Below are 114,957 nucleotides of genomic sequence, written 5' to 3'. Positions count from 1 at the left end.
CGCAACACTGAGTCTTGAGCCCCCGGGTCGACAATGGCAAGACGATCCAGCGCGTCATAGCGGTATCGACACAGTATGCGTGTGGTTTCGAGCGCATCGTTCATGGCGGCAAAGACCCTTCGGTCAGAGGCTGAAAACCTGATTATTCCCCCTCGCCTACCCGCTGTTAACTGGCAGTTCTGCGAGGGACGCAGTCAACCAGTCGCCCGGCGCTGTGGCTTGTCCCTTGCCCACAGGGCTATACTTGCCGGTTTCCGAATCAATGCCACAGGTTCCCGCCGCGCATGGACAAGACTTACCAGCCGCACGCCATCGAAACTTCCTGGTACCAGACCTGGGAGTCCGAGAACTACTTCGCTCCTCAAGGCGCGGGTGACTCGTACACAATCATGATCCCGCCGCCGAACGTCACCGGCAGTCTGCACATGGGCCACGGCTTCAATAACGCGATCATGGATGCCCTGATCCGTTTCCGTCGCATGCAGGGTCGCAATACCCTGTGGCAGCCGGGCACCGACCATGCCGGTATCGCCACGCAAATGCTGGTTGAGCGTCGTCTCGAAGCCCAGGGTGTGAGCCGTCATGACATCGGCCGCGAGAAGTTTCTGGACAAGATCTGGGAGTGGAAAGCCGAATCCGGTGGCAACATCAGCCGTCAGATCCGTCGCCTGGGCTCGTCCGTTGACTGGAGCCGCGAGCGCTTCACCATGGATGACGGCCTGTCCGAGGCCGTAAAAGAAGCCTTCGTGCGCCTTCACGAAGACGGCCTGATCTATCGCGGCAAGCGTCTGGTCAACTGGGACACCAAGCTGCACACCGCCATCTCTGACCTTGAAGTGGAAAACCACGACGAGAAAGGCAATCTGTGGAACCTGCGCTACCCGCTCGCCGACGGCGCAAAGACCGCTGAAGGTCTGGACTACCTGATCGTCGCCACCACGCGCCCGGAAACCATGCTCGGTGACGCTGCCGTCGCGGTCAATCCGCAGGACGAGCGTTACAAGGCGCTGATCGGCAAGTTCGTGGAACTGCCTTTGGTAGGCCGTCGCATTCCGATCATTGCCGACGATTATTGCGACCCTGAATTCGGTACCGGTTGCGTGAAGATCACACCGGCCCACGATTTCAACGACTATGAAGTCGGCAAGCGTCACAACCTGCCGCTGCTGAACATCTTCGACAAGAACGCCGCCGTGCTGCCTGCCGCTCAGGTGTTCAACCTCGACGGCACGCTGAACGACACGGTCGACGGCACCCTGCCTGCCGAATACGCAGGTCTGGACCGCTTCGAAGCCCGCAAGCGCATTGTGGCTGCCTTCGACGCCGCAGGCCTGCTGGTCAGCGTTGACGATCACGCCCTGAAGGTCCCGAAAGGCGACCGCTCCGGCACCATCATCGAGCCGTGGCTGACCGATCAGTGGTACGTGTCCACCAAGCCACTGGCCGAGCCTGCCATCGCTGCGGTCGAAGACGGCCGCATCGCCTTCGTGCCCAAGCAGTACGAAAACATGTACTTCTCGTGGATGCGCGACATTCAGGACTGGTGCATCAGCCGTCAACTCTGGTGGGGCCATCGCATTCCGGCCTGGTACGACGAGTCGGGCAAGGTCTATGTCGGCCGCGACGAAGCCGAAGTACGTGCCAAGCACAATCTGGGGCCGGACGTTGCGCTGCAGCAGGACAACGACGTTCTCGACACCTGGTTCAGTTCGGGCCTGTGGACCTTCTCCACGCTTGGCTGGCCGGAAAAGACCGAAGCGCTGAAAACCTTCCACTCCACCGACGTGCTGGTCACCGGTTTCGACATCATTTTCTTCTGGGTCGCCCGGATGATCATGCTCACCATGCACCTGGTGAAAAACGAGGACGGCACGCCGCAAGTGCCGTTCAAGACCGTCTATGTGCACGGTCTGGTGCGTGATGGCCAAGGCCAGAAGATGTCCAAGTCCAAGGGCAACGTCCTGGACCCGCTGGACATCGTTGACGGCATTGATCTGGAAACTTTGGTGCAGAAACGCACCAGCGGCCTGATGCAGCCACAACTGGCCAGGAAGATCGAGAAGCAGACCCGTCAGGAGTTCGCCGACGGCATCGCCAGCTACGGCACTGATGCCCTGCGTTTCACCTTCTGTTCGCTGGCGTCCACCGGCCGCGACATCAAGTTCGACATGGGCCGCGTCGAAGGCTATCGCAACTTCTGCAACAAGATCTGGAACGCGGCGCGCTACGTGCTCGACAAGGGCGAGGACTGCGGCCAGAACGGCGAAGCCGTCGAACTGTCTCTGGCGGATCGCTGGATCATTTCGCAGCTGCAACGCACCGAAGCCGAAGTGACCCGTCAACTCGACCAGTTCCGCTTCGACCTCGCAGCGCAGGCGCTGTACGAGTTCATCTGGAACCAGTACTGCGACTGGTACCTGGAATTGTCCAAGCCTGTGTTGTGGGACGAAACCGCACCGGTCGAGCGTCAGCGTGGCACACGTCGCACTCTGGTGCGCGTGCTGGAAGTTGCGCTGCGTCTGGCGCATCCGTTCATGCCGTTCATCACCGAAGAAATCTGGCAGCGCCTTGCGCCGCTGGCAGGCGTCGAAGGCAAGACCATCATGCTGCAGGCGTGGCCGGTGGCCAACGAAGCACGCATCGATCAGGCCGCCGAAGACGACATCGAATGGCTCAAGGGTCTGATGCTGGCCGTGCGTAACATTCGTGGGGAAATGAACATCGGTCCGGGCAAGCCCCTGCAGCTGTTCCTCAAGAATGTGACCGCCGAAGACCAGCGTCGCCTGAGCGAGAACGATTACCTGCTCAGGAAACTGGCCAAGCTGGAATCCATGACCGTGCTGACCGACGGTGCCGAAGCACCATTGTCCGCGACCGCGCTGGTCGGTGACATGGAAGTGCTGGTGCCCATGGCCGGCCTGATCGACAAGGGCGCAGAGCTTGCGCGTCTGGACAAGGAAATCCAGCGCCTGCAGGGCGAAGTGCAACGCGTGGGCGGCAAGCTGTCCAATGCCGCGTTCGTCGACAAGGCGCCGCCTGAAGTCATCGCCAAGGAACGCGCCAAACTGACCGAAGCCGAACAGGCGCTGGGCAAGCTGGCAGAGCAACACGCACGTATCGCCAGTCTGTAAACGCAAGCCACCAGCCTGAAAGGGCTGGTTGAGCTGAATCTGTAACAGCGCGCTTGCCCGCGACCGCATCACGCCAGTCGAGCACCATTGGCTGAACGTACGCGGTCGCGGGCAAGCGCGTTATTACGGAACTCGGCATCCGCATCCTCAGAGCAACGCCCTCCATGACCACGTCTGAAAAACCCAAACCTCCCCGCAAAAAGCCCCAGCGCAACGTCAAGCCTGCGCCACCCCGCGAGAAAGCCACGCTGCACCCGCGCAACCGGCATCAGGGGCATTACGACTTTCCCAAGCTGATCAAGTCCAGCCCTGAGCTGGCGAAGTTCGTGATCCTCAATCCCTATGGCAAGGAAAGCATCGACTTCGCCAACCCGCAGGCCGTGCGGGTGTTCAACCGCGCGCTGCTGAAGGCGTTCTACGGCATCGCCCATTGGGACATCCCGGCCGATTACCTGTGCCCGCCCATTCCGGGCCGTGCGGACTATCTGCATTTTCTGGCCGACCTGCTGGCCGAGGGCAATGGCGGCGAAATCCCGCGTGGCGCCTCCGTGAAGGCGCTGGACATCGGCACCGGCGCCAACTGTATCTATCCGTTGCTGGGACACAGTGACTACGGCTGGCACTTCGTGGGGTCGGACATCGACAGCACGGCAATCGCGGCAGCGACCACCATCGTCAAAGCCAACAACCTGCACAAAGCCATCAGCGTGCGCCTGCAGGCCAATCGCAAGCACATACTCTCAGGGCTGCTCGACAGCGCCGAACGCTTCGACGTGAGCCTCTGCAACCCGCCCTTCCACGCTTCGCTGGAAGAAGCGCAGCGTGGCAGCCAGCGCAAGTGGCGCGCACTCGGCAAGGCCGACCCGAAACGCAAACTGCCGGTGCTCAATTTCGGAGGGCAGTCCCAGGAGCTGTGGTGCGAAGGCGGCGAGATCCGCTTCGTCACTCAATTGATCCAGGAAAGCGCACTGATCCCGACTCAGGTTCTGTGGTTCAGTACGCTGGTATCCAAAGCTTCCAACCTGCCGCCGATTCAAAGCGCCCTCAAGAAAGCCGGCGCGCTGGAGGTCAGGGTGGTGGAGATGGGTCAGGGGCAGAAACAGAGCCGCTTTGTGGCCTGGACGTTTCTGGACAAGGCGCAGCAGAGTGCATGGCGGCAGACGACTGCCTCGCAATGACGGTGTTGCCTGCGGCTTGAAATGCGTGGGATAGCAAGAGCGGACGCGGAGCGTCCTGGGCGTCGTTACCACGCAAAGCGCTCATCGTTGCACACAAGTCATCGGGCTATCCGCAGAGGCAGCGGCACTGATGCGCTTTTGTAGCGCGATGGCATGAACACCGCAGAACGCGACGTGGGTGAAGGCTGAGTCCTGGCGCTGATTCGGGGGGCAATCGGCATGGATGCCGATTGAGCTGCACTGGGCCATGGATGGCCCATTTGCAGCGACCCCCGAATCAGTGTCAGGACGAAGGAACCCCGGCGAAGCCGGGGCCGGAACCGGAGCAAAAGGCTTTGCTTACTTTGGCCTCTCAAAGTAAGTCGCCGAGGGGCGAAAAGGTGACTTGAGCCATGCGCTCGGCTCACTGAGTCCGCAGTCTGTGCCATTTGTGACGCGGAGCGTCACGGGCGGCATGCCCACGCGGAGCGATGGGCACGATCATTCATTCACAAGGACTTGTGTGAGCGGAGTGGGAACGATCAATGCATTCCATACGCCCACAAAAAAGCCGTGCCCGGTTATCCGGTGCACGGCTTTTTCAACAGCAAGCGTGTGCTTACTTGTTGATCGAGTCGGTCAGCACTTTGGCTGGTACGAACTTGACGACTTTCTTGGCAGCGATTTCGATGGCTGCGCCAGTCGAAGGGTTACGGCCAGTGCGAGCTGGACGCTCGGTGACTTTCAGCTTGCCGATGCCTGGCAGGGTGATTTCTGCGCCGTTTTCCAACTGGTCGGCAACAATTTGGCCCAATTGCTCAAGAGCATTACGCGCTGTGGTTTTTGGCGCGTCGATAGCTTCAGCGATATCGGCGATCAATTGGTCTTTAGTAAGAGCCATGGTGGTGTTCCTTCCCTATCAAATTCATTTGGATTGCAGAGCGCAACGTCGGCCAGTAGCCAGGCAATGAACCTGGCCACCCGCTAGCAGCCACGATTAATCGCGAAATGTAGATACTGAAACCGGATATTGGTTCGGCCTACGCGTACACAATCTGCATGCTTGACGCGCTAAGGTGCGCAAGACCGCGCAAAACTAGCACAGAGCCGGGTAAATATCCGCCTCTACCTATCCTTTTGGTCAGCTTTTAACAGTAATTGTGCAGTATTTAACCAGCTGCAGGGCCAGTACGGCGAAAACCAGCCCCTTCGAGGCCATTGCAGCCAAGCCTGCGTTACACTGACGACCTTGCACCGAGCTGCACGCTCTTCATCTTTTTTCAGCCGAGAAGCCCATGCCGATCCGTCATTGCATCGTCCACCTGATCGACAAGAAACCCGACGGTACGCCCGCTGTTCTCCATGCACGCGACTCCGAACTCGCTGAGTCTCAGGCCATCGAGAACATGCTGGCCGACCTCAACGAGAACTACAACGCCAAACAGGGCAAGGCATGGGGACTGTTCCACGCCGAATCCGGGGCGCACCCCTTCAGCGGCTGGCTGAAGGAATATCTGGATGGCGGCAAGGACTTCACCGCGTTTTCCCGCGTGGCCGTGGAGCACCTGCAGAAGCTGATGGAAGAGTCCAACCTGTCGGTCGGCGGTCACGTTCTGTTCGCTCACTATCAGCAAGGCATGACCGATTACATGGCCATCGCCCTGCTGCACCACAGCGAAGGCGTGGCCGTGAATGACGAGCTGGACGTGACCCCGTCGCGTCACCTGGATCTGGGTCAGTTGCATCTCGCGGCGCGTATCAACATCTCGGAATGGCAGAACAACAAGCAATCCAAGCAGTACATCTCCTTTATCAAGGGCAAGAACGGCAAAAAGGTTTCGGAGTACTTCCGCGATTTCATCGGCTGTCAGGAAGGCGTCGACGGGCCAGGCGAAACCCGCACCCTGCTCAAGGCCTTCAGTGACTTCGTCGAAAGCGAAGACCTGCCCGAGGACTCCGCTCGCGAGAAGACCAAGACCCTGGTCGACTACGCCAGCAGCCAGAGCAAGATGGGCGAGCCGATGGGTCTTGAAGAACTGTCCGAACTGATCGATGAAGAGCGTCCGCGAGCGTTCTACGACCACATCCGCAACAAGGACTACGGCCTGTCTCCGGAGATCCCGGCGGATAAGCGCACCCTCAACCAGTTCCGCCGCTTCACCGGCCGTGCCGAAGGCCTGTCGATCAGTTTCGAAGCGCACCTGCTGGGCGACAAGATCGAGTACGACGAAACGGCTGGCACACTGATCATCAAAGGCCTGCCGACCCAACTGACCGACCAGTTGAAGCGGCGGTAAACGACATGCTGATGCGCACGCTCAAGAAGGTCGCCCTGATCATGCTGGTGGTGGTGATCTATCAGAACTGGGGCAGGATCGAGAACTTCGTCAATCCGCCGCCTGCGAGCGTTGCGCAAAGCTACAGCCAGGCGAAGGTGGTGATGTACGCCACCGAGTGGTGCGGCTACTGCAAACAGACCCGTCGCTTTCTCGACAGCAAGGGTATTGCGTATCAGGAATACGACATCGAAAAATCCGAGGAAGGCCGCAAGGCATACGAAGCATTGGGCGGACGTGGTATTCCGCTGATCGACGTCAACGGGACGCTTATTCGCGGCTTTGCACCGGATGACATACTGGCAGCGCTGAAATAGATGCCGATCATGCCAATGCTCCGCATGGGCACGATCGGTATGCTTGAGACCCTGATCGTTCCCACGCTCCTGCGTGGTAACGCCGCCCAGGACGCTCCGCGTCCGCTCTCGAAAGTGACGTGAAACGATCAGTTGCCGCTTACCGCTTCTCGATCTTGAACCCGAGTCTCGGGAAGTGCACATGCACCACACCGGCTCGATCATCCTCGCGGCGCAGGATCAACTCCTCAGTCCCCGCAAACACCAGCTCGCCCTCTACGCTATCAACACCGTAATCCGTCGCGGAGATCGCCACCTGATCGCCTGCCTTGAAGCCATTGGGGTCAACGAACGCCTCGTCGGGCAGCGCCGCTGGCGTAGCATTTCTGGCGATCTCGATGGCTTCGGCCGAAGTCAGGTCGCTGTGCGCGCCGTGGCCAAAGCCGAGCACGCGGCCAAGCCATGCACTGACCCCAGGGTAGTTATCCACAAACGGCGCCGTCACAGGCGTCTGCCTGAGGAACCACAGGGTGTGCGCCACGCTGAAATCGGCAATCGAAGGCTCACCGAACAGGAAGTCGCCATTGCGTGACAACTGCAACTCCAGACGTGCCATAAGCGTCGGCCACTGGTGTTTGGCCTGCTCGGCACTCAGGCGCGTTGCACTGCCGCCGGTGAACAGCGATGAACGATCTGCAACGAATGCCTTGGCGGCCTCGGGCGGGACCTTGGCAAAGCGCACGGCCAGCGATTCCGGCTGGAATACCAGACTCACCGCGTGCATGAACAGTACCGAATCGCCCCAGGCGGCCAGGCTGGCGACGGTGAATTCCTGACCTTCCGGGTAGAACGTCGGGGAAGCCTTTTCCTGTTCCAGACGGCGCGCCATCAGGGCTGTATCGCAATAGATATCCGCACCGATCTGCAACACCGGTGTCCTGCGATAACCGCCGGTCAGCGCCGTCAGGTCAGGTTTGGGCATGATCGATGGAATGGTCACAGAGCGCCAGGAAAGGCCCTTGAAACCCAGCATCAGACGAGCTTTTTCGGCAAACAACGAGGTGGGGTAATGGTGAAGAATCAACTCGGACATGTTCAGCCTCAGGGCGCGTGGAAAGCAGACAGCTTACCCCGCACCTCCCTGACAGCCTACCGCCTCAGGTGGATGACACGACATCACGCTCATTGATCGATACCTGAACCGGCACGCCCTTGTAGCTGGCAGCCAGCACTTCCTTGGCTGTCTTGCGCAGCTTCTTGATCAGCCGCTCATGACGCAGGGCTTCGCCCTTGCTGACGTGCTGTTCGACGTACACCAGCGCCACGGCCGGGCTTGAACAGAAAAAGCGTGCACCCTTGCCGCTCTGATGAGCGGCAAAGCGTCGGACAGGATCATCGCTGATGCCGCAGTACAACGAACCATTGGCAGCGCGCACGAGATAAACGAACCAGGGCTTGCAGACCAGAGGCTTGTTGATCGACTCGGCAGCGACTGCACATGGCTCAGGCACGGCGGCTCTCGGTAAAGGTTTTCAGCCCCTTCTGCGCCTGGCCGCGAATCGCGTTCTGCACCATCGGCGTCCAGCCCAGCAGCAGGCCTTTTGCACCCAGGGCCTGACGCGACCAGCGCCACAGGTCGAAATGGTCATGGTGCTCGCAGATCAGGCCGTCGCGAAACACGAAGCGCGCCTGAATGTCGTTGACCACTGTGCGCCCGGTCTGGCTGAACAGGTAGGTCGCCACCCAGTGGGCGCTCCCGGAACGGTCGTCGGCACGCACCTGATCGAACACCACCGAGAAGTCCTTGGCACGCGACGTGAGCATGCGCCACATGTCACCTGCCTGACGGCCACGCAACTCGCCGAACACCGGATCGCTGAACAGCACATCGTCGGTGTAACAGGCGCTCATCGCCTCGGCGTCCAGCTGAGCGAACGCTTCATAAAAGCGGGTGATGAGAGCGCTGTTGGCCTGACTGTCTTCTTCGTAACTCATGCGTGCAGATCCCTTGGCAAAAGATGCGTGCACGATAAGCGGCAAACGCGTCGGGAGCTACCAACATTTGGCAAACAAATAAGGTTATTGGACCTTCTCACTGCTCACCTGCACGTACAACGATCGACCCGCGCCCATCCCCGCGATCATGGCGCCGAGACCCAATACGGCGAAGATCCAGCCTATCGCATTCCAGTTGCCAGTCACGTCGTGCACGACGCCGACCGCAAACGGCCCCATCGAGGCGATGGTGTAGCCGAAACCTTGCGCCATGCTCGACAGATTGGACGCCACATGGGAATCCCGTGAACGCAACACGATCAACGCCAGCGCAAGACTGAACGTACCGCCCTGCCCCAGCCCCAGCAGAATCGCCCAGCCCCACAGACCTTCCAGAGGCGCATAAAGGCAGCCGAACAATCCGGTGAGGGTCAGCGACATGACCAGCATGATTGCCAGACGCTGATCCTTGCCGCGTGTCGCCAGCCAGGGCGCGCTCAGGGCACTGATGACCTGCACGATGATCGAACCCGACAGCAGCAGACCGGCCTGGGTCGGGGTCATGCCGCGGCCGATCAGGATCGACGGCAGCCAGCCAAACACGATGTAGGAAAGCGAAGACTGCAGCCCCATGTACAGCGTCACCTGCCAGGCCAGCCGATCACGCAGCAAGCCTTTGACCCGGTAAACATCACGGTGCGTGCCGTGTTTTTCCCGGGCTTGCGGCAGCCAGAGCAGCGCAGCGATCAGTGCTGGAATCAGCCAGAACCCAAGACCGATCTGCCAGCTGTCATCGAAGTAATGACTCAGCGGCACGGTGGAGCCCGCTGCGATGGCCGCACCCAGACACAGCGCCATGGTGTAGACGCCGGTCATGGCGCCCGCCTGTTTCGGGAAGTCGCGCTTGACGATGCCCGGCAGCAGCACGCCGATGATGCCGATGCTCGCGCCCGCCATCAGGCTCCCCGTGAACAGGCCGAATTCACCGAACAGACTGCGCACTGCCAGACCCGACGCGAGCAGCAGCAGAATCACCAGAACAACCCGCTCACTGCCAAAGCGGCGTGCCAGAATCGGTGCCAGCGGTGCGAACAGGCCCAGGCACAGCACCGGCAAGGTGGTCAGCAGGCCCGCTTCGGCAGCCGACATACCCAGGCTGTCGGACACGTTATTGAGCAAGGGCGCGATGCTGGACAACGCGGGGCGCAGGTTAAGAGCCACCAGCACCAGACCCAGCAGCAACAGCCAGGGACGCTTGAGGATCGGAGGAATCGGGGCAGTGGCAGAGTCGGGGCTGGGTTGAGCCTTGGCAGTCATCTATTTCTCGGCAATCAGGTATGTCGACCCGTTTCAGGGGGCAAGTATCCTGTTGGAGAACGATGTGGAATACAAGGTTCAGGCGAGATTGCATACAAACCAGGCCTGATGCCAAAAATGAAAAAACCGGGCGCGAGGCCCGGTTTTCTGTGTCGCAGCTGTGACTCAGTGAATGATCTGGCTGAGGAACAGTTTGGTACGGTCGCTTTGCGGGTTGTCGAAGAAGTCGTTCGGCGCAGCCTGTTCGACGATCTCACCCTTGTCCATGAAGATCACCCGGTTCGCCACGGTGCGGGCAAAGCCCATCTCGTGGGTCACGCACAGCATGGTCATGCCTTCTTCCGCCAGACCGACCATGGTGTCGAGTACTTCCTTGACCATTTCCGGGTCGAGTGCCGAGGTCGGCTCGTCGAACAGCATGATCTTGGGCTTCATGCACAGCGCACGGGCAATCGCCACACGCTGCTGCTGACCGCCGGAAAGCTGGCCCGGGAATTTGTGCGCCTGCTCTGGAATGCGTACGCGCTCCAGGTAATGCATGGCGATTTCTTCGGCTTTCTTCTTCGGCATTTTGCGAACCCACATCGGTGCCAGCGTGCAGTTCTGCAGGATGGTCAGGTGCGGGAACAGGTTGAAATGCTGAAACACCATGCCGACTTCACGGCGGATGGTTTCGATCTGCTTCAGGTCCGAGGTCAGCTCGGTGCCGTCGACGATAATCCGGCCCTGCTGGTGCTCTTCCAGACGGTTCAGGCAGCGAATGGTGGTCGACTTGCCCGAGCCCGACGGGCCGCACAACACAATGCGCTCGCCCTGACGCACGTTCAGGTTGATGTCCTTGAGTACATGGAACTGGCCGTACCACTTGTGGACGCCCTCCATGCGGATCATGCCTTCAGCGCCCAGAGGCTTGGTGATAACTTCACTCATGTCAAAACTCCTAACGCTTGTGGCCTGTGTCCAGCTTACGTTCCAAGTGCATGGAATAGCGGGACATACCGAAACAGAAGATCCAGAACACCAGGGCCGCGAAGACATAGCCTTCGGTGGCCATACCCAGCCATGACGGGTCGGCGGTGGCTTGCTTGACGCTGTTGAGCAGGTCGAACAGGCCGATGATGATCACAAGGCTGGTGTCCTTGAACAGCGCGATGAAGGTATTCACGATGCCGGGAATAACCATCTTCAACGCCTGCGGCAGGATCACCAGACCCATGCTGCGCCAGTAGCCCAGGCCCATGGCAGCGGCCGCTTCGTACTGACCCTTTGGAATCGCCTGCATGCCACCGCGTACCACTTCGGCGACGTAGGCCGACTGGAACAGGATGACGCCGATCAGCGCCCGCAGCAGCTTGTCGAAGTTCATCCCTTCAGGCATGAACAGCGGCAGCATGACCGAGGACATGAACAGCACCGTGATCAACGGCACGCCGCGCCAGAACTCGATGAAGGTCACGCACACCACACGCACCGCCGGCATGTTGGAGCGACGCCCCAGTGCCAGCAGAATGCCCAGCGGCAGCGCACCGGCGATACCGACCGTGGCGATGACCAGCGTCAGCATCAGGCCGCCCCACTGACTGGTCGGCACGTTGCTCAAACCGAATGCGCCACCGTGCAGCAGGTAGAACGCAACGACCGGGTAGATCACCAGGTAAGCGATACCGTAAAGGGCCTTGCGTGGGAATTTCGAAATGAACAGCGGTGCAGCACCCACGATGGCGAGGATGGCGGTCAGATCGACCCTCCAGCGCAATTCGGTGGGGAAGTATCCATACATGAACTGGCCGAAACGCTGCTGAATGAATACCCAGCAGGCGCCAGCCTTGGTGCAATCTTCCTTGGTGGTGCCGATCCAGTTCGCATCCAGCAGTGCCCAACTGATCATCGGCGGGACGATCAGGTAGATCAGGTACAGCGACAGCAGCGTGAGGATCGTGTTGATCCAGCTGGAGAAAAGGTTCTGCCGCATCCACGCCATCGGGCCGAACACTTTGCCCGGCGGTGGCATATCAGGTTTGAAAGTATGGGTTGTCATGCGCGTTTCCTCACCGCTCGATCAGCGCAATGCGCTTGTTGTACCAGTTCATCAGCAGGGAAATGCTGATACTGATCGCCAGGTACACGCTCATGGTGATGGCAATGACTTCGATCGCCTGACCGGTCTGGTTGAGCACCGTACCGGCAAACAGGGAAACCATTTCCGGATAACCGATGGCTGCCGCCAGCGAAGAGTTCTTCGCCAGGTTCAGGAACTGGCTGGTCAACGGCGGGATGATCACTCGCAGTGCCTGCGGAATGATGACCTTGCGCAACGTAGGACCCGGACGCAGCCCCAGCGAGCGAGCGGCTTCGGTCTGGCCATGGCTGACCGACTTGATGCCCGAACGCACGATCTCGGCGATGAACGCCGCGGTGTAGATGGTCAGCGCCAGTGTCAGCGAGATCAGCTCGGGGATCAGCACCCAGCCGCCGGTGAAGTTGAAGCCCTTGAGCTGTGGCAGTTCCCAGTGCACAGGGCTGCCGAACACCAGCATGCTCAGGCCGGGAATGACCAGCAGCAATGCCAGGCCTACCCAGAACTTGTGGAACGGCTGACCGGTGGCTTCGAAACGCTTGTTGGCCCAACGCACCATCATCACGACGGCAACGACGGCGATCAGAACGCTGACCAGAAACGCTGTCATGCCTTCGGCCGGCATCGCTCTGGGCATGTTCAGACCACGGCTGCTGACGAAGAACATGTCGAAGTAGCCATGGGCCTGACGTGGCCCGGGCAGCGTCAGGAAGACCGCGGTGTACCAGAACAGGATCTGCAGCAGTGGCGGGATGTTGCGGAAGACTTCCACATAGACCGTGGCCAGTTTGCTGATCATCCAGTTCGGAGACAGGCGGGCAACGCCGATGATGAAGCCCAGCAGGGTCGCCAGGATGATACCGATGACCGAGACCAGCAGGGTGTTGAGCAGGCCGATGACAAACACGCGGGCATAGCTGTCCGCTTCGCTGTAATCGATCAGATGCTGGGCAATGCCGAAGCCGGCACTGCGCTCAAGAAAGCCAAAACCGGACGTGATACCCCGGTGCTGGAGGTTGGTCTGGGTGTTGTCGAACATGAACCAGCCCAACGAGACCACCGCAATGACAGTGATGATCTGAAACAACCACGCGCGCACTTTCGGATCGCTCAGGGTGAGCTTTTGCTTGGGTGCGACGATTTGCTTTTCCATGAAATGCCCCAGGAAAAATCCAACAGAACAACGCCCGACAGGCTGGGTAGCCTGTCGGGCGCCGGGTCAATCAGCGAATAGGTGGAGCGTACTGGATACCACCAGCGTTCCACAGGGCATTCTGGCCACGCTTGATTTTCAGCGGGGTGGACTCGCCCAGGTTGCGTTCGAACATCTCGCCGTAGTTACCTACCTGCTTGACGATCTGTACGACCCAGTCCTTCGGCAGCTTCAGGTCGGCACCGTAGGCACCGTCAGCGCCGAGCATACGGGCAACATCAGGGTTCTTGGTCGACTTGGCTTCTGCTTCAACGTTCTTGGAGGTCACTTTGGCCTCTTCAGCGTTGAGCATGGCGAACAGGGTCCACTTGACGATGGAGAACCACTCTTCGTCGCCTTTACGTACGACAGGGCCCAGCGGCTCCTTGGAGATCACTTCAGGCAGAACGACGTAGTCGTCCGGCTTGGCCAGCTTGCTGCGCTGTGCGTACAGCTGCGACTGGTCGGAGGTCAGCACGTCGCAACGGCCGCCTTCCAGCGACTTGGCGCTTTCGTCGGAGGTGTCGAAGGTGATCGGGGTGTATTTCAGGCCGTTGGAGCGGAAGTAGTCAGAGACGTTCAGCTCGGTGGTGGTGCCTGCCTGGATACAAACGGTCGCGCCGTCCAGTTCCTTGGCGCTGTTGACGCCCAGCTTCTTGTTCACCAGGAAGCCGATGCCGTCGTAGTAGGTCACGCCGGCGAAAACCAGGCCCATGCCCGAATCGCGCGAGCTGGTCCAGGTGGTGTTACGCGACAGGATGTCGATTTCGCCCGATTGCAGTGCAGTGAAACGCTCTTTGGCGTTCAACTGGCTGAACTTGACCTTGGTCGCGTCGCCAAACACGGCTGCGGCAACGGCGCGGCACACGTCAGCGTCGATACCGGTGATCTTGCCGGTAGCATCCGGAACGGAAAAACCTGGCAGGCCATCGCTGACGCCGCACTGAACAAACCCTTTCTTCTGAATAGCATCGAGTGTGGCACCTGCGTTAGCAGCCCCCGCCACGCCAAGTGCTGCTACAGCTGTGACTACCGCCAGGGTGGATTTCAACATCTTCATTCAAAATCTCCAGTTTGCTCTTTGTTGTGTGGGAGTTTCAGTGGCATCGCACCCTTGTGAGGCATTAATGACCCGTGCTGGCTTTTTTTTGGGTCATGCGTGGCCGGACCTGAATCATGAAGCGCCTGAAAGATCATCCTGTCAGGCCTCACCATCATTCGAATCGGCCCCATGGACTGTCGCCCCGTGTTTTCCCGAACCCGAACGGTACAGGTTGAATCGTGCCGCGAATCCTGACGCATGGACTTCCGTGCTGCGTTTCGACCGTTACAAGTAATAGCTTTATAGTGTTACCGAACGATGAGAGCACTCAGTCTCCAGACGTCTTGTAGCAAAGCCCGTACCAGCATGCTGGCGATGTTGAATTAGTGACAGGTCAAGACAAAAACTTGTACCGTTGCGACATCTTCTTTCATATTCAAACAAGCTGCGCACTTTATTAATGCGCCCAAAAAGCGCCAGCGCACAAAAATGGAGCACTCATGAGCGAACCCCTGATCCTTGAACCGTCCGGTGCCCCGGACGCGTGCGTCATCTGGTTGCACGGCCTGGGTGCCGACCGCTACGACTTTCTGCCAGTGGCCGAAGCTCTGCAGGAGTCGCTGCTGAGCACCCGCTTCGTTCTTCCTCAGGCGCCGACCCGCGCGGTGACCGTCAACGGCGGCTATCAGATGCCGAGTTGGTATGACATCAAAGCCATGAGCAGCGAGGCCCGCGCCATTGATCACGACGAGATGGAAGCCTCGGCGCAGCAGGTGTTGAACCTCATCGAGCAACAACGCGACAGCGGCATCGATCCGGCGCGAATCTTTCTGGCAGGCTTTTCCCAGGGCGGCGCGGTGGTGTTGCACGCAGGCTATCTGCGCTGGCAGGGACCGCTCGGCGGTGTTCTGGCGTTATCGACTTATGCACCGACATTCAACAATCAGATGACGCTTTCAGCCAGTCAACAACGCATCCCTGCCCTCTGCCTGCACGGTCAGCACGACGAAGTGGTGCACAACGTCATGGGCCGGACCGCCTACGAGCATTTGAAGGCGCAAGGTGTCACCGCTCAATGGCAGGAGTACCCAATGGGGCATCAAGTGTTACCGCAGGAAATTCAGGACATCGGCGTATGGCTGGCTGAAAAGCTGCGCTGAAATCCGCTTTGCAGCGCTCTGGACCGAGCGACTCTGTAGCGCAACACGGATGACACTACGCCGAGCACGGTTCTTGCTTTACACTGCTCGGCGTACATTCCTTAACCAATTGACGAGATGACCGTGCTCAAAGCACTCAAAAAGATGTTCGGTAAAAGCGAGGCCGAACAGCTCGCGCCTGCTCCGGCAGCACCTGCCCCCGCCCCTGTCATGCCCGTTCAAGAGCAGAATAAGGGCCAGAATCATGACCGCCCCGCTCAGGTGGCCGACATGGCTGTCGAGCCTGCCAAAGCCAGAGCACCGCGTTCCGACAAACCCAGGGCCGAGCGCCCACGTCGCGAACGTGTGGAAAAGCCCCCTGCTCCAGCCTGGAAACTCGAAGATTTCGTCGTTGAACCGCAGGAAGGCAAGACCCGCTTTCACGATTTCAACCTTGCGCCCGAGCTGATGCACGCCATCCAGGACCTGGGCTTCCCTTACTGCACGCCGATCCAGGCAGGCGTTCTGGGTTACACCCTAAAGGGCAAGGACGCGATTGGTCGTGCGCAGACCGGCACCGGCAAGACCGCAGCCTTCCTGATCTCGATCATCGAACAACTGACCCAGACCCCGCCACCCGCCGAACGTTATATGGGTGAGCCACGCGCCCTGATCATCGCGCCGACCCGTGAACTGGTGGTGCAGATCGCCAAGGACGCCGCCGACCTGACCAAGTACACCAACCTGAACGTCATGACGTTCGTCGGTGGCATGGACTTCGACAAGCAGCTCAAACAACTGGAAGCCCGTCACTGCGACATTCTGGTTGCCACGCCGGGCCGCCTGCTGGACTTCAACCAGCGCGGCGAGGTGCATCTGGACATGGTCGAAGTCATGGTGCTGGACGAAGCCGACCGCATGCTGGACATGGGCTTCATCCCGCAAGTGCGTCAGATCATCCGCCAGACACCGCACAAGGGTGAACGCCAGACCCTGCTGTTCTCGGCCACCTTCACTGAAGACGTCATGAACCTGGCCAAGCAATGGACCACGGATCCGTCCATCGTCGAGATCGAGTCGCTCAACGTAGCCAGTGACAACGTCGAGCAGCATATCTACGCCGTAGCCGGTGCCGACAAATACAAACTGCTGTACAACCTGGTCAACGACAACGGCTGGGAACGCGTGATGGTCTTCGCCAACCGCAAGGACGAAGTGCGGCGCATTGAAGAACGGCTGGTGCGCGATGGCGTCAACGCGGCGCAGTTGTCGGGCGACGTGCCTCAGCACAAGAGGATCAAGACACTGGAAGGCTTCCGCGAAGGCAAGATTCGTGTACTGGTCGCCACTGACGTGGCCGGTCGCGGCATTCACATCGACGGCATCAGCCATGTGATCAACTTCACCCTGCCGGAAGTGCCGGATGATTACGTGCACCGCATCGGCCGTACCGGTCGTGCAGGCGCAGAAGGCGTTTCGATCAGCTTCGCAGGCGAAGACGATTCGTATCAGTTGCCTGCCATCGAAGAGAAGCTGGGCCGCAAGATCAGCTGCGAAACCCCGCCGACCGAACTGCTGCGTGCAGTGGTACGACGCATGACCTGACACCCGCAATCGGCCATGAAAAAAGCGCACCCCATAACGGGGTGCGCTTTTTTTTGCCTGCTGAAGAATCGGGACGACTGGATCAGTCAGAACCGTACTTCGGTGAACGCGGACCGTAAAGCAGACCCGCAGGTTGTCCCGCCGAAAGCAAGCGGTTGCTGGCAATTCCGGCAATAGGATGACTGGCATCGGTCGAACTGTTGATGATCTGCTTCACAGCCGCCGTGATCAACATGCCTACCAGACCACCACCACTGTTGTTGCCACCCTCGTCGCTGGACGCAGACGCCGATCCGGTCCACAACGCAGCGCCGGTGCGCAGATCGACCAGCTTGGCCGTGACCGTCACGATAGTCTGGCTGCTGATGACGATGTAGCTGGTGCCGTACTGTTTGACGGTCAAATACAACGCGGCATCGGCACCAAAGATCTCACGTAACTTGGCAGGCGATGTTGCCTGAATATCGTTGGCGTCAGTCAGACCGTTGTTGCGAAACGTCTCATCAACCAACGCGACCGGCAAGACGTAATAGCCGGATTCAGCCAGAGGGTACGTCACTTGTGAAAACGTGCTGTAGGTAGCCTTGATATCAGGCGACTCGTTGACCGGCGGCAGTACCAGAATCGAACGAGGTTTGCTTTCCTTGAACGCTGAGTAGTCCACGGTCTTGGGGGCCACGCAACCCGACAACAGAGCAAGCGCGAAAAGGCCGACTGCGACTTTCATTTGACGACCTTTCATTTGGCAGCTCCGGCCTTGGCGTTCTTGAGGAGAAAATCCATGTACGTTGCCGACTCGGGAAACAGGGCCTTCTCGGTACGCAACTCCTGAACCATTTGGTCATCCTTGCCCAGACTGCCGTAGAGCATGCCCAGTTGAGCGTGATAGCCAGGGGGAGGGTTCGAATTGCTGGCTCGAATCTTCTGAAGATCCTCCTCCAGCTTTGCAACCTGAGCTTCCTTGGACTCGCCCTTGAAATACTCATAGACCTCGGGCTGATAACTGCCCCACTGATACAAGGTCTTCGGCTGCTGAGCACAACCGGTGATGAACGCACCCACGAACACAAACGCTGCGATACGGCGCAACGAACTGCTGTTATTACTTGTAAACACGACAAATCCCTTTTTTGATCACATCAGTTGGCAACAGGCTTCCAGGCACCGCTGTCCAGAGCACGCACCATGTTGTTGACGGCCTCGCGCATCGCCAGGTCAAGGACCTTGCCATTGAGTGTCGAGTCGTAACTGGCGGTTCCGCCAAAACCGATGACTTCACGGTTGGAGAGTTCGTATTCACCCGCACCCTGCGTCGAGTAAACCACCTCGGAGGTGCTGATATTGACGATATTCAGCGCTACCTTCGCGTAAGCGACCTGCGACTTGCCGCGTCCCAGCAAACCAAACAATTGATGATCGCCGGTTTCCTTGCGGCCGAACTCGGTCACGTCGCCTGTCACGACATAGTCGGCACCTTTAAGGCGCTGGGCCGTGGACTTGATGGTCGCTTCCTGCTTGATCTCCACCATGTTGTCGCGATCAAGAACGTTGAACCGGTTGGTCTGCTGCATGTGGGTGATCAGAATGGTTTTGGCCTGGCCACCGAGCCGATCGACACCGTCGGAAAAGATGCCGCGCATATAGCTCGAACGGTTATCGAACTTGCCAACCGCAACCGGGTAACGCAGGCCGCTGTAAGCAACACCTGCACTTTCGACCTTGGCCACCGGCAAAGCCCGGGAGCTTTCCGTTGCACATCCACTGGCGAGCGCCAGCGTCAGCGCAGTCATCCCTGTTGCCACTACTTGATGCAGTCTCTTCACTTCCATACTCCGGGCTTTTCACACTGAAACATAATTCACACAGCCATTGCCGACGCAGTAAAGGTGCGTGAACAAAAAAGGGGGAACTGCACTATTCTGCAAGCCTTTATGATCTAAAGGCGTTGCGCTGAAAGGCATTGAAACAGCGTGCAATAGTGAACGAATTGGCAGGTCAACGCTCTTGTTTTTACCGGATTACTTCCAGCGATCAGCCGCCGCGTGATCGCTGTCACGCCCGTCTACCCAACGCTCGCCTTCAGGCGTGTTCTCACGTTTCCAGAACGGCGCGCGGGTTTTCAGGTAGTCCATGACGAAGTCACAGGCTTCGAACGCGGCCTGACGATGGGCGCTGGCGACGCCAACGAACACGATGGGCTCGCCCGGCTCAAGCGCGCCGACACGATGCAGCACGTCCAGCCGCAATAAAGGCCAGCGTTGCTCGGCTTCAACAATGATCTTCGCCAGCGCCTTTTCGGTCATGCCCGGATAGTGTTCCAGAAACATGCCCGACACTTCGCGACCATCGTTGAAGTCCCTCACGTAACCGACAAAACTCACCACCGCTCCGATGCCGACATTGGCAGCATGCAGCGCGTTGACTTCTGTGCCCGGATCGAACGCTGCAGATTGCACGCGAACCGCCATGATCAGCCTCCGGTCACGGTAGGAAAGAACGCCACTTCATCGCCATCCTGCAACGGCTCGTCCAGCGGGCACAGCTCCTGATTGCGGGCGCACATTACGTTCCGCTCGCCCAGCACCTGCCAGGCCTCGCCGCGCAGCAGCAGGTGCTGACGCAATGCGTCCAGGGTTGCGAAATCACCTTCGACCCGCTCGCTGTCCAGACCCAGCGCTTCGCGATAGCGGGCGAAATACTGAACCTGCAGTTTCATTGCCCCGCCTCCCCATCGTCAGCCACGAAGTGACCGCTCTTGCCGCCGAGTTTTTCCAGCAGGCGGACCGATTCGATGACCATGCCGCGGTCTACCGCCTTGCACATGTCATAGATCGTCAGCGCCGCGACACTGGCGGCCGTCAGGGCTTCCATTTCCACACCGGTCTGCCCTGCCAGCTTGCAGCGCGCCATGATCAGTACCGAGTCGTCACCCTCGGCAGAGAGTTCGACCTTGACGCTGGTCAGCATCAGCGGATGGCAGAGCGGGATCAGATCGCTGGTCTTCTTCGCCGCCTGAATACCCGCGATACGGGCTACAGCGAAGACATCACCCTTGGGGTGACCTCCGCTGACAATCATTTGCAGGGTGGTCGGCAGCATGCGCACACGCGCACAGGCCACAGCTTCACGGGACGTGACCGCTTTATCGGTGACATCGACCATGTTGGCACGGCCTTGGGAATCGAGATGAGTCAGCACAGTTCTACTCCTGAACAGGAGCGGGGATTGTAAACCTAAATGTGTGGGATAGGGCTGGAGGAGCTGCCAGGTCAGTCACCTGATCGGACGCGGAGCGTCCTGAGAGGCGTGCCCACGCCTGCGCGTAGGCACGACCAACACCGTTACAGATGACTCTCTGCGTACTCGGCCAGGATTGAGCGAGGCACACCCTGCAGGGTGATGTGCACGCCGTTGGGGAAGTCCTTGAAGCGCTCCGTCAGGTAGGTCAGCCCGGAGCTGGTGGCTGACAGATAAGGGGTGTCGATCTGCGCCAGGTTGCCCAGGCAGACCACTTTGGAACCGGCACCGGCACGGGTGATGATGGTTTTCATCTGGTGCGGCGTCAGGTTCTGGCACTCGTCGATAAGGATCAGGCTCTGTTGAAAGCTGCGGCCTCGGATGTAGTTGAGGGATTTGAACTGCAACGGCACCTTGCTGAGGATGTAGTCGACGCTGCCATGGGTGCTTTCGTCATCCATGTGCAAGGCTTCGAGGTTGTCGGTGATTGCGCCGAGCCACGGCTCCATTTTTTCCGCTTCGGTGCCCGGAAGGAAGCCGATTTCCTGATCGAGCCCCTGCACGCTACGGGTCGCGATGATGCGGCGATAGCGCTTGGTAACCATGGTCTGTTCGATGGCAGCGGCCAGCGCCAGAATGGTTTTACCCGAACCGGCAGCACCGGACAGGTTGACCAGATGGATGTCCGGATCCAGCAGGGCAAACAGCGCCAGACCCTGATAGATGTCCCGCGGCTTGAGGCCCCAGGCTTCCTGATGCAGCAGCGGCTCCTGGTGCATGTCCAGAATCAACAGTTCGTCGTTCTTGACGCCCTTGATCCAGCCGACGAAGCCCTGCTCGTCGACGATAAACTCATTGATGTGGACCGCAGGCAGGGTTTCATTCAATTGCACGCGATGCCAGGTGCGCCCGCGCTCCTGACGGGTATCGACCTTGTTGACCCTGTCCCAGAACGAACCGGTCATGTCGTGGTAGCCACGGGACAACAGCGAGACGTCGTCCACCAGCTGGTCAGTGCTGTAATCCTCGGCCGCAATGCCACAGGCACGGGCCTTGAGGCGCATGTTGATGTCTTTGGTGACCAGCACCACGCTCAAGTCCTTGTTGCGCGCGTGCATGTCGATCAATTGGTTGATGATGATGTTGTCGTTCAAATGCTCGGGAAGCAGGCTGTTGGGTTCCTCACGCTTGCTCATCAGAATCGACAGGAAGCCTTTGAACACGCCAGTACCACGGTCGATCGGCACACCCTTCTCGACTTCTTCGGGTGACGCTTCGCCCAGCGTCTTGTCAATCAGGCGGATCGCCTGCCGGCATTCGGCGGCTACCGAGTGTTTACCTGCCTTGAGTTTGTCCAGTTCCTCCAGAACGGTCATGGGGATGGCGACGTGGTGTTCTTCGAAATTCAGCAGTGCGTTTGGATCATGGATCAATACATTGGTATCGAGCACGTAAAGGATTGGCTGGTTAGTAGAGGGGGTGCGTCCGTGATCATCCATACTCGCTCACCTTTGTAGTAGCCAGGCGACGCAGAACCACAACAGCACTGCGCCACGAAAAGGCCGCCGGTTTTCTTCCCTTCAGGCAGGGTAGAAGTGTTGCTCAAGGTGGGTCTTGGGAGACGCCACCTGTGTTGCAGGTTTCGGCGGTCTGTATTCGTAATACAGCAAAAGGGATGACAGAAAAAAGCTCTTTGACAGTTTTTTGAAGTTTATTTCACAGGATGACGAATAGCGCTTGGCGGACGTTCTCAGCGCGTTTACAGTCGGAAGTCAGCCACAGCCGATTTGCCCGTCATTCCCCTTCAGATGCCTCTTCGCCACCCTCCTCCAGCCCTTGTTCCACGGGCGTTTCATACAGATTCCGGCAGTCATCCCAGATCAGTTCGCTTTGCGCGGTATTGGCCATCAACAGCGGCAGTGCCGACTGCGCCCGGTTGGCCGAGTCATGGAATACCACCGTGCCCCGTCGCCAGAGCAACATGAGCGTCAAAACGCGATCGCCCACCTGATCGGCAGTCAGCCGACCGGTTGCATCCTGCGCGTCGATGTTCCACAGCGATACCCGCAGGTGCTGCGAGCGGAAATAGTCGCCGCTGTCGGCACGGCGATGGCCATAAGGCGGCCGGAACAGCGGCACGAAGTTATCGGGAAGGATCTGCTGCACCAGCGCCGAACTGCGTTGAATGGAATCCTGCCAGTCGAGCCACTGGCTGTGCGAGCGGTATTCCCAGCCCTGAATCCCCACGCACTGCTGGCGGTACAGGTTCTGCAGACTGACAGCCGATGTGCTGTCGAGACGGTCCTGCAGGCTCTTGCCCAATACATGGAAGGTCGCCGTCATCTTCTGCTGGCGCATGAAGTCGGCCAACCAATCCGTGGCCCCGTCGACGGCGCTCGGCCCGCTGTCGAAATTGAGCCTGAATGTGCGGTCGGGCATCTCGTCGCCGCTCATCTCATCGGAGTTGTAACGCTCGATCTCGCTGCTGGTCTGCGGAAACAGCGCGGCCAGGAACAGCAGTTCATTGAGGTAGCGCTGATGGAAGACGGCGCTGGGTCTGGCCCAGGCAGCATAAAAGGAGTCATCGGCGACCTGATATTCCTCGGCGCGCTGACGCAGCTGATCCATGTCTTCGACCAGCACACAGAAGTTGGCATCATCCACACAGCTTTTCTGGGCGGCCTGATAGTTTTCCAGCAGGCGCGACCACAGGCGGTGGCGAACCACGTTCAACGATGAGACGTTGACGTAGCGCAGGCCAAGGCGCTGCCTGAGCCCCTCCTCGTCCAGCTTTTCGCTCAGGTACAACTGATGGGCGAACGCCAGGATCTCTGCGCGTGACGCGACATCGAACAACGCCGGCGTTTCCAGACGCTCGGGCCATACACTGCGATCCATGGTGGCGATGACCGGAGCGGCCGCCTGGGCCTGACCCCATAACAGACACGCGCAAACTGCTAAAACGATACGCAAACCCAATGTCCTCTCTGTCGACTGTCGCGTCATGACCAGCGCGCCACTATAGCTGATATACGCTCGCCCCTTATGTCGGCACACATACAAAGGCGATGCGTGAACTGCCATGGGCAAAGGGCGGATGCCAAACCTGTCTCTATCGCCACCATAGCTGGAGTCGCGCGCCATCAGCCCCTAGAATCCCCCGACGATCAAAGGAGACGACTTCATGCTGATGGTGATTTCCCCAGCGAAAACCCTCGATTTCGAAACACCGCCCACCACCGAGCGTTTTACCCAGCCGCAGTATCTGGACCATTCCCAGGAATTGATCAGCCAGCTTCGCGAACTTGCGCCCGCGCAGATCGCAGAGCTGATGCACCTGTCCGACAAACTGGCCGGGCTCAATGCCGCACGCTTCGGCAGCTGGACGCCAGCCTTTACACCCGAGAACGCCAAGCAGGCGCTGCTCGCGTTCAAGGGCGACGTGTACACGGGCCTTCAGGCGGAAACCCTCGACGAAGATCAGCTCGACTATGCACAGAAACACCTGCGCATGCTCTCCGGCCTTTATGGCCTGCTGCGTCCGCTGGATCTAATGCAGCCCTATCGTCTGGAAATGGGCACGCGACTGGCAAACGCTCGCGGAAAGGATCTCTACGCATTCTGGGGTACGCGCATCAGCGAATGGTTGAATGAAGCGCTCGCCGATCAGGGCGACGACCTGCTGCTCAATCTGGCCTCGACCGAGTACTTTTCAGCGGTCAAGCGCTCGGCGCTCAATGCCCGGATCATTGATACGGAGTTCAAGGACCTGAAAAACGGCCAGTACAAGATCATCAGTTTCTACGCCAAGAAGGCGCGCGGGATGATGAGCCGGTTCGTGATCGAGGAACGCATCGACAGCCCTGAAGCGCTTAGAGCGTTCGATGTTCAGGGATATCGTTATAACGCAGAACTATCTACCCCTTCCAAGTTGGTCTTTCTGCGCGACAGTCCAGAGGACTAATGGCGTCAAAGTTGTGCAGCGCCACGCCGCTGTACAACTTGACACGTCTATCTCCCCCATCAGGCGACGGCTTTATGGCGCCAACTTAACGTCAACTAGCGTCCCGCTTGTCCGACAAGAAAATTTTCTTAAAAAATAAACAACTTTTTTACATGGTGGCGCTTTAGCTCTTAGCGCTAGTGGCACTTTTATATCAAGCCACATTAAGTCCCGTTTATATGGGGCTTCGACCCCGTGCGCCATCAGTATGCAATTAGTCATGTCACAAAATTGATACATCAAAATCTCCCAAACAGGACGAGTGGCCCGGAACTAAATGGGAAACCTTACGCTCCTACATCCCGTAACAATTCTCGGCCACCCTGTAGGAGATCACCTACAGCGAAGCGAGGACAAAGGGAAGTTACCCGCAGGCAGTCCTTTTCCACGGGAAGAGGCTGCAGGTACCGAAATTAAAACTCATATCACTAGTTGAAGTAGGTAGACAGGCGAAGCACCGGACCGGTGTGGCGCGCAGGACTCGACGAGAACCGCCAAGGCTCTGGCCAAAGGCTTTCAGCTCCTGATCCGCCGTCGATCGCTATACATGGAGTGGTTTACTGCATCCAAGAGAGCAGGGCCCCGCCCGGAAGGACAGGTCACCTGCCGCTTGTACTTAGTGTCATTTGGGTTCGCCTCGCTTGTTTGGGCACTCACTCTTAAATATGCCTGCGTTAGTTAGATGGCCTTACACGCTGTCACGACTCGCGTGTGACATCTGCTGGCCAAAAATTAATATCCAGCCAACTTATGGCGTGAAAATCGAGGAGAGTACGATGCGTATCAGCATCTTTGGTTTGGGTTATGTCGGTGCAGTCTGTGCCGGTTGCCTTTCTGCACGGGGTCATGAAGTTGTTGGTGTGGATATTTCCAGCACCAAGATCGACCTGATCAATAACGGCAAATCGCCCATCGTTGAACCGGGTCTTGAAGACCTGCTGGCGCAAGGTATTCGTACTGGCAAACTGCGTGGCACCACGGACTTCTCCGAGGCTATTCGCGCCACCGATCTGTCGATGATCTGCGTCGGTACACCGAGCAAGAAAAACGGCGACCTGGAACTCGATTTCATCGAATCCGTGTGCCGCGAAATCGGTTACGTACTGCGTGACAAGACTTCCCGTCACACCATCGTGGTCCGCAGCACCGTACTGCCGGGCACCGTTGCCAATGTCGTCATCCCGATTCTGGAAGACTGCTCCGGCAAGAAAGCAGGCGTGGACTTCGGCGTTGCCGTAAACCCTGAGTTCCTGCGTGAAAGCACCGCGATCAAGGACTACGACCTGCCTCCGATGACCGTCATCGGCGAGTTCGACAAGGCTTCGGGCGACGTTCTGCAATCGCTGTACGAAGAACTGGACGCACCGATCATCCGCAAGGACATCGCCGTTGCCGAAATGATCAAGTACACCTGCAACGTGTGGCACGCGACCAAAGTCACCTTCGCCAACGAAATCGGCAACATTGCCAAGGCCGTCGGCGTCGATGGTCGTGAAGTGATGGACGTGGTCTGCCAGGACAAGGCACTGAACCTGTCCCAGTACTACATGCGCCCAGGCTTCGCATTCGGTGGTTCCTGCCTGCCGAAGGACGTGCGCGCCCTGACCTACCGCGCCAGCACGCTGGACGTTGAAGCGCCTCTGCTCAACTCCCTGATGCGCAGCAACGTTTCTCAGGTGCAGAACGCCTTCGACATGGTTGCCAGCTACGACAGCCGCAAGGTTGCACTGCTGGGTCTGAGCTTCAAGGCCGGCACCGACGACCTGCGCGAAAGCCCGCTGGTAGAGCTGGCCGAAATGCTGATCGGCAAGGGCTTCGACCTGAGCATCTTCGACAGCAACGTTGAATACGCACGTGTTCACGGCGCAAACAAAGACTACATCGAATCGAAAATCCCGCACGTTTCCTCGCTGCTGAATTCCGACTTCGATCAGGTCGTAAACGACTCTGACATCATCATTCTGGGCAACCGAGACGAGCGCTTCCGCACCCTCGCCGACAAGACCCCTGAAGGCAAGCGCGTCATCGACCTGGTGGGCTTCATGTCCAAGGCCACCAGTGAGGATGGCCGTGCCGAAGGTATCTGCTGGTAAATCAGCCGCAAGCCACAAGCGCCAAGCTCCAGGCCACTCGTTCAAGCACTGCTTGGGCCTGGGGCTTGAGGCTTGCAACTGACTTAGGGATACAGATTATGCAGAGGCTAAAACACGGCCTTTTACAGGCCGCCGGTTGGCTGTTTTATCTAAGTTTATTAATGGGTATTGCCACGGCATTGCCCACCAGTATCTTCGACTCACAGTCGAAGAACTTTATCTTTCTGATTGGCGCCGTGGGTATCTGGCGTTATTCGATGGGTATTACGCACTTTGTGCGCGGGATGATCTTTCTGTACATCGTTTACCCGCACTTGCGCCGCAAGGTTCAAAAGTTGGGTAAGGCTGCAGATCCGTCCCATGTGTTCCTGATGGTCACCAGCTTTCGTATTGACGCGCTCACCACCGCTCAGGTGTACAGCTCGGTCATTCGTGAAGCGATCAATTGCGGTCTGCCGACCACCATCGTCTGCTCGCTGGTGGAAATGTCCGATGAGCTGCTGGTCAAGGCGATGTGGGCCCGTCTCAACCCGCCGGACCGCGTGAAGCTGGACTTCGTGCGCATCCCCGGCACCGGCAAGCGTGACGGTCTGGCCTACGGGTTCCGTGCCATTTCCCGCCACCTTCCGGATGAGCGCGCGGTTGTTGCGGTAATCGACGGTGACACCGTTCTGAACGAAGGCGTCGTGGCCAAGACCGTGCCGTGGTTTCAGCTGTTCGACAACGTCGGCGGCCTGACCACCAACGAGTTCTGTGAAGTGCGCGGCGGTTACATCATGAGCGAGTGGCACAAGCTGCGTTTCGCTCAGCGTCACATCAACATGTGCTCGATGGCCCTGTCCAAGCGCGTTCTGACCATGACCGGTCGTATGTCGGTCTTCCGCGCCACCGTGGTCACCGACCCCGAGTTCATCGCCGACGTGGAAAGCGACTCGCTCAACCACTGGCGTCTGGGCACGTTCCGGTTCCTGACCGGCGACGACAAATCCAGCTGGTTCAGCCTGATGCGCCTTGGATACGACACTTTCTACGTGCCGGATGCCGCGATCAACACGGTCGAGCACCCGCCCGAGAAGAGTTTCCTCAAGGCCAGCCGCAAGCTGATGTACCGCTGGTACGGCAACAACCTGCGTCAGAACTCGCGTGCGCTGGGCCTGGGTGTTCGTCGCCTTGGCCTGTTCACCAGTGTGGTGCTGTTCGACCAGCGTGTATCGATGTGGACCTCCATCCTCGGTCTGACGGTCGCCATCATCGCCAGCTTCAAGTACGGCGGAGCCTTCCTGCTGATGTACCTGCTGTGGATCGGCATGACCCGCCTGATCCTCACGCTGCTGTTGTCCTTCTCGGGACACAGGATCGGCCCTGCGTACCCCCTGATTCTCTATTACAACCAGATCGTCGGCGCCCTGATGAAGATCTACGTCTTCTTCCGCCTGGACCGCCAGTCCTGGACGCGCCAGGACACCAAACTCAGCCGCGACATGGCCAGCTTTCAGGGTTGGTTCAACACGTGGTCGTCCCGAACCATGACTTTCTCGGCTGGCACCATCTTCGTCGCCGTGCTGTTGACGATGGTTTGACCGGGCCAACGGATTAATCGCTTAAGTAGGAAAATTAGCCATGAATACAGCCGTGAATGCGAACGTCGTACATGAATCCGAAGCCCAGCGCCAACACGCCCGGGTCAAGATCCCTGCCAAGCTGCGCCTGCTGAACGATCAGCCGAACGCCCCGCTGGTACGCATCGAAGACCTGTCGGCCGGTGGCCTGAGCTTCGTCGCGCCGCAAGGCCATCGCTACACCGCAGGCGAGGTCATCAAGGGCCGCCTGCAGTTCCTGATCGACAACCTCGGTCTGGCCATGGACGTGGAGATGCAGGTCCGCTCGGTAGACAATGCCAGCGGCCGTGTCGGCTGCCAGTTCCAGAATCTGGAAGCCCAGGACATCGCCACGCTGCGCCACCTGATCACATCGCACCTGTCCGGCGACATCGTCAGCCTGGGCGAAGTGCTGGCAACCCTGCAGCGCGACAACTTCACCAAGGCGCGCAAGGTCAAGGGCAACGACGGCGGCATGAGCGCCATGGGTCGCCTGCGCGCAGTCACCTTCAGCCTCGGCGTCTTCATCGTCGGTCTGGCAGCGTTCGGTTTCATCTTCAAGACCATCTACGGCCTGTACTTCGTCAGCCACGCCTCGGCCGGTCTGGTCTCGATCCCGAGCATGGACATCACCATGCCGCGCGAAGGCACCGTGCAGAGCCTGGTTCAGCCGAACGGCGAAACCACCAAAGGCGCACCACTGGCCAGCTTTAACACCAGCATGCTGGAAATGCTCAAAGGCAGCCTGACCGGCGAAGACCTGCAGCCTGCGAAAATCGAAGAGCTGTATGGCAAGCAGATGAGCGGCACCCTGACCAGCCCATGTGACTGCGTCGTGGCTCGCCAGCTGGTCGCCGACGGTCAGTACGCCAGCAAGGGTCAGGTGATCTTCCAACTGGTGCCACGCAACGCACCGGCCACGGTTGAAGCACGCTTCACCTATCGCCAGTTCAACGACGTCAAGCCGGGCACCCGTGTCAGCTTCCAGGTCGCTGGTGAAGACAAACTGCGCACTGGCGAGATCGTCAGCAGCACCAACCTGAGCGACACCGACCTGTCCACCGACATCCGTGTACAGATCAAGCCTGACGAAAGCCTGAGCAGCTCGCTCGCCGGCCGTCCTGTTGAAGTGGTCAGTGATCGCGGTCCTTCCGTGAACTGGCTGATCGACAAAGCCGTGGCCGCGGGTCTGTAATCATGAGCAGCCCATTACGACGCCTGTCGACCCCCACGCTATTGAGCCTCGCCGTCGCGCTCGGCCTGAGCGGCTGTGCCGGCCTGCCTGACCAACGTCTTGCCAATGAAGCCTTGAAAAACGGCGACACTGCATTGGCGGAGCAGAACTATCGGCAGCTGGCGGATCTGGGCTACAGCGATGCACAGGTTGGCCTGGCTGATATCCAGGTCAACACCCGCGACCCTGCCCTGCTCAAGCAGGCGGAAGCCACTTACCGTGCGGCAGCCGAGACCTCGCCACGGGCGCAATCGCGCCTGGGCCGTCTGCTGGCCGCCAAGCCGGACGCCACCGACGCCGAACGCCACGAAGCCGAAACGCTGCTGAAGAAAGCCTTCGCCAATGGTGAGTCCGGCACGCTGGTCCCGCTGGCCATGCTTTATCTGCAATACCCGCACACCTTCCCGGACGTGAATGCGCAGCAGAAGATCAGCCAGTGGCGCGCTGCCGGTTATCCGGAAGCAGGTTTGGCCCAGGTGCTGCTGTATCGCACCCAGGGCACCTACGCCGAGCATCTGGATGAAGTGGAAAGCATCTGCAAGCAGGCGCTGAACACCACTGACATCTGCTACGTCGAACTGGCCACCGTCTACCAGACGCGTGGTCAGGCCGAGCCGCAGGCTGCCTTGATTGAACGCCTGAAAAGCGAACACGCCGCTGGCCGCATCAGCGCTCAGCGCGTGGACAGCGTGGCACGCGTACTGGGCGACTCGACCATCGGCACGCCAGACGAAAAGACCGCCCAGCAATTGCTGGAAGGCATCGCGCCGGGCTATCCCGCTTCGTGGGTCACCCTGGCCAAGCTGCTTTACGACTTCCCCGAACTGGGCGACGTCAACAAGATGATGGAGTACCTGGAAAACGGCCGCGCAGCCGACCAGCCGCGCGCCGAGCTGCTGCTGGGTCGCCTGTACTACGAAGGCAAATGGGTCACGCCCGACGCCTTCAAGGCAGAAGCGCACTTGAAGAAAGCCGCAGCGACGGAAATCTCCGCCCATTACTACCTGGGTCAGATCTACCGCCGCGGTTACCTCGGCCAGGTCTATCCGCAGAAAGCCGTGGACGAGCTGTTGACCGCCGCCCGTGGTGGCCAGAACAGCGCCGACTTCGCCCTCGCGCAACTGTTCTCCCAAGGCAAGGGCACCAAGCCTGACCCGGTCAATGCCTGGGTATTCGCCCAACTGGCGCTGACCAGCGAAACACCGCAGGCCACTGAACTGGCCCAGCAACTGAGCACCACACTGCCGCCTGAAAAGCTCGCCGGCGCCAAGGATCTGTTGGCACGTGAGCAAAAAGTCCGGGGCGCAGCCGCCAACCAGAGCGTGATGGCGATGCAGGCCCTGCAAGAAGAAAAAGACGGTGAGGAAGCACTATGAAGTTGAATCCCCTGATGGCCGCCGGCGTGGGCCTTGGCTTCAGCCTGCTGTGGGCGTGCCCGACACTGGCTGCCCTGACCGAACAACAGAACTTCGGTCTGGAAGTGAAAGCCACCGGCCAACTTGAAGACGACCGTGATCTGGGCACCCGTTCGGGCGGCGACGTCAGCGGTCTGGGCCTGGACCTGCGTCCATGGGTCTACGGCGAGCGCGGCAACTGGAGCGGTTACGCCATGGGCCAGGTGGTCACCGCCACCGACACTATTCAGACCGACCCGCTGGAGCAATCCACCGGCGCAGGCGACGGCCAGACTCAAGTCTCCCGTGGCACCGCCAGCGAGCGCGAAGTCGATAAATCCTACCTGGCACTGCGCGAATTCTGGATCGGCTACAGCGGTTTCACGCCCTACCCCGGCGAGATCCTGAAAGTCGGTCGTCAGCGTCTGCGCAATGACGACGGCCAGTGGCACGACACCAACATCGAAGCCATCAACTGGACCTTCGACACCACGCTGCTGCGTGCCGAGCTGGGCGCTGCACAACGTTTCAGCGAATACCGCACCGACCTGACCGAACTGGCCCCCGACGATGAAGATCGCCAGCACCTGTTCGGTTCGGCCAGCTACCAGTGGACTCCGGGTCACTGGGCAGGCGTACGTGCGCACTACAGCCACGACGACGGTAAGCTCAAGGATCAGGGTCAGGAACTCGACGACCTGGACAAGACCTCCAACGGCGACCTGACCTGGCTGGGTCTGCAGGCTGACAGCGATGCCTACAACTACCGCAACACCAATCAACTCAACTACTGGGGCAGCCTGACCTGGCTCAACGGCGACCGTGACGAGATCCGCGTCAACGGCGTGAATGACCAGTACTTTGCCGGCGAGAAGAACAGCCGCGACATGAACGGCTGGGCCACCGACCTGGGCCTGCGTCTACGCCTGGACCCTCAGTGGCAAGTCGGTGCGGCCTACTCGCGCGCCAGCAAGGATTACGTTCAGAACGGCCTGGAAAGCAACCGTTCGAACTGGACAGGGACCCGCTCGCGTATTCATCGCTTCGGTGAAGCCTTCCAGGGCGAAATGGCCAACGTGGAAACCGGCTCGCTGTTCGCTTCCTGGCAGATGAACGAGGAATATGACGCCTCGCTGATCTACCACAAGTTCCGCCGTGTAGACGGCAACACCGGCATCGGTGGCTCGGGTATCAACGCTGTTCGCGAGAACGGCGACAGCAATACCTTCAGCTCGCTACCGCTGGAAGATGGTCGCAAGGACCTGGGTCAGGAAATGGACCTGGTCGTGACCAAGTACTTCAAACAGGGCCTGCTGCCAGCCTCGCTGAGCCAGTCCTTCGACGAACCGTCGGCTCTGGTGCGCTTGCGTGCCGGCGTCTTCAAGCCCGGCGACGCGTACCACAACGGCGTGGATGAATACATGCACCGCGCCATTGTCGACGTCATCTGGCGCTTCTGATGCGAACCGCCAAAGGAGTGCCACAGATGAACAGTCAAGCAAGCAACGGGCGTAGCCGCACCTGGCCACACGCCCTGCTGGAAAGCGCCGTGCTGAGCAGCGCGCTGCTGATGGCCAGCGGTGCCGCACTGGCCAACGCGCCTGTCACCCCCGAGGCGCCGAAGGCAGTGGTCAAGGAGCTGCAACAGGCCAAGACCTACACCATCACCAGCCCGCCGACCGCGCCGCTGGAAATGGCCAAGCCGGTGCTGCCCGACCTCAGCGGCTACACCGCCGAGGCGGCATTGAAAAAGATCGTTCGCAACAAGCCGGGCAAGGTCACTGTTGCCCGGATGATGGAAGAAACAGGCCTGAAGGAATTCATCGGCGGCGACAACAAGATGGCTGAATGGGTGACCCGTCAAAAGGGTATCCCGCAAGCGATCATGATTTCCGACGGCTATGTGAACCTTCAGGACCTGGCCAAGAAGGTGCCCAAGCAGTTTCTGAACGAAGTGTCGCCGGGCGTCTACGTGGCGCGTCTGCCGATCCTGGTCAAGGAAACCGGCATCTTCGAGATCGACAGCAAGACAAAGGAATTGCGTCTGTCTCAGGAGAAAGGCTCGTTCATCGTCAGCGAAGGCAAGATGCTGATCACCCACACACAGGTCAACGCCTGGAGTGAAACCCGCAACAGCCTGGCGACCTATCGCAAGCCTGACGAGTTTCGCCCGTTCGTGCTGACCTGGGGCGGCTCGGAAACCTGGATCGCCAACACCAAAATGGCGAGCATGGGCTACGACCAGAGCAAGTCCTACGGCATCAGTATTTCCCAGTACACGCCGAACACCGCAAAGATCCTCAAGCGGGCCGAACCGACCGGCTGGATCATCGATTCGGAATTCTCGGACATGTGGTACGGCTTCTACTGCTACGAGACACGTGATTTCGTGGTCAAGGGCAACACCTACCGCGACAACATCGTTTACGGCATTGACCCGCACGACCGTTCCCACGGCCTGATCATCGCCGAGAACGACGTCTATGGGACCAAGAAGAAGCACGGGATCATTATTTCCCGGGAAGTCGACAACAGCTTCATCTTCCGCAACAAGAGCCATGACAACAAATTGTCCGGCGTGGTTCTGGACCGTAACAGCGTCGGCAACATCGTCGCCTACAACGAGATCTATCAGAACCACACCGACGGCATCACCCTGTACGAAAGCGGCAACAACCTGCTGTGGGGCAACCGTGTTATTGCCAACCGCCGCCACGGTATCCGGGTGCGCAACAGCGTGAACATCAAGCTGTACGAAAACATCGCCACCGGTAACGGGCTGATGGGCGTCTACGGCCACATCAAGGACCTGAGCGATACCGACCGCGACATCGAGCTCGATCCGTTCGACGCTCAGGTGTCGCTGATCATGGTCGGCGGCGAACTGGCCAGCAACGGCTCCGGCCCGCTGTCCATCGACTCGCCCCTGAGTGTCGAGCTGTATCGCGTCTCGATGCTGGCCCCGACCAAGGAAGTCGGCATCAGCCTCAACGGCATCCTGGGCGAGCGCCAGAACGAGATCCTCGACCTGCTGGTACGCCAGAAGAAAGCCGTATTGATCGACCCCGTCGAAAGCCAGACCGAGCTGCGGGAATGAGGAAGGGTATTGTTATGCACGCACATTTGATCAAGCTGTTGAGCCTGTCCAGCCTCACCGCCGCGCTGATGGCCGCGGCCGGTGTCGCTCGGGCCGACGACTCGCAGGCGCCGACCTTTACCGCCGAGCCCTGCTGCAGCCTGTGCCCGGCTGCGCACGACGCGAAGAACTACACCACGCGCTATCAGCAGAACTTCACCACGCTGGTACAGGCCGAAGGCGACTGGCTGTTCCGTACCCAGGAAGACCTGCGTACCGAATTCGACACCACGCCTGCCGGCTACCGCCGCATGAAAGAGCTGCATGACGCGTTCAAGAGCAAGGGTGTCGAGCTGGTGGTGGTCTATCAGCCGACGCGCGGCCTGGTGGATCGCAACAAACTGTTCCCGGCCGAACGCGACAAGTACGACTACGACAAGGCGCTGAAAAACTATCAGGCCATGCTCGGTCGCTTCAGCAAGATGGGCTACTGGGTGCCTGATCTTTCGCCGCTCACCAACGAGCAGCAGGCGCACGACTTCTACTTCCGCGGCGACCAGCACTGGACGCCTTATGGCGCACAACGCACGGCGAAGATCGTGGCCGAGACCGTCAAGAAAGTTCCGGGCTACGCGGACATTCCCAAGCGTGAGTTCGAAAGCCACATCTCCGGACGCATGGGCAAGACCGGCACCCTGCACAACATGGCAGGCCAGTTGTGCGGCACCAGCTACGCGATCCAGTACATGGACCAATTCAGCACCGAGCCGAAAGGCGAAGCCGGTGACGGCGATCTGTTCGGCGATTCCGGCAACCCGGAAATCACCCTGGTCGGCACCAGCCACAGTGGCAAGAACTACAACTTTGGCGGATTCCTGCAGGAATACCTCAGCGCGGACGTGCTGAACGTGGCGTTCCCCGGTGGTGGTCTGGAAGGTTCGATGCTGCAGTACCTGGGCAGCGAAGACTTCCAGAAGCGTCCGCCGAAGATTCTCATCTGGGAATTCTCGCCGCTGTATCGCCTCGATCAGGAAACCATCTATCGCCAGATGATGGCGCTGCTGGACAACGGTTGCGAAGGCAAGCCGGCGGTCATGAGCGCCACCACCACCCTGAAGCCGGGTAACAACGAAGTGCTGGTCAACGGCAAGAACGGCATCAAGGACATTCGTAACGGCAGCAACCAGATCGATATCCGCTTCGACGACACCTCCGTGAAAGTCCTTCAGGCCAGGCTCTGGTACATGAACGGTCGTCACGAAGACCTGAAAATCGAAAAACCGGAAACATCTGACACCGATGGACGCTTCGCCTTTGAATTGCGCGAAGACGAGGACTGGGCTGATCAGCAGTTGCTGGCCCTCGAAATCCAGGGACCGGAAGCAGGAGCAGAACCACAGAAAGTCGAAGCGAAAGTATGCAAACGCAACGTGTTCCCGAGCGCTGCGAAACACACCGCTCAAGCCGGACTATGAGGTGACTTATGCAGACTCCGAAACTGATACGCCCTACCCTGCTGTCGATGGCAATCCTGTCTTCGATGGCCTGGGCCATGGGTGCATCCGCAGCCGCGACACTGGTCCCACCCAAGGGTTATGACGCACCGATCGAAAAAATGAAGACCGGTGATCACAACTTTACCTGTGATGCCATTCCCAAGCCGTACACCGACAAACTGGTGTTTCGCAGCAAGTACGAAGGCTCTGACAAGGCTCGCGCCACACTGAACCTGCAGTCCGAAGAAGCCTTTCGCGATGCGACCAAGGACATCACCACCCTTGAACGTGGCGTCAGCAAAGTCGTGATGCAGTACATGCGCGATGGTCGTCCCGAGCAGCTCGACTGCGCGCTGAACATGATGACCACATGGGCCAAGGCCGATGCGCTTGAATCCCGGGAGTTCAACCACACCGGCAAGTCGATGCGCAAATGGGCGCTGGGCAGCATGTCGTCGGCGTACCTGCGGTTGAAATTCTCCGAGTCCAAACCGCTGGCCAACCGTCAGCAGGACGCGCAGATCATCGAAGCCTGGTTCAGCAAACTGGCTGATCAGGTCGTCAGCGACTGGAGCAATCTGCCGCTGGAAAAAATCAACAACCACTCGTACTGGGCCGCCTGGTCGGTGATGGCAACAGCCGTCGCGACCAATCGTCAGGACCTGTTCGACTGGGCAGTGAAGGAATTCAAGGTTGCCGCCAATCAGGTGGACAAGGACGGTTTCCTGCCGAACGAAATGAAGCGCCGTCAACGCGCCCTTTCGTACCACAACTATGCCCTGCCGCCACTGGCCATGATCGCCAGCTTTGCTCAGGCCAACGGTGTGGATCTGCGTCCGGAAAACAACGGCGCCTTGAAACGACTGGCTGATCGCGTGCTGGCCGGGGTGAAGGATCCTTCGATGTTCGCCGAGCACAACGGCGAAAAACAGGACATGACGGACCTGAAGAAGGACCCGAAATTTGCCTGGCTGGAACCGTTCTGCGCGCTCTACACCTGCAACGCCGAAACGCTTGAGGAGAAACATGAAAAGCAGCCGTTCAAGACGTTCCGTCTGGGCGGCGACCTGACCAAGGTCTACGACCCGTCCCATGAAAAAGGCGACAAGGACGGTTCCTGATTCGGTGACGTAATGCTTTGAGTGGCGGGAGCTGAGTGATCGGCTCCCAGAGTGATTCACCCCCCTGTTTTCGATGGGGGGTTTGGGGGGGCTTTTGGCCCTTGAATGTTGGACAAACGGAGAGATAAGGATGGTTTTCTCATCCAACGTGTTCCTGTTCCTGTTCTTGCCGATCTTCCTCGGCTTGTACTACCTGAGCGGGCAACGCTATCGCAATCTGCTGCTGCTGATCGCCAGCTATATCTTCTACGCCTGGTGGCGTGTGGACTTCCTGGCACTGTTCATCGGCGTCACGGTCTGGAACTACTGGATCGGCCTTCAGGTGGGCGCAGCAGGCGTGCGGACCAAACCGGCACAGCGCTGGCTGCTGCTCGGCGTGGTCGTGGACCTCGGCATTCTGGGCTACTTCAAGTACGCGAACTTCGGCGTGGACAGCATCAACGCGGCGATGACCTCCATGGGTCTGGAACCGTTCATCCTGACGCACGTGCTGTTGCCGATCGGTATCTCGTTCTACGTGTTCGAGTCCATCAGCTACATCATCGACGTGTACCGCGGCGACACCCCGGCGACCCGCAACCTGATCGACTTTGCGGCGTTCGTGGCGATCTTCCCGCACCTGATCGCAGGTCCCGTGTTGCGCTTCCGTGACCTGGCCGACCAGTTCAACAACCGCACGCACACACTGGACAAGTTCTCCGAAGGCGCCACCCGCTTCATGCAGGGCTTCATCAAGAAAGTGTTCATCGCCGACACCCTCGCGGTCGTGGCGGATCACTGCTTCGCCCTGCAGAACCCGACCACAGGCGATGCCTGGCTCGGTGCGCTGGCGTACACCGCACAGCTGTATTTCGACTTCTCCGGTTACAGCGACATGGCCATCGGCCTGGGCCTGATGATGGGTTTCCGCTTCATGGAAAACTTCAAGCAGCCCTACATCAGCCAGTCGATCACCGAGTTCTGGCGTCGCTGGCACATCAGCCTGTCCACCTGGCTGCGTGACTATTTGTACATCACGCTGGGCGGCAACCGGGGCGGCAAGTTCGCGACCTACCGCAACCTGTTCCTGACCATGCTGCTGGGCGGTCTCTGGCACGGCGCCAACGTCACCTACATCATCTGGGGTGCCTGGCACGGCATGTGGCTGGCAATCGAGAAAGCGCTGGGCATCAACACCAAGCCTTACAGCTTCAACGTGATCCGCTGGGCACTGACCTTCCTGCTGGTGGTGATTGGCTGGGTGATCTTCCGCGCAGAAAACCTGCACGTTGCGGGTCGTATGTACGGCGCCATGTTCAGCTTCGGCGAATGGGAACTGTCCGAGCTCAACCGTGCAAGCCTCACCGGCCTGCAAGTGGCGACGCTGGTTCTGGCCTACGCAACTCTGGCGTTCTTCGGTCTGCGTGACTTCTACCAGAACCGTCAGGCCGACGATGGCAAGAGCGCCAAGGCCGACGGCCCTGCCACCGCACAACCGGGCACCATCAAGGCCGTTCCTGGCGACGCGCCCGGCAGCCTGCATCTGCCTGGCTACACCGTGGGCAGCGAAGCGCAGGTGCAACCGGCCTACTGGGTTGCCGACTGGCCCCGCTACGCCATGCGTGCACTGATCCTGCTGCTGTTCGTTGCTTCGATTCTCAAACTCTCGGCGCAGAGCTTCTCGCCGTTCCTTTACTTCCAGTTCTGAGGAGCCTGACATGACCCGTTCATTACGAATCCTCTACATCGCCATCTTCCTGGGTCTGCTGTTGATCCTGGGCGCCTGGTCCCTGCGCAGCTTCAGCACGTTCTCGACTTCGGCCGAGACCACCGTGCTCAACGGCAAGTGGACCAAGGCGGCGGAAACCCATTACGACGATGAGTTTCCGATCAAGCGCCTGGGCACCAACCTCTGGGCGGCGCTGGACTACAAGCTGTTCAACGAAGGCCGTCCCGGCGTCGTGCTCGGCAAGGACCAGTGGCTGTACACCGATGAAGAGTTCGATGCCGTTGCAAACGGCGAGCAGAACGAAGCGGACAACCTGGCGTTGATCCAGGGCGTACGTGACGCGCTGGAAAAACAGGGCACCAAACTGGTTCTGGCGATCGTTCCGGCCAAGACCCGTCTGTACCCGGAACACATCGGCGACACCAAGCCTGCCAGCCTGCACGCCGATCTGTATCAGCAGTTCCACGCGCAGGTCGCCAAGGCCGGGATCTTCGCTCCCGACCTGTTGGCACCGCTGCAGGCGGCCAAGCAGAAGGGCCAGGTCTTCCTGCGCACCGATACGCACTGGACGCCGATGGGCGCTGAAGTGGCCGCGCAGCAACTGGGTGTCGCCATCGCCCAGAAAGCGCCGCTGGAAGGCGAGCCTGAACAGTTCGTCACCCAGGCCAAGGGCAGCGAGCCGTACAAGGGCGACCTGACCACGTTCCTGCCGCTGGATCCGCTGTTCAGCAACATGCTGCCCAAGCCTGACGAGCTGCAACAACGCAGCACCGATCCGGTCCAGGGCGAACCCGCTGGCGATGATGCCCTGTTCGCAGACAGCGACATTCCGGTCGGCCTGGTCGGCACCAGCTACAGCGCCAACCCGAACTGGAATTTCGTCGGCGCATTGAAAGAAGCCCTGCGCAGCGACGTCGTCAACTACGCCGAAGACGGCCATGGCCCGATCCTGCCGATGCTCAAGTACCTGCAGACCGACGCCTTCAAGAACACCCCGCCACAAGTGGTTATCTGGGAATTCCCGGAGCGCTACCTGCCGGCTCACAACGACCTTGGCGAGTTCGATCAGCAGTGGATCGCCGAGCTGAAAAAATCGCGAAATACCCAAGATAACGTGGCGTTGAACGCCAACCCATCCGAGTCGCCCAACCGGGCGCAAAACTGAGAGGACTGACTCATGACCCAACACACAACTGCAAACCGTTCGAACAAGAACCGTTTCTTCAAAACCTGCGCACTGGCCGCAGGCCTGGGCCTGATGTCCCTGCAAGCCTTCGCAGGTGACTCCGCCCTGTACGGCCCGACCGCTCCGAAAGGCTCGACCTTCGTGCGTGTCTACAACGCCAGCAACGCTGAAATCAGCGCCAGCGTCGGTAACACAAATATGAACGAAGTCGCGCCACTGGGCAGCACCGCGTTCAGCTTCATGCCACAGGGCGACTACACCGCCAAGCTGGGCAGCCAGAGCGTGCCGGTGAAACTGGCAGGCGATCACTATTACACGCTGGTCAACAACGCCAGCGGCAAACCGCAACTGATCGAAGAACCACCGTTCAAGAACAAGCAGAAATCCCTGGTTCGCGTGCAGAACCTCAGCGACAAGGCACTGACCCTGAAAACCGCCGACGGCAAGACCGATGTGGTCAAGGCTGTGGCAGCCAAGGGTACCGGCGAGCGTGAAATCAATCCGGTCAAAGTCAGTCTGGCGCTGTACGACGGCGACAAGAAAGTCACCGATGTGAAACCTGTGGCCCTGGAACGCGGCGAAGCCGCCGTTCTGTACATCACCGGCAGTGGCAGCAGCCTCTCGCCAGTGTGGGTCAAGCCACCGGTTGCAACCCGCTAAAGGATAAAGCTGGCCGGTTCATGGCAATGCCCTGAACCGGCCGGTGCGGAACAAGAAAAAGACAGAAACGACAGACAGCACGTACAGCCCATATTGAATGCTATTGGAGAAATAAAATGATTCCAGTGATCTTGTCAGGTGGTAGCGGTTCACGACTCTGGCCGCTTTCGCGCAAGCAATTCCCTAAACAGTTCCTGGCACTGACCGGCGACCAGACCCTGTTCCAGCAAACGCTGCAGCGTCTTGTATTCGACGGCATGCAGGAGCCGATCATTGTCTGCAACAAGGAACACCGTTTCATCGTCAGCGAGCAGCTCGCGGCCCTGAAACTGGAAACCCAGGCGATTCTCATGGAACCGTTCGGCCGCAACACTGCGCCGGCCGTGGCCCTGACCGCCATGAAACTGGTCAACGAAGGTAACGATGGCCTGATGCTGGTGCTGCCGGCCGACCATGTGATCGAAGACCAGAAAGCCCTGCAACGCGCGCTGGCACTGGCAACCGTGGCCGCCGAGCGTGGCGAAATGGTGCTGTTCGGCGTACCGGCCAACAAGCCGGAAACCGGTTACGGCTATATCAAATCCACCGCTGACGCGCTGCTGCCGGAAGGCGTGAGCCGCGTGTCGCAGTTCGTCGAAAAGCCTGACGAAAAACGCGCCAACGAGTTCGTCGAAGCCGGTGGTTACTACTGGAACAGCGGCATGTTCCTGTTCCGTGCCAGCCGCTTCCTGGAAGAGCTGAAAAAGCACGATCCGGACATCTACGACACCTGCCTGCTGACCCTGGAGCGCAGCGTTCACGATGGCGACGCCGTTGAAATCGACGCCTCCACTTTCGCCTGCTGCCCGGACAACTCCATCGACTACGCCGTGATGGAAAAAACCCAGCGCGCTTGCGTCGTGCCGCTGTCGGCAGGCTGGAGCGATGTCGGCTGCTGGTCGTCGCTGTGGGAAGTGAATGCCAAGGATGCCAACGGCAACGTCACCAAGGGCGACGTCGTGATCCAGGACAGCCGCAACTGCATGATCCACGGCAATGGCAAGCTGGTGTCGGTGATCGGTCTGGACAACATCGTGGTCGTCGAAACCAAGGACGCCATGATGATTGCCCACAAGGACAAGGTCCAGGGCGTCAAGCAGATGGTCAACACCCTGAACGAACAGGGCCGTACCGAAACCCAGAACCACCTCGAAGTGTACCGTCCGTGGGGTTCGTATGACTCCGTGGACATGGGCGGCCGCTTCCAAGTCAAGCGCATTTCGGTCAAGCCGGGCGCGTGCCTGTCGCTGCAGATGCACCACCACCGCGCCGAGCACTGGATCGTGGTATCCGGCACTGCGCAGGTGACCTGTGACGAAAACGTGTTCCTGCTGACCGAGAACCAGTCCACCTACATCCCGATCGCTTCGGTCCATCGCCTGAAAAACCCGGGCAAGATTCCATTGGAAATCATTGAAGTCCAATCGGGCAGCTACCTGGGCGAAGACGACATCGAGCGTTTCGAAGACGTCTACGGCCGCTCGGGCGCGCTGGAAGCCGGTGTGAAGACGCAGACCATCGCGCGTTGATCAGCGGTTAGCGAAAAAGCGGTAGAACACCGGCCCCCGTCACTGTTTTGCGTATCCCATCCGCAAGACAGTGGCGGGGGCTTTTTAGTTGTTGCGATTCTTCGTTGTGGAAAACTCATGCACCGGGCCGGAAGGGCCGCGAGACCTGCAAAACAAGGCATGAACCTGATCATAGGCAGGTACCTGTTTCAATAACTTGCTCAATGGCACTGACTTTCCTGGTTTGACGATCAGCACATCGTGATAATTTTCAACGTGCTGGATCGATGAGGCTGAAATCGCAGGCTTGCGATTCAACAATTGTGAGTGGTAAAGACCGTTAGCAAATTTACTGTCGAAAGCCGATGAGTAGGCGATTTCATAATCTCGTGACTCCATACCGCATTCGATGACCTCCACAGGAGCGACTTGAAGCTTTCTCGATTGAAATCGGTACAGTTCGCTACGAGATGCGGACAGCAGATTGTCTGGAGGCGCGTAAAAACCAAGCTTGATGGGTGCGTTATAAATCTTGTGCACCGGGGATCGCAGCCTTCCATGCCCGTGGATAATAAGATCCTTTTTAGCGACGGGACTGTGTGACTCAAATTGTTTTATCGTGAAGTCTGGATAATCCAAAGTGACGTATTTTTTATAACCGGCCGGCCTGAGCGTGAATCTTGAAGTACCCCCAGTTGCTTCAAATGCGCTGTTTCTGGCATCCCGCGCGGTGCTTGGCAGTAGGGGCAACACAGTCGGCAAGGGCTGAGGATCAGCCTCAAGCAGTTCTGGATCATTTACATCGTTCGGCTGAGTGCCACATCTATCCTGGTGGCACATCGGATTATTTTTGACCATACGGTACAGATTCAACCCATCCACGTCCCCCGCCGGATCCGGATTGATCCATCGCTGCAACCACGATGCGTAATACCTCAACCCGTAGTAATACAGCCCTGTCACGTCTCGCTCCTTGCCGGAATAGCGCACGGTCTTGTAACTCGCTTCAATGGCACTGCGCGCCGCCCACCATGAGGTGCCACCGAACGGGTAGTAACTTTCCTGGCTGATCAGGTGCGCCTGCTCATCAAGCTCCAGCGTGCCAGAGCCCAGATGGTCGTTCAGCGTGTAGCGGATCTGATCGTTGTCGAGGCTGTCCGGCTGGCCAGCTTCCCAATGCAACGCCCGCACGCCGCTGCGTCCGGCCTGACCTGTGATGACGTACAGCATTTCGCGAGTGGCAGTGTTGGTGCGGATTTCCAGTCCTGGCAAGTAACGCACTTCGGCTCGATGGACCACGGACCCTGCCTGAGTCACACGTACTTTGCGTACACGCTGGCCGCTGGCGTCGTAACGGTAATGCTCGCTGTCGTCTTCGCCGGCTTCACGTATCACCGGGCGCACATCCTGCAACTGGTTGCGTCGATCCCAGCTCAGGTTCTGTCCTGCTTGCAGCGCTAAAAGATTGCCATTTGCGTCGAACGCGCGGGCTATTTCCTCTTCACCGGGTGGCAGATCGTCGATGACCGGCAGGCTGCGATTACTCCGCCTGGCCACAGCCATCGTTCGCGAATGGGACTGTGCGCCAACGTGGGTCAACTGCAGCAGATTACCACCCGCATCATAACGATAGGTTTGCGTGTAATTGGCCATTTGCGCAGGATCGGGCGGGCTCTGAAAACCCGGCAAAACCGGCCCGTGTTTGGCGAATGAGGCTTCGCGCCCTGTCGCTTTCACCAACTGATACAGTGTGTCGTAATTGTATGTCGACACCGGATCGATACACAGATTGGTGCAGTGACCGATAGGCTGAGCGCGGTCTTCGATGCGCAGGACATTGCCTACCGGGTCATAAGCGTGAAGCAGATGCTGCAAGAGCCCTCCATCGGCATCCTTCACTTTCAGTTGCAGAAGCCGACCGTCTTCGCTGCGATAAACCGCCGTGCTCACCACACCATTGCCTGCTGTTTCTGACACAACGCGGTTCTGAGCGTCGTAGCGGATATCGCTGACCAGTGTCTTCTCCGACTGATTCCCAAGCTGCAATCGGCTGGCCTTTAGCTGACCGGCGACCGTCTGGTCCAGGAAGTGAACACTGCCCAAGGCATCGGTCCGCTGTATGACCTCGCCCAGCGGGTTATAACGCCAATGCGTGGTCGCGCCGTTGTCGACCTCCAGCAAGGCGTTACGCTCAGTGATTGATTCAGGCCAGTCCGGGCTGTCGAGTTCACGCAGAAAATGCCGGGTTTGCGCCATCACGGCACCTGTCAAACCAAAATCGTCGTTCAATCGGGCGCCTGCCGGATCATCGTGGCGATTCAACTGACCACACAGGTTTCGCGCTGCCAGGTCAGGCCCACCGTAAAGCAGGCGTTCCACACAGCGCTGGTCTTCGAACACAGCAGTTGGCCTGAGCAGCACATCGTACTGCATGCTTCGTACCGTCTTTCGACCGTCCCAGACGTATATCGGCTGCTCACTCTCTCCTGGCAACACGACGCGCCAACCGGCATCAACGCTGTCGGTCGACAGAACAGAACCGCTCAGCGAATGCCTGGAAATTACATTGGCCGCGGCCTGAAAAGCCCACAAGCGAGCGTCCCAGCGTTCAACCAGACGACCTGCGGCATCAAACGCAGAGCGCTCAACCCGGATCTCCGGCTCATCGGCAGCGTTCAGGCGAAAGAATGCAGCCGAACGGACAGGCATCCCACGAGGGTCCGTCACCTGCAAGGTGGGCGTATAGCAATGTAACGAGGTGTTTGCTGTATTCACGGCCGAGTCGTCCTTGAATGACCTTTTCAAAGTTTAGGTGTTCTGGACGATTACACCGGCAGAGTAAGAAGAAATGATCATGCAATTGAGAAGTGGACATCGTGATCCTCAATGCCCTCATGGCCCCCTTCAAACACAGCAAGGAGCTACCGACGGCCTCAGCGAGAAATAAGTCATATCCGGCGTAATGCCTATCGTCTGCAACTGTTATTTCTGTCAGTAGCCAGAAGTTCTCACTCTGCATACCGTTATCGGGTCGTCAGCCAAACCGTCCGCAGGTATCAACTATGAGTAGCCCATCCAGCACGACCATTCCCGTGCCTTTCGTCAAAGAGGCAAAACCCGGGAGAAACGACACCGAAGAAACTTACGAAATTGCCCTCACGGGCACGATCACGATCTGACTGCCCGCATTCAATGATGAGTCTTGCACTCTGGTCTTGTTGAATCTGGCCAACGCAGACGACAGTAACAGGCCCTTGGCCAGTGGCAACTCACCTTTTACGTCGGGGCAGGTAACCCTGGTGACCATAAGCAACGATCAGACCGAAGACAGCATGAACTTCAAATCAGGGCAAAAGGCAAAAATCACAGGCGTACTGCTCGGAAGTACCGCCCAGTTGCCGACATCCAAAATTTATACCTTCGTGTGACTGAGCGCTGCCAATCATAAAACCTGGATGATGCAAGCGTGCATCATCCAGGCTGCACGTCCCCACCTCGTCCGAGCCTATTGGTCAACGGCCCTTCCCTTTCTGTAGGATGTCCAGCACCGCCCCTCGCTGGAGACCCGCTGCATGCTGATCGGCATCCTGTTAATCCTGACCTGGCTCATTCTGCTGCTGCGCTACCCGGCGAAGGCCCTGCCGGTGTCGCTGGCGGCAGCGGCTGGTCTGGGAATAGTGGCCGCCATTGTGATCTGGCAGGACAGTCGCGAGACCCGGCAGTTGGAGCAACTGGATATCCGTCTGGCCTACGCGCCTCAGCAATGTCCGGCTGATCGTCCGTTGCAAGTCTCGATCACCAACCGCAACAAGGCGTCGCTATTGGAACTGCGTTGGCGGATCGCTGCGTATGCGCCCGGCGATACGGTCAATCTGGCGGATAACACCTACACTTCGGCGCGCTACCGTGGCCCCGGCGAGTTGCAGGCGGACGGCAACTGGCAGGATTGCGTGCCGGTGCCTGTCCTGCGCAATGGCTATCGCCCGCAAACCCTGGAGTTTCGCGCAGAACATCTGCAAGGCAGTTTCTCGGACTGATCCCTAAGGACATCGACATGCCCATCGCTCTCATCACTGGCTGTTCCAGCGGAATAGGTCGCGCACTCGCCGACGCCTTCAAGGCGAACGGTTACGAAGTGTGGGCCACGGCGCGCAAGCAGGAAGACGTCGCCACGCTGAGCGCAGCCGGTTTCATTGCCGTGCAACTGGATGTCAACGACAGCATGGCACTGGAACAACTCGCTGCCGGGCTGGAACACAGCGGGCTCGATGTGCTGATCAACAACGCAGGTTACGGCGCGATGGGGCCGTTGCTGGACGGCGGCGTCGAGGCACTGCAACGGCAGTTCGAAACCAACGTGTTTTCGGTGATCGGCGTCACGAAAGCGCTGTTCCCGGCGCTGCGCCGCAACAAGGGACTGGTGGTCAATATCGGCAGTGTTTCCGGCGTGCTGGTGACGCCGTTCGCGGGTGCCTACTGCGCCTCGAAAGCGGCCGTGCATGCACTCAGCGATGCGCTGCGTCTGGAGCTGGCACCGTTTGGCGTGCAGGTGATGGAAGTTCAGCCGGGTGCCATTGCGTCGAGTTTTGCAAAGAACGCCAGCCACGAGGCCGAGCAGTTGATCTGCGAGCAGTCGCCCTGGTGGCCGATCCGTGAAGGCATCCGTGCCCGCGCCAAGGCGTCGCAGGACAACCCCACGCCCGCCACCGACTTCGCCCGTGACCTGCTCAAGGCCGTTCAGCAAGCCAACCCGCCGCGCCTTCTGCGCCTGGGCAACGGCTCACGCGTGCTGCCGCTGATGTCATGGCTGCTGCCCAAGGCATTGCTGGAAGGCGGACTGCGCAAGCGGTTCGGGCTGAATGCTTCGTTGTGATACGCCGTAACCTGCTCGGACATATGCTCCGCGCTTATCGTTATACACAAGCCTGCCTCGACCCTGATCGTGCCCATCGTTATATACAAGTCCTCTTGTAGGAATACGATGATGATCGTTCCCACGCTCTGGACTGCCCACCCGAAAGTTGGACGGCTTTAGCTTGTTGCCTTAGCCCTGTAATTGATCGTTCCTACGCTCTGCGTGGGAATGCCTACCAGGACGCTCCGCGTCCGCTCTGGAATGTGGCGCAGATGTGTGCCCAAGCTCCAGCGTTATCCACGTCATGCGCTCGGCTTACTGAATCCCCAGTCTGTACCATTTGTGACGCGGAGCGTCACGGGAGGCATGCCCACGCGGAGCGATGGGCACGATCAGTGTCGAGACGGACTTGTGTATAACGATGAGCGCTCTGCGTGGGAATGCCTACCAGGACGCTCCGCGTCCGTTCTTGAATGTGGCGCAGATGTGTGCCCAAGCTCCGCCGTTATCCACGTCATGCGCTCGGCTCACTGGATCCGCAATCTGTGCCATTTGTGACGCGGAGCGTCACGGGATGCATGCCCACGCGGAGCGATGGGCAGGATCAGTGTTGAGCCGGATTTGTGAGCGCAGAGTGGGAACGATCATACGCGGCGTGTGAGGAATGATCAGCGGGGCAAGATCAGCCTGGCGTCACAATCACCGTGCACGTCATTCCCGCTGACAGCTGCACACCGTCCGGCACGCGATCCAGATGGATGCGTACCGGCACGCGCTGGGCCAGGCGGACCCAGTTGAAGGTCGGGTTGACGTCGGCGACCAGCTCGCGGCTTTGCGGATTGTCCCGGTCATAAATACCGCGCGCGATGCTTTCGACGTGGCCCTGGATCACCTCACCACTCATCAATTGCATGTCCGCCGGATCACCCACTTTCAGGTGCGGCAGTTTGGTTTCTTCGAAGAAGCCATAGACCCAGAACGAGTTCATATCAACCACTGCCATCTTCGCCTCGCCGATTCGCGCATAGTCACCCCGGTGCACGTTCAGGTTGGTGACATAGCCATCCACCGACGCCAGCACACGAGTGCGCGACAGGTTCAATTCCGCTGCCTCCAGCTGTGCCTGAGCCAACTGATAGTCCGCCAGCGCCGAGGTTGCGACCGTGCTCGCGTCATCACGGTTTTCCGCCGAGATCACCAGTTCGTCCATGTCGGCGCGGCGTTTGGCGTTGAGCTTGCGCATCTCCCAGGTGGCCTTGCGCGAAGCCAGCAGCGCCTGGGCCTGCCTGACTGCAATCCGGTAGTGCTCCGGGTCGATCTGCATCAACAGATCGCCGCGCCTGACCTGCTGGTTGTCGTGCACCGGCACATCGATCACGGTGCCGGAGACATCGGCCGCCACGTTGATGATGTCGGCACGAACACGGCCGTCACGGGTCCATGGCGTGTCCATGTATTGGACCCATAACGTGCGTCCGATCCACAGAGCCAGCGCCAGAAACAGCAACGTGGCGATCACGCTGAAAAACTTTTTCATCCGGAGATTTCCCGAGCCAGACATCAACGATAAAGAGGCAGCGCCAGCGCGCCGAACAGACAAGTGAACAGGCTCAGGCGAAGTAACGCCGGATGCCAGAAGTGGCGATACAGATCCAGCCATGCCAACAGGCGATCCAGCCCCCAGGCCAGGGCCATCGCAAGCAGAAACATCAAGCTCACGGTCGGCATGTACAGACCATGAAAGGCGATCTCACGCGGCATGGGCCACTCCAGAAAAACCAGCTACGCGGCCATAGGCAGCCATGGGTGATTGAGGGTCCAGCAACGAAGAGCGAATGAAGTGCAGGTAGCTTTTCACCCGGCGCAGCACCGAAGTATCGAAGTGCGAGGCAAACGGCTCGTCCGCTTCCTGAACCCGATTGAGCGCCTGATCGACTGCCAGCAGACAACGCTGCAGGTTGTTCTCGTCAGGCTGGATGAACAGACGGACCAGCGCTCGTCCCATTACCCGCAACGCAATGCGCCAGGGTTGATACTCGGCATAGCTTGGATGAACCGGCAGCACAGCCTGCTCGCGACGCAACTCGATGATCGCGTGACCGGCCTCCAGCACAACGAACATCCAGCGCAACAGTTCACGCTGCACCTCACGTCTGCCGATGGCCAGGCCATATGCCTGATGCATGAGGTCGCGGGTCTGGCTCTCGAAGCGCGAACCCAGTCGTTGCAAGGGTGCACTGATCGCGAACACCACCTGATCACGCAACGCCTGCTCGAGTCGCTGCCACATCCAGCGGCTGTTGGGCGGCAGGATGATTGCGCCCGCAGCGGCACAGAACAGCATGCCGATTACCATGGCGATGTAATCGTTGATGAAGGTGTAAGGGTCATAGACCGTCAGGTTGTCCGGCACCGAGCCGATGCTGAAAAAGATCAGTAAGCCCAGCCCGTACCCGGTCCATTGCGGCCGGGAACCGAGGAAAGCACCCAGCACGAAAACCGGGGTCAGCAAAACGCACAGCAAAGGAAAGCCATCGATCTGCGGGAACAGAAAAAAGGTTTCGACAAACCCGAGCAGCGCGCCGAGGAGCGTGCCGCAAGCCATCTGAAACGACATGCGTCGGGGATTGTGTGTGGTCGAAGACAGCGCGACGGTGGCGGCCGAAGCCAGCGTCATGACCGCCCCGCTGGGCCAGGCGGTCAGCACCCAATAAGCACTCAACAGCGCAACCACACACGTCGCACGAATGCCCGCAGCCGCTGCCGTCATCCAGTGCGTGCGTGGCACGAAGGGCTCGTTCCACTGCTCACGCACATGCTGATGATCGGCCAGCGATGCGTGGGTCTGGGCGTAGCCGAGCAACTCGTTCAGAAGGCGATACAGCAGCTCGAATGCCGTATGAAAATCCAGCCATTGCGCATCGTCGGGAGCGGTTCTTTCAAAGTCGGCACGCAGACGCCTGACCGTATCCGGCCACTGCGCCTTGAGTGCTTCCAGGTGCGTGACCAGTCGCGCAGCGTCGGAACTGGTTAAAGGCTTGTCGGCAAACGCATCAAGCAGTGCGGTCAACTGATCGAGTCCCGGCTCGACGTGACTCAGCACAGCGTTCGAACGCTCGGCACGTAGCCGCTCAAGCAGTTGATGCAGCGCGTTGAAACGCGTGGTGATGGCCATGAACTCGCTGTTCAGGCGGTTGAGCCTTCCATTGCGTCGGCGCATGTGCGGGTCTTCGAATACCGTGACGCTGCGCAGCCCCTCCAGGCCGATGGCTTCTGCGACGAATCGCACGTTGCCGGTCTCGAAAGCGTCTTGCGCCTGAGTGCCGCGAAGGCCATCGATCACGAAGCGGGCGAAGACACCAAACCGTTGATAGAGCGCGTTGCGCATCGCCGCACTGGCGCTTTGCGGCAGCACCACCGCGCTGACGGCAGTCGCACAGAGAATGCCCAGCGAGATTTCCAGCACCCGCCACACCGCCGCCATGAACGCGCCTTCCGGATGCGCCAGCGCAGGCAGGCCGATCATGGCGGCGGTGTAACCGGCAAGCACGAAACCATACGCACGAAAGTTGCGATAGCGCGCTGCCCCTGCCGAACAGAACCCGACCCACAGCGCCAGACAACCGAGGAACGGCACCGGGTTCTGGGCGAACAGTGCCATCAGCAGCACCATCATGGCCGAGCCCGCCAGCGTTCCGAGCAGCCGGTAAAAACTCTTGGCGAACACCTGCCCGCTTTGCGGCTGCATGACGATGAAAACAGTGATCATCGCCGTCCGAGGTTGGGGCAGCTCAAGGCGCAGCGCCAGCCAGTACGTCAGGAATGCGGCGATCAACACCTTGCAGATGTAGATCCAGGTCACGCCGTCGCTGCGCGCCCAACCGTTGAACTCACGACGCCAGGGCAGCGCGATAATCCGATGAGCAAGCGTGGTCATATCAGTGGCCGACCTTCTTGCCCGTTTCAACAAAAGCCGCGGGTACATTGTTTCCCGCCGACAACCCGCCACCCAGCGCCACCACCAGCCCGGCATAGGCGCTCAGGCGCGCAGCCTCGACCTGCTGCTGAACCTGTTGTTGACGAAACAGCAGGGTCTGGGCGTTGAGCACATTCAGGTAATCGGTCAACCCGCGCTGATACGCGATCATGGCGATGTCGTAGGTCTTGCGCGCCGACGCCACCGACTCGGCTGCGTACACCTGCTGCTTGTCGAGCGAGGCGCGACGAATCAACTGGTCGGACACACTTTGCAGCGCCGTAACCAGCGTCTGGTTGTAATGCGCGACTGCCAGATCGTACCCGGCCGACGCGTGTCCCAATTCAGCGCGCAGACGCCCGCCGTCGAAGATCGGCAGCGTGAGCGCAGGGCCTGCCTTGTAGCTGAACTTGCTGCCGGTCAGAAACTCCAGCATGCCGCCCCCTGTCGCCATGTATCCCAGACTGGCGACCAGATCGACGTTGGGATAGAAATTGGCATGGGCTACGTCCAGGCCTCGCGCCTGCGCGGCGACACGCCACTGACTGGCAACCACATCAGGGCGCTGGCCAAGCAGTTGCGCAGGCAGGGCCGACGGCAGCGTCAGTTCAGTGTTCAGCGCAAGGGCGGGACGCTGCAAGGTCGCTCCGTCACCCGGCCCTTTGCCCGCCAGTGCCGCCAGTTGATTACGCCCCAGGGCGATGGCTTCTTCGAGCTCGTCGATCTGCCGATGGATCTCCGGCAATGGCGCCTCAGCCTGACTGACTTCGAAGTGCGTGCCCAGGCCGCCCTTGAGCCGACGTTGCGCCAGCTCCAGCATCTGCTGTTGCTGGGCCAGAGTCGCCTGGGCGATCTTAAGGCGGGCGAAGTTCAGGGAGAATTGGATGTAGGCGCGGACAATGTTTTCCTGCAACTCAAGCTGAGCCTGCCGCTGCTCGGCGGCACTCATGTGCGCCAGGTCAAGCGCCTGTTCGCTGGCGCTACGCTCGCGTCCCCACAGGTCAAGCGCGTAACTCAGACCCAGCGAGGCATTATTGTCCCAGGTGTGACTATCAGCGAGCACACCGGGGCCATAAAACTGATCGCTCGGCCACTCATGACGCGCCAGACTGGCGGTGCCCTGAGCCTGCAGCGACTCGGCGGACTCGGCCACCCCGGCCATGGCTCTGGCGTCCCTGACTCTTGCGGCAGCCATGGCCAGGCTCGGACTGCCAAGGATCGCCAGCTCTATCCAGCGATTCAGTTGCGGGTCGTTGTAGACGCGCCACCACTGCCGGTTCGGCCAGTGTGCGCTGAGCGCGGCGCGCTGAATGGCCTGATCGGTGGCCAGACTGTCGGCGGGCAACAGGTCACCCTTGGGTCCGATTCCGCCGGTTCCGATGCAGCCGCTGATGACGAACGATAAAGCCATGAGACCGAGGGGCTTGAGCCCTCTGATGATGCGACGCGGCACAGCTGCGAATTCCCGACCGGTGATGAAACGCCTCGAATGGCGGCGATTCTAGGGGGCGCTCGACATGGCGATAAGCGGGGAGATGTGTGATTCTTTATTACCGAAACGGCGATAATCCATTGGTATGGCTGACATGCTGTTGTTACTTCATGTCACAATTTGTCGTCTATTGAAGCTGTTCCATTCAGAGAAGAACCATGGACACCCTTCAAAACATGCGTGCCTTCAGTTGCGTGGCGCAAGCGGGCAGCTTTACCGCCGCAGCGGCGTTGCTCGACACTACCACCGCCAACGTGTCGCGTGCCGTCTCCAACCTGGAAGCGCACTTGCAGACCCGTCTGCTCAATCGCACCACGCGCCGTATCGCGCTGACCGAAGCCGGCAAGCGCTATCTGCTGCGCTGCGAACAGATTCTGATGTCTGTCGAAGAGGCCGAAGCCGAAGCCAGCGACGCCCATGCGCGTCCGGCCGGGCAGCTCAAGATGCATTCGATGCCGGGTGTCGGTCAGCATTACGTGGTCGATGCCATCGCCCGTTATCGGCGCAGCCACCCGGACGTGTCGTTCGACCTGACGCTGACCAGTCGTGTGCCTGATCTGCTGGAAGACGGCTACGACGTGTCGATCGTGCTGGCCAGCGAATTGCCGGACTCGGGCTTCGTGTCTCAGCGTCTGGGCATCACCTACAGCATCGTCTGTGCATCGCCGGAGTACATCAAGACGTTCGGCACTGCGCACAAGCCTGCGGACCTGCTGAACCACGCCTGCCTGCGTCTGGTAAGCCCGGTGTTTCCGCTGGAGAAATGGCTGTTCGACGGCCCGGACGGTCAGGAGATGGTGACCATCACCACTTCACCATTGTTGGTCAATTCGGCGGATGCCATGAAAACCGCGATTTCCAGCGGGATGGGTGTCGGTATCCTGCCGATCTATTCGGCCATCGAAGGCCTGCGCAACGGTACGTTGGTGCGCATCATGTCCGACTATCGCTCTCAGGAGTTGAACCTGTACGCCATCTACCCTTCGCGCCAGTACCTGGATGCCAAGATCAAGACCTGGGTCGAGTACCTGCGTGGCTCGCTGCCGGAGATTCTTGCGGCCGATGAAGCGGATCTGCACGTGCAGGCACTCAAGAGCATGTCCTGACGTCGTACAACTGCAAAAAGCGGCTGCAATCAGGCGGGCAGGAATGTTAGCGTGCTACTCATTCAACCCGCTCAAGAGTAACTGCCCAATGAAAAAAACCGTACTCGCCTTCAGCCGTGTGTCTCCTGAAATGGCCGAGCGCCTGTCGCACGATTTCACTGTGATCGTGCCCGATCCGAAGCGCGGCGACCTCAATGCCCAGTTCGAAGAAGCCCTGCCCGAGTCCCACGGGATGATCGGTGCCGGCCGCAAACTGGGCCGCGAACAGTTGGCGAACGCCAGCCGTCTGGAAGTGGTATCGAGCATTTCGGTGGGTTACGACAACTACGACGTCGGCTACCTGAGCGAGCGCGGCATCATGCTGACCAACACGCCGGACGTGCTGACTGAAAGCACCGCCGATCTTGGTTTTTCGCTGATCATGAGCAGCGCACGCCGCGTGGCCGAACTGGATGCCTGGACCAAGGCGGGCCAGTGGACACGCAGTATCGAGGCGCCGCATTTCGGCACCGATGTGCATGGCAAGACGCTGGGTATCGTGGGCATGGGCAACATCGGCGCAGCCATTGCGCGCCGTGGCAGACTGGGTTTCAACATGCCGATCCTGTACAGCGGCAACAGCCGCAAGACCAAGCTTGAGCAGGAGTTGGGCGCACAGTTCCGCAGCCTGGATCAGTTGCTGGCCGAATCCGATTTCGTGTGTCTCGTGGTGCCGTTGAGCGACAAGACTCGCCACCTGATCTCGCGCCGCGAGCTGAGCCTGATGAAGCCGAGCGCGATTCTGGTCAACATCGCACGCGGTCCGATCGTCGACGAACCGGCGCTGATCGAAGCCCTGCAGAATGGCACCATCCGCGGCGCAGGCCTGGACGTGTACGAAAAGGAACCGCTGAGCGAATCGCCGCTGTTCCAGCTCAAGAACGCCGTCACCCTGCCCCACATCGGCTCGGCCACCACCGAAACCCGTCAGGCCATGGCCGACCGTGCCTACCACAACCTGCGCAACGCACTGCTGGGTGAACGCCCGCAGGATCTGGTCAATCCGCAGGTATGGAAGGGTTGATTGCACAGCGGTTCGCTGCCTGATCGTGCCAATGCTCCGCGTCGGCATGCCGCCCGGGACGCTCCGCGTCCCTTTGTGTCAGCGCAGGAGAACGTCAGCGTGAGGGCTGACTGATGCCTGAGGTCGGCAACGCCACCGGCTTTACCTTCCTGAACACCAGCACATTGCCCGCCATCACCAGCACCAGACCGACCAGCGCAGCCGAGGTCCACTGATAACCCTCGACCCACGCTGAAATGTTCAGCGCCACCACAGGGAACAGCACGGTGCAATACGCCGCCCGTTCCGGCCCCATGCGGCCGACCAGGGTCAGGTACGCGGTGAAGCCAATCACCGAACCCGGAATGACCAGATACAGCAGAGATCCCACGTAGCGAGTATTCCATTCAAACGTGAACGGCGTGCCGCTGAGCAGGCAGTAAATACCGAGAATCGTTGCGCCATAAAACATGCCCCAGGCATTGGTGGTCAACGGACGCAGACCGGCTTTCTGCTGCATGCTCGACAGCATGTTACCCGCCGAAAAGCACAACGTGCCGAGCAGCGCCAGGCCCAACCCGATCAGGGTCTGATGGCTGGCACCGTGCCCGGACAGTTCAGGCCAGAACAGGCAACCCAATCCCAGCAATCCCAGTGCGCCGCCGGTCAGTACATTACTGGCGATCTTCTGGCGGAAAAACACCCGCGCATTCAGCGCATTCCACAAGGTTGCGGTCGAGAACACGACGGCGATCAGGCCACTGGGGATCCACTGACTTGCGGTCAGAAAACACATGAAGTTGACGCAGAACAGACAGACACCCTGCGCCAGACAGATCAACTGACCACGCCGATTGACCGGCTGCAAACGTCGGGTGATCAGCAGAATCGCGAACAGCACCAACGCGGCCAGCGCGAAGCGATAGACGATGGAGACAGGAATGGCGACCTCGCCGAGCTGGAGCTTGAGCGCAATCCAGGTCGTGCCCCAGATCAGCACGGTCAGCAGATAAAGCGAAATGTTCATGACGCAGGCTCCTTGATGAGCCATCAGTCTGCTGCGCGCCTCGCCATGCGCGCTTGCACAATCTTGCGCATTTGATCGACGGGGTGCTGGCAGCGGAGCCTGTCGCAGGTAGGATGAGCGTCATAGAGGAATCGCCATGTCATCCATCGAATCCATCCAGGTCTTTCAGGCCCTGAACAGCTCGCCCCACTCCTGTCTCGAACAGAGTGCGACGCTGGGCGATGGTTTGATGGCAGCGCTGTGGAACAACCGGCATGACTCTCAGGAATATCACGCGCCCACCCACCACACGCTCTCCTGCTACATCGAAGACGGCACCGGCACCTTCCGGCGTGACAGGCCCGATCAGAAAGGCTCGCCGGGAAAACTCTGCATCCTGCCTGCCGGACATCAGTCTGCATGGATCGTGAACGGCGAAATCCGTCTGGCGCACCTGTATTTCAGCGCCGAGCAATTCGCACTCAGTTGCGTCACGCTGCTGGATCGCGAGCCGCGCGAGATGCAGCTGCAGGAGAACACCTTTCTCGACGATCCCGCACAGACACAGCGTTTCCAGCAGTTGATCCGCCTGAACTGGGCCGAGCCGGGTGAGCGTTTACTGACCAGCAGTCTGGCGCACGAGATGATCGGTCATGCACTGCTGAGCCAGACCGGGCAGCGCGAAGGTCTGCGTTTGAAAGGCGGGCTGGCGCCACACTTGCGAAGGCAACTGGTGGACTTCATCGAGACGCACCTGGCAGATCCGCTGAGTCTCGGCCAGCTGGCAGGTCTGTGCGCCCTGTCGGAATACCACTTCGCCCGCATGTTTCGCGAAAGCTTCGGACTACCGCCTCACCAATACCTGCTGGCGCGTCGTCTGGAACAGGCGCGTCGGTTGCTGCGCACCACCGGCAAACCGCTCGGCGAGATTGCGCTGGCCTGTGGATTTGCCAGCGCCAGTCATTTCAGCAACCGGTTCCGCCAAGCGATGGGCGCTACACCCGGTGAGTACCGCATGGCACTGACGGCGCTCTAAAACATCTGATCGAGCGCGGCCAGGGGGCTGAGCAGTACGGCGCAACCGGCCAGCATCAGCACCCAGCGCGGCCGGAAGGGCATCAGCGAAACCAGCACCACGGCGCTGGCCATCAATACCGCACACCACTGCACCAGCCCGATTGCCCAACCGTCGGCGTCCACTGCAGGCCAGGGCGAAACCAGCAGCGCACCCCAGCCGATCATTTTGAAGTTCAGTCGACGACGCTCGGTAAGCGGCCCCTTGCACAGCTCAACGTAATGACGCGGTATGGACAGGCACAGCGCCGCAAAACCCAGATAGCACAGCAACGCCGCGAGCAGCATCAGTTCGCCTCCTGCGGGCCGGCCTGCAGCGGCAGGCTGTCAGGGCGCAGTGCTTTGCTGGCAAGTGACGACGTGAACTTCGTTGCCGTCCAGCCCAGAAACAGCCCCGTCGCAAGGGCCGTCAGGTCAAAGGCTGCAAGCACCCAGTGACCTGCGGCGAGCGAATCCATCAGGTAGCGCCCGCTGGTCAGCAGATCCAGCAGCGGCAATGCGGCAAACAGAAATGCACCCGACCACAACTGCTCACGCCAGGCACTGCGACCACGGCGCACCAGTGCATGCAGCACGGACACGCCCCACACACTGAAAAAAACACTGACTTCCCACTCCGCACGCCCGGCCAGTTCTGCGGGTATCACGCGATTGGCCCAGAAAAATGCAGCCACGGCGATCATCAGGCCGGACATGCTGGCGATATTCAGCACTTCCACCAGCCTCAACTCCAGCGGCAACACACCGCTTTTAGCGTGTTTGAGTTGACGCTTGCCCAGCCACATCACCAGTCCCGTGCCGATCATGGCAGTGCCTGCGATGCCGAAAATGAAGTACAACCAGCGCAACAGTGGATCGGCAAAATGGCCGACATGCAGGCCGTACATCGCCCCGGACACTTGCAGCGCCATCGGCCGCTCAGGCATTTCGTCCTGCAACTCGCCGCTGACGCCGTTGAAGGTCAACGCACCGCCACGCTCCAGGACAATGCTGCCCTTGTCATCCCGGGTCAGCAGAACCGACGCCGCCGCGTCGCCCGGATTATTCACGATCACCCGCCCGACATGGCCGGTTTCCCAGCGCTCGGTCGCCGTCTTGACCAGAGGCGCCAGCGCAATCAACGGCGCGGGATTGCCTTCGGCTTTGACGGAACGAGAAACCGGAAACGCTTCGCTGTAGAACGCCTGAACGTTGCCATAGGCGGTCAGGATGCTGGCGGGCATGACCATCGACATGAAGATCACCAGGCTGCTGTAAGTGATCATCAGATGAAACGGCAGCACCAGTATGCCCAGTGCGTTATGCCCATCGAGCCAGGAGCGCTGGCCCTTGCGAGGACGGAAGGAGAAGAACTCCTTGAAGACTTTCTTGTGAATGATGATGCCGGTGACCAGCGCGACGAACATCACCATCGCAGCGATTGTTGCCAGCCAGCGACCCCACGGGTACGGCATCTGTAGCTGATAGTGGAAGCGGTAGAAGAAATCTCCACCCCGCGTTTCGCGCGCCTGCACCTCGGCACCGGTCTGCGGGTCGAGCAGCTTGCGCACGAAATTGTTGCGCTGGCCTGCCTTGCCTTCAGGCAGCCAACCCACCGACAGCCCCGGCGTTCGCTCGTCAGGCAGACTGATGAACCAGCGCGACGCACCGGCAGCATGGGTTTGCAGGTAGGTCTGGGCCAGTTGCACGCTGGCGCTGGCGTCGAGGGTGCGTGCCGCAATCTCCGGCTGCATCCACTGGGTGATCTCGTCCTTGAAGTACGAGAGTGTCCCGGTCAGGAAAATCGCGAATAGCAACCAGCCGAACAGAAGACCGATCCAGGTGTGCAGCCAGGCCATCGCCTGACGGAAGCCCTCTTTCATGACAACCACCTGCCGCAGGCGTACGCAGCGCCGAGCACAACGCACGGCGCCAGCACGCCGACCCAGGCCTGCAGCGCCGTACGACAGGCGAAGCACCAGAGCACGGCGACCAGATAGACAAGGAAGGACAGCATCATTGCCGTCACCACCGCTTCGGCACGGGGAAGCGGCAACCATTCCGCGATGCAGATGCTGGTAACCGAAGCCAGCAGGTAACCGGCGAAGATAGCTGCGAGCGCCCGCGAGGCCACGGCCAGTCGATAGGCAACTGTCACGCCTCGGGTTTTGGGTAGTCGCTTCTTGACCACCGGGGTGGTTGCGGCAGGTGAGCCATCCATTGGAGCGTCTTCGTTCGGGAGATTGAACAGCGGGAAGCGGGTCATGGCTCCAGCCAAATCCTGATTCGCCTTCAAGCCGACGAATGAAGCGCAATATTAATGATAAATATTCTCATACGCAAAAGAGTCTGACAGAATCCACGTCACCCATGAATCCTCTGGATTGCTTTCGTGATGCACAGTGCCCACCCTGCTCTCACTCACACCGTCGACGGCCTGTTTCGGGCGCATAACGCCTGGCTGACGGGCTGGTTGCGGCGCAGGCTTGGCTGTCCGCACAGTGCGGCGGATCTGGCGCAGGACACATTCATCAAGGTGCTGGGCGCGCGCGACACGCAGCAGATCGTCGAGCCGCGCGCGTTCCTGACCACCATCGCCCGACGCGTGCTGTGCAATCACTACCGACGTCAGGATCTGGAACGCGCCTATTATCAGGCGCTGTCCGAACTGCCCGAGAGCGTGGCGCCGTCGGAAGAAGAGCGGGCAATCATTCTTGAAACGCTGGTGGAACTGGATCAATTGCTGGATGGCCTTCCTGGCCCGGTGAAAAGCGCGTTCCTGATGTCGCAGGTTGATGGCCTGAGCCATGGCGAAATCGCCAGCGCGTTGGGTATTTCCATCGCAACGGTCAAACGCCACCTGAACAAGGCCGCCCTGCGCTGCTACTTCGCCCTATGAACCTGAACAGCGAATCCCTGAACAAGTCCGACATCTCGCCTGCGGTTGCGCAACAGGCCGTCGGCTGGCTGTTGGAAATGCAGGAAGGTTCGTTGAATACGGGTCGTCAGAAAGCCTGGCAGCTCTGGCTCAACGGCAACGCCGAACATCAACGGGCGTGGGCGCACATCCAGCGGGTCAATCAACGCCTGGGCGGCCTGTCATCGCCACTCGCCCACGCAGCACTGGGCGCGCCTAAATCCGGCAGCCGACGTCACGCGCTCAAATTGCTGTTGTTGCTGGGCGCAGGTTCAGTCGCGGGCTGGAGCCTGCGTGACCAGATCGCGCTGCAACCCTTGCTGGCCGATTACAACAGCGGCGTGGGCGAACAGCGCAAGGTGGCCTTGAGCGACGGCAGCCAGATCCAGTTGAACACCGCCAGCGCCGTGGATGTGAAATACGATGCGCAGCAGCGACTCATTCGGCTGTTGTCGGGAGAAATCCTGATGACCGCCTCGGCCGATACCCGACCGCTGAACCTGCTGACCGCCGAGGGCTCCGTGAAGGTCACGACCGGCAGCAGTCGTTTCAACCTGCGCCAGCTCAATGGACGCACGCAACTGGCGGTGTTCGCCGGTGCGGTCGAACTGGCTCCCGGTGAGCGCTCAGGTTCGGGGCTGACCTTGCAGGCGCAGCAACAGGTCACGTTCAGCCGCAACGCCTGGGACAGCGTCCGACCTGTGGATGCCGCCAGCGGCGCCTGGGCCGACGGCATGCTGGTCGCGTCGCGCATGAAGCTGAGCGATTTTCTTGATGAACTGGGACGTTACCGCCGCGGCCGTCTTCACTGCGACGCAAAAGTGGCCAACCTGCTGATCTCCGGCAGCTACCCGCTGGCAGACAGCGAACGCATCCTCGACATGCTGGAAATCGCCCTGCCCGTGCGCATTCAGCGCTTTACCCGGTATTGGGTGAACGTGCAGGCGCGGGTTTGAACCACGGAGCGCATGATCAACCCATGCCGATCGTTCCCCACGCTCTGCGCTCATCGTTATACAGAAGTCCGCAAGACGCGCAAAACGGGGGCCGAAACGAAAGTGACTGACTGAATGCATACCCCGTGGGAGGCGGCTTGCCGGCGATGGCGTCCGTTCAGTCACTGATAGGTCGCTTCAGAAAAAGCATCGCCGGCAAGCCGCCTCCCACCGTCCGTGTTCGCAGCAAGACTTGAGCACAAGCATGGGCATGATCGGCGTGCTTGAGATCACGCTGATCGTTCCTACGCTCCGCGTGGGTATGCCTCCCAGGACGCTCCGCGTCCGCTCTCGAATGTGGCGCAGATGCTCAGACAAGCTCCAGCGTTATCCACGTCATGCGCTCGGCCCACTGAATTCGCAATCTGTGCCATGTGTGACGCGGAGCGTCACGGGAGGCATACCCACGCGGAGCGATGGGCACGATCAGTGTCGAGGCGGACTTGTGTATAACACTGAGCGCTCCGCGTTGGAATGCCTCTCAGGACACTCCGCGTCCCGGCTTAATGGCGTCGTAAATATATTTCAAAATACGTGAGCCGTTTCCAGATCCTCGCGTGACAGACAGGGAAAGCATTTCAATCTCCGGTCGAGGACTCCCGCATGTCAGCCCGCCCTACCCAACTCTCTCCGTTGGTGCGCACGTTGCGCCATGTCATTTTCGGCGCCAGCCTTTCGGTGGGCAGCCTGTCGATGGCCTATGCAGCACCCAAGGTTTACCACATCGCACCGAGCGAGCTGGAAACGGCGTTGAGTCAATTTGGTCGGGAAGCAGGCGTGCTGATTTCCTATGGTTCGCAGATCACCAGCGGCCTGAAAAGCCGTGGTCTCGAAGGTCAATACACGCCCGAGCAAGGCCTCAACGCTCTGCTTGAAGGCACGGGTCTGCAAGCTGTGGCTGATGGCAATAATGGCTTTACCGTGCAATCGGCCAGTGTCGCTGGTGCCCCCATCGAACTGGGTGTTTCAACGGTCGTCGGTGACTGGCTGGGCGAGGCGCAGCAGACCAACGTGTTCGAACATCCTGGCGCACGTGACGTGATCCGCCGCGAAGAATTCGAACGTGTCGGCGCCACCTCCGCCCGTGATGTACTGAACCGCATCCCCGGCGTCAATGCCCCGGACAACAACGGCACTGGCAGCCATGACATGGCGCTGAATTTCGGCATTCGCGGCTTGAATCCACGTCTGGCCTCACGCTCCACCGTATTGATGGACGGCATTCCGGTGCCGTTCGCACCTTACGGTCAGCCGCAGTTGTCATTCGCGCCAATCAGCATGGGCAACATGGACGCCGTGGACGTGGTGCGCGGCGGTGGCGCAGTGCGTTACGGCCCGCAGAACGTCGGCGGTATCGTCAACTTCGTGACTCGCGCCATTCCCGACGAGCCAACGCTCAAAGGCGGCATTCAGACCGAAACCAGCCCGTCTTCCAGCCATGACGGCTTCAAAACCACCGGCAACCTGCTGGCGGGCGGTACCGCTGACAATGGCCTGGGCGGCGTGATTCTGTATTCTGGCGTGCGCGGCGGCGACTGGCGCGAGCACAGTGACACACAGATCGATGACCTGATCCTCAAGGGCAAATACCAGATCGACGACGCCAACAGCCTCAACGCCATGGCCCAGTATTACGATGGCGAAGCCGAAATGCCCGGCGGCCTGAGTGTTGCGGACTACGATGCCGATCCGTATCAGTCGACTCGCCTCAAGGACAAGTTCTGGGGCCGTCGCACCATGTTCAACTTCGGCTATCGCTACGAGCAGGATGCCCGCGTCTTCACCGCCAACACCTTCTTCACCAAAACCCTGCGCAGTGGTTATCTGGACCAGGGCAGCTTTGTCTCCCTGTCGCCTCGTGAATACTGGGTACGCGGCCTGGAAACACGTTTCTCGCAAGGTTTCGCGCTGGGTGAAACCTGGCACGAAGTGGGCGTCGGCTATCGCTACGTGAACGAAGCGGGTCATGAACTGCGCTATCGCGAGCCGGTAACCGGCGACTTGCCGACCACCGCCAGCCGCAACGACCGCGACACCCGTGGATCGACCGAGGCGCACGCGTTCTACATCGATGACCGGATCGACATCGGCAACTGGACCATCACGCCCGGCATTCGCTACGAGATGATCGACACCGCGCAGAACAACAACCTGACCAACGTCAAATACCAGGGCGACTACAACACCGCGTTGCCTGCATTGAACGTGCTTTATCACCTGACCGACACCTGGAACCTGTACGCCAATACCGAAGGCTCGTTCGGCAGCGTGCAGTACAGCCAGATGCCAAACCGTGTCACCGGCGGCGAAGTGAAGCCCGAGAAAGCACGCACCTGGGAGCTGGGCACGCGCTATGACAATGGCAACCTACGCGCCGAGATCGGGGCGTTCCTGATCAACTTCGACAACCAGTACGACAGCAACCAGACCAATGACACCGTCATCGCCCGCGGCGAGACACGCCATCAGGGCATCGAGACCAGCATCAACTACGCGCTGGAAGGTCTGAGCCCGGCATTGGCGGGTTACGACGTGTACGCAACCTACGCGTTCGTGGACGCCACCATCCGCGAGGACGGCCCGAACAAGGGCAACCGCGTGCCGTTCTCCTCGAAGCACAAAGGCACGATGGGCGTCAGCTACACGGAAGGCCCGTGGAAACTGAACCTCGACAGCTCATTCCAGAGCGACCAGTTCGCCGACAACGCCAACACCTCGGCTGAAAGCGCCGACGGCAGCACCGGCCGCATTCCCGGCTACATGCTGTTCAGCACCCGAGCCGGTTACGACTTCGGCCCTCAGCTGTCCGACCTGAACGTGGCAGTCGGCGTGAAGAACATCTTCAACCGCCAGTACTACACCCGCTCGTTCGACGACAACAACCGCGGCAAATACGTCGGCGAGCCACGCACGCTGTACGTGCAAACCTCGGTTGCGTTTTGATCGCTGACTGATCGTGCCCATCGCTGATGATCGTTCCCACGCTCTGCGTGGTAACGCCGCCCAGGACGCTCCGTCCGCTCTTGAATGTGGCGCAGATGCGTGACCAAGCTCCAGCGTTATCCACGTCATGCGCTCGGCTCACTGAATCCGCAGTCTGTGCCATTTGTGACGCGGAGCGTCACGGGATGCATGCCCACGCGGAGCGATGGGCACGATCAGTGTTGAGCCGGATTTGTGTATCACCTTCCCCTCCCAGACATACCAGTAGGAAATCCATACCGTTACCGTGTGGAATTTTCGTTCAAACACTTCCTGTTTTTTTCTACTGCGAAATATTTCTTCCATATTGGGGTTGAATTGTTGGGTCATTGCCGCCAACACTGTGAATGAGCGCAAACGAAACCGCGAGTCATCGCGCAGTCCAGGCTCACACGAGCAAGCCCTAATAAGGATTAACTATGCAAATCCAGGTCAATAGCGATAATCACATCGAAAGCAGTATCCGACTGGAGGAGTGGGTTCGTACCACCGTTGAAAGCACGCTCGAACATTACGACGAATACCTGACTCGCGTGGAAGTCCATATCCGCGATGAAAACGGCGACAAGCCAGGCCCGCATGACATCAAATGCCAGATGGAAGCCCGGCCAAAAGGACACCAACCTATTTCTGTTTCCCACAAGGCCGATACGGTAGATCAGGCTGTGGATGGCGCGGCGGTAAAACTCGATCACGCCCTTGAGCATTTGTTTGGCAAGCTGCGCGGCAAGCGCGGTGCAGCGCCCATCCTGACCGAGCAGGATGAGGATTCGGTCAGCCCGGACGCGCTGCTTGAAGAGGAATTCCTGGAAAAAGAACAGGAGAAAGAAGCCGCTCGTTTGAGCTGATTCCGATTCGCTGCATGAACAGGCTTCACGAATAGACAAGAAGGGCGAATCCACAAGGGTTCGCCCTTTTTCGTGATGCCCGGCCCAAGGCGGTCAAAAGCATTTAGAAAAGATCCAGCCTGCGACTGATCGGTGCGCACCACAAACGCTCGATGCACATCTTTGTATCACCCGGAACACAGTTCACTCTGCTGCCGGGCAACGTTCAGATGCCGTCTATCGAATTTAACATCCAGTGACAAAGTCAATACCGGGCGCTGTTCCAGCCTCTCCCGCGAGCAAAAACGGTCATCGCTGACCTGGCTTCAAGCGCTAGCTGATTACCCGCAAGGCGGGCACTCTACCCTCTTCCGGCCGCAGTCCAGAGCCTCCACTGCCGCGCTTTTCGGAACACCTCCAAACGAGGTTTCCATCCCGCAAACGCGAATGTTTGTCCGAAAATGTAAAGCGTCTGAATGTCTGACAATCCATCGAACCGGATTAGAAAAAATCGCCTTTCCGACAGCATCCGTCAGTACACGAGACAGATCTGATCACGAGCCTTCAAGCATCGCCGTCGCCGAGCCGACAGTGCGCCTGCCTCCAGCGAAATTCGGTGCTGACGGTTGCAGATCCAGCGCGTCGAATCAGCCGACTCCTGAAAATGGCCCGAACCGTGCAACCCACCAATGGCGACACCCAAACCACGGCCAAGCCACTGATCGGCCGCTGAGAACCAAAAGGACTTACACCCGGTCAACTTATGCAGAACCATTGAGCAGGTAAATGATATGGACAATCCTTTTCAGATGATCACGGACACTTTCCATCCGGACTATCGGGTGAATCTGAGCATTCAAGGACTGGACGGCAGCATCATGCTGACGCTCTCCAATGAACGTGGCATCGTCGCCAAGCGCCTGATCAGCGCCGCTCAACGTAACGACCCGGAACGCCTGCGCCGCCTGATAGAAAGCGTGCAATTCGGCATTGCCATCGAACGTGGCGACAGCGCAATCAAGATCCTGGCTGCAATGACAGATGGCGCAGCCCTTCGCCAGCCAGGCGCGCCGTCCAATGACGAGTGGCAGCGAAAGCGGCCGAATCTGGCAGCCGGAATCTGATCGAACGGCATCCCTGAGATGCCATTCCGGTTTTTAAGACGTGCTTTTTCAAGCCTGCATGTAACCCATTAAACCCATGCGTTGAACCGACCCGGACTGAGCGTAACAGCCTTACGGCCCTACCGACCCAGCGCTTCCCCCCTCATCTATTCATGCGGTCATGTACCAGTTCAGCCGAAGTACAGATTCAAACTGTTACAAATATCCCTGCGCACTGACATTCAAGCAGCTCCGGCACTGGCCTCGGCTGCATTCCACCTGCGGAGCATTCCGAGGAGGCAACATGTTCTTACGTTACGGGATATTGGTTGCGACACTGGTAGTGGCATCCGGCTGCGTCGAAGAGCGAATCGTCCACGAACGACGACCGCCGACTCATGAATATGTTGAAGTGATCGCGCCTCAGCCGCCGCCCGAGCGGGTGATCGAGGTGGAGCCTGCGCCTCGTCCGGGCTATGTCTGGTCGCGTGGTTACTGGCATTGGAGTGACGGACGTTATGTACCGGTTCACGGCCACTGGGTAGCGGAACGACCTGGCTATCGCTATGTGCATCCGCATTGGGAAAGCGCGGGTGATGGATGGCATTGGCATGCCGGGGTGTGGGTCAACTGATCGGTGGCAGACTGGATATCGAGCCAACCCGCTACTTAGGCAGATCGTGCCAATGCTCTGCGTTGGCATTCTTCCCGGGGCGCTCTGCGTCGCAAATGGCACAGATTGGGGATTCAGTGAGCCGAGCGCATGACGTGGATAACGCTGGAGCTTGGCCGCGCATCTGCGCAACATTCAAGAGCGGACGCGGAGCGTCCTGGGAGGCATTCCCACGCGGAGCGTAGGAACGATCATTATCGTATTCCTCCAAGAGGACTTATGTATAACGATGAGCGCAGGAGCGCGGCAACGATCGTCAGCGTATTTCAAACATCGCCCTTTTCTTCCGTCACCGCGCCTTTTACCGGGCTGGATGAGTCGGGGATCTTGGCCGACGGGTATTTGTACGACGCATAGCGCACGACCAGAATCGCAAATGCCAGCAACAGAATGCCGCCGCACAGGTAGATGATGCCCAGATCAGGCGGATTGTGATGAGACACGTCCGAGATCAGCAGACGCGTCAACGCGGTGATCGCTACGTAGATCAGGAAACGCACCGGCATGTGGTTGGTCTTGAAATAAATTCCCGTCATCGCGCCCAGTTCGAGGTAGATAAACAGCAGCAGGATGTCATCGACCGTGACGTTGCCTTTCTCGACCATTCCCAGAAAAGCTACAACCGAAGCCCATGCCGTGATGGCACCAATGGCGAACAGTGCCAGGAAGTGAAAGCTCTCGACGCAGAGATTGCCCAGTGATTCGGCTTGCGCATGCACGCGCTGGCGCATTTTTTCTGCCCATTTGTTTCCCATGACTCTCTACCTCTGAACCTTCGTTTATCACGATCCGGACTGAATCGGATGATGCAGTGTGCGTGTGACGCGCTGTATGGCGTGCTTTTTAAAGCAGGAACAGGGCCATAGGCTATGGTTGAGAGCGCGACGGGTTGTCGCAAGGCACATCTGCGCAGGAAAAAGATGCATGAAGGCCACTATCCAGGCAGGGGTTGCCTGGCTTATGCTGAACACTGTATAAAGATACAGTAATGGCTTGTTTCACACGTAAGGCATGTGATGCGGCGACTGTCACGCCAGCCATTCAGAATCACTGTCTGTTGCACCACCCCGGTCAACGCGCACCGGGGCCAGCCCTTCCACACTGGATATGACGACGAGGCCAAAATGGCTGTTGAAACCCTTTACCGCAGTACCCGCGATCTGGAGACTACTTTCGTGGACCGTAAACTCGCCGATGCGCACGATCAAATGCTCGAGTTGGCCGAGCTTCTCACTGACGTCCTGGTCAAGAACGTACCGGGGCTTTCCGAGAAGCACGCAGAAGACGCGAGCATCTACATGGCGAAGAATCGTGCCGTTTTCGCTGCCGCATTCAAGAACAACGCCTCAGCCCTGAGCGAGCTGTCCGAACCTTCCGCTGCTGACGCTGACAGCTGATTCACATCAGGCTTGCACCTCAGAGTCCCGCGGCTTCTTCATGCGAGCTGGCCGCGGCTCATTTCTTGATACGCCACTCTATGGCGCGCATACATTCTATATTCAGGTACTACTTTGTAGAATCAATGTTACCTGACGCACCGCATACAGACCGCTCAGCTACAGCATAAGCGACCAACTTCCAGCGTCCTGACACACCGTCATTATAATCACGTCATTTTTATGAATCGTGGTATTCGCCACTGTCATTAATCAGGCGTCAGGAAAACGATACCTCCAAAAACTTTATTTAAAGCCACGACCCAACAGCCCTTATCGAGGCATTTGAAAAAGTTCAATTCCCCGCTATACAACGCCCCTCAACACCCCGCTTTTGCTGGCCGAAAGCCCCCTCCAAAAACAATCAACCCTTCACTGACCCACTTTCAAAAACAAAGTTCCACCTGATATTCCCTTTGCAAAATACTTCATAAAAAGTTTGGCATTACTAATATCATCTGCTAATAATCGTCGCAAACACGGGTATCAAGGCATAACACTACTTCACATTGAAGTGAACATCGAGTCATCCACTCCGATATCACCCGCCCGAAAAATCATACAACTCGCTGGTTACTTGAGCTGCTCACAGCCCAAGTCAACTGCTGTGCGACGCCTATTAGACGGGCGGGAGAAAATCAATGGCTACTCAGCACGCCAGAATGAAAATTCTGTCTATTTTCGGTACTCGTCCGGAGGCTATCAAGATGGCGCCCCTGGTCAGGGCCCTTGCTGCGGAACCGGGTATCGACTCGAGAATCTGCATTACCGGCCAACACCAGAGCATGCTGCAGCAGGTGCTCGATATGTTCGAGCTGAAAGCCGATTACAGCCTCGATGTGATGCGCCCCCATCAGACCCTGAATTCCCTGACCGCTGCGCTGTACGCAGCCATCGACCCGATTCTGGACGAGATGAAGCCCGACAAGGTGCTGGTCCATGGCGACACCACGTCGGCGATGGTTGCGGCCATGTCGGCGTTTCACCGGCAGATCCCGATCGGTCACGTCGAAGCGGGCTTGCGCACCGGAGATATCCGTCAGCCATGGCCGGAAGAGATGAACCGTCGCTGTATCGATCTGATTTCCGATCACCTGTTCACACCGACTGCCGAGTCTCGTCGCAATGTACTGGGCGAACGCCTCCAGGGTGTGTCCTTCGTGACCGGCAACACAGTGATCGACGCGTTGCAGATGACCGCACAGCGCATCGACTCCAATCGCCAGTTGCGCCATGCGCTCGACCGACAGTTTTCGTTTCTGGTGCCTGAGCGCAAGGTGCTGGTGGTGACAGGTCACCGCCGCGAGAACTTCGGCGACGGTTTCCTGAACATCTGCAAGGCCTTGCGCGCCCTCGCCATGCGCGACGACATACAGATCGTCTACCCGGTGCACCTGAACCCTAACGTGCTGGGACCGGTCACGGAACACTTGGGTGACATGCCCAACGTGCACCTGATCAAACCGCTGGACTACCTGTCGTTCGTGCGCCTCATGCAGCGTGCCCACGTGATCCTCACCGATTCCGGCGGCGTGCAGGAAGAAGCGCCATCGCTCGGAAAACCGGTGCTGGTGATGCGTGATGTGACCGAGCGCCCCGAGGCTGTGGCCGCAGGGACCGTGCGTCTGGTGGGCACCGAAGCCGAGGCGATCATTCAGGGCGTCAGTGCGCTGTTCGATGACGAGCAGCTTTGGCAGAACGCCTCACACGCAGCGAACCCTTATGGAGATGGCAAGGCCAGCGCGCGCATCGTCGACGTGCTGATGGGTCGTCCGATCAGCGAGTTTGTCGTCGAGTTGCCGCGTCTGCGTCCAGAACAGATCGAGATGGCGCCGCCGTCCCTGTCTCAGCCTGAACCGTTGCGCGCCATGGCTCGCTGACACAGGCGCACAGCGAAGAATCGACAAAAAACTGCACACCTTCCAAGGCACCCGGTTCAGAACGGGTGCCTACAAAAATATTCTGCGGACCCGCTTCGCACCAAGAACCAACGGCCTCGAGCCTCCAAGAGATCTGCCTGATGAAATCTTCCGTTACCGTGAACACGGGCGCGTTGAACGCCCTTGCCTGCGGGATGAGCCTGCTGGCTCTGATGCCCACCTTTGCGCTGGCTGCCGAAAGCCCGCTGACACAGGCGATCAACCGCATCACTCAGGACGCCCGCCAGGAGCGCGTGATTGAACTGCGGGAGTTGGGGATCGACCGTCCGATCATCCTCAACGCGACCGACGCGCGTCGCGAGTTGTACCTGCCGGTGCCTGCCAACGTGGCGCTGACAGATGCGACCCTGAACTTCGACGCCAGCTACCTGAACGGCGAGGCAGGTCGTAACACCTTGCTGCTGTCGCTGGATGGCTATCCGGTGCGGGCACTGGGCCTCAACGAAGAACAAGGCAATGCCAGCGCTACGCTGGGTGTGGACAAAGCTGCGCGGGAAACCGGATCGGTACGACTAGGCATTGCCTGGTCTTCGGTGATCTCGAAAACGCTTTGCGAAGATCAACGCGCCATCGGCAATGTGCTGCGCATCGATCCGCACACTCGCCTGACCTACAGCTACGACGCCAGTCAACTCCAGGATGTCGGCGCTGCGTGGAATGCGCTGCCCGGCAAACCCGGCCTGCTCGTAGCGCCCGGCACGCTGTCCAGCGCCAGCTACGATGCCGCCTGGCGTCTGGGTGTAGCGCTTGAACGTATCGGTAAACAGGCGCGGATTCTGCCGTTTCCGGCCGTTCAGGACAGCATCGACCTGAGCGGTCTGCGCGTGCCTGCCGAACTCAAGCAGATTCCTGCCTTTGCCAGCCTTGACGGTCAGGGCCAGTACACGTTGAAGAATCAGGCGGAAATCGGTGCCTTGCTGATGCTGGGCCAGACCCCGGCGCTGCAGGCCGATCTGGCCATCAACGATCCGCAACTGCTCAAGGCTATCGACGATTCGCTGAACGCCTTGCAGGAGCAAGTTCAGGGGCTCGACGCTTCGGCAGCCAACGCGCTGAGCCAATGGCGTGAACGCCAGGGCAGAACAACCCTGGCCGCAGACGCCGGTAGCGACGTCAGCCTTTCGTTGATTGGCAATCGCGCGCTGCTGATGATCAAGCCCGACTCAGCGGTCAAAGCCATCGGCCTGTTCAGTTCAGCCTGGAACAAACTGGCGCTCACTCGCCAATTGTCCATCGGCGAAGAAACCGCCATGCCGCTCAGTGAAGACGGCCGCGTGGCCTTGACCCGCCTCGGTGGTCGCCCGGGCACGGTGGACGTGCTGGCCAAGACCGACTGGAGCGCTTCGTTCCCGCTGGGCAGCGTGGCTTATGACGGTCGCGTTCCTGTGACCGCCATGATCGATGTCGCCGCAGCGCCAGGCGCATCGGGAACACCGCCGGTTGCCACGCTGTTCCTCAATGACTACCTGATCGGCGCCATGCAGCTGAATGCCGATGGCCGCAAGGAGCGCATCGAAGCGCGCATTCCTCAGTACGCGTTGGCGGCACAGAACACCCTGCGCGTGTCCTTCCAGCGCCAGCCGGTCAGCAATCAGTGCCTGGAGACGCCACAGGCGTTCCCGATCTCGGTGCTGCCGACCAGCCATGTCGTCATCGATAAGGTGACGCCTGGCGACGACTTCTCCGGCATGGCCGCACGCTTTGCCGCCAGCACTCAGGTGATGGTTCCGAAAACCTGGCTCGACCGTCCGGCTGACAGCCTGCCGCAGGTCATCCACGTGGCCAGCGCCTCAGGCGTGTCGCCACTGCGTGCGCAACTCAGTGTCAGCGACGACGTGAGTGTTGCGGTGGCCCCGGAAAAAGCATTCCTGGCCTTCGACCTGCCGATCAAGGATGGCGCCGAGTCGGTCAAGGTTGGCAACGACGGGCATTTGCTGATCAATCACAAGGAACAGAAGCTGCTCGATCTGAAGACACTCAATCACCTGGCTTCGCTGCAAGTAGTCGAGGCTGGCAACCAGCGCGGCATGGTCTATCGCACGCTGGGCGGTCAGGCGCCGAGCTTCGCCCGTCCGCTGGTGCTGGAGCGCGGCAACGCCACGCTGCTGGCTGACAGCGGTTCGCTGGTGACCTTCGATACCAAGGACCCGACCGGCAGCCAGATGATCGAAGACAATGAGCCCACCGGGCTGGACGCGTGGCGCAAGCCTTCGCTGCTGTGGCTGATCCCCGGCGCAATCGTGGTGTTTCTTCTGCTGTTGCTGGCTGGCCGTCGCGCCCGTCGCAATCGCTCGTAACGGGACGCCCCAATGACGTCGCTTTATTGGCCGTACTGGCTGGCCCATTACTACAGCGTGCTGGAAGTCGCGACCATCGTCGTCGGCCTGATCATTCTGGTGTCGAGCATCGATGACCTGATCATCGATGTCTGGTACTGGGCCAGACGCCTGTACCGCAAGTTCACCGCCGAACGCCGCTACCGGCCACTGACTGCCGAGCAGTTGATGGCCCGTGACGAACAGCCGCTGGCGATCATGGTGCCGGCGTGGCTGGAATACGACGTCATTGCGCCGATGATCGAGAACATGGTGTCTACCCTCGACTACCAGAACTACGTGGTGTTCGTCGGCACCTACATCAACGACCAGCGCACCATCGATGAAGTGGAGCGCATGCGTCGTCGCTACAAGCAGTTGCACCGCGTTGAAGTGCCTCATGACGGCCCGACCTGCAAGGCCGATTGCCTGAACTGGGTGATCCAGGCGATCTTTCTCTACGAGAAAACCCATGCCATGCAGTTCGCCGGGACCATCCTGCATGACAGCGAAGACGTGCTGCACCCGCTGGAGCTGCGCCTGTTCAACTACCTGCTACCACGCAAGGACATGATCCAGCTGCCGGTCGTGTCGCTGGAACGCAACTGGTACGAATGGGTGGCCGGCACCTATATGGATGAGTTCGCCGAATGGCACGGCAAGGATCTGGTGGTGCGTGAAAGCATGACCGATACCGTGCCGTCCGCAGGCGTGGGCACCTGTTTTTCGCGTCGGGCCTTGATGGTGCTGGCCGATGAAAACCAGAATCAGCCGTTCAACACCGAAAGCCTGACCGAGGACTACGACGTGGGCGCACGTCTGGCGAAGTACGGGATGCAGGCGATCTTCGTACGCTTCCCGGTGCAGTTTCGCGTGTTGCGCAAATCCTGGTTTCGCAAGCCGTATGAGTCGACGCTGGAAATGCCGCTGTGTGTTCGCGAGTTTTTCCCGGACACCTTTCGCACCGCGTTTCGCCAGAAGGCTCGCTGGACGCTGGGCATCGGCCTGCAAGGCTGGGAGCAGATGGGCTGGAGCGGTTCGCTTGCCAACCGCTACCTGTTGTTTCGCGACCGCAAGGGCGTGGTGACCTCGTTTATCAGCATCATTGCCTATCTCATTCTGGTGCAGTTGGTGGCGTTGATCGTGTTGCGCGCCAGCGGGCTGTGGAACACCAGTTTCCCGACGCCATTCGAAACCAATGGCCTCATCAGATACCTGCTGGTGGCCAACGGCATCGCGCTGCTCTGGCGCATGGTGCACCGCTTCTATTTCACGACGATTCTGTACGGCTGGCAGCACGGCCTGCTGTCACTGCCGCGCATGGTGGTCGGCAACTTCGTCAACTTCATGGCTGCGGCGCGGGCCTGGCGGATGTTTCTGGTGGGCAAGCTGCTCAATCGCAAGCTGGCCTGGGACAAGACCATGCACGACTTCCCGTCCACCGACCTGGTCGCCATCGCGCCGCGTCGGCTGGGCAGCGTGCTGCTGTCGTGGCAAGCCATCAACGACGAGAAACTGCAGACCGCGCTGGTCGAACAACAGACCCGCAGGCTGCCGTTGGGTCGTATTCTGTTGAGCCACGGCTGGCTGGACGATGAAACCCTGGCTGAAGCGATTGCCTTTCAGAGCGACCTGCCCCGGGTGTTCGACATCGCGAGCAAACGCGCTGCCGACTCGTCTCTCGCCGACGAATTCTGTCTGCGCTGGCGCGCCGTGCCGCTGTCTGTCGCCATTCAGGGGCGGCAGGAAATCGCCGTTGCCAGCCCGCTGACCGAAGAAGGTCTGCAACAGATCACCGAACAACTGGGTGCAGAGCCTGTGCAGTTGATCGCTCGTGAAAGCGAGATCGTCGCGCAACTGCGCCTGCTGCAAGCCGTCGGTGGTCAGCCATTGCCTGCCGCCACGCCGCTGCTGGGCGACCTGCTGATCGAGCAGGGATTGCTGGACCGCGACGTGTTCAGTAAGGCCATGCTCGGTTACAAACCGCATATCCACGGCCGGATCGGTGATTACCTGGTGGACATCGGCGTGCTGCCTCGCGAAACCATCGAGCAGGCCGTGGCACGTCAGCACGACCTTTACCGAACTGACGCACTCCCGGAGCAGCCGCTATGAAGCGCCCGTTGATTCTGTCGCTGATGACGACTGGCCTGAGCCTGTGTTCGCCGTTCAGTCAGGCCGAAATCCTGCCGCTGCCGTTGACCGGCCCTGCCTACGCCGTCGCCAACGAAGCGTATGCGGCCTACAACCGCAAGGATTACGACCTGGCCATCGCCAAGGCACACGAAGCCTTGCGTCAGCGTGAGGATGCCGATCAGTTGCGCAAGCTGATCACGCTGGCCGAGCGTGACAAGGAACGACGCGATCACCCGCAGCGCTATCCTGCCGCGCGGCCAAAACCCGGTTATCTTGAAGGCAATCTCGCCCTGCGCGCCTACGCCAACCGAGACTACGTGGGGTCGGCGCAGCATGCCCGCAAGGCCATCGGTCAGGCACCGAAGAACCTCGATTACCGCATGATGCTGATCGAAGCGCTGCAACGTCAGCAGCGCCTTGAAGAGGCTCAAGTGGCAATCGACGATGCCGTTCAGGCTGTCGGACCGCAACCGACGCTGACCCGACGTCAGCAGACGATTGAAGAGCAGCTTGCGGCCAATACGGCTGCTCGAGGTTATGCCGCATTGGCCCGGGGCGACAACGAAACAGCGTTGAGCGAAGCCCGTGATGCCGTGCGCCGCTTCCCGCAGCAAGTGGCTTATCGAAAACTGCTGGTCAGCGCGCTGATTGCCCAACAGCAATACGGCGAGGCACGTTCTGCGGCGACTGAAGCGCTGGCGCTCAATGGCAACGATGCGACCCTGCTCGTTCAGCGCGGGCAGATGCGCCAGCGACTGGGCGACAGCTCTGGAGCGCGTCAGGATTTTGCCCAGGCGCTGGCCGTCGGCAATCTGCCCCTGCGCGAACAGGCTTCGCTGTATGCCGCGATGGGGCAACCCAACGAGGCCATGCAGCGAATGCAGCAGGCCCGCGACTCGGGACAGTTGCAACCAGGTGACGAAGTGCAGCTTGCCTACCTGCTCAGCCAGGCAGGCGATGATCGCGGTGCGTTGAACGAGTTCAAGCGCGTGGACCGGCAGGTCGGGCTCAAGCCTAAGGAAGTTCAGGACGCCGCCTACACGGCCATGCGCAATTCGGATGACGCACAGGCGATTGCCTATTTCCGACGCGTGCTGGATTACCAGCAGACCGGTGATCTGCAGATGCCGGACCAGCAGGTGTTCGACACCCGCCGGGCAGTGTCCGACCTGTCCCGCGAATGGGGCGTGACCAACACCACGACTTACCGCGGTGCCAGCACTTCCAGCGGCCTGAATGGCGCGCCGAGCAGCAACAGTGACAGCGTGCAGAACAGCACCGAAGTTTTCTGGCGGCCGTTCGGCTATCGCAATGCACGCTTTGTCGAGCTGTACGGTCGCGTGACCGATACGCTGTGGAGCAAGGAAAGCAGTGCCGACACCGGCGCGGATGCCTTGCAAGGCGCGCTCGGGGTGCGGGTCAAGCCGTTCAGCAGTGTCAACGTGATCGGCGCACTGGAACGGACCTTTCCGCTTGGCAGTTCCAATATCGACGGCGACTGGCTGGTGCGGCTGGGCTACGGTTCCAGCATCGGCACCGACCTGCGGGTGGATGTGCCGAGTTGGTGGACCTCACAGCTGTACATGGAAGGCGGTCGCTATCTGCAGGACAAGCGCAATTACTTCAACAGTGAATGGCAGGTCGGCCGCAGTTTCCGCATCGACAGCATCAGTCCAAGGCTGGTGGTGTTCCCGCATGTGGTCGCCGCGGTGGACTACGACTCGAAGATGCGCAGCGAAGTCGATGCACTGGGTCGCAACCGCACCTCGTCCGATAATGCGGGCGGGCTGGGTGTCGGCACAGGCGTGCGCTACTGGTTCCGTGAGGACAAGTACAAGGCGCCGCAGTCCTATGTCGACGTCTCCGTGCAGTACCGGGAAAAGGTGTTTGGCGATGACCGCGCTCAGGGTGTGTTCGCACGCATGACATTCTCATGGTGATCGTACTGGCGCAAAGTGCAACGAGGAACAATGCTTGAAGGGTCTGATTTCGCTGTTACAGGGAAGGCCCTTGATCAAGACCTCGCTGGTGGCTCTGCTGATCGGTGCGCTCGGTATTGTGACGGGCGAATTGGGTCAGCTGTTTCCTTCCAAAGGCTCGCAGATCGTCGGTATCGTCTGGCAGCCGGACAACGCAACGGTGGACATCGAGGGAGACTGGGACAGACTTGGCGCACGGGAGCTGCTGGTGCAATGGACGGCGGTGGATAACCAGGCCTTCATTCCCGGTACAACGCTGCCCACAGTGCCAGTCCTGCCGGATTGGTCACGCATCGGCAAGGAGCCTTGGGCGCAGGATGTGATTCTCGGGTTGGCCGGGCATTTCAGCGAAAACCAGTCGCGGGACAATATCGAGCAACTGGCGGTCCTGTCGGCGCAACTGGCCAAGGTCAAGACGCCACTCAATATCACCGGGTGGTATTTCCCCGCCGAGGTCGATCCAAGCTGGAGCCGCGCCAAAGAACTGCCCGCGCTGCTGGCAAAGCTGCCAAGGCCGTTATGGATCAGCGTCTACGATGGCGCCAACATTGGCCCTGCCGCGACCGCCGACTGGCTGAAAACCTGGCTGCCGGATGACATCGGCGTGTTCTTTCAGGACGGCGTGGGTGTATACGCCCGCACCGCCCCGGTCGCCCGCACCTATGCCGATGCCTTGCGCACACGGCTGGGCAAGAACCGAGTCAGGATCATCGTCGAAGCGTTTCGCCCGCAGGTCGGCGGCGGTTTCCGCTCGGCGACGGCTGCCGAGTTGAAGCCACAGCTCGCCGCTTATGACGGCTACCCCTTGTACCTGTTCGACGGCCCGCATTACGTAACGCCTGCGCTGGTCAAGGCACTGAGAAAATAGCCTCCAATCCCCTGCGTTTTCGTCTCAGGTGAGCGAACCCGGGCCGTGGGAGGCATCACTCATTCAACAACCGCTCTGCCAATGCATCGGCAATGCGGGCCGGTGAGCGTTTTTCTGCCTGCGAGTGAGCGAAGACTTCGGTCAGTCGCATCCCGATGCGGGAAAGATGGCGATCAATCGTGCCCTGCTCTTCGCCGTTGTGTTTCAGCGCAACGTAAATCAGCCCTCCCGAATTGATGACGTAATCCGGTGCATACAGAATACCCCGGGCTTCCAGCTGGTCAGCCACCTGAAGGCTGGTCAACTGGTTGTTCGCCGCACCCGCGACGGCTGCACAACGCAACTGCGCAACGCTCTTGCAGTTCAATACATGCCCCAGACCGCATGGAGCAAGAATGTCGCACGGCGTACTCAGCAGCGCTTCGCACGCAATGGGGTGCGCATCGAGTTGCGTCATTGCCCGTTGCACCTTATCGCTGTCCAGATCGCTCACCAGCAATTCGGCTCCAGCGGCATGCAGCAGAGCGGCCAGCGGATAGCCCACATGACCCAGCCCCTGAATCGCAACGCGCAACCCTTCCAGATTATCGCTGCCCAGACGCGCCATGGCCGTGGCCCGAATGCCGGTGAACATGCCCATCGCTGTGCTGATCGACGGGTCGCCTGCGTCGCTGGTGCTGGTGACATGCCGGGTGCTGAGCGCTACACAGTCCATGTCGGCACTGGACGTGCCGCTGTCGACAGCGGTGATGTAACGGCCTTGAAGGGTCTCGACAAAGCGCCCAAAGGCTTCGAACAATGCTGGCCGTTCGACGCGCTGCGCGGCTCGCATGATCACCGCCTTGCCGCCCCCGGTCGGCAGACCGGCGAGGGCCGCCTTGTAGCTCATGCTTCTTGCCAATTGAATGGCATCTTCTATCGCGCTCTCTTCGTCTGGATAGGTCAGGTAGCGGCATCCGCCCAGCGCAGGTCCCAGGCGGCTGCTGTGAATGGCGATAACGGCTTTCAATCCTGCATCCGGATCGCACACCAGATGCAGCGCCTCGGCACGTGACTGTTGCATGAGAGCGAACATGCGGTGTGCTCCCCCTTCTTATGTCAGGCGAGTATAGGCGCTGGCCCGGAAAAACAATCGACCGCTCAGGCAGATACAAGCGGTGCTGGACGAAATACGTCGGCAGGGCTAAAAGGAATCAGAACAGCACGCTTTTACCCAATCTGTCAGCACGGAGGGGTCGATGACTCCACGTCAGCATTGCCTGGACTGCCTGCAACGCACACCGCCTTCGGTCTTCGAAGCCGCGTTGTGGGTGTCGACCGAACATGACGCGCACTTCCCCCGTCACGAACTCATGGCCGAGATCGATATGTTGCAGCACCAAATTGACGCGGCATTGCCGGTGGCTCCAGCCTGCGAGCTGGCCCAGTTGCTCTTGCGCCAGCTCAGCGCCCTGGGCTTTCAACAGGATGACTGGAACCCGCCAAGGCCCGACTCGGCGTTGCTGCACAAGGTGGTGCAGCGTCGTCGCGGTCAGCCACTGGGGCTCGCGCTGGTGGCCATGGAGATTGCAAGACGGCTGGATATCGCGCTGGAAGGTGTCAACTTCCCCGGACACTTCCTGCTGCGAGTGCCAGGCGCGGATCACCTGCTGGACCCTTGTGGCGGCCGCAGGCTGTACCCGAAGGATTGCCGCGAGCTGCTGGTGCGTCAGTTCGGACCCACCATGCAACTGCAGGCCATGCACATGATGCGGGCCACGCCCGTGAACATGCTGCAGCGGCTGTCGCGCAACCTGAGGCATCTGCACATCATCAATGATGACCTGATCGCGGCCCTCAAGGATGCGGACCGGATCGTCGAACTGGGCCAGGCTACGAGCAGCGATCACATGGCTCGCGCCAGCCTTTATCAGTCACTGGAATGTCCGCAGGCCGAGCGCTTCGATCTACAGCATGCCTTGCTGCTCAGTGACGACCCTATACAACGCCTCAAGCTTGCTGAACGCCTGAGTCAGTTGCCGTCTCACCGAAGTGTGCATTGACCGCCTGCCTGACATACGCCGAGGCCTGCGTATTGTTACCGCTCGGGTAACGCTGCATATCCTGTCCGAGGATGTTTCAAACGCGTCAGGGACGCTAACCTTCTCGCCCTTGAAGTCGTTGTTTTTCAGCTCCCCTGAATCAACTTCCATTAACCGCTGCACAGTTTGCTGTGCGGCGGTTTTTTTTTGCGCAGCTTATTATCTGGCCGCACGGTCACCCTTTTATATAATGCTTGCTCTGTTTGGAGCCTTCCTTTTCCAACGCTTCAAACTTGCGCATGTCATAACTGTCGCCGGACTGGGCAAACGCCGCGAGGTTTTGGATAATATGAATGGTTCGAATGTAATCCGGTAATAGCAGTTTGGCGTAGGGGTCCCCCCAAGCGGACTTTTCTTTCATGTCCACAATACGGCCGGCGAAGAATTCCAGTGCATTGATTTCCCTGTCCGGATTAAGCACATTACCTTTATTGTCAAACTCGTCACCGGCGCGGCTCATGAGTTCGGCTGTGTGATTATCGATAAAACCGGCTTTGAACAGCACCATCCCCGCTCTGCTCAAGTCCTTGGGGGTGATCTGCTCCGGGTTGAAGTCCTTGAACATCGGCTTCATCTTGCGTTTTTCCATCGCTAACGAGTTGAGCGCAAGCGCATTTTCCCCGACCTCTCGCAGCACCTGACTGATCTGAACCTTGGGCGCTTTGATAACGGCGCGCGCTTCGGGCATTTTAACGGTGAAAGGTGGCAAATCACCCCAGATGGATCCGGCCATGGGCTACTCCGATAATGAATACGTTCAACCGTCATATCGGAGTGAAAAGGTATTTATTGATAGAGACTCAAAAATCCGTACCAAACTTACAACTGCACCGGACAATTCTTACAGAGAACGGTAACTAATCCTCAACTTCAAACTATGGACTTACAAACAATCAACTTTAGAGAAATAAAAAACGGCATCACAGGGCCGAGAAAATAGCTCTGCCCTGCGTGTGAACAAGCTGAATACGGGCGTCACCTCACATATTTCTGCAGATTGGCCATCATCTCTTTCAACGCGTCGATGTTATCCGAGGGATGCGCCGCGTCGTCGAAATTGCCGATGGTTTGCCAGTGTTCGGCGACATCCTCAGGGCTGAAGCCCGCATGCGGATCGAAGCAGGCGCCCAGGCTGCGTTCCCAGCGAACCTTGCCGATCCAGCCGCCCCCCACTTCGAACAGGCTGCCGCTTTCCTGGCAACGGTCACTGCCCAGGTACACCACCAGCGGGCTGACCAGCTCGGGCTTGAGCAGCTCGAATACGTTGGCCGGTATCAGGCCCTCGGTCATGCGTGTGCCGCCGGTTGGCGCGATGGCGTTGACCAGGATGCCGTTCTTGTGGCCTTCCAGTGCCAGCGTGCGGGTCAGACCGTACAGCCCGAGCTTGGCCATCCCGTAATTGGACTGGCCGAAGTTGCCGTAGATACCCGAGGTCGAAGAGGTGAAGATCACCCGACCGAAATTCTGCTCACGCAAGTGCGGCCAGGCGGCATGCGTGACTTTGTAGGCGCCTTCCACGTGAACCCGGTAAACCAGATCCCAGTCGGCATCCTCCATTTTGGCGAAGGACTTGTCGCGCAGAATACCGGCATTGTTGACCACAACATCGATGCGGCCGAAAGCATCGAGGGCGTGCTGCACAATGTGGCCGCCGTCGGTCACCGAGTCGTGATTGGCGACCGCCGTGCCTCCTGCTTCGCGGATTTCTGCCACCACACGGTCGGCCGCGGAGGCGTTGGCACCCTCGCCCTGCGCCGATCCGCCCAGATCATTGACCACCACTCGAGCACCGTGTTTCGCGAACAGCAGCGCGTGCGCACGCCCAAGGCCTCCGCCCGCTCCCGTCACGATGACTACCTTGTCTTCAAAACGCACGGATTCGCTCATAGCTGGCTCCACTGTCAAAGGGACGTAATCCACTGAGTGTTGACCAGCAGGACGCCGTCCACAATGAATACAGCCGCTGCTGAATGGTGCTCAATAACGCAGCGGGATGGATTCAGCCCAAGTGCTTGATGAAATCAGCCAGCCAGGGCTCGGCATCGCTCTCGGGCGTAACGCTTTCGCTGGCATCCAGTTGCAGCATGGCCTGCACTTCGCTGACGCCCAACTCGGCAAACAACTCACGCAACTGCTCACCACCGGCGCAGAACGTATCACCGTAACTCGCGTCACCCAGGCCGATGACACCGCCGGGCAAGCCGCGCAGCGCAGCAGGCAATTGGTCCCGCAATTGGGAGTAGATCGGCATGATATTGTCTGGCAGCTCGCCCATGCCGGTGGTCGAGGTTACGGCCAGCAAGACTTGTGGCTCGAAGGCCAACAGCTCAGGCAGGGTGATGCGAGGGTTGAGCAGCGTTTCGTGACCTGCTGCGCGCAGCAGCCCGCCTGCATGCCGGGCCACTTCTTCGGCCGATCCGTAGACCGAACCGCACACAATCGCGATTCTCATGACTCATCCTCTGGCAGCTTGAAAAAGGGCGACAGTATGCCCCAGAGGCCTTTGGTATTTCAGCCCCGGCGAGTGACACGACTCGCACTGAAGCGACGACAGGCCCTAGAATGCGATGGTGAAATCTGCTCGGGAATGCCAGGTGATGATCAACGCAAAATTGCTGCAACTGGTCATAGATGCGTCGACCGACGGTATTGTCGTGGCCGAGCAGGAAGGCGACGACAACATCCTCATCTATGCCAACAAGGGTTTTGCCGCCCTGACCGGCTACAGCGTGGAAGAAGTGCTGTATCAGGATTGCCGGTTTCTACAGGCCACCGACCGTCAGCAGGAAGCACTCGAGGCCATTCAGAAAGCCATACGCAGTGGCCAGGCATGCCGTCAGATACTGCGTAACTATCGCAAGGACGGCAGCACGTTCTGGAACGAGTTGTCGATCACGCCGGTGCGCAACGAAGCCAACCAGCTCATGTATTACATCGGGATTCAAAAAGATGTCACCGTTCAGGTCCAGAATGAGCAACGGATCAAAGAACTTGTGGACCAGTTGGCAGAGGCCAAGGCAGAAATTGAAGCATTGAAATCGGGAAATAGCTGAAAATACGACGAACGGCAGGAACGCTGTGCAGATCAAAGGGTCTTCTTCATCAATTGCCTGTTAGTTCGAGTCTCCTCATGCAACCTGATTCCCTCCTGACGCAAGCTGAGCTGGATTTTATCCAGAGCATGCATCGCAACCCCAAACTGAACGTGCGTGACAGCACGCGCAGTCTGTTGGTCAATGGCGGCGTACAGATTCAGGATTTGCTGACCCGGCTGGCAGCTCACGAGCAGGTCACGATCCACGCCCAGTTCGAAAACCAGCAGATGAATTTCCCGCTGCACCTGGTCGAAGACGAATTCCACGCCCTGCACCTTGAACTGGGTGCGCCCAGCATCTTCGAAGAAGGTCCGCAGATTCGTCCCTGGCGTCTGGTCCTGGAAGAGCCGGTGCCCCTGGAGACTGAAAAAGGCTCGCTGACGTCGCTGTGGGTTCACGAGCTGTCGTTCAAGGGCGTGCTGCTCGAGAGCAGAAAGCAGGGCAAGCTGCCCAAGCACTTTGCCGCCTGGTTCAATCCGGTGGGACAAGCGCCTATCGCCATGCGCGGCAAGCTTGAACGACTGAAGGACAACAATCTGGGTGCCTACCGCCTGAGTCAGCACAGCAAGGAAGATTCGGAGCGCCTGCGTCAATACATCCTGCAGGAACATCGGCGCATGCACCCTTCCCTGCATCAGTGACGCTTGGTCGTTACCCGGGACACGCTGTCAGCTGTCCATCTGCCCCGCCAGAAACTGCTTGAGCAAACGATTCATCGAACGACCATCACTGCCAAGGCAGGCGATGGGAGATCCGGCAAGCCCCTCCTGAACGAAGTGCGACACTTCCCCGGCAAGCAGTACCGGGCATTCGAGCGTCAATGCCAGTCTGTTCAGACGCTTTGGCAGATCGGCGGTAGATGACGTGTTGGAAAACAGCACCAGCGCCAGAGGCCCGACCCGTTCGCAGACCAGACTCAGCTCGTCAAAAGGCTGACCGATAGCCAACACTCTAATGGCGACCTCCGCACTCCCCATGAACAATCCTGCAACCGACAACTCAAGCTCCCGGTCCTGAGAAGACAGAGCAGCCAGCACCACCACGCCCTTTGCCGGATCGTTGGCCAGTTGCAGCCGCTGCAGCACCCTGCCGCGCAGAAAGGTATCGAAGAACAACCCTTCGCTGGTATGCCCGAACGTATCCTGATTGAGCATCACCTCCCGCCACAGCGGCATCAGAATGTCTTCGAACACCACCACGAGTGAATAGGTCGAGAAAATCTGCCCGTAGAGTTGCTCCAGGCGACGCTCGTCGAACATGCCGATAGCCTGCCTCAACTGACTCTGCCACTGCGTCCAGTCCGCTCGGGACAGCGGATTCTCCGACGGTGACGACTGACTGCGGGTACTTTCGCTGCGGGCCAGGATCTTGCCGATCTTGCTGACAGCCACGCCCCGCTCTATCCAGTCGAGAATGCTGCGTACGGTTTCGATGTCGGACTGCGAATACAGCCGATGCCCACTCTCGGTACGCGTTGGCTGAATCAAGCCGTACCGACGCTCCCATGCGCGCAGCGTGACCGGGTTGACGCCGGTCAGACGGGCAACCTCGCGAATCGGATAAAGCTCTTGTTGCCTGAGGTCCTGGTCGGGATCTTTCCGGACAAGGGGGTGATCAATGGGTTGGGTCATGCCGGGTTATCACTTGTATTTGTGCGACGCATTGTAAACAGCGCCGTCGAACGGTCTATAGCTCCGGGCGTCAGAAATTGAGGCTAGCGAGCGACTACAAAGTTCTACTTGTTTTAAACGGATTCAGGAATAATCCTTGCTTGCTTCTGAGTGAAGCTGACGCGGCCCACCACCCCGGCGCCGCGCCATGTGACCTCCCTACCCGGGAATCTCACGCCTCTACCGGAGATACACAATGTCTACCTCACCCGTCACCTTGATGGTTGCACGCCGTGTCGCCCATGGCCGCTATCAGGAAATGATGGCCTGGCTGCACGAAGGCGAACAACTGGCCACCGACTTTCCCGGCTATCTGGGTTCCGGCGTACTCGCTCCGCCGCCTGGCGATGACGAATTCCAGATCATTTTCCGCTTTACCGACGAGCAGACCATGCACGCCTGGGAGCATTCTGCGTCCCGACGCTCCTGGCTGGTGCGCGGCAGCGGTCTGTTCGCGCAACCCTCGGAACATCGTGTGAGCGGCATAGACGGCTGGTTCGGCGCTGCAGATCAACGCCCGCCGCGTTGGAAACAGGCGGTTGCCATCTGGCTGGCATTCTTTCCGGTCTCGCTGATTTTCAACTTTCTGCTGGGTCCGCTGCTTAATCATCTCGACCTGCTGCCACGCATCATGATCAGCACTGCAATCCTCACGCCGCTGATGGTCTATCTGTTCATACCGCTGTCCACACGCCTTTTGGCACCCTGGCTACAGACTTCGCCAACCGCAGCGTCACGCCGAACCCACTCCGCGTAGCCTCAATCATACGCAACAAGACCTGTACAGAATCAGCGCCTTGGTACAGGTCTTGATCAAGAACTGCTTCGCAGACCTTTGGTATTTTGCACCGTCTAGACGGCGCTATGCCCTCGCTCCCTCTGTTTTCATGATACTCAGGGTTGTACAAAAAAATTCTCTGGTATAACTTTGTTCACAGTCTGGTCAGCATTTGAAACATGCTGTTCTCCGGAGCCAACTGCCCTCCCACCGAACCGATACGTGAACTGCCGATGGAATTTTCTTCTGCACCGATCCTGATCACCGGCGCCAGTCAGCGAGTGGGCCTGCATTGTGCGCAGCGTCTGCTGGAGCAGGGACAACCTGTGATCGTCAGCTATCGCAGCGAGCGGCCGGGCATCGATGAGTTGCGCCGGGCCGGGGCTGTTGCTCTCAAGGGCGATTTCTCCAGCGAAGCAGGCATCATGACGTTTATTGAAGCGCTCAAAGATCACACGGTCAGCCTGCGTGCCATCGTGCACAACGCCTCAGAGTGGCTCGCTGAGACACCTGGCGACGAAGCCGAGCAGTTCAGCCGGATGTTCAACGTACACATGCTTGCGCCTTACCTCATCAACCTGCACTGCGCGCCGCTGCTGCACTCCAGCGAAGTGGCCGACATCGTTCACATCAGCGATGACGTCACTCGCAAGGGCAGCAGCAAGCACATCGCGTATTGCGCCAGCAAGGCAGGCCTGGAAAGCCTGACCCTGTCGTTTGCCGCGCGGCTCGCACCGCGCATCAAGGTCAACGGCATTGCTCCGGCATTGCTGATGTTTCAACCCACGGACGACGCAGCGTACCGCGCCAACGTCCTCGCCAAATCGGCGCTGGGCATAGAGCCGGGTGCAGAAGTGATCTACCAGAGCCTGCGTTACCTTCTGGACTCCACTTATGTCACCGGCACCACACTGACCGTAAACGGTGGACGGCACGTCAAGTAGGCCGCCCCGAGGATCAATCTGATGAGCTTATCCCTGCCACAGCATTATCGAGACATTCTGGTCGGCCTCGGTGAAGACCCGGAACGCGAAGGCCTTCTGGATACTCCCAAGCGTGCCGCCAAGGCGATGCAGTATCTGTGTCATGGTTACACCCAGAGCGTTGAAGAAATCGTCAACGGCGCCCTGTTTGCCTCCGACAACGACGAGATGGTCATTGTCCAGAACATTGAGTTGTATTCGCTGTGCGAGCATCACCTGCTGCCGTTCATCGGCAAGGCGCACGTTGCGTACATTCCGACCGGCAAGGTACTGGGTCTGTCGAAGATCGCCCGCATTGTCGACATGTTCGCACGACGCCTGCAGATCCAGGAAAACCTGACCCGCCAGATCGCCGAAGCGATTCAGGAAGTGACCGGAGCTTCCGGCGTCGCCGTGGTGATCGAAGCCAAGCACATGTGCATGATGATGCGCGGCGTCGAAAAGCAGAACTCGACCATGAACACGTCGGTCATGCTGGGTGCATTCCGCGAGTCCAGCACGACGCGCATGGAGTTTCTGCAATTGATCGCAAGGAGCAAATAACCATGGCCCGACTGGAACCCGGAACCGCGCGCATTCGCGTCAAGGACCTGCGACTGCGCACGTTCATCGGTATCAATGAAGACGAGATCCTCAACAAGCAGGATGTACTGATCAACCTGACGATTCTGTATGTCGCTCAGGAAGCGGTGCGCGACAACGACATCGAGCACGCGCTCAACTACCGCACCATCACCAAGGCAATCATTCAGCATGTCGAAGGCAATCGCTTCGCGCTGCTTGAGCGGTTGACCCAGGAAGTGCTGGATCTGGTCATGAGCCATCAGGCGGTGACCTACGCCGAAGTGGAAGTCGACAAGCCGCACGCGCTGCGTTTTGCCGAATCCGTCTCGATCACGCTCGCCGGTCAACGCTGAAACTCTTATCATGACGTCACTTTACTGACCGAAAAGAGCCCGTCATGACCGAGCAAGAACGCCTCGAACTCGAAGCCGCCGCCTTTCGCCGACTGGTGGCGCATCTGGACAGCCGCAAGGACGTCCAGAACATCGACCTGATGAACCTGTCCGGCTTCTGCCGCAACTGCCTGTCCAAATGGTACAAGGCTGCGGCCGACGAGAAACACATCGACATCAGCCTCGATGACGCCCGCGAAGTGGTCTACGGCATGCCGTACAGCGAGTGGAAAGCTCACTACCAGAAAGAAGCCAGCCCCGAGCAACAGGCTGCCTTCACCAAGGAACCCAAGCATGACTGACCTGAACTCCCTGCGCACCCGCCTGCGCAGCGGCGAACACGCCTTTGCCGACACCCTCGCCTTCATCGCCGAAACCTACGACTACCAACCACAGGCGTTCCGTAACGGTGATGTCGACAACGCTGCCGGTCAGAACGAAGGCTCGTGCAAAACCCTGGGCATGGCTCTGCTGGAAGGCCTGAGCGGTGAAGAGGCACTGCTGGCGTTCGGCGAACACTACCGTTCCGTGCAGGCCACACCCGATGGCAGCGACCACGGCAATATTCGTGCGCTGATCAAGCATGGTCTGGCGGGCGTGAAGTTCGAAGGCGAGCCGCTCAAGCGCAAGGGTTGAAGTACGGCGGGGGTCTGTCTCCCCGCACGCTGCCTCTTATCAAACAACACGTAATCGGCTGGATGAACACGTTTTTGTGGGAGTCACCACCACGTCTAGACGTAGCGCTGTCGCGCAGCAAACCAGGTGGTAGCGGACTTGTCCGCGAAAAGGCCAGTACATCCGACGAATATTCATCGGCTGAACTACAGCATTCGCGGACAAGTCCGCTCCCACAAAAACGCGTTTCTTCAGTGGGTTGCAGGTTGTTTGATAAGAGCGGACTTGTCCGCGAAAAGGCCAGTCATCCAACGCATATACAGTGACTGGAATACTGCATTCGCGGACAAACGGAACGCCGCTCGGTCCGCTCCCACGAGGTCCGGTGTCTGCTGCGCGACAGCGCCTTGTCAGAGATAAAGCCACAAAAAAAACCGGCACAAGGCCGGTTTTTTCATGTCTGCAGAACGCAATCAGAACGAGGCGTTGGCCAGGCCGTCCAGATAACGCTCAACGTCCAGTGCAGCCATGCAGCCTGCGCCAGCCGAGGTGATTGCCTGACGGTACACGTGGTCGGCCACGTCGCCCGCTGCGAACACACCCTCGACGCTGGTGGCAGTTGCGTTGCCTTCACGGCCACCCTGCACAACCATGTAGCCGTCTTTCAACGCCAACTGACCGTCGAACAGCGAGGTGTTCGGCGTGTGGCCGATGGCGATGAACACGCCGTCGACTTTCAGCTCGTCGCTGCTGCCGTCGTTGTTTTTCAGGCGGGCACCGGTCACGCCCATGTTGTCACCCAGCACTTCGTCCAGCGTTGCGTTGAGCTTGAGCTCGATCTTGCCTTCGGCGACGCGTGCATGCAGCTTGTCGATCAGGATCTTCTCGGCGCGAAACGTCTCACGACGGTGAACCAGCGTCACCTTGCTCGCGATGTTGGCCAGATAAAGCGCCTCTTCAACAGCGGTGTTACCGCCACCGACAACCGCCACTTCGCGGTTGCGATAGAAGAAACCGTCGCATGTAGCACAGGCAGACACGCCCTTGCCCATGAACGCTTCTTCCGAGGGCAGACCCAGGTAACGAGCACTGGCACCGGTTGCGATGATCAACGCGTCGCAGGTGTAGGTTGCGCTGTCGCCCTGCAGACTGAACGGCTTGCCTGCCAGATCGACCGAGTTGATGTGATCGAACACGATCTCTGTCTCGAAGCGCTCGGCGTGCTCGCGCATGCGCTCCATCAATACTGGTCCGGTCAGGCCATGCGGGTCGCCCGGCCAGTTATCGACTTCAGTGGTCGTGGTCAGCTGACCGCCAGCCTGCATGCCGGTGATGAGCAGAGGCTTGAGGTTGGCGCGCGCGGCATACACCGCAGCGCTGTAACCGGCAGGGCCGGAACCGAGAATGATCACTCGGGAATGACGTACGTCTGACATGACACACTCCTATCGACCGGCCGTTTACGCCGCGGTCGGAACGGCTGGATAAGTAAGGATGGCCGAAACCGCTCGGCCGTCCTGAGAGTTCTGATGCGGCGACCTGACGCTGAGCCAGGCCACCGCCATCGATTACAGGCTCTTGGCGTTGGAAGCCAGGTAATCGGCGACGCCCTGAGCGTCGGCCTTCATGCCTTTCTGGCCCGGACGCCAGCCTGCAGGGCAGACTTCGCCATGCTCCTCTGTGAACTGCAGCGCTTCGACCAGACGCACCATGTCGTCCACGTCACGGCCCAGCGGCAGGTTGTTCACCACCTGGTGCTGGACAACGCCAGCCTTGTCGATCAGGAACGAGGCGCGCAGTGCAACGCCGTCGTCGTGTTCGATGCCATAGGCGCGAGTAATCTCGTGCTTGACGTCGGCCACCATGGTGAACTCGACCTCGCCAATGCCGCCTTTTTCTACCGGAGTGCTGCGCCACGCGAAGTGGGTGAATTGCGAATCGATGGAAACGCCAACCACTTCAACACCCAGCTCGCGAAACTTGGCGATGCGGTTGTTGTGGGCAATGATTTCCGAAGGGCAGACAAAGGTGAAATCCAGAGGCCAGAAGAACAAGACCACGTACTTGCCGCGCAGGGAGGATAGTTTGAAGCTGTCGACGATGGAACCATCACCCAATACTGCTGCTGCGTCGAAATCCGGGGCTGACTTGTTTACCAGTACGCTCATTGATGACTCCATGAAAATTGTAAGGACAGGTCCTGAAATTGGTGACAAGCCTATCGGGGTGGCAGAGAGTAAGGAAATATCGTTTCACAATCCACCTTATAGGCCGCTTCTATACAACCCAGAGGCCATTCTGATCCTGTGTCTGTGGCGATGTTCATATTATCCCTCTCAAAGGCGACGGATCGACCGCAAGCAGGATCAGCCCTGCCAGACCGGCTTCAAGCCTCCTCTTTCAAGGCCATCGCAAAGCCGGTAAGGTCACGCCTTTCAAGCTTTCGGAGGCTGCCATGCCTGCTCCTGCCCTTACCGGCCCGCAATACCTCAAGGAAGGCCTGAAACTGGTCCTGAGCCCTGGATTGCGCCTGTTCGTCCTGCTGCCGTTGAGCATCAATCTGGTGCTGTTCTGCGGCGTGATCTACCTGGCGATACACCAGTTCGAACTCTGGGTCGACGCGTTCATGCCCACGCTTCCCCACTGGCTGAGCTTTCTCACCTACATCCTCTGGCCACTGTTCGTCGCGCTGGTGCTGCTGATGGTGTTCTTCACCTTCACCATGGTCGCCAACATCATTGCTGCGCCGTTCAACGGCTTTTTGTCAGAGAAGGTCGAAGCCGTGGTGCGCGGCGTGGATGAATCCCCGGACTTCAGCTGGGCCGAGCTGGTTGCCTTGGTACCCCGCACGTTGGCCCGCGAAGCCCGCAAACTGGGCTACATGCTGCCGCGCATGCTCGGGCTGTTCATCCTTTCATTCATACCGGTGGCCAACATCATCGCCGCCCCGCTGTGGCTGCTGTTCGGCGTGTGGATGATGGCCATCCAGTACATCGACTACCCGGCCGACAACCACAAGCTGGGCTGGAACGAGATGCTTGCCTGGCTCAAGTCCAAACGCTGGCAGAGCCTGAGTTTCGGCGGCATCGTGTATCTGGCGCTGCTGATTCCGGTGGTCAACATTCTTATGATGCCGGCAGCAGTGGCCGGGGCGACGTTGTTCTGGGTGCGTGAGCGCGGGGCGGATGCCTTGCCGAGCCGGGTTACCGGTGCCTGATGAACAGGGACATGCTGCCGGAAGCCCCGCTTCCGGCAGCCCTGTAAAAAAATCACTGCGTGTAATTATCTACAACTCGCGCAATGCAAAAGGCATGTCTAATAAGCTTTCAATCAACCTGTTCATGCAAGGCCGCAACGCAGCCACATGAAGACACATGAACTTGACAAGGAAGTTAGATCATGACGACGCAACACAACCCAAATGTACTCGCCAAGCAAGGCAATGCCGAAGATATCAAAGCGCAGATCCGGGAGTTTCTGGTCGGCCAGCTGTCCGAGTGGGGCATCGATCCGGACGAAGCGTTCATCAATGGCATGGGCACCAGTGTCGGAGAAAGGATGGTCATCTTTTCCCGCTCCATCAGCGAAGACGCGTGGCACCGCGTTTATGAAAACGATGAAGTTGAGTACGCCGACGGGCCGGACAGCGGACTGTTCAGCGTTCAGTATTCATTTGCCGACGAACACCGCATTGCCGAGCCAAGTCTGGACAAGGTCGCTGAGCTGATCAATCAACTGGTGGCCGACTTCGGCTGATGCATGCCTGAGGCCACTGTCCGGGCTACACTCCGGACAGTGGCCTTATAGAGATAACAGGACATCAGTGATCTTCAGCTCTTCAGTAAATACGGCAATCAGAACAATCTTACAGCTGACTGTACAAACTCTTACACCCACTCACCCTTACATATAGAACTGCGGCAAACTTTTACCCGAAGCGGAAAAAGTCTGCCTCCCGCCGACACTTGCTACGTGTAGGCATCGTATGTAGGACGATAATAGTTAACTCAATCTTTCCTGCCTCGTTCTTGTAGGACCTTAAAGAAACTCCAAAACTGGCATTCGACTTGCTCTGCATCCTGAACCACACGGAGGGCAACGCCATGGAAACTCAAACACTATCGGCCGCGTCACAAAGCGGCAAAACACGTCAACCTGCGGGAATGGAAAAAGCTGCGCAATCTCGATCAGGCCAGTTTTCTCAAATATTGAAACGTGCAGAGTCATCCAGACAGGAACGCTCGATAACGCCTGCCTCCGCGACGCTGAGTCGCCCGGTTCAACCGCGCTCCTCGTTCTTTATGCAGAACATGAGTATCGAGCAGCGCAGGTCTGCAGTTGAAGAGAAGGGCTTTTCGGCAAGGCCTGCGGCGATGGAGAGAGTCTCTGCGTCCATGGCGGTTCAGGCTGGAAGGTCAAAGGAGACCTTTGCCATCACCTCTCAAGCGTTGAATCAGGCAGGCAATACTGGATTCCTGATTTCCCCAACCGGCTTTGATGTTGAAAGATCAAATGGCAACGCTCAAAAAAGACAGATGCTTGAAGAGGCGAAAAGCGAACCTAATAGTGTGCACAATATTATCGAAAGCCTCTTGAAAAACACGTTGACTTTCGAACTTCTTGACATTACAGATTACCCGGTCATTCGCTACGCAGCCACTGGCGAACCTGTGACCAAAGAGTCTCGCAACTATTATTCAAACACGCTTACGTCAATCCTTGAGCAAAGGACCCAGCTGTATGGAGCTGTAAAAAAACGAGGTGCCACTGATATGGAAACGCTTGAAACGTTACTGAATTTTAATGACAGCCTGCCCCATCGTTTCAGAAAGATGGCGAACTGGTAGGCAGCGCCCCGTCATGAAGCATTTTCAAGACGGGGCTTATTCTTTACCAACTCACTATTATGTTACCCACCTGCCCGGCAACAGGCACTCGCCCCGCACCACCAATTCTCAACGTGTACATAAAGGGGCGATTAGCTATTTGCAGATTAAATGCTGCGCTCGAACCTCGCCTCTGACGAGAGATGTCCACACACGGACTGGGAACCTGACACAGATAAACCTCCAGCCCTTGAGGCCAGCCCGTCACATTCCAGTTCCAGCTTACATTTTTAATCACCGCACCCGGTGGCACACCTCTGCCAACGGGCAAATCAGCCTTGTATAAATAATCTTTCGAATGTATCACAGGCAATCTGACCGACGACTGATAGCTGCCGGCGACAGTCGTTCCTGAAAAAACGCAGAGTGCCAATGCAATTCCTGCGGCCGAGCGAGTACGCTTCAATTTTTTGAAGTCAAATTTCATTTATTCAATCCTTGAGTAATTTCCATAACAGCCGAACGGACACTGCCGAACCACTGCGTAGCGGTAGACGGATATAAAAATCCGATAACCAGACGTTACTCAAAAAATGAACAAATAAGAGTTTAAATAAATACCGCAAAGAACTTAACGAAAAAACTCACCTTTTCTTAAGACGGAGATTAACGTCATGTAGTCCCTGCAACAGACTTGGCTTGAACATGGCATCTGAAACCACAACCTGACACACACCCGCCCCGAAGCACCCGATCACAAATCCATCACAAACCCGCCACATAACCGACATGTCTACGGTCGAAACTCTTCCTATGAGCCAATCCCTGCATGTCACGCTTATCACTGAAACCTTCAGCCCCGAGATCAATGGCGTTGCCAACACCCTGGGGCGGCTGTGCGACGGCTTGCGCTTGCGCGGGCATCGGGTCGAGCTGATCCGACCGCGCCAGAGCGAGGACACTGTGTCGAGCGCAGCCGATGATCTGATGCTGTGCCGGGGCTGGCCGATTCCGGGCTATCCGGGATTGCAGTGGGGGCAGTCGTCGATGCACAAGCTGTTGCGCCGCTGGCAGCGCAAACGGCCGGATGTGCTGTATATCGCCACCGAGGGGCCGCTGGGGCTTTCTGCGTTACGAGCCGCCAGACGACTGGGGATAGCGGTGGTGAGCGGCTTCCACACCAATTTTCCTCAATACACACAGCAATACGGCATGGGCTTCATCACTCGCCTGATCACCCATTACCTGCGCTGGTTCCACAATCGTTCGCGGATCACGCTGGTGCCCAGCGTCAGCCAGAAAGTGGAGCTGGAGCGGCGCGGTTTCGAGCGGATCGAGCTGCTGTCGCGGGGCGTGGACAGTCAGCTGTTTCACCCTTCACGGCGCTCACAGTCCTTGCGCGAAAGCTGGGGTCTGGGGGCGAATGACACGGGCGTGATTCATGTCGGCAGGCTCGCACCGGAGAAGAATCTGGGGCTGCTCAAGGCCAGTTTCGAGACCTTGAAGGCGAGTTACCCGCAGCGCAACCTCAAGCTGATCATTGTCGGCGACGGGCCTCAGCGGGCGTGGCTGGAGCAACAGATCCCGGAAGCGATTCTCTGCGGCACGCAACGGGGCGAGGCGCTGGCGACGCACTATGCGTCAGGCGACATGTTTCTGTTTCCAAGCCTGACTGAAACCTTTGGCAACGTGGTGCTGGAAGCATTGGCGTCCGGCCTGGGCGTGGTTGCCTACGATGAAGCGGCCGCCGGGCAGCATATTCGTCACGGCCACAATGGCGCGCTGGCCATGCCCGGAGATGAAGCGGCGTTCATAGACGCCGCGCTCTGGTTGCTGGAAGACAGCGAAACCCTGCGCCGCGTGCGCCTGAATGCCAGGCAGCACGCAAGTCGTCAGGGCTGGGCGGCAATCATCGATCAGTTCGAACGGCAACTGCTGGACGTCTCCCCGCCTCGGGAAAGCGTGACTGAGGTCGAGGTCGCAAAGGTTGCTCGTCAGACCATCAGACCAACGTCGTCAGTGCCTCTCGACTGAACGGCAGAATGTCCTGCTCGCGCCCTTCGCGCACCTTGACTGCCCAATCGGGATCGACCAGCAGTGCACGCCCTACGGCGACCAGATCGAACTCATCGTTGCCCAGCCGCTGCAGTAGATTTTCCAGGCTGGCCGGCTGGGCCACCTTGTCGGTGTTGACCATGAATTGCAGGAACTCGCCGTCCAGGCCAACACTGCCAACGGTAATGGTCGGTTTGCCGGTCAGTTTGCGCGTCCAGCCTGCCAGGTTCAGATCAGAGCCTTCGAATTCCGCTTCCCAGAACCGACGTGTCGAGCAGTGAAAGATATCCACACCGGCGTCCGACAGCGGCTGCAGGAACTCACCCAGCGCCTGGGGAGTTTGCACCAGACGTGCGGTGTAATCCTGCTGCTTCCACTGTGAGAAACGGAAGATGATCGGGTAGCCCGGTCCGACCGCAGCGCGTACAGCCTGAATCAACTCGATGGCAAAGCGCGAACGGTTGGCGAGGCTGCCGCCGTATTCGTCGGTGCGCTGGTTGCTGCCCTCCCAGAAAAACTGGTCGATCAGATAGCCGTGAGCACCATGGATCTCCACGCCATCCATGCCGATGGCCTTTGCATCCGCTGCTGCCTGCGCGAACGCGGCTACCACTTCATCAATGTCCTGTTTGCTCATGCCGTGGACCAGCACTTGCCCGTCCTTGACCTTTTCCATCGGCCCGTAGGCAGGCACGCTGCCGTCCGGCTCGGTGCCGAGACGACGTACCGCGCCGACATGCCAGAGCTGCGGGGCGATCTTGCCACCTTCGGCGTGCACGGCATCAACCACGTTCTTCCAGCCGGCCAGCGGCGCTTCACCGAAGAACTGCGGGACGTTGGGATAGCCATTGGAAGCCTTGTGGTTCACCGTCGTACCTTCGGTGATGATCAGACCGACGCCTGCGGCTGCCCGACGCCGGTAATATTCGACGACCTTCGAGTTCGGCACATGGCCGGGCGAGAACGAGCGCGTCATAGGCGCCATGACCACACGTGACGATAATTCCAGGCTGCCCAGATGAAAGGGTTTGAACAAGGCTTTTACCGGCATGCGCGGGTCTCCAACGAGAGTTGAGGGATAGCGATTCGGCGAAGAATGCCGGATCAGAGGCGCAGCATAGGGCGGACCGGGAGCGCAGGCCCAGTACTATTGATTTGACTGATTTTAGTACAGAAGCGGTAAAAACATGGGGTGGCCAAAGAGTCGGAGGCCACCCGGAAGGCTGATCAGTTCAGACCCAGCGCTTTTTCGATTGCCAGAATGACGGCAGAATCATCAGGCGCTGTACGCGGCGAGAAACGTGCGATGACTTCGCCGCTCTTTCGAACGAGAAACTTTTCAAAATTCCAGGTGATATCACCGGGATACTCGGCACCCTCACCCGCCAGCAGGCGATAGAGCGGATGACGATGCGGACCGTTGACCTCAAGCTTTTCGCCCAGAGGAAAGGTCACGCCGTAACTGAGCTCGCAGAACTCGGCAATTTCCTGTTCGGTGCCCGGCTCCTGGCCCGCAAACTGGTTGCAGGGCAGTCCCAGAATCATCAGGCCCTTGTCCTTGTATTGCTGGTACAGGTTCTCGAGCGCTGCATACTGCGGTGTGAGACCGCACTTCGAAGCGACATTGACAACCAGAACCGCCTTGTCCTTGAACGGAGCCAGTGACAGCTCCTGACCATCCAGCGCTTTCAGCTTGATGTCGTGAAAAGCACTCATGAACAACCCCCTTGAAACCCGAGCCTTGCGCCAGAACCCGAAAAGGCGCAATGACCGTACGCGAAACGAAAGTCGTCATCGCAGAACGGCCAGAGCGCCTTTGTCAGTGATCTGAGCTTAGCAGCACAAATCAGTGATGATGGCCGCCTTCGCCATGAACGTGGCCATGAGCTACTTCTTCTTCGCTGGCATCACGAATGTCCACGACTTTCACTTTGAAGTTCAGACGCTGACCGGCGAGTGGGTGGTTGCCGTCGACAGTGACGTCATCGCCGTCCAGATCGCGAATGGTCACGATCTGCATGCCGCCGTCAGGGCCGGAAGCATGAAACTGCATGCCGACCTGAAGCTCGTCAACGCCTTCGAACATGCTGCGGCTCAGGGTGCTGACCAGTTCGGCGGAGTATTCGCCGTAGGCTTCTTCCGGCTCGATGGCGACATCCAGCTCATCACCAACATTCTTGCCTTCCAGTGCCTTTTCGAGGCCCGGAATGATGTTGCCAGCACCTTGCAGGTAAACCAGCGGCGCGCCACCGGTGGAGCTGTCGATGACCTCACCAGCGTCGTTGGTCAGGGTATAGTCAATGGAGACAGCCTTATTGGCGGCGATCGGCATGGGGACAAGACCTTTGCTTAAGATTGAAGAACGAGCAAGTTTAACCAAGCCATCGCCCGAAAGCGAACGCAACTCTGACAGACGGGCCCAATTGGAAAAGTCAACGGTCATCGATTTCCGGCAGGACGAAGAAGGACACTGGGTTGCAATGCTGTCCTGCGGACACACGCAGCACCTTCGTCACCAGCCGCCGTGGCAATCGCGGGCCTGGGTGCTGGACCCTGCTAAACGCCAACAGAAAATAGGTCAGGGCTTTCACTGCGGCTGGTGTGCGAAAGCTGCAGATAACGATAGTCTTGGCAAAGAGGATCCGCATTAGACGGTTCCCGGTCTTTTTACGGTTGTCGGCTGTTCACCTTCGCCACTGCCCTTGCACTGCTCAATCGAGAAGCCAGTATGCAGACGTTCTTCATCGCCCCCACGGATTTTGGCGTGGGGTTGACCTCCATCAGCCTCGGGCTGGTGCGCACTCTGGAGCGCGCCGGCCTGAAAGTCGGTTTTTTCAAGCCGATCGCCCAACCGCATCCCGGCGATCTGGGCCCGGAACGCTCGACCGAACTGATGGCCCGCACCCACGGCCTCAAACCGCCCAAACCGCTTGCTCTGGCGCACGTCGAACGCATGCTGGGCGACGGGCAGCTGGACGAGCTGCTTGAAGAAATCATCAATCTTTACCAGCAGGCCGCCGTCGGCAAGGATGTGCTGGTAGTCGAAGGCATGGTGCCGACACGCAGCGCCAGCTATGCCGCGCGGGTCAACCTGCACTTGGCCAAGAGCCTGGATGCCGAGGTGATTCTGGTGTCCGCGCCGGAAAACGAGGTGCTGACCGAGCTGTCCGGACGGGTCGAATTACAGGCTCAGTTGTTCGGCGGCCCCAAGGACCCGAAGGTGCTTGGCGTCATTCTCAACAAGGTGCGCACCGACGAAAGCATGGAAGTCTTCGCCGCTCGTCTGAAGGAGCACTCACCACTGCTGCGCAATGGCGATTTCCGTCTGCTGGGCTGTATTCCCTATCAGGCCGAACTCAACGCGCCGCGTACCCGTGACGTCGCCGAATTGCTGGGCGCTCAGGTGCTCAACGCAGGCGATTACGATCAGCGTCGCATGTCGCGGATCATTATCTGCGCGCGAACCGTGCTCAATACGGTGCCTCTGCTCAAGCCGGGCGTGCTGGTGGTGACGCCGGGCGACCGCGACGACATCATTCTCGCCGTAAGCCTGGCCGCCATGAATGGCGTGCCGCTGGCGGGTCTGTTGCTGACCAGCGACACCGTCCCCGACCCGCGCATCATGGAATTGTGCCGCGGCGCGTTACAGGCAGGACTGCCGGTGCTGTCAGTGAGCACCGGCTCCTACGACACGGCTAACCGCCTCAATCAGTTGAACAAGGAAATCCCCATTGATGACCGCGAGCGTGCGGAAATCATCACGGATTTCGTCGCCAGCCATCTGGACGCCAAGTGGCTGCACCAGCGCTGTGGTACGCCGCGCGAATTGCGCCTGTCGCCAGCGGTGTTTCGCTATCAATTGATCCAGCGTGCGCAGGCCGCCAACAAGCGCATCGTACTGCCGGAAGGCAACGAACCGCTGACCATTCAGGCGGCCGCGATCTGTCAGGCCCGCGGCATTGCGCGCTGCGTACTGCTGGCCAAGCCTGAGGAGGTGCAAGCGGTTGCACAGGCCCACGGCATCGAGCTGCCACCGGGGCTGGAAATTCTCGACCCGGACCTGATTCGCGAGCGCTACGTTGCGCCGATGGTGGACCTGCGCAGAAGCAAAAGCCTGAACGCGCCCATGGCCGAGCAGCAACTTGAAGATCCGGTGGTGATCGGCACGGTCATGCTGGCGCTGGATGAGGTCGACGGGCTGGTGTCGGGCGTCGTTCACTCCACTGCAAACACCATTCGCCCTGCCCTGCAACTGATCAAGACCGCGCCGGGCTGCACGCTGGTGTCGTCCGTGTTCTTCATGCTGTTTCCCGAGCAGGTGCTGGTTTATGGCGACTGCATCATGAACCCGCACCCGAGCGCCAGCGAACTGGCCGAGATTGCCTTGCAAAGCGCCGACTCCGCCATCGCGTTCGGCATCTCGCCCCGCGTGGCGATGATCAGCTATTCGAGCGGCAATTCGGCCAGCGGCGAAGAAGTCGAGAAAGTCCGCGAAGCCACGCAACTGGCTCGCGAAACCAAGCGTGATCTATTGATCGACGGACCGCTGCAGTATGATGCCGCCGCCAACGAGCATGTTGCCCGGCAACTGGCACCTGACAGCCCGGTCGCGGGGCGCGCCAACGTGTTTGTGTTCCCGGATCTGAACACTGGCAACACCACGTACAAGGCGGTGCAGCGCAGCGCCGACTGCGTGAGTCTGGGCCCGATGCTGCAAGGCCTGCGCAAGCCGGTCAACGATCTGCCGCGTGGCGCTCAGGTCGACGACATCGTCTACACCATTGCGTTGACTGCCATTCAGGCCGACACACTGGCCTGATAAACACCCAGGTGCCGCAGGCAAATCTGCGGCATCCCACTCTTCTGCGGAGCTTTATCCTTCATGGATTTCCTGCCTGCCCCATTGCGCGGCGTCCTCGCCTCGCTGCTGTTGGCACTGAACACCGTCGTCTGCTGCACGGTGCTGTTCGTGGTCACGATCTTCAAGATCTGCCTGCCCTTCTCTGCCGCCCAACGCCTCACCGACTGGATGATGAGCCACATTCAGGAAACCTGGATCGGCAATAACAATGCGTGGATCAGACTGCTGTGCAACACCCGCTGGCACCTGACCGGCCTCGATGGGCTGGACTACAAGCACTCGTATCTGGTGACCAGCAACCATCAGAGCTGGGTCGACATCATGGTGCTGCAGTACGTGTTGAACCGCCGTATCCGACCGTTGAAGTTCTTCCTCAAGCAGGAACTGATCTGGGTGCCGGTGATTGGTCTGGCATGGTGGGCGTTGGGCTTTCCGTTCATGAAGCGCTATTCCAAGGCGTACCTGGCCAAGCATCCCGAGAAAAAGGGCAAGGACCTGGAAACCACCCGTCGCACGTGCGCGAAGTTTCGTCACAACCCGGTGGGTATCTTCAACTTCGCAGAAGGCACGCGCTTCACGCCGGGCAAGCATGCCGAGCAGAACTCGCCGTTCCGCCATTTGCTGAAACCCAAGGCGGGCGGCATTGCCTTCGTGCTGGATGCGATGGGCGAGCAGCTTGAGTCGATCATCAACGTAACCATTCACTATCCCGCTGGCCGGCCGGGCTACTGGGACTTGCTGTGCGGTAGAGTGAAAGACGTGGTCGCCCATTTCGAAGAGATCAGAATCCCGCAGCAGTTCGTGGGCAAGAACTACGATCAGGACGGCGAATACCGCCTGGAATTCCAACAGTGGATCAACGCGCTGTGGGAAGAGAAAGACCAGTTTCTGGAGCGAATGCACGAGCAGTATCGCGGTTGATTCATGATCGTACCCGTGCTCTGCGCTCATCGCTACACACAAGTCGGCCTCGACACTGATCGTGCCCATCGCTCCGCGTGGGCATGCCTCCCGTGACGCTCCGCGTCACAAATGGCACAGATTGCGGATTCAGTAAGCCGAGCGCATGACGTGGATAACGCTGGAGCTTGGGCTAGCATCTGCGCCACATTCGATAGCGGACGCGGAGCGTCCTGGGAGGCATTCCCACGCGGAGCGTAGGAACGATCAGCGTGATCTCATGCACGCCGATCATGCCCTCAGCGTTATACCCGAGTCTTGCTGCGACCACGGACTGTGGGAGGCGGCTTGCCGGCGATGCTTTTTCTGAAGCGATCTATCAGTGACTTAACTGACGCCATCGCCGGCAAGCCGCCTCCCACGGGGTATGCATTCAGTCAGCCACTTTCGTTTTGCCCACCATTTTGCGCGTCTTGCGGACTTGTGTATAACGATGAGCGCGGCGCATGGGCACGATCATCAGTAAGGGAGCTTACTGCTGGTATTGCTGATATTGCTGACCCGGAATCGGCTTGAGGTTGACCTCTACGCGACGGTTCTGGGCGCGGCCGTTGGCGTCGGCGTTGCTGGCGATTGGCTGGTCGGGACCGGCACCGCGTACTGACAGATGAGCCTGATCGACGCCCTGCGAGGTCAGGTAGGTCGCGACGCTCTGTGCGCGCTGCTGGGACAGGTCCATGTTGTGCTGACGGCTGCCGGTGCTGTCGGTGTAGCCGATGATTTCAATGTTGCTCTGGTTGAATTGCTTCAGCGAATTCGCCAGGTTGTTGAGCGGGGAATAGAAGCTGCTGGCAATCGCCGACGAGTCGGTGGCGAAGGTGATGTTGCCCGGCATGATCAACTTGATCTGATCACCCTGACGCTGCACCTCGACACCGGTATTGGCCATGCTCGCACGCAATGCCGCTTCCTGTTTGTCTGCATAGTAGCCATAGCCTGCCGATGCAGCACCCACCACGGCAGCGCCGATCAGTGCGCCTTTGCCGCGATTGTTATGGTCGATGGCCGCACCAGCCACCGCTCCAGCCAAGGCACCCAGCCCGCCGTATTTGGCAGTCTTGTTCATGCCACCGGAGCTTTGAGCCTGACCCTGATTGTCATAGGGATTGGACGTCGCACAGCCGGAAAGCATGGCCACAGCGGTGGCTGCAATAATCAAACGACGAGACATGAACATTCAGAAGCTCCTGGGTTGGACGAACGCTAATGACCGATTAGAGCATGGCGCCTGTCAAAAATTCCTTAACCCGGCCTGAACCGTCCGCCTGCAGAGTCATCGCCGCTCTTCACGAATATACGGCTCACCCAGCGCACCCGGCTGGCTTGAGGACTGTCGCCTGCCAGCGGCTACCCAGACCATCACCAGCAGGGTGACGGCATAGGGTGTCATCAACACGAAGTACTGCGGCAGCTTCACGCCGGTTGCTGCCAGTTGCGGAATCAACGCTTCGATGCCACCAAACAGCAATGCTCCGGCCAGAGCACGCCAGGGCGACCAGCGTGCAAAGATGACCAGTGAAACAGCAATCCAGCCGCGCCCGCCAGTCATGTCGGCGATCCACATCTTGGTGCTCAGCACCGCAATGAAACCGCCCGCCAGCCCCATCAGCGCAGAGCCTGCCACAATGGCTGCCAGCCGATAGCCCAACACCGAAATACCCGCCGCGTCGGCGGCCTGTGGGTTTTCGCCAACCGCACGCAAACGCAGACCGGTGCGCGTGCGCTCCAGCAACCAGACCACGGCGAAGAAGATCAACACGGTCAGGTACACCAGCGGATTCTGGACAAACACCTTGCCCACCAAGGGCAGCTCAGACAGCGGCCACAACTCCACGGCCTGCAGACCGCTGACCGGACGATTGGTCCAGCCCAGCAGCGTACCCAGCAAACCGGTCAGTCCCTGGCAGAAAAACACCAGCGCCAGCCCGGCGATCACCTGGTTGATCCGCAACACCAACACCATCAAGGCGAACAGCAACGACACCACGCCCGCCGCCGCCATCGAGGCCAGCAGCGAAATACCGGGCGAGCCGACACTCAATTGCATGCCGATGCCCGCCAGCGCGCCCACCAGCATCATGCCTTCGACGCCCAGCGCCAGCACGCCGCTGCGTTCGATCAGGATCAGGCCAAGCGCGGCCAGGGCGAAGGGCACGGCAAAATCCGGAGCGCTGCCCAACCAGTGAGAAAGAAGGTCCATCAGCGTGCTCCTGCCTGAATGCGTCGCAGGCGATGACGAATGAAGAAATCGGACGAGGCCACGCAGATCACCAGAATCGCCTGGATCAATTGCACCATCGAAAACGGGATCTGGTAGAACACCTGCAGGTTGCGCCCCGCCACGAACAGCATGGCAATCAGCAACGCCACAATCGTTGCAGCCACTGGATTGTTGCGCGCCAGAAACGCGATGAGGATCCCGGAAAAGCCATAACCCTGATAGAACGACTGGGTCAAACGACCCTCCTGTCCCGAGGTCACGACAAACCCGGCAAGCCCCGCCAGTGCGCCCGACAGCAGCACAGTGCCCATGATCATCTTGCGCACCGGCACGCCTACGGCACCGGCCACTTTCGGGTTGGCATCGACAAAGCGCAGGTACAGACCGGCTCGGGAAATGCCGATGAACCACAACGTCAGCAGCATGACCAGCAGCGCCAGAACAATCGCCGCGTTGTACCCGGCGAACAGGTCAGGCAGACGTTCGAAACTGCGCAATGCAGGCGAGTACGGAAAGTTGTCCCGTGGATCTTTCCAACTGCCGTAGACCAGATGCAGCAGAAAGTTGGCGGCGATGTAATTGAGCATCAGGGTCGAGATGATTTCATTGACCTGCCACTTCAGCTTCAACAGGATCGGCCCCAGGCTCCAGAGCATCGCGCAGACGATGGCAGCCGCCATCATCAACGGCAGCCGCAAAAGGTCCGGCCCCACGTCAAACAGCGAAATGGCCGTGGCACCGATGGCGCCCCAGATCATCTGCCCTTCCAGCCCCAGGTTCCAGAACCTCGCCCGGAATGCCATGCAGCCTGCCAGACCGACCATGATCATGGGCGAGGCCTGAAACAGCACGGCCTTGAAGTTCTGCGCATCGAATACGGTCTGCATGACGAACTCATTGAGCAGCTCATCCGCAGGAACGCCCGCCATGATCAGAATGGCGGTGCAGATGGCCAAGCCGACCAGCAACGCCAGCGCAATGATCAGCGCTTGCAGCGGCCAGCCTGTTTGCTGGCGTAGTTCCAATGTGTAGCGTCGCGACAGCAAGGGGCTTCGCGGCGCACTGCCTGCGTGCAAAACAGTCGATTCAGTCATGACTCACCATCGCTTTGCCTATGGCCTGACGGTCGGCGGGATGCTCGAACTCGGCGACGATACGCCCGCCGTTCATTACCCCGATCCGGTCAGACAGGGTCAGAACCTCGTCAAGGTCTTCACTGATCACCAACACGGCGGCACCTACATCACGCGCCGCCCGCAGCCGGTCGTGCACGGCCTGAGTGGCGCGAACATCCAGGCCCCGGCTGGGGCTGTGGACCAGCACCAGTTGTGGGTCGCGGCTGAACTCTCGAGCGATCACCAGCTTTTGTGCGTTGCCACCCGACAACAGCGCGGCCTTCTGATCGAGCGAACGCACGCCCTGCACATCGAAATCCACAACGGCCTTTTGCGCGTCCTGCTTCAGACGCGAGTAGCGCATGCGCCAGAACGAACCGTACTGGCCGCCATGGATATTGCCCACGCCAAAGTTCTCGGCCACCGACAGCGAACCGGCCAGCGCCGCGCCGTAGCGATCTGCCGGGATCGAGGCAATGCGCAGTTGACGCCGTTGCTCGGTCGATGCGCTGCGCAGATCACCGAACTGCGCCAGATGAATCTCGCCTTCGGTGGGCTGTGGCAAGCCCATCAACGCGTTGGCCAGTTCCGCCTGACCGTTGCCGCCGACGCCAGCGATGCCGTAGATCTGCCCGGCACGCAGGGTCATGTTCACACCATTCAGGGCCGTGTTGCCTGAAACACTGCGCAAATCCCGAACCTGCAAACGGACTTCTCCCGCCGCGACAGGACTGCGCTCGCTGACCGGCGCGGAATCGCCCACGGTCAGTTGCACCAGTTGCTGAACGCTGACGCTTTGCGGGTCGAGGGTCTGGATCGTTCTGCCGCCGCGCATCACGGTCACCCGGTCGGCGTAGCGCTTCACGTCGGCCATCTTGTGCGTCACCAGAATCACTGCAGCGCCCTGTCGGGCAAAAGTCTGCACGGTCATCAACAGACGCTCGGCCTCCTGATCGGTGAGCACAGCTGTGGGTTCGTCAAGAATCAGAATGCGCGCACCGGCCAGCAGCACCTTGAGAATCTCCACCCGCTGCTGTTCCGCCACCGACAGGCTGTCGACGCTGCGAGTCGGGTCAAGCACAAAGCCCAACTCCTCGGCCTTGGCGGCAATCTCCTGCTCAAGCGCCCGCAGACGCTTGCGATAACTGCCCTCGCCCGGCTGCTCACGCAGCCCCAACAGAATGTTTTGCGCCACCGTGAACGGCTTCACCAGCTTGAAGTGTTGATGCACCATGCCGATCCGGTAGCGGCTCGCATCCTTGGGGCCTTGCAGCTGAACCGGATTGTCGTCGATGAACAGCGAGCCGGTTTCCGGCGCATACAGCCCGGCGGCAATGTTCATCAGCGACGATTTGCCCGCACCGTTCTCGCCCAGCAGCGCATGGACCTCGCCCCAGTGAGCGGTAAAGTCGGCGTCGATCAGCGCCTTGAAGCCGTCGAACGACTTGCTGATCCCGGTGAGTTGAAGCGCGTTGACCTGACTCATTGCTGAGTCATCACGCCTTCGACGAACCAGTCCATTTTCCACAAGTCAGGGTCGGACAGATGCTGCCCGGCAGCGATGCGCTCCTTGCCGTCGCGATCCGCCATCGGGCCGCTGTAGATGATTTTTCGACCAGCCAGCAGTTCGGCGCGTTCGGCTTCGATCTTCTGCCGGTTGTCCGCAGAAATAATGGGGTCCTTGGTCAGACTGATGTCAGTGCCGCCCTGCTCCATCGACAGCAGCGCGCCATTGGGCGCAGGCGTCCAGTTGCCGGCGATGACTTTCTTGAGTTCAGGCCCCAGGAAACGGTCCCAGACCCAGACCGACGAACAGACGGTAGCCTTGGGCGCGAATTCGCTGAGGTCACGGTGGTGACCGGTGCCGTGAATGCCGCGCTCCTGGGCGACGATCTGCGGTGTGGGACTGTCGACGTGCTGACCGACCACATCGACCCCGTTGTCGATCAGCGCCATGGTCGCCGCACGTTCCTTGACCGGGTCGTTCCAGGCACCCGTGTAGACAACCGTGACCGTGGCCTTCGGATTGATCTGCTTCGCGCCCAGCTCATAGGCATTAATGGTCCAGTTGACCTGACCGAACGGGTTGGCGGCCACAAAGCCCAGCTTGCCGGTTTTCGACGCGGCGCCTGCTGCCATGCCGCACAGGTACTGGCTTTCATAGGTGCGACCGTAGAACGATTCCAGGTTGGGCGCGTTGGTGGTGCCCGAGCCGTTCAGGAACGCCACTTCAGGGTATTTTTTGGCCAGTGTCAGGAAGGTGTCGGAGTAACCAAAAGCCGTGCCGACGATGATGTTCGCGCCACGTGCGATCAGACGGTCAACCACCGGCGTGATGGCAGCCGCGTTTTCAGGAACGCTTTCGACGTACTGGATTTTGGTGTCCAGATCCTTTTCCAGTTTTTGCCGCGCTTCGTCGAATGCCTGGGTCCAGCCGCCGTCGTTGCGCGGACTGATGTACACCATGGCGATTTTCGCCGGGCCTTTGAGGGTCAGCCCTTCTGCCTGGGCAAGACTGCCCATCCCGAACGCAACAGCCGCACACAAAGTCCCGGGCAACAGTTTCTTGTACATAGACGTTTTCCTGAGGGTAATGGCCTGCAAGAACAGCGCGGGGCCGACCCAGCAGGCCATAGCAGCATCCATGCCACTGCAGAAAAGACGTTATGAAACAACGGACTGTAGAAAACAGCATGACCAAAACGGATCAGATGGTCCGATTCAGAGCACTTGGTTTGTGCAGAGTGACCGGTTGCTGCTCAGCCGGGGTGCGTACAGCAGCAGACCAATGTGGAAGCTCTCACCACAGCCTCGACATAACGCTGTCGCACAGCGCTACGTCGAAGACGTGGTGGCGCCTCCCACACTGGATAGCGTTTCGTCAGGGGCTCAAGGCTTTTTTGACGAAGCACCACGCGGCAGGATGCCGTCCAGAATCATGCTGCGCAGACTCTCCAGAACCTCGTCGAAGAACTCGGGGTCATCCAGGGTTCTACCCGTCACCGCCTCGACCTGCGTGCGGAAGTCTGCGTAATGCTGGGTGGTCGCCCACAACGAGAAGATCAGGTGATGCGGATTGATTGGCGCCAACTGGCTGCTGTCGATCCAGTGCTGAATGACCGCGACTTTGGTCTGCACCGTGTCGCGCAGCGGATGCTGCAGCTCACCCTGTATCAGCGGCGCGCCCTGCATCACTTCCATGCAGAACAGCCGGGACTCGGCCGGATGATCGCGGGACATTTCCAGCTTGGCCTTCAGATAGGCACCAATGGCCTGTTGCGGGTCCTTGTCCGCCGTGAAATGCAGCAACGGGCTGAGCCACACTTCCAGCAACTGGCGCAGCACGTTCAGATACAGGTCGTCCTTGCTGCTGAAGTAGTACAGCAGGTTGGTCTTGGACACGTCCGCCAGGCTCGCCACCTGATCCAGGCTGCTGCCATGCACGCCGTAACGGGAGAAGATTTCCAGCGCAGCATCGAGAATCACGCTGCGCTTGCCTTCCATGAGCCGCAGTCGTCGCTTGAGGGCGGACGCACTGGGCTCGCGGGTCGCCTTGACTGCCTTGTCGGGCTTGACCTTGCGCACGCGTTTGCTCGCGGGCTCTGTCACGGGAGGTTTCTTGTTCACGCACATCCAACCAGTGATCCCTAAATGAGCAGGCATCTTAACGGGCGGACACACTTTGTCGATATGGATGCGAACCGCGCCGCGCATTTATCCGCCGCACGCCCCATCAGCGTGCGCTTTGCACAAACCAAGTGCTCTAATCCAGACCAAATGGTCCGAAATAAACAAATTAATTTCCTAACCATTTGAATAAAAACGACAAACCAAAGCTGGCCCGCTCCATGCAAGTTCGGTTCAAGTGCCGCCCGTTGTCCCTGGGGCACACATCGACTATCGCAGAGAGGCCTCATATGGACATCGGTATCTTCATCCCCATCGGCAACAACGGCTGGCTGATTTCCAGCAACGCACCGCAGTACATGCCCACCTTCGACCTCAACAAACAGATCGTGCAGAAGGCCGAGCACTACGGTTTCGACTTCGCGCTGTCGATGATCAAGTTGCGCGGCTTCGGCGGCAAGACGCAGTTCTGGGAACACAATCTGGAGTCGTTCACCCTCATGGCCGGACTCGCCGCCGTGACCAGCAAGATCCAGTTGTTCGCCACGGTCGCGACGCTGACCATTCCGCCCGCGATTGCCGCGCGAATGGCGTCGACCATCGACTCGATTTCCAATGGCCGCTTCGGCATCAATCTGGTCACTGGCTGGCAGAAACCCGAATACGAGCAAATGGGCCTGTGGCCGGGCGATGAGTTTTTCCACACTCGCTACGAATATCTGGCCGAATACGCACAGGTGCTGCGTGACCTGTGGGCCACCGGCAGCAGTGACTTTCAGGGCGAACATTTCAGCATGCAGGACTGCCGCGTCAGTCCCCGTCCGCAAGCCGACATGAAGCTGATCTGTGCCGGGCAAAGCGAAGCCGGCATGGCCTTCTCGGCCCAGTACGCCGACTACAACTTCTGCTTCGGCAAAGGTGTGAACACCCCGACCGCGTTCGCGCCCACCGCGCAGAAGCTGATCGAGGCCAACGAACAGACCGGGCGCAACGTCACCTCCTGCGTGCTGTTCATGATCATCGCCGACGACACCGACGAAGCGGCACGCGCTCGTTGGGAGCACATCAAGGACGGCGCCGACGAGGAAGCCATCGCCTGGCTGAGCGACAAGGGCTCGGCCGACAAGAGCGCAGGCTCGAACCTGCGGCAGATGGCCGACCCGACCTCGGCGGTCAATATCAATATGGGCACGCTGGTCGGCTCATGGGCCAATGTGGCGAAAATGCTCGACGAAGTAGCCAGCGTTCCCGGCACTCAGGGCGTGATGCTGACCTTCGACGATTTCGTGAAGGGCGTCGAAGATTTCGGTCAGAAGATTCAGCCACTGATGAACAGCCGCAGTCACATTCTGCCGCTCAAGGAGGTGGTCTGATGAACGCGTCTGCAACGATTGCCGGTGTGGATTTGCCGCCCGATCTGCAACCCGCCCGCGACCTGCCCGCCCGCCCCGAAGCCTTGCGCATGAAAGCTGGCGAGACGGCGCTGGTGGTGGTCGACATGCAGAACGCCTACGCCTCGCTCGGCGGCTACCTGGACCTGGCCGGGTTCGATGTCAGCAGCACGGGACCGGTCATTGCCAACATCAAAAAGGCCTGCGCCGCCGCACGTGCGGCCGGGATCCCGGTGATCTTTTTCCAGAACGGCTGGGACCCGGCCTACGTGGAAGCAGGCGGCCCCGGCTCACCCAACTGGCACAAATCGAATGCGCTGAAGACCATGCGCAAGCGGCCCGAACTTGAAGGTCAGCTGCTGGCCAAGGGCGGCTGGGACTATCAGCTGGTCGATGAACTGAAGCCTGAACCCGGCGATATCGTGGTGCCGAAGATTCGCTACAGCGGATTCTTCAATTCCAGCTTCGACAGCGTGCTGCGCAGCCGTGGCATTCGTAATCTGGTGTTCACTGGAATCGCCACCAACGTCTGCGTCGAATCGACCTTGCGTGACGGCTTTCACCTGGAATATTTCGGCGTGGTTCTGGCCGACGCCACTCATCAGGCAGGCCCCGAGTTCGCTCAGCAGGCCGCCCTGTTCAACATCGAAACCTTCTTCGGCTGGGTCTCCAGCGTCGATGACTTCTGCACCACCTTCAGCCCGATCGGGCAACCTTCGTGAGGATCTGAGCATGACCAAGAAAGCGATCATTCCTGCTGGCACCACCAAGCCGATTGCCCCGTTCGTACCGGGCTCGATGGCCGACGGCGTGCTCTACGTGTCGGGCACCCTGCCTTTCGACAAGGACAACAACGTGGTGCATGTCGGCGATGCGACTGCCCAGACCCGTCACGTGCTGGAAACCATCAAGAGCGTGATTGAAACCGCAGGCGGCACGATGGATGACGTCACCTTCAACATGATCATGATTCGCGACTGGGCCGATTACGCCAAAGTCAACGAAGTGTATGCCGAGTACTTCGCGGGCGAGAAACCGGCGCGCTATTGCATCCAGTGCGGCCTGGTAAAGCCCGAAGCACTCATTGAAATCGCCAGCATCGCCCACATCGGCTGAACCTCGAACGTGGGCGCTCGCCGCCCACCTGGAGCGCCTGCATGTTTCATGAACTTCACGCTTCGCAAACAGCCGACGCCCCGACACTGGTGCTCAGTTCGGGGCTCGGCGGCTCCAGCCGATACTGGGCCGACGACCTGCCGATCCTGACCCGTGACTATCAGGTGCTGGTCTACGATCATGCCGGCACTGGACGCAGCCCCGCCGTATTGCCGCCGGATTATTCCATTCGCCACATGGCGCTCGAACTGCTGGATCTGCTCGACTCGCTCGACATTCAGCGCTGCCACTTCATGGGTCATGCGCTGGGCGGACTGGTCGGCCTTGAGCTGTCGCTGCTGCGCCCACAACTGCTGGACAGTCAGGTGTTGATCAACGCCTGGAGCAGCCCGAATCCGCACAGTACCCGCTGTTTTTCGGTGCGCAAGAAACTGCTGTTGAACAGCGGGCCTGAAGCCTATGTGCAGGCCCAGGCGCTGTTTCTTTATCCGGCCGACTGGATCGCGGCGAACACCACGCGGCTTGCCAGCGACGAGGCGCACGCGCTGGCGCACTTCCCCGACAAGGACAACCTGCTGCGGCGCATTCATGCGCTGGAAAGCTTCGACATCGAGGCGAGCCTTGCGGACATTCGCACACCGACGCTGCTGATCGCCAATCGCGACGACATGCTGGTGCCGTGGCAGCATTCACAGCATCTGGCCGACACGCTCCCCAACGCCAGACTGGTGCTTCTGGAATACGGCGGTCACGCCTCCAACATCACTGACCCACATCCCTTTCATCGAGCCCTGCTCGACTTTCTCAGCGCCCAGGCCTGAAGGACCGTTGCCATGCACACTCAATCCGCAATACGCCCAGCTGAAACCACTGCCGTCACCCAGCTGCAATTTCGCGATGCGATGTCCAGCCTCGCTGCCGCAGTCAACGTGATCACCACCGACGGCCCGCACGGCAGGGCCGGATTCACCGCGACCGCGGTCTGCAGCGTGACCGACCAGCCACCGACGCTGCTGGTCTGCATCAACCGCAGTGCATCGGTGTACGAGGCCTTCGTGGGCAATGGCACCTTGTGCGTGAACACGCTGGGTCACGAGCAGCAGGCGCTGTCCAACCTGTTCGGCGGCAAGAACTCTCAGGCCGAGCGCTTCGCTGGCGGCCAATGGCTGGAAGGTCTGACAGGCGCACCGTTACTCGATGGCGCCAAGCTGGCATTGGACTGCCGAATCAGCCAGTCAGTGAGTGTCGGCACCCACGACATTCTGTTCTGCGAGGTGCAGGACATCCGGCATGAGAGCAAATCGGACGCGCTGGTGTATTTCGGACGTCAATATCATCCGCTGCCCGGTGTCCTGCCTACGATTTGAAAGAACGGTCGGCGCTCTCGGCCGCCGACCACTCTGTCACGGTCATTGATTGTTTTTATCAAGCGCTGGAGGGAAAACCCATTAAAGCTACAACCGACTGATTTAAAACAATAAAAACAGAATCACCAACTTATTGACGTCAGTTAAATACACAAGACCTTTTCCTGAACTGCTGCTTATACTGGCGTTACGAGATCAGGATGATCCTTGCAGTCAATAAGGTGAAGTCATGTCGATCCATCGCCAGATCAGACAATCCAAAGGGGCCGTTGCGCCCTGCTCACGCACAGGCTGCTCCATCGAGCCAGGTCTGGGTGGCTGGGCATGCTGAAAAAAATCCCCGTTTCCGAACTCAGCCTTGGCATGCACATCCATAAGTTCTGTCGCCCCTGGAACAGTGATCCTTTCTGGGTCGCTCACGTCGAAACCGTTCTTCACGATACCGATGTGCTCAAACGCATTCAGTCTTCCGATACGCTCGAGGTCTGGATCGACACGCAACAGGGCCGTGATCATACACCGCAACCCACACCGGCCTTGGCGCATGACGACACCGCAGCGGTCAGCCTTGAACAGGAAGTCGAACGCGCCAGAGCCATTTGCGGCAAGGCCCGCGATGTCGTGATGAACATGTTCAGCGAAGCCCGGATGGGGCACGCCATGAAGATGGACAACGTGGACCTGATGGTCGAGGAAATTTCCAACTCGATACTGCGCCATCCGCACGCCCTGATAAGCCTGTCCCGCCTCAAGACATCGGATGAATACACCTACATGCATTCGGTTGCCGTCTGTGCCTTGATGGTGGCGCTCGCCCGGCGGATGGGCATGAAGGATGAGCAGGTCCGTGAGGCTGGCGTGGCGGGACTCATGCACGACGTCGGCAAGATGATGATTGCACCGGAAGTCCTCAATAAACCCGGCAGGCTGACCGTCGAAGAATTCAGCGTGATGAAGACCCATCCCGAGCAGGGTCTGAAAATTCTCGAGGAGAATCTGCCAGTCGCGGCGCTGGTGATGGACGTCTGTCTGCACCACCATGAAAAGGTCGACGGCTCGGGCTACCCCGATGGATTGCAAGGATCGGACATCAGCATCTTCGCCAGAATGAGCGCGGTCTGCGACGTATATGACGCGATCACCTCTGACCGGCCATACAAGAAAGGCTGGGGTGTCGCGCATTCAATCCGTGAGATGGCTTCCTGGAAAGGCCACTTCGATGACGTGGTGTTCCAGAGTTTCGTCAAGACCGTGGGCATCTATCCGGTAGGTGCGCTGGTGCGTCTGGAAAGCGGACGGCTGGGCGTGGTCATGGAGCAGAGTGACGCGTCGTTGCTGACGCCCAGGGTCAAGGTTTTCATGTCCGCCCGCACCCGCAAGACCTTCGCGCCGCAGGTCATTGATCTGGCGAGCAGCGAAGACCGGGACGCCATTGTCAAAATCGAACTCCCCGCCGACTGGGGACTGGACAGCGTCGATCACCTCTGGTCAGACCTGGCGCCGGATCAGTCCGTCTCGAGCTAGCTCAACAGCCCCAGCGCCTTGGCCCTCGCCACCGCCTGGGTCCGGCGCTCCACGCCCAGCTTGCTGTTGATGTGGCTGGCGTGGGTCTTGACCGTGTGCAGCGAGATGAACAATTGCTCGCTGATTTCCTGATTCGAACAGCCTTGTGCGATCAATCGCAGCACGTCCAGCTCACGCACGCTCAGGCAGTCGCTGCCGTGCACGGACTCTGCGACGGGGCGCGCCTGGCACGCGGGGAGGTGTTCAAGCAACGCGTTACGCACAGCGCAGGGCGGTGCCTGGAGCAGTTGATCACGAAGCCATTGCGGGTGTTCGTCGAGCAATGCACGAAACGCAAACAGCGCACCGCCAGCGGCGGGCTGCAGGCTACGCATCAAGCGTTCCCGGGCTTCGTCATGGCGGGCCGCGTCGAGCAACAGGCCGATATGCTGAGTCATGGCCAAAAGGCCCACCAATTGCGCACCGATCCGCAGGGACTGCTCTTCAAGCGCCAGAAGACGTTTCTCGCTGGCGCAATGATCGCCGTTGATACGGTCCAGCATGGCGCGCTGCAGTTCGATCTGCTGCGATAACTGTGGGTGGCATTCAGGCGCGCCAGCCGCCAGCTCGCCAGTGTAGGTCTGAGTGAGGCGCAGCAACCATGACTCGGCCAGATCGATACGACCCTGCACCAGCCAGAGTTCGCATTTGACCAGCGTGATCATGGCCAGGTAATAAATCGGCGGCACGTCCCAGATATGCATCAGCCGTTCGGCCTCGGCCAGCTCCGCAAAGGCTTCAGCGAAACGCCCTGCGCAGCCCTCCATCGTGGCAATCACACAATGGCCGATGAGCACGCTGATATCGCGACAGGCATGGGCTTCGGCCAGACCGGCGAGCAACTTTGCGCGCCCGACATCGACCTGCATGCACAGCGTCAACAGATAGCCTTCATACAAGGTCAGACGCGCCCGGACCGCGTAAAGACGGGACGAGGACAGTCCTTTGAGGCGCTGTTGACCCTGACGCACCTCTTCGAGCGCCCGCAGGATCTCGCCCCGAGCCTGCAAGGCTCTGGCGCGATCATAGTGGGCGAGCGCTTCGAACAATGGATTTGCGACCCGTTGCGCCAGCTCCAGCGCATCGCGATTCAATGCGCGGGCACGCCACAGATCGCCCTGGGCGATGGCCAGATTGGCAAGCGTCGAAAGGCACACCAGGCGCTGCCCGTAACGTTTTTCGGGCAGGCTGAGCAGGGCTTCGCTGCAATACCGCAGCGTCCTGTCGCTGTCGCCCCGACCACGAGCAATGACGCCACTCAGCGCCAGCCACTGGGCCAGCATGGATTTTTGTGCGGTTGCCGACGGCGCGGGCAGGAAACGACTCAACTGATTGGCCAGTTCTTCAGCCGCATCCAGCTGGCAGGCCAGTCCCAATGCCCAGGCATACAGCACGATCAAACGCGGGGTGCTGGTCAGCAGGCTGTCAGGCAAGTCCATCTTCCAGCGCAGCAACATGCCAACATTCTGCTCAGCCAGCAGTTGCTCTTCGGAGAGGTTCTGCACCAGATTGGCTGCGACATCCAGATGTCCGGCGCGCAAGGCTTGCTCAACGGCTTCGTCAAGCAGGCCCTGGCCGCTGAACCAGCGACAGGCATTCAGGTGCAGGCGTGTCTGTTGCGGGCCACTGGCCTGCCGGGTACGCAGCAGGTCTGAGAACAAATGGTGATAGCGAAACCAGTGGCCCTGCTCGTCGAGCGGCACCAGAAACACCTGATGCGCCTGCAGGTAGCGCAGCATTTCGGCGCTGTCGTGGGTATCCCGGGCCGCGTCGCACAGGGCGCTGCAAAAGCGTTCCAGGCAGGCCGTTTCATAAAGAAACGCCTGAGCCTCGGCAGGCAGGCAGTCGATGACTTCCTCGAGCAGGTACTCGCGAATCATCACCTCGCCGCCATGCAGCGCCTGAGGCAAAGCGTTGTCATCACCGGCTTCGGCAGCCGCCAGCAGCCAGAAACGCAGCCCCGCCACCCAGCCCTCACTGCGCTCAATCAGCCTTTGCAGCGCTTCGTTGTCGAGCGAGCGGCTGTGCCGGCCCAGCAATGCGATGGACTCGTCATGCGTGAGCCGCAGGTCATGTTCGTTGATTTCAAGTAACTGGCGTGAAAGGCGCAGGCGGGCCAGATGCCAGTCAGGTCGCTGACGGCTGGTGACCATTACCACCAGACCCGCCGGCAAATGGTTGAGCAGAAACTGCAGGCAACGATCAAGCACGCTGCCCTGGGCCAGATGGTAGTCGTCGAGTACCAGCAAGAGCGGCTGACTGAGCATCAAGTGAACGGCCAGTTCGTCCAGCAGTCCGTCGAGCCAGGGTTCAAATGCAAACGGCTGATGACGCTGGCGCATCTTCAGCAACCCCATCGCCTGCCCGCCCAATTGCGGAAGGAACTGCTGAAGCCCTGCCAGCAGACGTTCCAGAAAACGTCCAGGATCCTGGTCCCTGGAGCTAAGCCCCAGCCACACGCTTTGCCATTTGTCCGGTAACGCCTGACAGAACTCGATCGCCAGAGAGCTTTTGCCGAACCCCGCCGGAGCACAGACCAGCAGCAATCGCCCAGACAAGCCTTCGTGGAGGCGCTGACACAATCGGGGTCTGGGAACATGGCCATCAGGCAGCGGCGGTCGGAAGAATCGCCCTTCCAACGCAGGAATCGCGCTGTCTGCGAACCCTTGCATACGGGACAGATCAGTCATGGCCGGCTCTTGTGTGAATCGATTTGTTCGGCTTGGCAGTGCTCGGAGACTAGCGGGTTAGCGGATCGTTTTGAAGGTCATCATTGAAAAGACTGTAACAAAATTCCTACGACTTATAAGGCCTGCGGCCAGACGCAAAAAAGCCCCGCGGACGGGGCTTTGCTGTTCAAGCGTTTTCCGCAGAAGCGCTTCGTGTATCCTCAAGCGCTATAAACTGGTGCTTAACGAACGCCCTCCTGACGCAGCGCGTTTGGCGTGAAGTCGCTGGTGCCCGCCGTGAAGCCGAACTCGTAGGCACGTTTCTCTTCGTTCTTCATGCCCAGCGCCACGTAACGGCCCGACTGCAGGTCGTACAATGTTTCAATGGCGTACCACGGCACTTGCTTGTCGTAGTAGTTCTCGGCATGTGCCTCGGCGACGCGCCACAGTTGGCCGCGACCGTCGTAGTGGTCGATCACTGCTGCCTGCCAGGTGTCTTCGTCGATGAAGAAGTCACGCTTGGCATAGATGTGGCGCTGGCCTTCCTTCAAGGTTGCAGTCACGTGCCAGACACGACGCAGCTCGTAACGGGTCAGGTCCTGATTGATGTGACCGGCCTTGATGATGTCGGCGTACTTGAGCGTCGGGTCGTCCAGCTTGTGGCTGT

General features: G+C 59.4%; 104 protein-coding genes and 1 pseudogene (2 of these 105 cut by a window edge). 58 read left to right on the top strand and 47 right to left on the bottom strand.

The genetic code is table 11. The annotated features are described in order from the left end of the window. Positions 1-104 carry the beginning of an RHS repeat-associated core domain-containing protein gene (locus tag AC0IXS_RS20390; protein ID WP_057409289.1) on the bottom strand. It extends 997 nt beyond the left edge of the window, so the window shows 104 of its 1,101 coding nt (coding positions 1-104); it begins with the start codon at positions 102-104; its stop codon lies beyond the left edge, outside the window. A 180-nt stretch (positions 105-284) separates the two neighbouring features. Here AC0IXS_RS20390 and AC0IXS_RS20385 point away from each other — a divergent pair, with 180 nt between their 5' ends. Then, positions 285-3,131 (top strand): valine--tRNA ligase, encoded by a 2,847-nt coding sequence (locus AC0IXS_RS20385; protein ID WP_057409288.1) that lies wholly within the window; start codon positions 285-287, stop codon positions 3,129-3,131. Positions 3,132-3,295: 164 nt separating this feature from the next. Next, on the top strand, positions 3,296-4,309 hold the full coding sequence (gene rlmF / locus AC0IXS_RS20380; protein ID WP_025994652.1) for a 23S rRNA (adenine(1618)-N(6))-methyltransferase RlmF: 1,014 nt from the start codon (positions 3,296-3,298) through the stop codon (positions 4,307-4,309). A 598-nt stretch (positions 4,310-4,907) separates the two neighbouring features. Here the strand turns inward: rlmF and AC0IXS_RS20375 are convergent. Then, entirely contained in the window at positions 4,908-5,189 is a 282-nt protein-coding gene (locus AC0IXS_RS20375) for an HU family DNA-binding protein (RefSeq protein ID WP_004882926.1), read from the bottom strand. A gap of 394 nt (positions 5,190-5,583) precedes the next feature. Here AC0IXS_RS20375 and yejK point away from each other — a divergent pair, with 394 nt between their 5' ends. Together yejK and AC0IXS_RS20365 are read left to right on the top strand one after the other, a co-directional pair. Beyond that, on the top strand, positions 5,584-6,585 hold the full coding sequence (gene yejK / locus AC0IXS_RS20370; protein WP_025994651.1) for a nucleoid-associated protein YejK: 1,002 nt from the start codon (positions 5,584-5,586) through the stop codon (positions 6,583-6,585). A 5-nt stretch (positions 6,586-6,590) separates the two neighbouring features. Further along, the gene (locus AC0IXS_RS20365; protein ID WP_029241555.1) at positions 6,591-6,941 is read left to right on the top strand and encodes a glutaredoxin family protein; all 351 of its coding nucleotides are present in this window, start codon (positions 6,591-6,593) and stop codon (positions 6,939-6,941) included. A gap of 139 nt (positions 6,942-7,080) precedes the next feature. Here the strand turns inward: AC0IXS_RS20365 and AC0IXS_RS20360 are convergent, their stop codons facing one another. The 8 genes from AC0IXS_RS20360 to AC0IXS_RS20325 all read right to left on the bottom strand — a co-directional run bounded on the left by AC0IXS_RS20360 (position 7,081) and on the right by AC0IXS_RS20325 (position 14,561). Beyond that, positions 7,081-8,013: a glutathione S-transferase family protein gene (locus AC0IXS_RS20360; RefSeq protein WP_057409286.1), complete on the bottom strand. Its 933-nt coding sequence runs from the start codon at positions 8,011-8,013 to the stop codon at positions 7,081-7,083. Between the two features lie 64 nt (positions 8,014-8,077). Next, complete coding sequence (locus AC0IXS_RS20355; RefSeq protein WP_057409285.1) at positions 8,078-8,431, bottom strand: GIY-YIG nuclease family protein; 354 nt, start codon at positions 8,429-8,431, stop codon at positions 8,078-8,080. Continuing rightward, positions 8,424-8,915, bottom strand: a complete 492-nt coding sequence (locus AC0IXS_RS20350) for a nuclear transport factor 2 family protein (protein ID WP_004886192.1) — start codon at positions 8,913-8,915, stop codon at positions 8,424-8,426. The genes AC0IXS_RS20355 and AC0IXS_RS20350 overlap by 8 nt, the downstream gene beginning before the upstream one ends. Before the next feature lie 84 nt (positions 8,916-8,999). Continuing rightward, the gene (locus AC0IXS_RS20345; protein WP_057409284.1) at positions 9,000-10,232 is read right to left on the bottom strand and encodes an MFS transporter; all 1,233 of its coding nucleotides are present in this window, start codon (positions 10,230-10,232) and stop codon (positions 9,000-9,002) included. 165 nt (positions 10,233-10,397) lie between these two features. Further along, entirely contained in the window at positions 10,398-11,162 is a 765-nt protein-coding gene (locus AC0IXS_RS20340; RefSeq protein ID WP_004886196.1) for an amino acid ABC transporter ATP-binding protein, read from the bottom strand. A 10-nt stretch (positions 11,163-11,172) separates the two neighbouring features. Then, complete coding sequence (locus AC0IXS_RS20335; protein WP_004886199.1) at positions 11,173-12,270, bottom strand: amino acid ABC transporter permease; 1,098 nt, start codon at positions 12,268-12,270, stop codon at positions 11,173-11,175. A gap of 10 nt (positions 12,271-12,280) precedes the next feature. Further along, a complete protein-coding gene (locus tag AC0IXS_RS20330) occupies positions 12,281-13,462 on the bottom strand; it encodes an amino acid ABC transporter permease (protein WP_057409283.1) in 1,182 nt (393 codons plus the stop codon). Between the two features lie 70 nt (positions 13,463-13,532). Next, a complete protein-coding gene (locus AC0IXS_RS20325; protein ID WP_004886204.1) occupies positions 13,533-14,561 on the bottom strand; it encodes an amino acid ABC transporter substrate-binding protein in 1,029 nt (342 codons plus the stop codon). A 482-nt stretch (positions 14,562-15,043) separates the two neighbouring features. Between AC0IXS_RS20325 and AC0IXS_RS20320 the strand changes: the two genes are divergently transcribed. Together AC0IXS_RS20320 and rhlB are read left to right on the top strand one after the other, a co-directional pair. After that, entirely contained in the window at positions 15,044-15,703 is a 660-nt protein-coding gene (locus AC0IXS_RS20320) for an alpha/beta hydrolase (protein WP_025994645.1), read from the top strand. A 279-nt stretch (positions 15,704-15,982) separates the two neighbouring features. Next, positions 15,983-17,287 (top strand): annotated as a pseudogene (rhlB, locus tag AC0IXS_RS20315) (ATP-dependent RNA helicase RhlB); the annotation flags it as partial. 82 nt (positions 17,288-17,369) lie between these two features. On the opposite strand, the gene AC0IXS_RS20310 reads toward rhlB, so the two are convergent. The 8 genes from AC0IXS_RS20310 to AC0IXS_RS20275 form a co-directional block, all read right to left on the bottom strand. Then, entirely contained in the window at positions 17,370-18,029 is a 660-nt protein-coding gene (locus AC0IXS_RS20310) for a DUF799 domain-containing protein (protein WP_057409280.1), read from the bottom strand. After that, positions 18,026-18,376: a DUF4810 domain-containing protein gene (locus AC0IXS_RS20305; RefSeq protein ID WP_194733112.1), complete on the bottom strand. Its 351-nt coding sequence runs from the start codon at positions 18,374-18,376 to the stop codon at positions 18,026-18,028. The genes AC0IXS_RS20310 and AC0IXS_RS20305 overlap by 4 nt, the downstream gene beginning before the upstream one ends. 50 nt (positions 18,377-18,426) lie before the next feature. Beyond that, positions 18,427-19,116, bottom strand: coding sequence for a CsgG/HfaB family protein (locus AC0IXS_RS20300; RefSeq protein WP_412778818.1), 690 nt, complete (start codon positions 19,114-19,116; stop codon positions 18,427-18,429). Positions 19,117-19,305: 189 nt separating this feature from the next. Then, positions 19,306-19,755, bottom strand: a complete 450-nt coding sequence (gene moaE, locus AC0IXS_RS20295) for a molybdopterin synthase catalytic subunit MoaE (protein ID WP_057409278.1) — start codon at positions 19,753-19,755, stop codon at positions 19,306-19,308. Between the two features lie 2 nt (positions 19,756-19,757). Continuing rightward, on the bottom strand, positions 19,758-20,003 hold the full coding sequence (locus tag AC0IXS_RS20290; RefSeq protein WP_471825531.1) for a MoaD/ThiS family protein: 246 nt from the start codon (positions 20,001-20,003) through the stop codon (positions 19,758-19,760). Then, on the bottom strand, positions 20,000-20,485 hold the full coding sequence (gene moaC / locus AC0IXS_RS20285; protein WP_025994643.1) for a cyclic pyranopterin monophosphate synthase MoaC: 486 nt from the start codon (positions 20,483-20,485) through the stop codon (positions 20,000-20,002). Before moaC ends, AC0IXS_RS20290 begins: the two co-directional genes overlap by 4 nt. A 143-nt stretch (positions 20,486-20,628) precedes the next feature. Further along, on the bottom strand, positions 20,629-22,023 hold the full coding sequence (locus tag AC0IXS_RS20280; RefSeq protein WP_043303084.1) for a PhoH family protein: 1,395 nt from the start codon (positions 22,021-22,023) through the stop codon (positions 20,629-20,631). Between the two features lie 295 nt (positions 22,024-22,318). Then, complete coding sequence (locus AC0IXS_RS20275; RefSeq protein WP_081021748.1) at positions 22,319-23,497, bottom strand: polysaccharide deacetylase family protein; 1,179 nt, start codon at positions 23,495-23,497, stop codon at positions 22,319-22,321. Positions 23,498-23,708: 211 nt separating this feature from the next. On the opposite strand from AC0IXS_RS20275, the gene yaaA reads away from it, so the two are divergent. The 13 genes from yaaA (at position 23,709) to AC0IXS_RS20210 (ending at position 41,661) form a co-directional block, all read left to right on the top strand. Next, a complete protein-coding gene (yaaA, locus tag AC0IXS_RS20270; RefSeq protein ID WP_057409275.1) occupies positions 23,709-24,488 on the top strand; it encodes a peroxide stress protein YaaA in 780 nt (259 codons plus the stop codon). A gap of 815 nt (positions 24,489-25,303) precedes the next feature. Then, positions 25,304-26,620 (top strand): nucleotide sugar dehydrogenase, encoded by a 1,317-nt coding sequence (locus AC0IXS_RS20265; protein WP_057409274.1) that lies wholly within the window; start codon positions 25,304-25,306, stop codon positions 26,618-26,620. 98 nt (positions 26,621-26,718) lie between these two features. Continuing rightward, positions 26,719-28,200, top strand: a complete 1,482-nt coding sequence (gene alg8, locus AC0IXS_RS20260; RefSeq protein WP_025994639.1) for a mannuronan synthase — start codon at positions 26,719-26,721, stop codon at positions 28,198-28,200. A gap of 40 nt (positions 28,201-28,240) precedes the next feature. Beyond that, on the top strand, positions 28,241-29,413 hold the full coding sequence (locus tag AC0IXS_RS20255; protein ID WP_471825529.1) for a PilZ domain-containing protein: 1,173 nt from the start codon (positions 28,241-28,243) through the stop codon (positions 29,411-29,413). A gap of 2 nt (positions 29,414-29,415) precedes the next feature. Continuing rightward, complete coding sequence (gene algK, locus AC0IXS_RS20250; RefSeq protein ID WP_029242288.1) at positions 29,416-30,828, top strand: alginate biosynthesis TPR repeat lipoprotein AlgK; 1,413 nt, start codon at positions 29,416-29,418, stop codon at positions 30,826-30,828. Beyond that, positions 30,825-32,306: an alginate export family protein gene (locus tag AC0IXS_RS20245; RefSeq protein ID WP_057409272.1), complete on the top strand. Its 1,482-nt coding sequence runs from the start codon at positions 30,825-30,827 to the stop codon at positions 32,304-32,306. Before algK ends, AC0IXS_RS20245 begins: the two co-directional genes overlap by 4 nt. A 26-nt stretch (positions 32,307-32,332) precedes the next feature. Then, positions 32,333-33,943: a mannuronan 5-epimerase AlgG gene (algG, locus tag AC0IXS_RS20240; protein WP_122435852.1), complete on the top strand. Its 1,611-nt coding sequence runs from the start codon at positions 32,333-32,335 to the stop codon at positions 33,941-33,943. Between the two features lie 14 nt (positions 33,944-33,957). Next, positions 33,958-35,397 carry an alginate O-acetyltransferase AlgX-related protein gene (locus tag AC0IXS_RS20235; protein ID WP_449125606.1) on the top strand — a complete coding sequence of 480 codons (1,440 nt, stop codon included), beginning with the start codon at positions 33,958-33,960 and terminating at the stop codon, positions 35,395-35,397. 8 nt (positions 35,398-35,405) lie between these two features. Further along, complete coding sequence (locus AC0IXS_RS20230; RefSeq protein ID WP_025994636.1) at positions 35,406-36,539, top strand: mannuronate-specific alginate lyase; 1,134 nt, start codon at positions 35,406-35,408, stop codon at positions 36,537-36,539. 130 nt (positions 36,540-36,669) lie between these two features. After that, the gene (locus AC0IXS_RS20225; protein WP_025994635.1) at positions 36,670-38,226 is read left to right on the top strand and encodes an MBOAT family O-acyltransferase; all 1,557 of its coding nucleotides are present in this window, start codon (positions 36,670-36,672) and stop codon (positions 38,224-38,226) included. Positions 38,227-38,236: 10 nt separating this feature from the next. Beyond that, a complete protein-coding gene (locus AC0IXS_RS20220; RefSeq protein WP_122669191.1) occupies positions 38,237-39,412 on the top strand; it encodes an alginate O-acetyltransferase in 1,176 nt (391 codons plus the stop codon). A gap of 12 nt (positions 39,413-39,424) precedes the next feature. Further along, complete coding sequence (locus AC0IXS_RS20215; RefSeq protein WP_004886260.1) at positions 39,425-40,093, top strand: alginate O-acetyltransferase AlgF; 669 nt, start codon at positions 39,425-39,427, stop codon at positions 40,091-40,093. Positions 40,094-40,209: 116 nt separating this feature from the next. Continuing rightward, positions 40,210-41,661: a mannose-1-phosphate guanylyltransferase/mannose-6-phosphate isomerase gene (locus tag AC0IXS_RS20210; protein WP_025994632.1), complete on the top strand. Its 1,452-nt coding sequence runs from the start codon at positions 40,210-40,212 to the stop codon at positions 41,659-41,661. Positions 41,662-41,745: 84 nt separating this feature from the next. On the opposite strand, the gene AC0IXS_RS20205 is transcribed toward AC0IXS_RS20210, so the two are convergent. Next, complete coding sequence (locus tag AC0IXS_RS20205; RefSeq protein ID WP_471825525.1) at positions 41,746-44,415, bottom strand: RHS repeat domain-containing protein; 2,670 nt, start codon at positions 44,413-44,415, stop codon at positions 41,746-41,748. Between the two features lie 797 nt (positions 44,416-45,212). Between AC0IXS_RS20205 and AC0IXS_RS20200 the strand changes: the two genes are divergently transcribed. Together AC0IXS_RS20200 and AC0IXS_RS20195 are read left to right on the top strand one after the other, a co-directional pair. Next, positions 45,213-45,677, top strand: coding sequence for a hypothetical protein (locus AC0IXS_RS20200; protein ID WP_057409265.1), 465 nt, complete (start codon positions 45,213-45,215; stop codon positions 45,675-45,677). 17 nt (positions 45,678-45,694) lie between these two features. Further along, positions 45,695-46,513 (top strand): SDR family oxidoreductase, encoded by an 819-nt coding sequence (locus AC0IXS_RS20195; protein ID WP_057409264.1) that lies wholly within the window; start codon positions 45,695-45,697, stop codon positions 46,511-46,513. Between the two features lie 664 nt (positions 46,514-47,177). Here AC0IXS_RS20195 and AC0IXS_RS20190 read toward each other — a convergent pair. Genes AC0IXS_RS20190 through AC0IXS_RS20175 form a run of 4 tightly spaced genes read right to left on the bottom strand, consistent with a single transcriptional unit; the run spans position 47,178 to position 51,924 of the window. Further along, positions 47,178-48,032: an efflux RND transporter periplasmic adaptor subunit gene (locus AC0IXS_RS20190; RefSeq protein WP_043303069.1), complete on the bottom strand. Its 855-nt coding sequence runs from the start codon at positions 48,030-48,032 to the stop codon at positions 47,178-47,180. A 23-nt stretch (positions 48,033-48,055) separates the two neighbouring features. Continuing rightward, positions 48,056-48,256 carry a DUF1656 domain-containing protein gene (locus AC0IXS_RS20185; RefSeq protein WP_057409262.1) on the bottom strand — a complete coding sequence of 67 codons (201 nt, stop codon included), beginning with the start codon at positions 48,254-48,256 and terminating at the stop codon, positions 48,056-48,058. Continuing rightward, positions 48,246-50,432, bottom strand: a complete 2,187-nt coding sequence (locus AC0IXS_RS20180) for an FUSC family protein (protein WP_471825523.1) — start codon at positions 50,430-50,432, stop codon at positions 48,246-48,248. Before AC0IXS_RS20180 ends, AC0IXS_RS20185 begins: the two co-directional genes overlap by 11 nt. A 1-nt stretch (position 50,433) precedes the next feature. Then, positions 50,434-51,924 carry an efflux transporter outer membrane subunit gene (locus AC0IXS_RS20175; protein WP_449117270.1) on the bottom strand — a complete coding sequence of 497 codons (1,491 nt, stop codon included), beginning with the start codon at positions 51,922-51,924 and terminating at the stop codon, positions 50,434-50,436. A 197-nt stretch (positions 51,925-52,121) separates the two neighbouring features. Here AC0IXS_RS20175 and AC0IXS_RS20170 point away from each other — a divergent pair, with 197 nt between their 5' ends. Both AC0IXS_RS20170 and AC0IXS_RS20165 read left to right on the top strand, forming a co-directional pair. Beyond that, positions 52,122-53,069 carry a LysR family transcriptional regulator gene (locus AC0IXS_RS20170; protein WP_057409259.1) on the top strand — a complete coding sequence of 316 codons (948 nt, stop codon included), beginning with the start codon at positions 52,122-52,124 and terminating at the stop codon, positions 53,067-53,069. Between the two features lie 88 nt (positions 53,070-53,157). Beyond that, on the top strand, positions 53,158-54,132 hold the full coding sequence (locus AC0IXS_RS20165; RefSeq protein WP_471825521.1) for a 2-hydroxyacid dehydrogenase: 975 nt from the start codon (positions 53,158-53,160) through the stop codon (positions 54,130-54,132). A 94-nt stretch (positions 54,133-54,226) separates the two neighbouring features. Here AC0IXS_RS20165 and AC0IXS_RS20160 read toward each other — a convergent pair whose 3' ends face one another. Continuing rightward, entirely contained in the window at positions 54,227-55,138 is a 912-nt protein-coding gene (locus tag AC0IXS_RS20160; protein ID WP_057409257.1) for a DMT family transporter, read from the bottom strand. A 136-nt stretch (positions 55,139-55,274) separates the two neighbouring features. Between AC0IXS_RS20160 and AC0IXS_RS20155 the strand changes: the two genes are divergently transcribed. Beyond that, positions 55,275-56,153 (top strand): AraC family transcriptional regulator, encoded by an 879-nt coding sequence (locus AC0IXS_RS20155; RefSeq protein WP_057409256.1) that lies wholly within the window; start codon positions 55,275-55,277, stop codon positions 56,151-56,153. On the opposite strand, the gene AC0IXS_RS20150 is transcribed toward AC0IXS_RS20155, so the two are convergent. From AC0IXS_RS20150 to AC0IXS_RS20140, 3 genes are read right to left on the bottom strand one after another with little or no spacing between them, the layout of a single operon-like run. Then, on the bottom strand, positions 56,150-56,479 hold the full coding sequence (locus AC0IXS_RS20150) for a DUF3325 domain-containing protein (protein WP_471825519.1): 330 nt from the start codon (positions 56,477-56,479) through the stop codon (positions 56,150-56,152). The genes AC0IXS_RS20155 and AC0IXS_RS20150 overlap by 4 nt on opposite strands. Next, positions 56,479-58,029, bottom strand: coding sequence for a PepSY-associated TM helix domain-containing protein (locus AC0IXS_RS20145; protein ID WP_471826272.1), 1,551 nt, complete (start codon positions 58,027-58,029; stop codon positions 56,479-56,481). Before AC0IXS_RS20145 ends, AC0IXS_RS20150 begins: the two co-directional genes overlap by 1 nt. 20 nt (positions 58,030-58,049) lie before the next feature. Continuing rightward, the gene (locus AC0IXS_RS20140; protein WP_471826270.1) at positions 58,050-58,391 is read right to left on the bottom strand and encodes a DUF3649 domain-containing protein; all 342 of its coding nucleotides are present in this window, start codon (positions 58,389-58,391) and stop codon (positions 58,050-58,052) included. 174 nt (positions 58,392-58,565) lie between these two features. Between AC0IXS_RS20140 and AC0IXS_RS20135 the strand changes: the two genes are divergently transcribed. The 6 genes from AC0IXS_RS20135 to AC0IXS_RS20110 all read left to right on the top strand — a co-directional run bounded on the left by AC0IXS_RS20135 (position 58,566) and on the right by AC0IXS_RS20110 (position 65,628). Further along, on the top strand, positions 58,566-59,069 hold the full coding sequence (locus tag AC0IXS_RS20135) for a sigma-70 family RNA polymerase sigma factor (protein WP_004886301.1): 504 nt from the start codon (positions 58,566-58,568) through the stop codon (positions 59,067-59,069). Further along, positions 59,066-60,043, top strand: coding sequence for a FecR domain-containing protein (locus AC0IXS_RS20130; protein ID WP_122668471.1), 978 nt, complete (start codon positions 59,066-59,068; stop codon positions 60,041-60,043). The genes AC0IXS_RS20135 and AC0IXS_RS20130 overlap by 4 nt, the downstream gene beginning before the upstream one ends. Before the next feature lie 642 nt (positions 60,044-60,685). Further along, positions 60,686-63,025 carry a TonB-dependent Fe(3+) dicitrate receptor FecA gene (gene fecA / locus AC0IXS_RS20125; RefSeq protein ID WP_471825516.1) on the top strand — a complete coding sequence of 780 codons (2,340 nt, stop codon included), beginning with the start codon at positions 60,686-60,688 and terminating at the stop codon, positions 63,023-63,025. Positions 63,026-63,483: 458 nt separating this feature from the next. Further along, entirely contained in the window at positions 63,484-63,912 is a 429-nt protein-coding gene (locus AC0IXS_RS20120; RefSeq protein WP_004885100.1) for an HPF/RaiA family ribosome-associated protein, read from the top strand. A 770-nt stretch (positions 63,913-64,682) separates the two neighbouring features. After that, positions 64,683-65,015 (top strand): DUF3509 domain-containing protein, encoded by a 333-nt coding sequence (locus AC0IXS_RS20115; protein ID WP_122668469.1) that lies wholly within the window; start codon positions 64,683-64,685, stop codon positions 65,013-65,015. A gap of 283 nt (positions 65,016-65,298) precedes the next feature. Beyond that, on the top strand, positions 65,299-65,628 hold the full coding sequence (locus tag AC0IXS_RS20110; RefSeq protein WP_122668468.1) for a YXWGXW repeat-containing protein: 330 nt from the start codon (positions 65,299-65,301) through the stop codon (positions 65,626-65,628). A 305-nt stretch (positions 65,629-65,933) separates the two neighbouring features. Here AC0IXS_RS20110 and AC0IXS_RS20105 read toward each other — a convergent pair whose 3' ends face one another. Further along, the gene (locus AC0IXS_RS20105) at positions 65,934-66,422 is read right to left on the bottom strand and encodes a phosphate-starvation-inducible protein PsiE (RefSeq protein WP_004885105.1); all 489 of its coding nucleotides are present in this window, start codon (positions 66,420-66,422) and stop codon (positions 65,934-65,936) included. Positions 66,423-66,791: 369 nt separating this feature from the next. On the opposite strand from AC0IXS_RS20105, the gene AC0IXS_RS20100 reads away from it, so the two are divergent. From AC0IXS_RS20100 to AC0IXS_RS20075, 6 genes are all read left to right on the top strand, one after another. Continuing rightward, positions 66,792-67,064, top strand: coding sequence for a YebG family protein (locus AC0IXS_RS20100; RefSeq protein ID WP_025994814.1), 273 nt, complete (start codon positions 66,792-66,794; stop codon positions 67,062-67,064). Positions 67,065-67,744: 680 nt separating this feature from the next. Beyond that, positions 67,745-68,983 carry a non-hydrolyzing UDP-N-acetylglucosamine 2-epimerase gene (wecB, locus tag AC0IXS_RS20095; RefSeq protein ID WP_122436510.1) on the top strand — a complete coding sequence of 413 codons (1,239 nt, stop codon included), beginning with the start codon at positions 67,745-67,747 and terminating at the stop codon, positions 68,981-68,983. Between the two features lie 140 nt (positions 68,984-69,123). Further along, the gene (locus AC0IXS_RS20090; protein ID WP_471825513.1) at positions 69,124-71,340 is read left to right on the top strand and encodes a cellulose biosynthesis cyclic di-GMP-binding regulatory protein BcsB; all 2,217 of its coding nucleotides are present in this window, start codon (positions 69,124-69,126) and stop codon (positions 71,338-71,340) included. A gap of 12 nt (positions 71,341-71,352) precedes the next feature. Continuing rightward, complete coding sequence (locus tag AC0IXS_RS20085; protein WP_057408533.1) at positions 71,353-73,473, top strand: glycosyl transferase family protein; 2,121 nt, start codon at positions 71,353-71,355, stop codon at positions 73,471-73,473. Then, positions 73,470-75,434: an NfrA family protein gene (locus AC0IXS_RS20080; RefSeq protein WP_122690998.1), complete on the top strand. Its 1,965-nt coding sequence runs from the start codon at positions 73,470-73,472 to the stop codon at positions 75,432-75,434. The genes AC0IXS_RS20085 and AC0IXS_RS20080 overlap by 4 nt, the downstream gene beginning before the upstream one ends. Positions 75,435-75,468: 34 nt before the next feature. After that, positions 75,469-76,341 carry an alpha-amylase family protein gene (locus AC0IXS_RS20075; protein WP_025994809.1) on the top strand — a complete coding sequence of 291 codons (873 nt, stop codon included), beginning with the start codon at positions 75,469-75,471 and terminating at the stop codon, positions 76,339-76,341. Positions 76,342-76,396: 55 nt separating this feature from the next. On the opposite strand, the gene AC0IXS_RS20070 is transcribed toward AC0IXS_RS20075, so the two are convergent. Beyond that, complete coding sequence (locus AC0IXS_RS20070) at positions 76,397-77,416, bottom strand: Leu/Phe/Val dehydrogenase (RefSeq protein WP_122574105.1); 1,020 nt, start codon at positions 77,414-77,416, stop codon at positions 76,397-76,399. 163 nt (positions 77,417-77,579) lie between these two features. Here AC0IXS_RS20070 and AC0IXS_RS20065 point away from each other — a divergent pair, with 163 nt between their 5' ends. Beyond that, entirely contained in the window at positions 77,580-78,383 is an 804-nt protein-coding gene (locus AC0IXS_RS20065; RefSeq protein ID WP_057411135.1) for a SirB1 family protein, read from the top strand. A gap of 214 nt (positions 78,384-78,597) precedes the next feature. Here the strand turns inward: AC0IXS_RS20065 and AC0IXS_RS20060 are convergent, their stop codons facing one another. From AC0IXS_RS20060 to AC0IXS_RS20050, 3 genes are all read right to left on the bottom strand, one after another. Continuing rightward, complete coding sequence (locus AC0IXS_RS20060) at positions 78,598-79,155, bottom strand: hypothetical protein (protein ID WP_004885114.1); 558 nt, start codon at positions 79,153-79,155, stop codon at positions 78,598-78,600. A gap of 242 nt (positions 79,156-79,397) precedes the next feature. Then, positions 79,398-80,309 (bottom strand): SDR family oxidoreductase, encoded by a 912-nt coding sequence (locus AC0IXS_RS20055; RefSeq protein WP_320470436.1) that lies wholly within the window; start codon positions 80,307-80,309, stop codon positions 79,398-79,400. A gap of 112 nt (positions 80,310-80,421) precedes the next feature. Beyond that, on the bottom strand, positions 80,422-80,874 hold the full coding sequence (locus AC0IXS_RS20050) for a flavodoxin (RefSeq protein WP_057411137.1): 453 nt from the start codon (positions 80,872-80,874) through the stop codon (positions 80,422-80,424). A gap of 145 nt (positions 80,875-81,019) precedes the next feature. Between AC0IXS_RS20050 and AC0IXS_RS20045 the strand changes: the two genes are divergently transcribed. Both AC0IXS_RS20045 and AC0IXS_RS20040 read left to right on the top strand, forming a co-directional pair. Further along, complete coding sequence (locus AC0IXS_RS20045) at positions 81,020-81,475, top strand: PAS domain-containing protein (protein ID WP_004885117.1); 456 nt, start codon at positions 81,020-81,022, stop codon at positions 81,473-81,475. A 77-nt stretch (positions 81,476-81,552) separates the two neighbouring features. After that, positions 81,553-82,158 (top strand): hypothetical protein, encoded by a 606-nt coding sequence (locus AC0IXS_RS20040; RefSeq protein ID WP_004885118.1) that lies wholly within the window; start codon positions 81,553-81,555, stop codon positions 82,156-82,158. A 27-nt stretch (positions 82,159-82,185) separates the two neighbouring features. On the opposite strand, the gene AC0IXS_RS20035 is transcribed toward AC0IXS_RS20040, so the two are convergent. After that, positions 82,186-83,148 (bottom strand): MerR family transcriptional regulator, encoded by a 963-nt coding sequence (locus AC0IXS_RS20035; RefSeq protein WP_191957970.1) that lies wholly within the window; start codon positions 83,146-83,148, stop codon positions 82,186-82,188. A 235-nt stretch (positions 83,149-83,383) separates the two neighbouring features. On the opposite strand from AC0IXS_RS20035, the gene AC0IXS_RS20030 reads away from it, so the two are divergent. From AC0IXS_RS20030 to AC0IXS_RS20005, 6 genes are all read left to right on the top strand, one after another. Next, positions 83,384-83,944: a putative antibiotic biosynthesis monooxygenase gene (locus AC0IXS_RS20030; protein WP_122436503.1), complete on the top strand. Its 561-nt coding sequence runs from the start codon at positions 83,384-83,386 to the stop codon at positions 83,942-83,944. 254 nt (positions 83,945-84,198) lie between these two features. Continuing rightward, positions 84,199-84,909, top strand: coding sequence for a dihydromonapterin reductase (gene folM, locus AC0IXS_RS20025; protein WP_471825507.1), 711 nt, complete (start codon positions 84,199-84,201; stop codon positions 84,907-84,909). Positions 84,910-84,930: 21 nt separating this feature from the next. Next, positions 84,931-85,491 (top strand): GTP cyclohydrolase I FolE, encoded by a 561-nt coding sequence (gene folE, locus AC0IXS_RS20020; RefSeq protein WP_004885122.1) that lies wholly within the window; start codon positions 84,931-84,933, stop codon positions 85,489-85,491. A 2-nt stretch (positions 85,492-85,493) separates the two neighbouring features. Continuing rightward, a complete protein-coding gene (folX, locus tag AC0IXS_RS20015) occupies positions 85,494-85,865 on the top strand; it encodes a dihydroneopterin triphosphate 2'-epimerase (RefSeq protein WP_004885123.1) in 372 nt (123 codons plus the stop codon). Positions 85,866-85,909: 44 nt separating this feature from the next. After that, complete coding sequence (locus AC0IXS_RS20010) at positions 85,910-86,206, top strand: DUF1244 domain-containing protein (RefSeq protein ID WP_471825505.1); 297 nt, start codon at positions 85,910-85,912, stop codon at positions 86,204-86,206. Then, positions 86,199-86,540: a HopJ type III effector protein gene (locus AC0IXS_RS20005; protein ID WP_057411139.1), complete on the top strand. Its 342-nt coding sequence runs from the start codon at positions 86,199-86,201 to the stop codon at positions 86,538-86,540. The genes AC0IXS_RS20010 and AC0IXS_RS20005 overlap by 8 nt, the downstream gene beginning before the upstream one ends. 452 nt (positions 86,541-86,992) lie before the next feature. Here the strand turns inward: AC0IXS_RS20005 and trxB are convergent, their stop codons facing one another. Next, the gene (gene trxB / locus AC0IXS_RS20000; protein ID WP_004885126.1) at positions 86,993-87,955 is read right to left on the bottom strand and encodes a thioredoxin-disulfide reductase; all 963 of its coding nucleotides are present in this window, start codon (positions 87,953-87,955) and stop codon (positions 86,993-86,995) included. A gap of 132 nt (positions 87,956-88,087) precedes the next feature. Continuing rightward, the gene (locus AC0IXS_RS19995) at positions 88,088-88,687 is read right to left on the bottom strand and encodes a peroxiredoxin (RefSeq protein ID WP_004885127.1); all 600 of its coding nucleotides are present in this window, start codon (positions 88,685-88,687) and stop codon (positions 88,088-88,090) included. Between the two features lie 287 nt (positions 88,688-88,974). Between AC0IXS_RS19995 and cysZ the strand changes: the two genes are divergently transcribed. The 3 genes from cysZ (at position 88,975) to AC0IXS_RS19980 (ending at position 91,366) form a co-directional block, all read left to right on the top strand. Beyond that, on the top strand, positions 88,975-89,736 hold the full coding sequence (cysZ, locus tag AC0IXS_RS19990) for a sulfate transporter CysZ (RefSeq protein ID WP_057411140.1): 762 nt from the start codon (positions 88,975-88,977) through the stop codon (positions 89,734-89,736). A gap of 182 nt (positions 89,737-89,918) precedes the next feature. Continuing rightward, entirely contained in the window at positions 89,919-90,275 is a 357-nt protein-coding gene (locus AC0IXS_RS19985) for a hypothetical protein (protein WP_043305741.1), read from the top strand. A gap of 347 nt (positions 90,276-90,622) precedes the next feature. After that, entirely contained in the window at positions 90,623-91,366 is a 744-nt protein-coding gene (locus AC0IXS_RS19980; protein WP_235806318.1) for a hypothetical protein, read from the top strand. Positions 91,367-91,409: 43 nt separating this feature from the next. Here AC0IXS_RS19980 and AC0IXS_RS19975 read toward each other — a convergent pair whose 3' ends face one another. Then, complete coding sequence (locus AC0IXS_RS19975) at positions 91,410-91,832, bottom strand: flagellar protein FlhE (RefSeq protein ID WP_241088902.1); 423 nt, start codon at positions 91,830-91,832, stop codon at positions 91,410-91,412. Positions 91,833-92,158: 326 nt separating this feature from the next. On the opposite strand from AC0IXS_RS19975, the gene AC0IXS_RS19970 reads away from it, so the two are divergent. Next, complete coding sequence (locus AC0IXS_RS19970; RefSeq protein ID WP_057411141.1) at positions 92,159-93,379, top strand: glycosyltransferase family 4 protein; 1,221 nt, start codon at positions 92,159-92,161, stop codon at positions 93,377-93,379. Here the strand turns inward: AC0IXS_RS19970 and AC0IXS_RS19965 are convergent. The 3 genes from AC0IXS_RS19965 to AC0IXS_RS19955 form a co-directional block, all read right to left on the bottom strand. Then, entirely contained in the window at positions 93,348-94,451 is a 1,104-nt protein-coding gene (locus AC0IXS_RS19965) for an NADH:flavin oxidoreductase (protein ID WP_057411142.1), read from the bottom strand. The genes AC0IXS_RS19970 and AC0IXS_RS19965 overlap by 32 nt on opposite strands. 176 nt (positions 94,452-94,627) lie before the next feature. Then, the gene (locus tag AC0IXS_RS19960) at positions 94,628-95,116 is read right to left on the bottom strand and encodes a glutathione peroxidase (protein ID WP_122668459.1); all 489 of its coding nucleotides are present in this window, start codon (positions 95,114-95,116) and stop codon (positions 94,628-94,630) included. A 130-nt stretch (positions 95,117-95,246) separates the two neighbouring features. Continuing rightward, on the bottom strand, positions 95,247-95,732 hold the full coding sequence (locus AC0IXS_RS19955; RefSeq protein WP_004885134.1) for an FKBP-type peptidyl-prolyl cis-trans isomerase: 486 nt from the start codon (positions 95,730-95,732) through the stop codon (positions 95,247-95,249). 13 nt (positions 95,733-95,745) lie between these two features. Here AC0IXS_RS19955 and AC0IXS_RS19950 point away from each other — a divergent pair, with 13 nt between their 5' ends. The 3 genes from AC0IXS_RS19950 to AC0IXS_RS19940 all read left to right on the top strand — a co-directional run bounded on the left by AC0IXS_RS19950 (position 95,746) and on the right by AC0IXS_RS19940 (position 99,182). Beyond that, entirely contained in the window at positions 95,746-96,051 is a 306-nt protein-coding gene (locus AC0IXS_RS19950) for a DUF3565 domain-containing protein (RefSeq protein WP_122409190.1), read from the top strand. 77 nt (positions 96,052-96,128) lie between these two features. Then, positions 96,129-98,219: a phosphate acetyltransferase gene (gene pta / locus AC0IXS_RS19945; RefSeq protein ID WP_004885136.1), complete on the top strand. Its 2,091-nt coding sequence runs from the start codon at positions 96,129-96,131 to the stop codon at positions 98,217-98,219. Between the two features lie 63 nt (positions 98,220-98,282). Continuing rightward, positions 98,283-99,182, top strand: a complete 900-nt coding sequence (locus tag AC0IXS_RS19940) for an acyltransferase (protein ID WP_191957969.1) — start codon at positions 98,283-98,285, stop codon at positions 99,180-99,182. Positions 99,183-99,693: 511 nt separating this feature from the next. Here the strand turns inward: AC0IXS_RS19940 and AC0IXS_RS19935 are convergent. The 6 genes from AC0IXS_RS19935 to rutR form a co-directional block, all read right to left on the bottom strand. Beyond that, positions 99,694-100,398, bottom strand: a complete 705-nt coding sequence (locus AC0IXS_RS19935) for a YiaD family glycine zipper/OmpA-like lipoprotein (RefSeq protein ID WP_057409378.1) — start codon at positions 100,396-100,398, stop codon at positions 99,694-99,696. 96 nt (positions 100,399-100,494) lie between these two features. Then, entirely contained in the window at positions 100,495-101,421 is a 927-nt protein-coding gene (locus AC0IXS_RS19930; protein ID WP_122668457.1) for an ABC transporter permease, read from the bottom strand. After that, positions 101,421-102,536 (bottom strand): ABC transporter permease, encoded by a 1,116-nt coding sequence (locus AC0IXS_RS19925; RefSeq protein ID WP_057409380.1) that lies wholly within the window; start codon positions 102,534-102,536, stop codon positions 101,421-101,423. Before AC0IXS_RS19925 ends, AC0IXS_RS19930 begins: the two co-directional genes overlap by 1 nt. Then, positions 102,529-104,043 (bottom strand): ABC transporter ATP-binding protein, encoded by a 1,515-nt coding sequence (locus tag AC0IXS_RS19920; protein WP_449122022.1) that lies wholly within the window; start codon positions 104,041-104,043, stop codon positions 102,529-102,531. Before AC0IXS_RS19920 ends, AC0IXS_RS19925 begins: the two co-directional genes overlap by 8 nt. Next, positions 104,040-105,131, bottom strand: a complete 1,092-nt coding sequence (locus AC0IXS_RS19915; RefSeq protein ID WP_057409382.1) for a BMP family ABC transporter substrate-binding protein — start codon at positions 105,129-105,131, stop codon at positions 104,040-104,042. Before AC0IXS_RS19915 ends, AC0IXS_RS19920 begins: the two co-directional genes overlap by 4 nt. A gap of 315 nt (positions 105,132-105,446) precedes the next feature. Beyond that, positions 105,447-106,190: a pyrimidine utilization regulatory protein R gene (gene rutR / locus AC0IXS_RS19910; RefSeq protein WP_449122023.1), complete on the bottom strand. Its 744-nt coding sequence runs from the start codon at positions 106,188-106,190 to the stop codon at positions 105,447-105,449. 284 nt (positions 106,191-106,474) lie between these two features. Between rutR and rutA the strand changes: the two genes are divergently transcribed. From rutA to AC0IXS_RS19880, 6 genes are all read left to right on the top strand, one after another. Then, positions 106,475-107,557 (top strand): pyrimidine utilization protein A, encoded by a 1,083-nt coding sequence (rutA, locus tag AC0IXS_RS19905; protein ID WP_057409383.1) that lies wholly within the window; start codon positions 106,475-106,477, stop codon positions 107,555-107,557. Further along, positions 107,557-108,297 carry a pyrimidine utilization protein B gene (gene rutB / locus AC0IXS_RS19900; protein ID WP_449117279.1) on the top strand — a complete coding sequence of 247 codons (741 nt, stop codon included), beginning with the start codon at positions 107,557-107,559 and terminating at the stop codon, positions 108,295-108,297. Before rutA ends, rutB begins: the two co-directional genes overlap by 1 nt. A gap of 10 nt (positions 108,298-108,307) precedes the next feature. Continuing rightward, positions 108,308-108,691: a pyrimidine utilization protein C gene (rutC, locus tag AC0IXS_RS19895; RefSeq protein WP_004885146.1), complete on the top strand. Its 384-nt coding sequence runs from the start codon at positions 108,308-108,310 to the stop codon at positions 108,689-108,691. Between the two features lie 41 nt (positions 108,692-108,732). Next, complete coding sequence (rutD, locus tag AC0IXS_RS19890; protein ID WP_449124374.1) at positions 108,733-109,512, top strand: pyrimidine utilization protein D; 780 nt, start codon at positions 108,733-108,735, stop codon at positions 109,510-109,512. Positions 109,513-109,524: 12 nt separating this feature from the next. Next, positions 109,525-110,058, top strand: a complete 534-nt coding sequence (gene rutF / locus AC0IXS_RS19885) for an NADH-dependent FMN reductase RutF (protein ID WP_057409913.1) — start codon at positions 109,525-109,527, stop codon at positions 110,056-110,058. 324 nt (positions 110,059-110,382) lie between these two features. After that, on the top strand, positions 110,383-111,582 hold the full coding sequence (locus tag AC0IXS_RS19880; RefSeq protein WP_449124375.1) for an HD-GYP domain-containing protein: 1,200 nt from the start codon (positions 110,383-110,385) through the stop codon (positions 111,580-111,582). Here the strand turns inward: AC0IXS_RS19880 and AC0IXS_RS19875 are convergent. Together AC0IXS_RS19875 and AC0IXS_RS19870 are read right to left on the bottom strand one after the other, a co-directional pair. Then, positions 111,579-114,311 carry a winged helix-turn-helix domain-containing protein gene (locus tag AC0IXS_RS19875; RefSeq protein WP_449124376.1) on the bottom strand — a complete coding sequence of 911 codons (2,733 nt, stop codon included), beginning with the start codon at positions 114,309-114,311 and terminating at the stop codon, positions 111,579-111,581. The two genes, AC0IXS_RS19880 and AC0IXS_RS19875, sit on opposite strands and share 4 nt — an antisense overlap. Before the next feature lie 221 nt (positions 114,312-114,532). Continuing rightward, positions 114,533-114,957 carry the final stretch of a DUF1329 domain-containing protein gene (locus AC0IXS_RS19870; protein WP_449117282.1) on the bottom strand. 940 nt of this gene lie beyond the right edge of the window, so the window shows 425 of its 1,365 coding nt (coding positions 941-1,365); its start codon lies beyond the right edge, outside the window; its stop codon occupies positions 114,533-114,535.

The sequence above is a fragment of the Pseudomonas sp. AC016 genome (assembly GCF_979253365.1).
The sequence above is the reverse complement of the archived record's forward strand: the minus strand, read 5'-3'. Positions and strand labels throughout refer to the sequence as shown.

Bases quoted from the DNA above. Each gene is read 5' to 3' on its own strand.
- folE (WP_004885122.1), top strand. From the start codon at position 84,931: ATGAGCTTATCCCTGCCACAGCATTATCGAGACATTCTGGTCGGCCTC.
- pta (WP_004885136.1), top strand. From the start codon at position 96,129: ATGCAGACGTTCTTCATCGCCCCCACGGATTTTGGCGTGGGGTTGACC.
- AC0IXS_RS20195 (WP_057409264.1), top strand. From the start codon at position 45,695: ATGCCCATCGCTCTCATCACTGGCTGTTCCAGCGGAATAGGTCGCGCA.
- AC0IXS_RS20170 (WP_057409259.1), top strand. From the start codon at position 52,122: ATGGACACCCTTCAAAACATGCGTGCCTTCAGTTGCGTGGCGCAAGCG.
- AC0IXS_RS19955 (WP_004885134.1), bottom strand. From the start codon at position 95,732: ATGCCGATCGCCGCCAATAAGGCTGTCTCCATTGACTATACCCTGACC.
- AC0IXS_RS20140 (WP_471826270.1), bottom strand. From the start codon at position 58,391: ATGGATGGCTCACCTGCCGCAACCACCCCGGTGGTCAAGAAGCGACTA.
- AC0IXS_RS20220 (WP_122669191.1), top strand. From the start codon at position 38,237: ATGACCCGTTCATTACGAATCCTCTACATCGCCATCTTCCTGGGTCTG.
- folX (WP_004885123.1), top strand. From the start codon at position 85,494: ATGGCCCGACTGGAACCCGGAACCGCGCGCATTCGCGTCAAGGACCTG.
- moaE (WP_057409278.1), bottom strand. From the start codon at position 19,755: ATGGCGGTTCGCGTGCAATCTGCAGCGTTCGATCCGGGCACAGAAGTC.
- AC0IXS_RS20210 (WP_025994632.1), top strand. From the start codon at position 40,210: ATGATTCCAGTGATCTTGTCAGGTGGTAGCGGTTCACGACTCTGGCCG.
- trxB (WP_004885126.1), bottom strand. From the start codon at position 87,955: ATGTCAGACGTACGTCATTCCCGAGTGATCATTCTCGGTTCCGGCCCT.
- yaaA (WP_057409275.1), top strand. From the start codon at position 23,709: ATGCTGATGGTGATTTCCCCAGCGAAAACCCTCGATTTCGAAACACCG.
- AC0IXS_RS20300 (WP_412778818.1), bottom strand. From the start codon at position 19,116: ATGGAAGTGAAGAGACTGCATCAAGTAGTGGCAACAGGGATGACTGCG.
- AC0IXS_RS20120 (WP_004885100.1), top strand. From the start codon at position 63,484: ATGCAAATCCAGGTCAATAGCGATAATCACATCGAAAGCAGTATCCGA.
- AC0IXS_RS19880 (WP_449124375.1), top strand. From the start codon at position 110,383: ATGCTGAAAAAAATCCCCGTTTCCGAACTCAGCCTTGGCATGCACATC.
- AC0IXS_RS20065 (WP_057411135.1), top strand. From the start codon at position 77,580: ATGACTCCACGTCAGCATTGCCTGGACTGCCTGCAACGCACACCGCCT.
- AC0IXS_RS20110 (WP_122668468.1), top strand. From the start codon at position 65,299: ATGTTCTTACGTTACGGGATATTGGTTGCGACACTGGTAGTGGCATCC.
- AC0IXS_RS19960 (WP_122668459.1), bottom strand. From the start codon at position 95,116: ATGAGTGCTTTTCACGACATCAAGCTGAAAGCGCTGGATGGTCAGGAG.
- AC0IXS_RS19875 (WP_449124376.1), bottom strand. From the start codon at position 114,311: ATGACTGATCTGTCCCGTATGCAAGGGTTCGCAGACAGCGCGATTCCT.
- AC0IXS_RS20235 (WP_449125606.1), top strand. From the start codon at position 33,958: ATGCACGCACATTTGATCAAGCTGTTGAGCCTGTCCAGCCTCACCGCC.
- algG (WP_122435852.1), top strand. From the start codon at position 32,333: ATGAACAGTCAAGCAAGCAACGGGCGTAGCCGCACCTGGCCACACGCC.
- AC0IXS_RS20230 (WP_025994636.1), top strand. From the start codon at position 35,406: ATGCAGACTCCGAAACTGATACGCCCTACCCTGCTGTCGATGGCAATC.
- AC0IXS_RS19915 (WP_057409382.1), bottom strand. From the start codon at position 105,131: ATGTACAAGAAACTGTTGCCCGGGACTTTGTGTGCGGCTGTTGCGTTC.
- AC0IXS_RS20335 (WP_004886199.1), bottom strand. From the start codon at position 12,270: ATGACAACCCATACTTTCAAACCTGATATGCCACCGCCGGGCAAAGTG.
- AC0IXS_RS19985 (WP_043305741.1), top strand. From the start codon at position 89,919: ATGACGACGCAACACAACCCAAATGTACTCGCCAAGCAAGGCAATGCC.
- AC0IXS_RS19940 (WP_191957969.1), top strand. From the start codon at position 98,283: ATGGATTTCCTGCCTGCCCCATTGCGCGGCGTCCTCGCCTCGCTGCTG.
- AC0IXS_RS20090 (WP_471825513.1), top strand. From the start codon at position 69,124: ATGAAATCTTCCGTTACCGTGAACACGGGCGCGTTGAACGCCCTTGCC.
- folM (WP_471825507.1), top strand. From the start codon at position 84,199: ATGGAATTTTCTTCTGCACCGATCCTGATCACCGGCGCCAGTCAGCGA.
- AC0IXS_RS19980 (WP_235806318.1), top strand. From the start codon at position 90,623: ATGGAAACTCAAACACTATCGGCCGCGTCACAAAGCGGCAAAACACGT.
- AC0IXS_RS20310 (WP_057409280.1), bottom strand. From the start codon at position 18,029: ATGAAAGGTCGTCAAATGAAAGTCGCAGTCGGCCTTTTCGCGCTTGCT.
- rutF (WP_057409913.1), top strand. From the start codon at position 109,525: ATGCACACTCAATCCGCAATACGCCCAGCTGAAACCACTGCCGTCACC.
- AC0IXS_RS20100 (WP_025994814.1), top strand. From the start codon at position 66,792: ATGGCTGTTGAAACCCTTTACCGCAGTACCCGCGATCTGGAGACTACT.
- AC0IXS_RS19970 (WP_057411141.1), top strand. From the start codon at position 92,159: ATGAGCCAATCCCTGCATGTCACGCTTATCACTGAAACCTTCAGCCCC.
- AC0IXS_RS20155 (WP_057409256.1), top strand. From the start codon at position 55,275: ATGTCATCCATCGAATCCATCCAGGTCTTTCAGGCCCTGAACAGCTCG.
- AC0IXS_RS20035 (WP_191957970.1), bottom strand. From the start codon at position 83,148: ATGACCCAACCCATTGATCACCCCCTTGTCCGGAAAGATCCCGACCAG.
- AC0IXS_RS20180 (WP_471825523.1), bottom strand. From the start codon at position 50,432: ATGACCACGCTTGCTCATCGGATTATCGCGCTGCCCTGGCGTCGTGAG.
- AC0IXS_RS20045 (WP_004885117.1), top strand. From the start codon at position 81,020: ATGATCAACGCAAAATTGCTGCAACTGGTCATAGATGCGTCGACCGAC.
- AC0IXS_RS20160 (WP_057409257.1), bottom strand. From the start codon at position 55,138: ATGAACATTTCGCTTTATCTGCTGACCGTGCTGATCTGGGGCACGACC.
- AC0IXS_RS20165 (WP_471825521.1), top strand. From the start codon at position 53,158: ATGAAAAAAACCGTACTCGCCTTCAGCCGTGTGTCTCCTGAAATGGCC.
- AC0IXS_RS19995 (WP_004885127.1), bottom strand. From the start codon at position 88,687: ATGAGCGTACTGGTAAACAAGTCAGCCCCGGATTTCGACGCAGCAGCA.
- AC0IXS_RS20385 (WP_057409288.1), top strand. From the start codon at position 285: ATGGACAAGACTTACCAGCCGCACGCCATCGAAACTTCCTGGTACCAG.
- AC0IXS_RS20265 (WP_057409274.1), top strand. From the start codon at position 25,304: ATGCGTATCAGCATCTTTGGTTTGGGTTATGTCGGTGCAGTCTGTGCC.
- AC0IXS_RS20050 (WP_057411137.1), bottom strand. From the start codon at position 80,874: ATGAGAATCGCGATTGTGTGCGGTTCGGTCTACGGATCGGCCGAAGAA.
- AC0IXS_RS20365 (WP_029241555.1), top strand. From the start codon at position 6,591: ATGCTGATGCGCACGCTCAAGAAGGTCGCCCTGATCATGCTGGTGGTG.
- algK (WP_029242288.1), top strand. From the start codon at position 29,416: ATGAGCAGCCCATTACGACGCCTGTCGACCCCCACGCTATTGAGCCTC.
- alg8 (WP_025994639.1), top strand. From the start codon at position 26,719: ATGCAGAGGCTAAAACACGGCCTTTTACAGGCCGCCGGTTGGCTGTTT.
- rutB (WP_449117279.1), top strand. From the start codon at position 107,557: ATGAACGCGTCTGCAACGATTGCCGGTGTGGATTTGCCGCCCGATCTG.
- AC0IXS_RS20130 (WP_122668471.1), top strand. From the start codon at position 59,066: ATGAACCTGAACAGCGAATCCCTGAACAAGTCCGACATCTCGCCTGCG.
- AC0IXS_RS20135 (WP_004886301.1), top strand. From the start codon at position 58,566: ATGCACAGTGCCCACCCTGCTCTCACTCACACCGTCGACGGCCTGTTT.
- AC0IXS_RS20070 (WP_122574105.1), bottom strand. From the start codon at position 77,416: ATGTTCGCTCTCATGCAACAGTCACGTGCCGAGGCGCTGCATCTGGTG.
- cysZ (WP_057411140.1), top strand. From the start codon at position 88,975: ATGCCTGCTCCTGCCCTTACCGGCCCGCAATACCTCAAGGAAGGCCTG.
- AC0IXS_RS20290 (WP_471825531.1), bottom strand. From the start codon at position 20,003: ATGAAACTGCAGGTTCAGTATTTCGCCCGCTATCGCGAAGCGCTGGGT.
- AC0IXS_RS19965 (WP_057411142.1), bottom strand. From the start codon at position 94,451: ATGCCGGTAAAAGCCTTGTTCAAACCCTTTCATCTGGGCAGCCTGGAA.
- rlmF (WP_025994652.1), top strand. From the start codon at position 3,296: ATGACCACGTCTGAAAAACCCAAACCTCCCCGCAAAAAGCCCCAGCGC.
- AC0IXS_RS20375 (WP_004882926.1), bottom strand. From the start codon at position 5,189: ATGGCTCTTACTAAAGACCAATTGATCGCCGATATCGCTGAAGCTATC.
- AC0IXS_RS20345 (WP_057409284.1), bottom strand. From the start codon at position 10,232: ATGACTGCCAAGGCTCAACCCAGCCCCGACTCTGCCACTGCCCCGATT.
- AC0IXS_RS20085 (WP_057408533.1), top strand. From the start codon at position 71,353: ATGACGTCGCTTTATTGGCCGTACTGGCTGGCCCATTACTACAGCGTG.
- AC0IXS_RS20145 (WP_471826272.1), bottom strand. From the start codon at position 58,029: ATGGCCTGGCTGCACACCTGGATCGGTCTTCTGTTCGGCTGGTTGCTA.
- AC0IXS_RS20215 (WP_004886260.1), top strand. From the start codon at position 39,425: ATGACCCAACACACAACTGCAAACCGTTCGAACAAGAACCGTTTCTTC.
- AC0IXS_RS20360 (WP_057409286.1), bottom strand. From the start codon at position 8,013: ATGTCCGAGTTGATTCTTCACCATTACCCCACCTCGTTGTTTGCCGAA.
- AC0IXS_RS19920 (WP_449122022.1), bottom strand. From the start codon at position 104,043: ATGAGTCAGGTCAACGCGCTTCAACTCACCGGGATCAGCAAGTCGTTC.
- rutC (WP_004885146.1), top strand. From the start codon at position 108,308: ATGACCAAGAAAGCGATCATTCCTGCTGGCACCACCAAGCCGATTGCC.
- AC0IXS_RS19975 (WP_241088902.1), bottom strand. From the start codon at position 91,832: ATGAAATTTGACTTCAAAAAATTGAAGCGTACTCGCTCGGCCGCAGGA.
- AC0IXS_RS20115 (WP_122668469.1), top strand. From the start codon at position 64,683: ATGGACAATCCTTTTCAGATGATCACGGACACTTTCCATCCGGACTAT.
- AC0IXS_RS20010 (WP_471825505.1), top strand. From the start codon at position 85,910: ATGACCGAGCAAGAACGCCTCGAACTCGAAGCCGCCGCCTTTCGCCGA.
- AC0IXS_RS20150 (WP_471825519.1), bottom strand. From the start codon at position 56,479: ATGCTGCTCGCGGCGTTGCTGTGCTATCTGGGTTTTGCGGCGCTGTGC.
- AC0IXS_RS20245 (WP_057409272.1), top strand. From the start codon at position 30,825: ATGAAGTTGAATCCCCTGATGGCCGCCGGCGTGGGCCTTGGCTTCAGC.
- AC0IXS_RS20330 (WP_057409283.1), bottom strand. From the start codon at position 13,462: ATGGAAAAGCAAATCGTCGCACCCAAGCAAAAGCTCACCCTGAGCGAT.
- AC0IXS_RS20060 (WP_004885114.1), bottom strand. From the start codon at position 79,155: ATGGCCGGATCCATCTGGGGTGATTTGCCACCTTTCACCGTTAAAATG.
- AC0IXS_RS19930 (WP_122668457.1), bottom strand. From the start codon at position 101,421: ATGGACCTTCTTTCTCACTGGTTGGGCAGCGCTCCGGATTTTGCCGTG.
- fecA (WP_471825516.1), top strand. From the start codon at position 60,686: ATGTCAGCCCGCCCTACCCAACTCTCTCCGTTGGTGCGCACGTTGCGC.
- AC0IXS_RS19935 (WP_057409378.1), bottom strand. From the start codon at position 100,398: ATGTTCATGTCTCGTCGTTTGATTATTGCAGCCACCGCTGTGGCCATG.
- AC0IXS_RS20030 (WP_122436503.1), top strand. From the start codon at position 83,384: ATGTCTACCTCACCCGTCACCTTGATGGTTGCACGCCGTGTCGCCCAT.
- AC0IXS_RS20200 (WP_057409265.1), top strand. From the start codon at position 45,213: ATGCTGATCGGCATCCTGTTAATCCTGACCTGGCTCATTCTGCTGCTG.
- rutR (WP_449122023.1), bottom strand. From the start codon at position 106,190: ATGTGCGTGAACAAGAAACCTCCCGTGACAGAGCCCGCGAGCAAACGC.
- AC0IXS_RS20005 (WP_057411139.1), top strand. From the start codon at position 86,199: ATGACTGACCTGAACTCCCTGCGCACCCGCCTGCGCAGCGGCGAACAC.
- AC0IXS_RS20225 (WP_025994635.1), top strand. From the start codon at position 36,670: ATGGTTTTCTCATCCAACGTGTTCCTGTTCCTGTTCTTGCCGATCTTC.
- AC0IXS_RS20255 (WP_471825529.1), top strand. From the start codon at position 28,241: ATGAATACAGCCGTGAATGCGAACGTCGTACATGAATCCGAAGCCCAG.
- AC0IXS_RS20055 (WP_320470436.1), bottom strand. From the start codon at position 80,309: ATGAGCGAATCCGTGCGTTTTGAAGACAAGGTAGTCATCGTGACGGGA.
- AC0IXS_RS20105 (WP_004885105.1), bottom strand. From the start codon at position 66,422: ATGGGAAACAAATGGGCAGAAAAAATGCGCCAGCGCGTGCATGCGCAA.
- AC0IXS_RS20325 (WP_004886204.1), bottom strand. From the start codon at position 14,561: ATGAAGATGTTGAAATCCACCCTGGCGGTAGTCACAGCTGTAGCAGCA.
- AC0IXS_RS20040 (WP_004885118.1), top strand. From the start codon at position 81,553: ATGCAACCTGATTCCCTCCTGACGCAAGCTGAGCTGGATTTTATCCAG.
- AC0IXS_RS20350 (WP_004886192.1), bottom strand. From the start codon at position 8,915: ATGAGTTACGAAGAAGACAGTCAGGCCAACAGCGCTCTCATCACCCGC.
- AC0IXS_RS20280 (WP_043303084.1), bottom strand. From the start codon at position 22,023: ATGGATGATCACGGACGCACCCCCTCTACTAACCAGCCAATCCTTTAC.
- AC0IXS_RS20190 (WP_043303069.1), bottom strand. From the start codon at position 48,032: ATGAAAAAGTTTTTCAGCGTGATCGCCACGTTGCTGTTTCTGGCGCTG.
- wecB (WP_122436510.1), top strand. From the start codon at position 67,745: ATGGCTACTCAGCACGCCAGAATGAAAATTCTGTCTATTTTCGGTACT.
- AC0IXS_RS20080 (WP_122690998.1), top strand. From the start codon at position 73,470: ATGAAGCGCCCGTTGATTCTGTCGCTGATGACGACTGGCCTGAGCCTG.
- rutA (WP_057409383.1), top strand. From the start codon at position 106,475: ATGGACATCGGTATCTTCATCCCCATCGGCAACAACGGCTGGCTGATT.
- AC0IXS_RS19925 (WP_057409380.1), bottom strand. From the start codon at position 102,536: ATGACTGAATCGACTGTTTTGCACGCAGGCAGTGCGCCGCGAAGCCCC.
- AC0IXS_RS20340 (WP_004886196.1), bottom strand. From the start codon at position 11,162: ATGAGTGAAGTTATCACCAAGCCTCTGGGCGCTGAAGGCATGATCCGC.
- AC0IXS_RS20185 (WP_057409262.1), bottom strand. From the start codon at position 48,256: ATGCCGCGTGAGATCGCCTTTCATGGTCTGTACATGCCGACCGTGAGC.
- rutD (WP_449124374.1), top strand. From the start codon at position 108,733: ATGTTTCATGAACTTCACGCTTCGCAAACAGCCGACGCCCCGACACTG.
- AC0IXS_RS20320 (WP_025994645.1), top strand. From the start codon at position 15,044: ATGAGCGAACCCCTGATCCTTGAACCGTCCGGTGCCCCGGACGCGTGC.
- yejK (WP_025994651.1), top strand. From the start codon at position 5,584: ATGCCGATCCGTCATTGCATCGTCCACCTGATCGACAAGAAACCCGAC.